This window comes from Bifidobacterium thermophilum (assembly GCF_037482445.1).
GTDB classification, from domain to species: Bacteria; Actinomycetota; Actinomycetes; order Actinomycetales; family Bifidobacteriaceae; genus Bifidobacterium; species Bifidobacterium thermophilum_B.
This window is the reverse complement of sequence record NZ_JBBHLY010000003.1, coordinates 346,028-461,370: the sequence shown is the minus strand read 5'-3', so window position 1 is coordinate 461,370 and position 115,343 is coordinate 346,028. Positions and strand designations below refer to the sequence as shown.

97 protein-coding genes, 4 tRNA genes and 1 other RNA gene (2 of these 102 running past the window's edge) are annotated in these 115,343 nt (G+C 64.1%); 38 read left to right on the top strand and 64 right to left on the bottom strand.

Features of this window, described 5'->3' with window-relative positions; all coding sequences use genetic code 11:
- The 4 genes from pgi to WD012_RS04555 all read right to left on the bottom strand — a co-directional run.
- Nucleotides 1-636 carry the 5' portion of a glucose-6-phosphate isomerase gene (pgi, locus tag WD012_RS04570; protein ID WP_339562572.1) on the bottom strand. The gene continues 1,062 nt to the left of window position 1, outside the view, so the window shows 636 of its 1,698 coding nt (coding positions 1-636); it begins with the start codon at nt 634-636; its stop codon lies beyond the left edge, outside the window.
- 172 nt (nt 637-808) lie between these two features.
- A complete protein-coding gene (locus WD012_RS04565; protein WP_339562571.1) occupies nt 809-2,050 on the bottom strand; it encodes a mannose-1-phosphate guanylyltransferase in 1,242 nt (413 codons plus the stop codon).
- A 1,091-nt stretch (nt 2,051-3,141) separates the two neighbouring features.
- Nucleotides 3,142-3,214 (bottom strand) — tRNA-Thr (locus WD012_RS04560).
- Nucleotides 3,215-3,376: 162 nt separating this feature from the next.
- A tRNA-Leu gene (locus WD012_RS04555) sits at nt 3,377-3,457 on the bottom strand.
- A 1,573-nt stretch (nt 3,458-5,030) separates the two neighbouring features.
- Here WD012_RS04555 and WD012_RS04550 point away from each other — a divergent pair.
- Nucleotides 5,031-6,032: an AEC family transporter gene (locus WD012_RS04550; RefSeq protein ID WP_339562570.1), complete on the top strand. Its 1,002-nt coding sequence runs from the start codon at nt 5,031-5,033 to the stop codon at nt 6,030-6,032.
- Nucleotides 6,033-6,061: 29 nt separating this feature from the next.
- On the opposite strand, the gene rdgB is transcribed toward WD012_RS04550, so the two are convergent.
- From rdgB to WD012_RS04535, 3 genes are all read right to left on the bottom strand, one after another.
- The gene (gene rdgB / locus WD012_RS04545) at nt 6,062-6,733 is read right to left on the bottom strand and encodes an RdgB/HAM1 family non-canonical purine NTP pyrophosphatase (RefSeq protein ID WP_339562569.1); all 672 of its coding nucleotides are present in this window, start codon (nt 6,731-6,733) and stop codon (nt 6,062-6,064) included.
- 120 nt (nt 6,734-6,853) lie between these two features.
- Nucleotides 6,854-7,618, bottom strand: a complete 765-nt coding sequence (gene rph, locus WD012_RS04540) for a ribonuclease PH (protein WP_339562626.1) — start codon at nt 7,616-7,618, stop codon at nt 6,854-6,856.
- 160 nt (nt 7,619-7,778) lie between these two features.
- Nucleotides 7,779-8,411 carry a Pr6Pr family membrane protein gene (locus WD012_RS04535; RefSeq protein ID WP_339562568.1) on the bottom strand — a complete coding sequence of 211 codons (633 nt, stop codon included), beginning with the start codon at nt 8,409-8,411 and terminating at the stop codon, nt 7,779-7,781.
- Between the two features lie 146 nt (nt 8,412-8,557).
- Between WD012_RS04535 and WD012_RS04530 the strand changes: the two genes are divergently transcribed.
- On the top strand, nt 8,558-9,883 hold the full coding sequence (locus tag WD012_RS04530; protein WP_339562625.1) for a nicotinate phosphoribosyltransferase: 1,326 nt from the start codon (nt 8,558-8,560) through the stop codon (nt 9,881-9,883).
- 139 nt (nt 9,884-10,022) lie between these two features.
- Here the strand turns inward: WD012_RS04530 and WD012_RS04525 are convergent, their stop codons facing one another.
- Nucleotides 10,023-10,334, bottom strand: coding sequence for a DUF3039 domain-containing protein (locus WD012_RS04525; protein ID WP_339562624.1), 312 nt, complete (start codon nt 10,332-10,334; stop codon nt 10,023-10,025).
- Nucleotides 10,335-10,553: 219 nt separating this feature from the next.
- On the opposite strand from WD012_RS04525, the gene coaD reads away from it, so the two are divergent.
- The 7 genes from coaD (at nt 10,554) to ilvN (ending at nt 17,098) form a co-directional block, all read left to right on the top strand.
- Nucleotides 10,554-11,060 (top strand): pantetheine-phosphate adenylyltransferase, encoded by a 507-nt coding sequence (gene coaD, locus WD012_RS04520; protein WP_339562567.1) that lies wholly within the window; start codon nt 10,554-10,556, stop codon nt 11,058-11,060.
- Nucleotides 11,061-11,211: 151 nt separating this feature from the next.
- A complete protein-coding gene (locus WD012_RS04515) occupies nt 11,212-12,144 on the top strand; it encodes an ATP synthase subunit B family protein (protein WP_339562566.1) in 933 nt (310 codons plus the stop codon).
- 1 nt (nt 12,145) lies between these two features.
- On the top strand, nt 12,146-12,739 hold the full coding sequence (locus WD012_RS04510; protein WP_339562565.1) for a YceD family protein: 594 nt from the start codon (nt 12,146-12,148) through the stop codon (nt 12,737-12,739).
- A gap of 97 nt (nt 12,740-12,836) precedes the next feature.
- Complete coding sequence (gene rpmF / locus WD012_RS04505; RefSeq protein WP_339562564.1) at nt 12,837-13,031, top strand: 50S ribosomal protein L32; 195 nt, start codon at nt 12,837-12,839, stop codon at nt 13,029-13,031.
- A gap of 305 nt (nt 13,032-13,336) precedes the next feature.
- Nucleotides 13,337-14,368: a ribonuclease III gene (rnc, locus tag WD012_RS04500; protein ID WP_339562563.1), complete on the top strand. Its 1,032-nt coding sequence runs from the start codon at nt 13,337-13,339 to the stop codon at nt 14,366-14,368.
- A gap of 213 nt (nt 14,369-14,581) precedes the next feature.
- Entirely contained in the window at nt 14,582-16,504 is a 1,923-nt protein-coding gene (locus WD012_RS04495; protein ID WP_339562562.1) for an acetolactate synthase large subunit, read from the top strand.
- A 39-nt stretch (nt 16,505-16,543) separates the two neighbouring features.
- A complete protein-coding gene (gene ilvN, locus WD012_RS04490) occupies nt 16,544-17,098 on the top strand; it encodes an acetolactate synthase small subunit (RefSeq protein WP_015449836.1) in 555 nt (184 codons plus the stop codon).
- Nucleotides 17,099-17,185: 87 nt separating this feature from the next.
- Here the strand turns inward: ilvN and WD012_RS04485 are convergent, their stop codons facing one another.
- The gene (locus WD012_RS04485; protein ID WP_339562561.1) at nt 17,186-19,291 is read right to left on the bottom strand and encodes an ABC-F family ATP-binding cassette domain-containing protein; all 2,106 of its coding nucleotides are present in this window, start codon (nt 19,289-19,291) and stop codon (nt 17,186-17,188) included.
- 98 nt (nt 19,292-19,389) lie between these two features.
- Nucleotides 19,390-20,115 carry a type 1 glutamine amidotransferase gene (locus WD012_RS04480; protein WP_339562560.1) on the bottom strand — a complete coding sequence of 242 codons (726 nt, stop codon included), beginning with the start codon at nt 20,113-20,115 and terminating at the stop codon, nt 19,390-19,392.
- Nucleotides 20,116-20,195: 80 nt separating this feature from the next.
- On the opposite strand from WD012_RS04480, the gene cysS reads away from it, so the two are divergent.
- The 6 genes from cysS to rimM all read left to right on the top strand — a co-directional run bounded on the left by cysS (nt 20,196) and on the right by rimM (nt 26,253).
- Nucleotides 20,196-21,806, top strand: coding sequence for a cysteine--tRNA ligase (gene cysS / locus WD012_RS04475; RefSeq protein WP_339562623.1), 1,611 nt, complete (start codon nt 20,196-20,198; stop codon nt 21,804-21,806).
- A 117-nt stretch (nt 21,807-21,923) separates the two neighbouring features.
- Entirely contained in the window at nt 21,924-23,567 is a 1,644-nt protein-coding gene (gene ffh, locus WD012_RS04470; protein ID WP_339562559.1) for a signal recognition particle protein, read from the top strand.
- A 186-nt stretch (nt 23,568-23,753) separates the two neighbouring features.
- Nucleotides 23,754-24,785, top strand: a complete 1,032-nt coding sequence (locus WD012_RS04465; protein WP_339562558.1) for an endonuclease/exonuclease/phosphatase family protein — start codon at nt 23,754-23,756, stop codon at nt 24,783-24,785.
- A 181-nt stretch (nt 24,786-24,966) separates the two neighbouring features.
- A complete protein-coding gene (rpsP, locus tag WD012_RS04460) occupies nt 24,967-25,428 on the top strand; it encodes a 30S ribosomal protein S16 (protein ID WP_033493826.1) in 462 nt (153 codons plus the stop codon).
- Nucleotide 25,429: 1 nt separating this feature from the next.
- Nucleotides 25,430-25,663 (top strand): RNA-binding protein, encoded by a 234-nt coding sequence (locus WD012_RS04455; protein ID WP_015449829.1) that lies wholly within the window; start codon nt 25,430-25,432, stop codon nt 25,661-25,663.
- Between the two features lie 8 nt (nt 25,664-25,671).
- A complete protein-coding gene (gene rimM / locus WD012_RS04450; protein WP_339562622.1) occupies nt 25,672-26,253 on the top strand; it encodes a ribosome maturation factor RimM in 582 nt (193 codons plus the stop codon).
- Nucleotides 26,254-26,354: 101 nt separating this feature from the next.
- On the opposite strand, the gene WD012_RS04445 is transcribed toward rimM, so the two are convergent.
- Entirely contained in the window at nt 26,355-26,954 is a 600-nt protein-coding gene (locus tag WD012_RS04445; RefSeq protein ID WP_339562557.1) for a DUF4190 domain-containing protein, read from the bottom strand.
- Between the two features lie 257 nt (nt 26,955-27,211).
- Between WD012_RS04445 and trmD the strand changes: the two genes are divergently transcribed.
- Nucleotides 27,212-28,162, top strand: coding sequence for a tRNA (guanosine(37)-N1)-methyltransferase TrmD (trmD, locus tag WD012_RS04440; RefSeq protein WP_339562556.1), 951 nt, complete (start codon nt 27,212-27,214; stop codon nt 28,160-28,162).
- Nucleotides 28,163-28,722: 560 nt separating this feature from the next.
- Here trmD and WD012_RS04435 read toward each other — a convergent pair.
- The gene (locus WD012_RS04435) at nt 28,723-29,325 is read right to left on the bottom strand and encodes a nitroreductase family protein (RefSeq protein ID WP_339562555.1); all 603 of its coding nucleotides are present in this window, start codon (nt 29,323-29,325) and stop codon (nt 28,723-28,725) included.
- Between the two features lie 229 nt (nt 29,326-29,554).
- On the opposite strand from WD012_RS04435, the gene rsmD reads away from it, so the two are divergent.
- Nucleotides 29,555-30,199, top strand: coding sequence for a 16S rRNA (guanine(966)-N(2))-methyltransferase RsmD (gene rsmD / locus WD012_RS04430; protein WP_339562554.1), 645 nt, complete (start codon nt 29,555-29,557; stop codon nt 30,197-30,199).
- Nucleotides 30,200-30,279: 80 nt separating this feature from the next.
- Here rsmD and WD012_RS04425 read toward each other — a convergent pair whose 3' ends face one another.
- Together WD012_RS04425 and rpmB are read right to left on the bottom strand one after the other, a co-directional pair.
- Nucleotides 30,280-32,694: an ATP-dependent DNA helicase RecG gene (locus tag WD012_RS04425; protein ID WP_339562553.1), complete on the bottom strand. Its 2,415-nt coding sequence runs from the start codon at nt 32,692-32,694 to the stop codon at nt 30,280-30,282.
- A gap of 520 nt (nt 32,695-33,214) precedes the next feature.
- Nucleotides 33,215-33,409 carry a 50S ribosomal protein L28 gene (gene rpmB, locus WD012_RS04420; protein WP_026503384.1) on the bottom strand — a complete coding sequence of 65 codons (195 nt, stop codon included), beginning with the start codon at nt 33,407-33,409 and terminating at the stop codon, nt 33,215-33,217.
- Between the two features lie 310 nt (nt 33,410-33,719).
- Between rpmB and WD012_RS04415 the strand changes: the two genes are divergently transcribed.
- The 5 genes from WD012_RS04415 (at nt 33,720) to WD012_RS04395 (ending at nt 40,493) form a co-directional block, all read left to right on the top strand.
- Nucleotides 33,720-34,778 carry a PfkB family carbohydrate kinase gene (locus WD012_RS04415; protein ID WP_339562552.1) on the top strand — a complete coding sequence of 353 codons (1,059 nt, stop codon included), beginning with the start codon at nt 33,720-33,722 and terminating at the stop codon, nt 34,776-34,778.
- A gap of 754 nt (nt 34,779-35,532) precedes the next feature.
- Nucleotides 35,533-36,756, top strand: a complete 1,224-nt coding sequence (locus WD012_RS04410; RefSeq protein ID WP_339562621.1) for an MFS transporter — start codon at nt 35,533-35,535, stop codon at nt 36,754-36,756.
- Between the two features lie 522 nt (nt 36,757-37,278).
- A complete protein-coding gene (locus WD012_RS04405; RefSeq protein ID WP_339562620.1) occupies nt 37,279-38,724 on the top strand; it encodes an aspartate ammonia-lyase in 1,446 nt (481 codons plus the stop codon).
- Nucleotides 38,725-38,912: 188 nt separating this feature from the next.
- Nucleotides 38,913-39,710, top strand: a complete 798-nt coding sequence (locus WD012_RS04400) for a putative ABC transporter permease (RefSeq protein WP_339562551.1) — start codon at nt 38,913-38,915, stop codon at nt 39,708-39,710.
- Between the two features lie 141 nt (nt 39,711-39,851).
- Nucleotides 39,852-40,493, top strand: a complete 642-nt coding sequence (locus tag WD012_RS04395) for a TetR/AcrR family transcriptional regulator (RefSeq protein WP_339562550.1) — start codon at nt 39,852-39,854, stop codon at nt 40,491-40,493.
- 102 nt (nt 40,494-40,595) lie between these two features.
- Here WD012_RS04395 and WD012_RS04390 read toward each other — a convergent pair whose 3' ends face one another.
- Nucleotides 40,596-41,888 carry an Mbeg1-like protein gene (locus WD012_RS04390; RefSeq protein WP_339562549.1) on the bottom strand — a complete coding sequence of 431 codons (1,293 nt, stop codon included), beginning with the start codon at nt 41,886-41,888 and terminating at the stop codon, nt 40,596-40,598.
- Nucleotides 41,889-42,162: 274 nt separating this feature from the next.
- Here WD012_RS04390 and WD012_RS04385 point away from each other — a divergent pair, with 274 nt between their 5' ends.
- Entirely contained in the window at nt 42,163-42,948 is a 786-nt protein-coding gene (locus WD012_RS04385) for a mechanosensitive ion channel family protein (protein ID WP_422614361.1), read from the top strand.
- Nucleotides 42,949-43,077: 129 nt separating this feature from the next.
- Here the strand turns inward: WD012_RS04385 and WD012_RS04380 are convergent, their stop codons facing one another.
- The 7 genes from WD012_RS04380 to WD012_RS04350 form a co-directional block, all read right to left on the bottom strand.
- Nucleotides 43,078-44,895 (bottom strand): CPBP family glutamic-type intramembrane protease, encoded by a 1,818-nt coding sequence (locus tag WD012_RS04380; RefSeq protein WP_339562547.1) that lies wholly within the window; start codon nt 44,893-44,895, stop codon nt 43,078-43,080.
- 267 nt (nt 44,896-45,162) lie between these two features.
- Nucleotides 45,163-46,305 (bottom strand): D-alanine--D-alanine ligase family protein, encoded by a 1,143-nt coding sequence (locus tag WD012_RS04375; RefSeq protein WP_339562546.1) that lies wholly within the window; start codon nt 46,303-46,305, stop codon nt 45,163-45,165.
- A gap of 178 nt (nt 46,306-46,483) precedes the next feature.
- Nucleotides 46,484-47,482 carry an NAD(P)H-dependent glycerol-3-phosphate dehydrogenase gene (locus WD012_RS04370; RefSeq protein ID WP_339562545.1) on the bottom strand — a complete coding sequence of 333 codons (999 nt, stop codon included), beginning with the start codon at nt 47,480-47,482 and terminating at the stop codon, nt 46,484-46,486.
- A gap of 134 nt (nt 47,483-47,616) precedes the next feature.
- Nucleotides 47,617-48,582 (bottom strand): lysophospholipid acyltransferase family protein, encoded by a 966-nt coding sequence (locus tag WD012_RS04365; protein WP_339562544.1) that lies wholly within the window; start codon nt 48,580-48,582, stop codon nt 47,617-47,619.
- Nucleotides 48,583-49,080: 498 nt separating this feature from the next.
- Entirely contained in the window at nt 49,081-49,446 is a 366-nt protein-coding gene (locus tag WD012_RS04360) for a hypothetical protein (protein WP_339562543.1), read from the bottom strand.
- Nucleotides 49,359-50,345, bottom strand: coding sequence for a CocE/NonD family hydrolase C-terminal non-catalytic domain-containing protein (locus WD012_RS04355; RefSeq protein ID WP_339562542.1), 987 nt, complete (start codon nt 50,343-50,345; stop codon nt 49,359-49,361). The genes WD012_RS04360 and WD012_RS04355 overlap by 88 nt, the downstream gene beginning before the upstream one ends.
- Before the next feature lie 109 nt (nt 50,346-50,454).
- Entirely contained in the window at nt 50,455-50,646 is a 192-nt protein-coding gene (locus WD012_RS04350) for a hypothetical protein (protein WP_339562541.1), read from the bottom strand.
- 403 nt (nt 50,647-51,049) lie between these two features.
- On the opposite strand from WD012_RS04350, the gene WD012_RS04345 reads away from it, so the two are divergent.
- Nucleotides 51,050-52,000: an HAD family hydrolase gene (locus WD012_RS04345; RefSeq protein ID WP_339562540.1), complete on the top strand. Its 951-nt coding sequence runs from the start codon at nt 51,050-51,052 to the stop codon at nt 51,998-52,000.
- A gap of 553 nt (nt 52,001-52,553) precedes the next feature.
- Here WD012_RS04345 and WD012_RS04340 read toward each other — a convergent pair.
- From WD012_RS04340 to murA, 3 genes are all read right to left on the bottom strand, one after another.
- The gene (locus tag WD012_RS04340) at nt 52,554-52,781 is read right to left on the bottom strand and encodes a hypothetical protein (protein ID WP_339562539.1); all 228 of its coding nucleotides are present in this window, start codon (nt 52,779-52,781) and stop codon (nt 52,554-52,556) included.
- Nucleotides 52,778-54,994, bottom strand: a complete 2,217-nt coding sequence (locus tag WD012_RS04335; protein ID WP_339562538.1) for a PASTA domain-containing protein — start codon at nt 54,992-54,994, stop codon at nt 52,778-52,780. The genes WD012_RS04340 and WD012_RS04335 overlap by 4 nt, the downstream gene beginning before the upstream one ends.
- Nucleotides 54,995-55,451: 457 nt before the next feature.
- Nucleotides 55,452-56,777: a UDP-N-acetylglucosamine 1-carboxyvinyltransferase gene (murA, locus tag WD012_RS04330; protein WP_339562537.1), complete on the bottom strand. Its 1,326-nt coding sequence runs from the start codon at nt 56,775-56,777 to the stop codon at nt 55,452-55,454.
- Nucleotides 56,778-57,080: 303 nt separating this feature from the next.
- On the opposite strand from murA, the gene WD012_RS04325 reads away from it, so the two are divergent.
- Nucleotides 57,081-58,229 carry a GmrSD restriction endonuclease domain-containing protein gene (locus WD012_RS04325; protein ID WP_339562536.1) on the top strand — a complete coding sequence of 383 codons (1,149 nt, stop codon included), beginning with the start codon at nt 57,081-57,083 and terminating at the stop codon, nt 58,227-58,229.
- 190 nt (nt 58,230-58,419) lie between these two features.
- Entirely contained in the window at nt 58,420-59,532 is a 1,113-nt protein-coding gene (locus tag WD012_RS04320) for a beta/alpha barrel domain-containing protein (RefSeq protein ID WP_339562535.1), read from the top strand.
- A gap of 107 nt (nt 59,533-59,639) precedes the next feature.
- Here WD012_RS04320 and WD012_RS04315 read toward each other — a convergent pair whose 3' ends face one another.
- From WD012_RS04315 to leuC, 3 genes are all read right to left on the bottom strand, one after another.
- Nucleotides 59,640-60,035: an iron chaperone gene (locus WD012_RS04315; protein WP_339562534.1), complete on the bottom strand. Its 396-nt coding sequence runs from the start codon at nt 60,033-60,035 to the stop codon at nt 59,640-59,642.
- A gap of 310 nt (nt 60,036-60,345) precedes the next feature.
- Nucleotides 60,346-61,032, bottom strand: a complete 687-nt coding sequence (leuD, locus tag WD012_RS04310) for a 3-isopropylmalate dehydratase small subunit (protein ID WP_339562533.1) — start codon at nt 61,030-61,032, stop codon at nt 60,346-60,348.
- Between the two features lie 126 nt (nt 61,033-61,158).
- Nucleotides 61,159-62,562 (bottom strand): 3-isopropylmalate dehydratase large subunit, encoded by a 1,404-nt coding sequence (gene leuC / locus WD012_RS04305; protein ID WP_339562532.1) that lies wholly within the window; start codon nt 62,560-62,562, stop codon nt 61,159-61,161.
- 207 nt (nt 62,563-62,769) lie between these two features.
- Here leuC and WD012_RS04300 point away from each other — a divergent pair, with 207 nt between their 5' ends.
- Together WD012_RS04300 and WD012_RS04295 are read left to right on the top strand one after the other, a co-directional pair.
- A complete protein-coding gene (locus tag WD012_RS04300; RefSeq protein WP_339562531.1) occupies nt 62,770-63,537 on the top strand; it encodes an IclR family transcriptional regulator in 768 nt (255 codons plus the stop codon).
- 866 nt (nt 63,538-64,403) lie between these two features.
- Nucleotides 64,404-65,699 (top strand): metallophosphoesterase, encoded by a 1,296-nt coding sequence (locus WD012_RS04295; protein ID WP_339562530.1) that lies wholly within the window; start codon nt 64,404-64,406, stop codon nt 65,697-65,699.
- A gap of 271 nt (nt 65,700-65,970) precedes the next feature.
- Here the strand turns inward: WD012_RS04295 and WD012_RS04290 are convergent.
- The 5 genes from WD012_RS04290 to WD012_RS04270 form a co-directional block, all read right to left on the bottom strand.
- Nucleotides 65,971-66,045, bottom strand: a tRNA-Gln gene (locus WD012_RS04290).
- A 41-nt stretch (nt 66,046-66,086) separates the two neighbouring features.
- A tRNA-Glu gene (locus tag WD012_RS04285) sits at nt 66,087-66,159 on the bottom strand.
- Nucleotides 66,160-66,376: 217 nt separating this feature from the next.
- Nucleotides 66,377-67,912: a glutamate--tRNA ligase gene (gltX, locus tag WD012_RS04280; protein ID WP_339562529.1), complete on the bottom strand. Its 1,536-nt coding sequence runs from the start codon at nt 67,910-67,912 to the stop codon at nt 66,377-66,379.
- Nucleotides 67,913-68,003: 91 nt separating this feature from the next.
- Nucleotides 68,004-68,873, bottom strand: coding sequence for a hypothetical protein (locus tag WD012_RS04275; protein ID WP_339562528.1), 870 nt, complete (start codon nt 68,871-68,873; stop codon nt 68,004-68,006).
- Between the two features lie 33 nt (nt 68,874-68,906).
- Nucleotides 68,907-69,566, bottom strand: a complete 660-nt coding sequence (locus tag WD012_RS04270) for a histidine phosphatase family protein (protein WP_339562527.1) — start codon at nt 69,564-69,566, stop codon at nt 68,907-68,909.
- A 301-nt stretch (nt 69,567-69,867) separates the two neighbouring features.
- Between WD012_RS04270 and WD012_RS04265 the strand changes: the two genes are divergently transcribed.
- Nucleotides 69,868-71,223, top strand: coding sequence for an MFS transporter (locus WD012_RS04265; RefSeq protein ID WP_339562526.1), 1,356 nt, complete (start codon nt 69,868-69,870; stop codon nt 71,221-71,223).
- Nucleotides 71,224-71,322: 99 nt separating this feature from the next.
- Here the strand turns inward: WD012_RS04265 and WD012_RS04260 are convergent, their stop codons facing one another.
- Nucleotides 71,323-71,859 (bottom strand): GtrA family protein, encoded by a 537-nt coding sequence (locus tag WD012_RS04260; RefSeq protein WP_339562619.1) that lies wholly within the window; start codon nt 71,857-71,859, stop codon nt 71,323-71,325.
- Between the two features lie 156 nt (nt 71,860-72,015).
- Here WD012_RS04260 and WD012_RS04255 point away from each other — a divergent pair, with 156 nt between their 5' ends.
- Nucleotides 72,016-72,363, top strand: coding sequence for a phenylpyruvate tautomerase MIF-related protein (locus tag WD012_RS04255; protein WP_339562525.1), 348 nt, complete (start codon nt 72,016-72,018; stop codon nt 72,361-72,363).
- Nucleotides 72,364-72,464: 101 nt separating this feature from the next.
- On the opposite strand, the gene WD012_RS04250 is transcribed toward WD012_RS04255, so the two are convergent.
- From WD012_RS04250 to ptsP, 4 genes are all read right to left on the bottom strand, one after another.
- Nucleotides 72,465-73,988, bottom strand: a complete 1,524-nt coding sequence (locus tag WD012_RS04250) for a formate--tetrahydrofolate ligase (RefSeq protein WP_339562524.1) — start codon at nt 73,986-73,988, stop codon at nt 72,465-72,467.
- 331 nt (nt 73,989-74,319) lie between these two features.
- A complete protein-coding gene (locus WD012_RS04245; protein WP_339562523.1) occupies nt 74,320-75,933 on the bottom strand; it encodes a C69 family dipeptidase in 1,614 nt (537 codons plus the stop codon).
- Between the two features lie 212 nt (nt 75,934-76,145).
- A complete protein-coding gene (locus tag WD012_RS04240; RefSeq protein WP_339562522.1) occupies nt 76,146-76,697 on the bottom strand; it encodes a YbhB/YbcL family Raf kinase inhibitor-like protein in 552 nt (183 codons plus the stop codon).
- Between the two features lie 612 nt (nt 76,698-77,309).
- Nucleotides 77,310-78,959, bottom strand: a complete 1,650-nt coding sequence (gene ptsP, locus WD012_RS04235) for a phosphoenolpyruvate--protein phosphotransferase (RefSeq protein ID WP_339562521.1) — start codon at nt 78,957-78,959, stop codon at nt 77,310-77,312.
- Nucleotides 78,960-79,219: 260 nt separating this feature from the next.
- Between ptsP and WD012_RS04230 the strand changes: the two genes are divergently transcribed.
- A complete protein-coding gene (locus WD012_RS04230) occupies nt 79,220-79,483 on the top strand; it encodes an HPr family phosphocarrier protein (protein WP_339562520.1) in 264 nt (87 codons plus the stop codon).
- A 181-nt stretch (nt 79,484-79,664) separates the two neighbouring features.
- The gene (locus WD012_RS04225; protein WP_339562519.1) at nt 79,665-80,726 is read left to right on the top strand and encodes a LacI family DNA-binding transcriptional regulator; all 1,062 of its coding nucleotides are present in this window, start codon (nt 79,665-79,667) and stop codon (nt 80,724-80,726) included.
- Between the two features lie 706 nt (nt 80,727-81,432).
- Here the strand turns inward: WD012_RS04225 and WD012_RS04220 are convergent.
- The 10 genes from WD012_RS04220 to rpsF all read right to left on the bottom strand — a co-directional run bounded on the left by WD012_RS04220 (nt 81,433) and on the right by rpsF (nt 91,586).
- Nucleotides 81,433-82,584 (bottom strand): DNA polymerase III subunit delta', encoded by a 1,152-nt coding sequence (locus WD012_RS04220; protein ID WP_339562518.1) that lies wholly within the window; start codon nt 82,582-82,584, stop codon nt 81,433-81,435.
- Complete coding sequence (gene tmk / locus WD012_RS04215) at nt 82,581-83,276, bottom strand: dTMP kinase (protein ID WP_339562517.1); 696 nt, start codon at nt 83,274-83,276, stop codon at nt 82,581-82,583. The genes WD012_RS04220 and tmk overlap by 4 nt, the downstream gene beginning before the upstream one ends.
- A complete protein-coding gene (gene topA, locus WD012_RS04210) occupies nt 83,276-86,230 on the bottom strand; it encodes a type I DNA topoisomerase (RefSeq protein ID WP_339562516.1) in 2,955 nt (984 codons plus the stop codon). The genes tmk and topA overlap by 1 nt, the downstream gene beginning before the upstream one ends.
- Nucleotides 86,231-86,306: 76 nt before the next feature.
- Entirely contained in the window at nt 86,307-87,455 is a 1,149-nt protein-coding gene (locus WD012_RS04205; protein ID WP_339562515.1) for a phosphatase PAP2 family protein, read from the bottom strand.
- A 149-nt stretch (nt 87,456-87,604) separates the two neighbouring features.
- An RNA gene (gene ffs, locus WD012_RS04200) (signal recognition particle sRNA small type) lies at nt 87,605-87,701 on the bottom strand.
- 65 nt (nt 87,702-87,766) lie between these two features.
- Nucleotides 87,767-89,182: a polysaccharide deacetylase family protein gene (locus tag WD012_RS04195; protein ID WP_339562514.1), complete on the bottom strand. Its 1,416-nt coding sequence runs from the start codon at nt 89,180-89,182 to the stop codon at nt 87,767-87,769.
- A gap of 620 nt (nt 89,183-89,802) precedes the next feature.
- Nucleotides 89,803-90,249: a 50S ribosomal protein L9 gene (gene rplI / locus WD012_RS04190; RefSeq protein ID WP_339562513.1), complete on the bottom strand. Its 447-nt coding sequence runs from the start codon at nt 90,247-90,249 to the stop codon at nt 89,803-89,805.
- A gap of 16 nt (nt 90,250-90,265) precedes the next feature.
- The gene (gene rpsR, locus WD012_RS04185) at nt 90,266-90,514 is read right to left on the bottom strand and encodes a 30S ribosomal protein S18 (protein WP_015449763.1); all 249 of its coding nucleotides are present in this window, start codon (nt 90,512-90,514) and stop codon (nt 90,266-90,268) included.
- 53 nt (nt 90,515-90,567) lie between these two features.
- Nucleotides 90,568-91,209 (bottom strand): single-stranded DNA-binding protein, encoded by a 642-nt coding sequence (locus tag WD012_RS04180; protein ID WP_339562512.1) that lies wholly within the window; start codon nt 91,207-91,209, stop codon nt 90,568-90,570.
- A gap of 83 nt (nt 91,210-91,292) precedes the next feature.
- Nucleotides 91,293-91,586 (bottom strand): 30S ribosomal protein S6, encoded by a 294-nt coding sequence (rpsF, locus tag WD012_RS04175; protein ID WP_339562511.1) that lies wholly within the window; start codon nt 91,584-91,586, stop codon nt 91,293-91,295.
- A 244-nt stretch (nt 91,587-91,830) separates the two neighbouring features.
- On the opposite strand from rpsF, the gene WD012_RS04170 reads away from it, so the two are divergent.
- Complete coding sequence (locus WD012_RS04170; RefSeq protein WP_339562510.1) at nt 91,831-92,844, top strand: ribose-phosphate diphosphokinase; 1,014 nt, start codon at nt 91,831-91,833, stop codon at nt 92,842-92,844.
- A gap of 207 nt (nt 92,845-93,051) precedes the next feature.
- Nucleotides 93,052-94,146, top strand: coding sequence for an aspartate-semialdehyde dehydrogenase (asd, locus tag WD012_RS04165; protein ID WP_339562509.1), 1,095 nt, complete (start codon nt 93,052-93,054; stop codon nt 94,144-94,146).
- Nucleotides 94,147-94,543: 397 nt separating this feature from the next.
- Here the strand turns inward: asd and WD012_RS04160 are convergent, their stop codons facing one another.
- From WD012_RS04160 to WD012_RS04110, 11 genes are all read right to left on the bottom strand, one after another.
- Complete coding sequence (locus WD012_RS04160; protein WP_339562508.1) at nt 94,544-95,110, bottom strand: ACT domain-containing protein; 567 nt, start codon at nt 95,108-95,110, stop codon at nt 94,544-94,546.
- 101 nt (nt 95,111-95,211) lie between these two features.
- Nucleotides 95,212-95,982: an aspartate kinase gene (locus WD012_RS04155; protein ID WP_339562507.1), complete on the bottom strand. Its 771-nt coding sequence runs from the start codon at nt 95,980-95,982 to the stop codon at nt 95,212-95,214.
- 158 nt (nt 95,983-96,140) lie between these two features.
- Nucleotides 96,141-96,743, bottom strand: a complete 603-nt coding sequence (recR, locus tag WD012_RS04150; protein WP_339562506.1) for a recombination mediator RecR — start codon at nt 96,741-96,743, stop codon at nt 96,141-96,143.
- Between the two features lie 108 nt (nt 96,744-96,851).
- The gene (gene dnaX, locus WD012_RS04145) at nt 96,852-99,605 is read right to left on the bottom strand and encodes a DNA polymerase III subunit gamma/tau (protein ID WP_339562505.1); all 2,754 of its coding nucleotides are present in this window, start codon (nt 99,603-99,605) and stop codon (nt 96,852-96,854) included.
- 112 nt (nt 99,606-99,717) lie between these two features.
- Nucleotides 99,718-100,077, bottom strand: coding sequence for an Rv3654c family TadE-like protein (locus tag WD012_RS04140; RefSeq protein ID WP_339562504.1), 360 nt, complete (start codon nt 100,075-100,077; stop codon nt 99,718-99,720).
- Nucleotides 100,074-100,628 (bottom strand): TadE/TadG family type IV pilus assembly protein, encoded by a 555-nt coding sequence (locus WD012_RS04135; protein WP_339562503.1) that lies wholly within the window; start codon nt 100,626-100,628, stop codon nt 100,074-100,076. The genes WD012_RS04140 and WD012_RS04135 overlap by 4 nt, the downstream gene beginning before the upstream one ends.
- Nucleotide 100,629: 1 nt before the next feature.
- Nucleotides 100,630-100,920: a DUF4244 domain-containing protein gene (locus WD012_RS04130; RefSeq protein WP_339562502.1), complete on the bottom strand. Its 291-nt coding sequence runs from the start codon at nt 100,918-100,920 to the stop codon at nt 100,630-100,632.
- Nucleotides 100,921-101,085: 165 nt separating this feature from the next.
- The gene (locus WD012_RS04125; RefSeq protein WP_339562618.1) at nt 101,086-101,487 is read right to left on the bottom strand and encodes a type II secretion system F family protein; all 402 of its coding nucleotides are present in this window, start codon (nt 101,485-101,487) and stop codon (nt 101,086-101,088) included.
- A gap of 180 nt (nt 101,488-101,667) precedes the next feature.
- Nucleotides 101,668-102,312, bottom strand: coding sequence for a type II secretion system F family protein (locus WD012_RS04120; protein ID WP_339562501.1), 645 nt, complete (start codon nt 102,310-102,312; stop codon nt 101,668-101,670).
- On the bottom strand, nt 102,312-103,361 hold the full coding sequence (locus WD012_RS04115) for a TadA family conjugal transfer-associated ATPase (protein WP_339562617.1): 1,050 nt from the start codon (nt 103,359-103,361) through the stop codon (nt 102,312-102,314). Before WD012_RS04115 ends, WD012_RS04120 begins: the two co-directional genes overlap by 1 nt.
- Before the next feature lie 61 nt (nt 103,362-103,422).
- Nucleotides 103,423-104,235 (bottom strand): CpaE/TadZ family protein, encoded by an 813-nt coding sequence (locus tag WD012_RS04110; RefSeq protein ID WP_339562500.1) that lies wholly within the window; start codon nt 104,233-104,235, stop codon nt 103,423-103,425.
- Nucleotides 104,236-105,299: 1,064 nt separating this feature from the next.
- Here WD012_RS04110 and WD012_RS04105 point away from each other — a divergent pair.
- From WD012_RS04105 to upp, 4 genes are all read left to right on the top strand, one after another.
- Nucleotides 105,300-107,546 carry an RNA degradosome polyphosphate kinase gene (locus WD012_RS04105; RefSeq protein ID WP_339562499.1) on the top strand — a complete coding sequence of 749 codons (2,247 nt, stop codon included), beginning with the start codon at nt 105,300-105,302 and terminating at the stop codon, nt 107,544-107,546.
- Nucleotides 107,547-107,728: 182 nt separating this feature from the next.
- Nucleotides 107,729-108,817 (top strand): NUDIX hydrolase, encoded by a 1,089-nt coding sequence (locus tag WD012_RS04100; protein ID WP_339562498.1) that lies wholly within the window; start codon nt 107,729-107,731, stop codon nt 108,815-108,817.
- A 19-nt stretch (nt 108,818-108,836) separates the two neighbouring features.
- On the top strand, nt 108,837-109,571 hold the full coding sequence (locus WD012_RS04095) for a hypothetical protein (RefSeq protein ID WP_422614360.1): 735 nt from the start codon (nt 108,837-108,839) through the stop codon (nt 109,569-109,571).
- 282 nt (nt 109,572-109,853) lie between these two features.
- Complete coding sequence (upp, locus tag WD012_RS04090; protein ID WP_339562496.1) at nt 109,854-110,495, top strand: uracil phosphoribosyltransferase; 642 nt, start codon at nt 109,854-109,856, stop codon at nt 110,493-110,495.
- Nucleotides 110,496-110,599: 104 nt separating this feature from the next.
- Here the strand turns inward: upp and WD012_RS04085 are convergent, their stop codons facing one another.
- The 5 genes from WD012_RS04085 to WD012_RS04065 all read right to left on the bottom strand — a co-directional run.
- Nucleotides 110,600-111,655 carry a glycerophosphodiester phosphodiesterase family protein gene (locus WD012_RS04085; RefSeq protein ID WP_339562495.1) on the bottom strand — a complete coding sequence of 352 codons (1,056 nt, stop codon included), beginning with the start codon at nt 111,653-111,655 and terminating at the stop codon, nt 110,600-110,602.
- A 175-nt stretch (nt 111,656-111,830) separates the two neighbouring features.
- The gene (locus tag WD012_RS04080; protein WP_339562494.1) at nt 111,831-113,822 is read right to left on the bottom strand and encodes an AarF/UbiB family protein; all 1,992 of its coding nucleotides are present in this window, start codon (nt 113,820-113,822) and stop codon (nt 111,831-111,833) included.
- A gap of 110 nt (nt 113,823-113,932) precedes the next feature.
- Nucleotides 113,933-114,160, bottom strand: coding sequence for a phasin family protein (locus tag WD012_RS04075; protein WP_015449738.1), 228 nt, complete (start codon nt 114,158-114,160; stop codon nt 113,933-113,935).
- 116 nt (nt 114,161-114,276) lie between these two features.
- Nucleotides 114,277-115,005, bottom strand: coding sequence for a type 1 glutamine amidotransferase (locus WD012_RS04070; RefSeq protein ID WP_339562616.1), 729 nt, complete (start codon nt 115,003-115,005; stop codon nt 114,277-114,279).
- 160 nt (nt 115,006-115,165) lie between these two features.
- A protein-coding gene (locus tag WD012_RS04065; RefSeq protein WP_339562493.1) for a Mur ligase family protein crosses the window boundary here: on the bottom strand, nt 115,166-115,343 show its 3' portion. 1,322 nt of this gene lie beyond the right edge of the window; only the last 178 of its 1,500 coding nucleotides appear in the window; its start codon lies off the right edge, out of view; its stop codon occupies nt 115,166-115,168.

The following is a 115,343-nucleotide window of genomic DNA, read 5'->3' as shown; positions in this document are numbered from 1 at the left end:
GATGATGAACAGCGTAGTCTCCGGGTCGAGGCCCTTGGTCTTCTCGGCCAGGTCGTTCGGGTCGATGTTGGAGATATAGCGGGCGGAAATGCCGGCGTCAGCGTACGGCTTGAGCGCTTCGTACACCATGACGGGGCCCAGGTCGGAACCGCCGATGCCGATGTTGACCACGGTTTCAATCCTCTTGCCGGTGACGCCCTTCCACTCGCCGGAGCGGACCTTGTCGGCGAACGCGTAGATGCGGTCGAGCGTGTCACGCACATCCTTGACGACATCCTGGCCGTCGACGATGCACTTGCCCTCGTCCTCGACCGGGCGGCGCAGCGCGGTGTGCAGCACGGCGCGATCCTCGGTGTTGTTGATGTGCACGCCGGTGTACATGGCCTTGGTGCGCTCGTCAAGCTTGACGGCCTTGGCGAGGTCGGCGAACAGCTTCAGGGTTTCCGGCTTGATCAGGTTCTTGGACAGATCGAAGTGCAGGTCGCCGGCATCGAAGCTCAGCTGGTCCACACGGCTCGGATCCTCGGCGAACCACTTCTTGAGGCTGATGCCTTCGTTCTGCAGCTCGTCATAGTGCTTCTGCAGGGCAGCCCACTCAGGAGTCTTGGTGGCGTCAACTGGCGGATTGATGGCCATACTTGGTCCTTTCTTGATAATCGAAGCGATGCCGTCCATGCGGGCGCGGCCGGCGCACGGCGAGCGCACGACCGACCGCGGCACAGGAATGACATCGTTTGCTTCCAAGTGACAAGATACTCACAAAATAGGACAGAACCGGACGCTGCAAGCGGTGCCCGGCGGGTGCACGTCACAGCAGCTCGTCGTGGCCTTCCTGCCGCAGGTGGGCCACCATGTTCTTGACCTCCTGGCTGCGGGCGCGCGGCGCGACCAGCAGGGCGTCCGGCGTGTCCACCACGACCATGTCGTTCACGCCGAGCAATGCAATCGTTCGCCCTGCGGCGGGCACCACCACGTCGCCGGCGGAATCGATATAGGACACGTTCTCGCGATCGCCCAGGATCTTGATGTTCTGCTGATTCGCGCTCGGCAGCAACGCGGCGACGGAATTGAAATCGCCGATATCGTCCCAGCCGAAATCACCCGGGATCATCGCCACGCCGCCCTGCACGCTCAACGGCTCGGCGACCGCGTAATCGAACGCGATCTTCTCGATGCCCGACCAGTGCGTCGCCATCGCCTCGTCGACCGCGTCCCCGCCGACGAGGTACGCGTCCGCGATGGCCGAAATCGCATCGTACATCCGCGGCTTGTATTCACGCAGGTGGCCGAGCAGCACATCCGCGCGCATCACGAACATGCCGGCGTTCCAACGGTATTCGCCGGTGGACAGGTACGCCTGGGCGGTCGCGGCATCGGGTTTCTCGACGAACCGCTCGACCAGACGAGCGCTCGGGGCCTCGGGCACGTCCGCGGCCAGGGAACGGCCCTGATGGATGTAGCCGAACGCCGTGGAGGGGCGGGAGGCGGCGATGCCGATGGTCGTCACATAGCCGGCGCGCGCCGTGGCGACGGCCTCACGGACCGCGCGGGCAAAGGAGGCCGCGCCACGAATCACGTGGTCCGCTGCGAACGACCCCACCACGACACGCTCGCCGTGACGGCGAGCCAACACGGCGGCGGCGAGGCAGATCGCGGCGGTTGAATCACGCGGCACCGGTTCGGCGAAGATGTCGTTGCCATCAAGCTGCGGCAGTTGCTCGCGAATCGCCGCGACATGACGCCAACCCGTGCTCACCGTGACATGGCCTCGCCCGGCAACACGCTCCAGCCGGTCATAGGTGGACTGGATCAGCGTACGACCCTGCCCGAGCAGGTCGTACAGGAATTTCGGCTTGGCCTCGCGGCTCAGCGGCCACAGGCGGGTTCCCGTGCCGCCGGCTGGAATCACTGCGTAGAAATCCTGATTTTCGTTCGCTTCCGCGCATCCGCTCAGCGACTGCGGCTCCTGCCGTTCCGCCGCCGCGCCAGGAGTGTCTTGCGGTTCATCGTGCTGTGCATTCTGTGCATTCGCGTCGATCATGCTGCTCATGGCTCCATTGTGGCACAAGCGTATGGCACAGGGATATGGCACATGCTTATGGCACTGCGAGGCCAAGAACGGAATGCCCGCAGAACGGCGAAAATCTCAAATCTCATTCGCGCAGCCGCCTGCGCGAGTCGCTGAGGATTTTCCGAACAATCGCTCGGAATCGAGGCTCGGACGAGGGACATTGGGGCTTTTGCATTGCATCCGGGCAATCGGAGTTGGGTCTCCAGGACGGAAGAGGTACTGGAGCGTACGGCATGAGACGGGACATGCCGGGCTCAAAGGCGTGACCTTCGGCTTCGTTTCGGCCGTCCGACGCTGTCATCCGACGCGTCGTGCCTGCCGGGCGTGGGAGTTTATCCCGGTATCGGCATATGTGCGGTGATGTCCCGGCCTGGTGTGGGAGTTTGTCGAATAATCGGTGGGTTGGTGGTGATGTCCCGGGTTTTCGTGGGAGTTTATGGCGGATGCGTGGATTCGCCGGTGTTCTCCCGGTTTTGGCTTTTTGGTCGGTTTTTCTGAATCGCGGATTTCCAACGTTCCTGTTGGGAGATTATCCGCTGGGTGCCTGGTTCGTGCAGAACTCCCGTGGCTTGTGTGGGAGTTTATGCGCGTTTCGGGCGGATCCGGCACTTCTCCCGGAAGCATCCCGGCCTCCGGGCACTGCCCGACCGACAAACCGCAGACGATTCAGCGTTCTTTCGGCATATCGGAACCGGGTGTATAGGGAAAATCGTGGTGCTTTGGACTTCGTTCTTTGGGAGCGTATAAGCCGACAAGTGTTCCAACGCCGGCGCCCCATAGCTCGCAAACCGTGTCTCACACCTTCTGCCGACGCTGAGGGACGTCTCAGCGTCGGTAGAAGCGGAACAATGACCTTCTTGCCGACGCCGGGTGTGCCGTGAGCGTCGGCAGACGCAGACCGGCGGCACAACATCCCTATCTCTCGGACTCTTGAGATTATCTCGTTGTTCCCCGTCGTTGCATACCCGCCGCCGGACACGCCCGTTGGCCCACATCCCAGTTTGGCCGACACCCCTGCATGCCAAACGCGACAAAACAAGAACGGCACGCCCGCAGACGTGCCGTACCGGAGCCACTTGACAGAATCGAACTGTCGACCTGCTCATTACGAGTGAGCCGCTCTACCGACTGAGCTAAAGTGGCGTGTTGCCCGAGAAACATACGCTTCCCGCGCACAAGACCATCACTATAACGGAAACCATGGATTTTGCAAAATCGACGGTGTTGTCGCAACGATTCCACTTGGCATCAGCCCTGAGACAATCATCACGACCGTTCTGCCGATGCCGAAGACACGTACACCAGTGCGCGCGAAGGGACTTGAACCCTCACGACAAAGTCACAGGAACCTAAATCCTGCGCGTCTACCAATTCCGCCACGCGCGCGACCCGTCCAATGTACCACCCGCCCAAGCCAGCTGCATCAGGACGCCAGCATCCGCGGAATTCCAAGCGAAACACGCCGGCATACAACGGCACGACGATTAGCGGCGCCCCAAACCGCACGACATCCGGACGTACGGCCGGAATCATGCCGGCAATGGCTGACCATACGAATCCCTCTGCGCGCACAGCGAAACACGATGATAAATCACCACCTGCAAACGATAGCGTGAGTACTTGCGCAGGCACCCTCGCCGAATACCGGGATGCCCGCGATTGCAATGATAGAAACGTTGTCACTCCCCGATTGATTACGCAATCATTTCGTAAAGTTACCGTGAAATCAGCCTTCCGTTCATGCAACTGATCCGCCGGGCAGGTATATTCATGATTGCGCGATTCATGCGCACTGCCAGACAATCCCGACACATCCAACCATCATCAATCGAGAAAGGAAGGACAGACCATGACTGAGCAAATACTCAGAATGGATTCGACGCTCGCCGCGCTCGACCGACTCATGTCGGAAGACAGCGACAACGACGATGATCATGAGGAGGCCTAACAGCCTCCTCATTGTTTTTCCTGCCGTTTCAGCCATCTCAGACTTTCCGGTCTTTCCAGCACTTTCAGCTTTCCAACCGTTTCGGCCATTTCGGCCTTTCCAACCGTTTCAGCCATTGCTTCAGGCTTTCTGCCAGCTGCCCCTCCCTTGCACGGCACAACAGCCGATCCGACACCGGAACCGTCAACCGCATCCGATGCTGCGCTCGAACCGGCATTATCAACTCGTCTTTTCCCAAGCGCATTCGGCACGTCCAGTTTTCGGCATGCCCAAGCTGCTCTGCCTGCACGGATTCCTGGGCATTCATTTGTCGCCCTGCGCACGCACCCTCGTGAACTTCCACACGCTCTCAGATACTCCTCGCATCCCCGGGCAAGTTCTCATCCGCGAGCCGACATAGAAACCGCATATGGCAATCATCCCCGCAGGCGTTGTGGACGCAGACGTGGCGCGGCGCGGGCTTGACTCTTCCGCGCGGCCGCTGGATTCGCGTGCGGCTTGTCGGTCAGGCAGTGCCCGGAGGCCGGGACGCTTCCGGGAGAAGTGCCGGATCCGCCCGAAACGCGCATAAACTCCCACACAAGCCACGGGAGTTCTGCACGAACCAGGCACCCAGCGGATAATCCCCCAACAGGAACGTTGGAAATCCGCGATTCAGAAAAACCGACCAAAAAGCCAAAACCGGGAGAACACCGGCGAATCCACGCATCCGCCATAAACTCCCACGAAAACCCGGGACATCACCACCAACCCACCGATTATTCGACAAACTCCCATATCCGCAAGTAATGGGCACCAAGTCGAACGACCAAAAACGCAGCCTACAGCAACACCTCGGCCACTATCTCCACACGCCCGCACGCGCGCACCACAACCCACCGCACGTCGCATCCGCATGAACCCCGCCTCCCCGCCGCGCGACGGACGCATCCCGCGCGCAGACGCCGCCGAATCCTATGATGAACAACATCACCATCCGTCAGGCATCGCAACATCGCAGGGAGGAAAGACGTGCACACACTCATCCAACCGGTCACCCTGCTGCTCATCATCATGGTGGGCTACGCGTTCAAACGGTTCGGGCTGTTCGGCCCGCGCGATTACCGGGTGCTGCAGACCGCGGAATTCGATCTCATCCTGCCCGGCGCCATCATCTACTCGTTCGCCACACAGCCGCATGACATCCGCCTGCTGTGGATTTCGCTCTTCGGTTTCGCCGCCGCCGCGATACCGCCCACGCTGATCTTCCTGTTCACCCGCCATCGCCCGGTCTCCCAGCGCGCCTTCGTCATGCTCAACGGCGCCGGATTCAACGTCGGTTGCTTCTGTTTCCCCGTATTGCAGGCGTTCTACGGGTCCGCGGCGTTGGTACCCGCCGCGATGTTCGACGTCGGCAACTGCGTCATGGTGGCCGCCGGGACGAATGTGCTCACCCAGACGCTGCTGCATATCGCGCCGGGGATGACACTTGCCGAGCAGCACGCGGGCGACGCGCCGACACTGCCCTACCGACGCCCGTCAGACCGGGACGCCAAACGACTCGCCCGACGCACGTTAGGGCGCCGTATCGCGCGCGGATTCGTCTCATCGGTGTCGTTCGACGTGTATGTGGCGATGATCGCGCTGATGATCGCGGGCGTCCGCATACCGTCCAGTATCGCCGATATCGCACAGCCTTTCGCCAACGCGAACTCGCTGTGCGCGATGCTCATGGTCGGCATGCTCATGGATGTGCCGGCCGGCCGTGCGGATGTCCGAGCCGTAGCTGAGGTGTTGTTGTGGCGGCTGCCGTGTGGCATCGCGTTCGCCGCAGCCGCTTGGTTCCTGCTGCCGTTCGGCACCGAGGTCCGGCAGGCGGTCGCGCTGTGTTGTCTCGCCCCGATTGCGGTGTTCTCCACGATGTTCACTGACAAGGTGCTTGGCAATGCCCGGCTTGCCGGGTTCTCGCTCGCGTTGACCGCGGTGGTGTCGTTGATGTTGATGACCGTCGCGCGGATGACGCTGCTCGGCTGAGTTCCCATGAGCCGCGGGGCACGTGCCTCCTACCGCGTCACCAGTTGCGCGATGGCCGGCACCAGGGCCTTCAACGCCTTGCCGCGGTGCGATATCGCGTTCTTCTCGTCGGCGCTCATCTCGGCGGACGTCAGCTCGGCATCACTACCCGCCGTCCTCGCAGGCTGATCATCCGGCACGAACAGCGGATCGTAGCCAAAACCGTGCTCGCCACGCGGCTCGCGAATGATCCTGCCGGGCATCTCGCCGATTTCCACATGGTCGGAGACAACCGGATGCAACCCGTCGGCATCCGCATCCGGCCCCGGCACGGCGAGCGCCGCCACGCAACGGAACCGGGCGCTGCGCTTGCCATCGGGAATGTCGGCAATCTGCTTGAGCAGCAGCTCGTTATTCGCCGCATCGTTGCCGTGCTCGCCGGCCCAGCGGGCGGACAGGATGCCCGGCGCCGCCCCCATCACGTCCACGATCAGTCCGGAATCATCGGCGATCGCCGGCATGCCGGAGCGTTGCGCGACAAACCGCGCTTTGAGCAGCGCGTTCTCCTGGAAGGTGACGCCGGTCTCGACCGGGTCGGGCAATCCAAGCGAACCCGCAGAAACGAGTTCGATGGGCTCGCCGGCGAGGTCTTCGGCGAGAATCCGCCGGATTTCCGCGAGTTTGCCTTCATTGTGCGAGGCGACGACGATGGTGAGCGTCATGGGGTTTCCTTTCATCGGCTATCAATACAGGCTGCCGGCATGGTCCGGCACGATAATGGTCCGACGCAACTCCGAGGTCAGGCCGGCGCGGGACCGCACACCGGCGACGCCGAGCAGCGCTCAGTCCTGGGCGAGCGCCGCTGCCTGGGCGGCTTGCAGTTCGCGATTGCCCTTTTCGGCGAGGTCGAGCAGAATGCCGAGTTCGGCGCGCGTGAACGGGCGATGCTCCGCAGTGCCCTGGATCTCGATGAACGCGCCGGATCCGGTCATGGCGACGTTCATGTCGGTCATCGCCTTGCTGTCCTCCACGTACGGCAGGTCAAGCATCGGCTTGCCGTCGATCACGCCGACGGATACGGCAGACACCGCGTCCTTGATCACCTTGTCGGCGGATTTGATATGTCCGTTCTTCTCAGCCCACCGCAACGCGTCGACAAGCGCGACATACGCACCGGTGATCGACGCCGTGCGCGTGCCGCCGTCCGCTTGCAGAACGTCACAATCCAGCTGAATCTGGTTCTCTCCCAACGCTTTCATATCGATGACGCCGCGCAGACAGCGCCCGATCAGACGGCTGATTTCATGGGTGCGCCCGCCGATCTTGCCTTTGACGGATTCGCGGTCGGTGCGCTCGGATGTGGCGCGCGGCAGCATCGCGTATTCGGCGGTCACCCAGCCCAGCCCGCTGTCCTTGCGCCAACGCGGCACGGACGGCGTGAATGTCGCCGTGCACATGACGCGCGTATGCCCGCATTCGATGAGTACCGACCCCTCCGGCGGTTCGGTGAAATGCCGGGTGATGCGCACCGGGCGCAATTCGTTGACTTTCCGCCCGTCAGCGCGCGTGAGGTCCATATCGACCTCCAAAGCGAGCCTGGATTGCATGTCGCCGTTGATTTCCTTGGTCTCGTTCCCGCGCGCCGAATCCGCCTGTGTCATGTCTGCCTCGTGTTCCTTCGTATGTTGCCGGCCCTACCGGCGGTACGCTCTCAACCTAGCACAGCGCAACGCCGGCATGTCGGGGTCCATCGCCGCGCGGCACCACTCACTGCGAGAGCAGCAGCGGCTTGTCAGGAAGGATCCGGTCAATGAGGAACACGGCGAGCGCGACCAGCAGGAAGCCGACCGCGAGTCCCACGATATTGACGATGAACTGGCTCCACCCCAACTGCCCCAGATCGATGAACGTGTACGGGTACGGGTTGCCGCCGACCGACGGACCCGAATGCGGCCACAGTTGCGCGCGAATCACGACGAACGCGAGATAGATCGGGAAATACCCCATCCAGCTGAGTACATAGCTTGGCTTGAACCGCCGATGCGGGTCGAACAGCAGGAAATCGACCACAGCCATGACCGGCGCGATGCGGTGGAGCATCGTATTGGTCATGATGCCGAGCACTTGGGGCACATAATGCGGGTCGTCCGGCGGCATGAGCAGGAACGCGACCAGCGCGGTGATGATCGCGTACACCGTAAGACACCCTTTGAGCCATGCGGACGGCTGGATGCCTTTGAGCAGGCTCGCCGCCCCGGACCACAGCATGACGATGCCAAGCATGACCCCGGTCTGGAACGTGAAATACACCCACCGGTTGGGAATCGTCCACGCCTCGTATGTGCCGACGAAGCACAACGCGGCGATCGCCAGACGCCAGATACCCGCAATGAATCTCATACCGCCAGCTTACGCCGTGAACACGCCGGCGATACGCACCACAATGCGCAATACCCTGCGCACGACAATCCCGCCCGATGATGCTTGCACGGCGACTTTCGTCGGACTACGCTATCCGGCAATAGGCAGAATCACAAGAAGGACATATCATGGTTGATTATTCCCCGGCATTGATGACCGACATGTACGAGTACACCATGCTGGACGCCGCGCTCAAGGACGGGACCGCGGACCGCCCATGCGTCTTCGAGATCTTCACCCGGCACTTGCCGGAAGGCCGCCGCTACGGCGTACTCGCCGGCACCGGGCGTATTCTTGACGCACTCGAGCACTTCCACCTGGACGACGAGGACCTCGCATTCCTCGCGGACCGCAGAATCGTGAGCAAGGAAACACTTGACTGGCTCAAGGACTTCCGGTTCACCGGCTCGATCAAGGGCTACCGCGAAGGCGAAATGTTCTTCCCGAACTCCCCGGTCCTGCAGGTCGAAGGCACCTTCGGCGAATGCACACTGCTCGAAACCCTCCTGCTGTCCATTCTCAACTATGATTCCGCCGTCGCATCCGCCGCCTCCCGCATGGTCAGTGCTGCCAAGGACCGTCCCTGCATGGATATGGGCGGGCGGCGCACCAACGAATGGGCTGCGGTGGCGGCGGCGCGCGCGGCGGTCGTCGGCGGCTTCCAAGGCACCGCGAACCTGCTCGCCGCACAGCTGTACGGTCTCAAGGCCATCGGCACGGCCGCCCACTGCTTCACCCTCGTGCACGACAGCGAGCGCGAGGCCTTCGAATCCCAGATCAACGCGCTCGGCAAAGGCACCACGCTGCTGGTCGACACGTACAATATCGAGGAAGCCGTCAAAACCGCGGTCGAAGTCGCCGGCCCCGACCTCGGCGGCGTGCGCATCGACTCCGGCGATCTGGCCGCAATGGCGCAACGCGTGCGCAACGAGCTGGACGCCCTTGGCGCGACTTCCACAACCATCACCGTCACCAACGACCTCGACGAATATGCGCTCGCCGCGTTGCAGACCGCGCCGGTCGACTCCTATGGCGTGGGCACGATGCTGGTCACCGGTTCCGGAGCCCCGACCTGCGCGATGGTATACAAGCTGACCGAACGCGAGAACGCTGACGGCGTCATGGAGCCGGTCGCCAAGAAATCCAAGGATAAGGCGACCGTGCCGGGGCGCAAGCTCGCCTACCGCTCGTATGAATACAATCTCGCCGATTGCGAGCACGTCATCTCCGGGTCCGAAAGCAAGCTGGCCGGATTCCACGCGCCCGAGGATTGGAAGGACCTGCTCGTGCAGTATGTGGACCACGGCGAGATCAACCATGACTACCAGGGCCATGACGCGATCGTCAACGCGCACAACTACCGTGCGAAGGCCTTGGCGGAGCTGCCGATCACCGCGCAGAGCCTGATGAAGGGCGACCCGGCGATCCCGACCGAGACGACGGTGCTGTAAGCCGCTTTGGCCGCCGCCGCAAGACGGTCTCGGCGCATGGACGCCACACAGTGATGGGCCGGCAACTGGAACGTTGATTCGCGTTCCGACTGCCGGCCCATCACATTCGCAATCGAGCACATTCCCGGTCGGGCGCGGTTCACTCGCCCCCGTTGCCGGCGCCGCCCATCATCTGCTCGTAGATGCGCTTGCATTCCGGGCATACCGGATACTGGGACGGATCATGCTTCGGCACCCAGATCTTGCCGCACAGCGCGACCACCGGCCGACCGGTCAAACGGGACTGCTCCATGCGGCGCTTGGACACATAATGCGCGAACCGGTCCGCATCGCCGTCATCGGTCCCCTTGAGCTTCTCCTCTGCCTGCGGACGCTCCAGCACAGCCGTGCCGGTCGCGGAATCCGGGTTCGACAGCGGGGAGACCGCCTCATCCGCGTCCCGTGCGACCAGGCCGGCCGTCCACGACGCCTCCGGCGAACCCCACACGGCCGTGTTCCCGCTGTTCCCCGGTTGCACACCATACTCGTTCATCAGTTGCCACCTTCCGCCTGACTCTCAAACCATTGCATTGTCCCACCATCATAGCCGCGCCGCATATCCGGCGTCGGCAACGCGCCAGGCATGCCCGCCCGGGGCATTCCCGCGGAGACGACGCGGTACGCTTATGGTATGACTATCGCAGTATGCCCCGGCTCGTTCGACCCGGTAACAGCCGGACATCTTGACGTAATCCGCCGCTGTTCACGCTTCTTCACGCAAGTGCATGTCGTGGTGGCGGTCAACGCCGCGAAAACACCGATGTTTTCCGAGCACACCCGGGTCGACATCATCCGTCAGGCCCTCGGCGGCGCATGCGACAACGTGACCGTCGCCTCCACCGACGGTCTGATCACCGACTATTGCAAGAAGGTCGGCGCCACGGTCATCGTCAAGGGCCTGCGGCAGAACGGGGATTACGAGGCGGAACTCGGCATGGCGCTCGTCAACCGCAAACTCGCCGGCGTGGAAACCCTGTTCCTGCCCGCCGACCCCGTGCTGGAACATATCTCCAGCTCCGTGGTCAAGGATGTCGCGCGCCATGGCGGCGATGTGACGGGCATGGTTCCCGATTGCGTGATCCCCCTGCTCGAACGCGCCCTGGCCGACGAGCAAGGTCCCCGCAGACGCGACATATGAAAAAGGTGACACCGCCGGACGCCGTATCGTCACGGTGACGCGGCATCGCCTACGATAGGAACGACACAGCGAACGACACACCCGCCACGGCATAGGCTCCGACACGCGCATCATGTGGCAGGGCCATCGAGGTCTTAGGTAAGGAGAGAGCATGACAGGCAGCGAAGCCGGCAGCGCCAACGATCCGCGCAATCCGAACGATCCGAACGATGCCGTGGGAACCGGCACCAGCCAGGTTCCCACGCACACGGCAGCGGCCGCGGCCCCGGCCACAAGCGAGGCCACAGGTGAGGCTGATGCCATAAGCGAACGCCTCGATGACCCTACGGCATCCACCGCGTATGATCCCGGTGACACGCAGCCGCAGGAACCCGCAGCGACCGGCGACACCAGGCGCGACTTCGACATGTCGGCACTCCCCGATCTGCGCGACCCCGCCAGCCGCGGCGGCGCCGATGACAGCCCCGAACCGGCCGGCCGCCCCGGCGTGGCACGCGGCAGCGATGACGGGTATTCCGACGCCGAACACCAGAGCCGCGCCGAATTCACCACCGTCTACGACATCCTCGACTCGCTTGAACGCCAGCTCGACGAGGCGAAAAGCAGCATCTTCACCCCCTCGCAGGTGAGGATCGACCGCAACGAGTTCGCCGCCCAGCTCGACGAGCTCAAAGACATGCTTCCGGTCCAGCTTGAACGCGCCTCCGCACTCATGCGTGAAGCCGAACGGCGGCTCGAGAACGCGCAGACCCAGGCGAACGCCGTCATCGCCTCGGCGCAGAGCCAGGCGGCCGGCATCATCCACGACGCCCAGGAACAGGCGCAATTCCTTGCCGGGCAGGACAACATCACCACCATCGCCAGGCAGAAAGCGCGTGCTATCCTCGACCAGGCACAGACCAAAGCCGACAAACTCACCAGCGGCGCCAACCAGTACTGCACCGACGTCATGCAGGGCCTGCAAGACCAGCTTGACAAGCTCAGCCAGGACGTGCGCGGCGGACTGACCGTGCTCGACCAGCGCGAACGCGAGGCGAGCGGACGGCTCGACCATATCCAACCAGATGACTATCCGGAGGCTTGACATGACACGTCCAGAAGATTCGCCATGGGCGGTACCCGTGGCACAAGTCGCTTCACGGCCGGGGCAGAGCACCGACGTCAACGCGGACTTCCCCGCGCCGAGCGGGATCGGCGACAGCATCGTCGGCGTCACGCAGGGTAAGCCCATCCATGTCGACGGCGCTTTCGATTCCATAGTCGACGGGCTGGTGTTCCACGCGCATATCACCGCCCCGGTCCACGCGGAATGCACCCGCTGCCTCACCCCGTTGCAACGCGACTGGGGTACGGACGTCACGGCGTTCTTCCCCTATGACGGCACGGCGGACGACCAGGACGACGACACCGACATCATCGCCGGCGAGGAGGAGTCCGAGGATTCCTACCCGTTGAGCCCGGACGGGTGTTTCGCCGACCTGGAGGCCCTGCTGCGCGACACCTTCGCCGAGACGCTGCCCATGCAGCCGCTGTGCAAGCCCGACTGCAAGGGCCTGTGCCCGCAGTGCGGCATCAATCTCAACGAGCATCCCGACCACCGGCACGACACCACGGATATCCGATTCGCCTCCCTCGCCGGGCTCAAGGAGCAGCTGGAACGCGAGTCGAAGGCCAAGTGAGGGGCGCCATGCCGCTTCCGATGGACGTTGTACGAGCTATGCGGTACAATTCTGAACGCTTAAGCTCAATCGTTCGAACGAAATAGAGGAATACACCATGGCACTGCCTAAGTACAAGACCTCGCGCGCCAATACGCATTCGCGTCGCGCGAACTGGAAAGCGTCTGCCGCGCAGACCGTCACCTGCCCGAACTGCGGCGCCCCGACGCTGCCGCACGTGGCTTGCCCGAACTGCGGCTCCTTCCGCGGCCGCGTCTACCGCAACGCCATCCAGTCCGCTCACACCAACTGAGCGGTCGGACAGCTGATTACCCAGTAATCCAGAACCCTGCCATCGACGGGTGGCAGGGTTCTGTCATATCCGCGCCCGTGCATCATGCCCCGGCAACCCACAGCGATATCGCAGCAGCCGCTATGATGGGTATACGGTTTCGTCACGGGGGGATACACACCATACCCGAACCGTGCGGATCGCGGACTTCAGGCATCCTGCCGACTACCGCCTGTCAGCGGCCGTCAGCAGAACACCGGAAGCCGCTCACAGGCGTTACGCCCCCGGCGTAGCGCCAGGACAACAACCACAATCGCGAGGCATACATGACTTCCAACGCTGACGGCACGACATCACAGCACCATCATCACGGCAAACGCCACCATTCCGCGCCGGCGCACGCCGACGAGACCCGCACCGGCGCAATCCAGGCCGCCGGCGGGCAACGGCATCGCATCGGCGTGGTGCGGCAGGAACAACCCGACCAGCTGCCCACGCAGAAACTGCTCGACGCGCTCGGCACGACCATCAGCCCCGAGCTGCTGGTCCAGGCGCTGACACACCGTTCGTTCTCCCACGAGCACCCGGGCGCCCCCAATTATGAACGGCTCGAATTCCTCGGCGACGCCGTACTGGAACTCGTCTCCACAGAGACCCTGTTCCAGGCGCACCCGGATATGACCGAAGGGCAGCTTGCGAAGATGCGCGCGAAAGCGGTTTCCGAGGAGTCCCTGTCAGCCGTTGCACGCGAGAAGCTCCACGTAGGCCCGTTCATCCTCCTGGGCCATGGCGAGGCGGAATCCGGCGGGGCGGACAAGAGCTCGATTCTGTGCGATATCGTCGAATCGCTGATCGGTGCGACCTTCGTCGAGCACGGCATCGAGGGCGCGCGCCAAGTCGTGCACCGTCTGGTAGACGACACACTCAAGGAGGTCGCGACCGAAGGCCCGGCCCTCGACTGGAAGACCTCGCTGACCGTGCTCGCCCACCAGATGGGGCTGGCCGACCCGGAATACCGCATGTCGGTCAGCGGCCCGGAATACGCGCAACAGTTCACCGCGCGAGCGATCCTGCCCGGTGGGTATGGCAAGCGCTGGACGCTGCCGTTACACGATGAGACCGGCGCCATCGCCCAGGAAGGCGAGGACCCGCTGCTGGGCGTCGGGAGCGGCTCCAGCAAACGCAAGGCCCAGCTCGCCGCAGCCAAGCAGGCGTGGCATACGCTCAAGCAGCGCGAGCGTGACTACGGGCGCATGCGGGCCCACGCCGACAGCACCAACAGTGTCGGTACCGCCGGCTCCTCCGGCAGCGAAGACACAACCGACAGCGAAGACACAACCAGCGACGCGCAAGCCTAGCCTTGGACGGAATCGTCGCGGCACCACAACCATCATGTGGTCTGCTCGGCGATTATCTCGCCACAGGCGATTACGATAAGACCAATACGAGCTATCGGCCTGCCGAACCGTCACAAGCGGGACAGGCGGCACAGGAGCCTCACCCGGCTGCGCCCCACCAGGAGCGCCGCCATAGCGGAGCACCAACACACATACGCACACATGAGAGGGATCATGGCTACACCAACGCCACTTCAGGCATTCAGCGGCGTGCCTAAGGCACCCGCAACGGAGAAACAGTCCATCGTCGACGGTGAGAAGATGACCGGCGCACAGGCGCTGGTCCGTTCGCTGGAGGATCTGGGTGTCAAGGACGTGTTCGGCATCCCCGGCGGAGCCATCCTGCCTGTCTACAACGCCATCAACGAGCACACCAAGTTCCGTTTCGTGCTCACCCGCCACGAGCAGGCCGCGGGACACGCGGCCGAAGGCTACGCCGTGGCGACCGGCAAGGTCGGCGTGTGCATCGTCACTTCCGGCCCGGGCGCGACGAACGTGGTCACCGCCATCGCGGACGCGAACATGGATTCCATCCCCATGGTCGTCATCACCGGTCAGGTGGGTGTGGGCGCCATCGGCACCGATGCGTTCCAGGAGGCCGATATCGTCGGCATCACCTATCCGGTCGCCAAGCACTCCTACCTGGTGACGAACGCGCAGGATGTCCCCCGCGTGCTCGCAGAAGCGTACTATATCGCCAGTTCCGGTCGCCCCGGCCCGGTGGTCGTCGATCTGACGAAGACCGCGCAGACGCACGAGATGTACTACTCGTGGCCGCAGCGGCTGATTTTGCCGGGCTATAGCCCCACCACCAAGGCGCATGGCCACGTGCTGTCGGATGCGGCAAAACTGTTCTCGCAGTCCTACCGTCCGGTGCTGTATGTGGGCGGCGGCGCGGTCCGCTCCAATGCGGGCAAGCAGATCAAGGAGCTTGCCGATCTGACGGGCGCGCCGATTGTCACCACCCTGCCCGCTCGCGGCATCGTGCCGGATTCTGATCCGAAGGTGCTGGGCATGCTCGGCATGCACGGCACCATCGCCGCCACCGGCGCGGTACAGCGTTGCGACCTGCTGGTTGCCATCGGGTCGCGTTTCTCCGACCGTGTGACCGGTCGGCTTGATTCCTTCGCTCCTGCCGCCCGCGTCATCCATATCGATATCGACCCGGCGGAAATCGGCAAGAACCGTCAGCCTGACGTGCCGATCGTCGGCGACGTGGCCGAAGTGCTCAACGACCTGATCCCCGAGATCAAGCGTCAGCAAGCCATCCACAGCAAGCCGAACCTCAAGCCGTGGTGGGCGCAGATCAACGAGTGGCGGGAGAAATACCCGACCACGTATGACGAGCCGCAGGACGCGCCGGTGGACGGGTCGCTCTCCCCGCAGTGGGTTGTCGAGCAGCTGTCCAAGAACGCCGATCCCGAGACCATTTGGGTCGCCGGTGTCGGCCAGCACCAGATGTGGGCGTCGCAGCTTATCGACTTCGAGCATCCGCATTCGTGGATTTCCTCCGGTGGTCTGGGCACGATGGGCTTCGGTCTGCCCGCCGCGATTGGCGCGAAGGTCGGCTCACAGCGCGAATTCAACGGCCGTAAACCGGTGTGGCTCATTGACGGCGACGGCAGTTTCCAGATGACATCCGAGGAATTGGCGACCGCGCTGCTCGACCATACGCCGATCAAGATCGCGATCATCAACAATTCCGTGTACGGCATGGTCCGCCAGTGGCAGACGCTGTTCTTCGACCATCATTATTCGGCGACGAGCCTGAACGATGGCGAGAACCGCGACGATATCGTGGATGTGCCTGATTTCGTGAAGCTCGCCGAAGCCTACGATTGCGTCGGCATGCGCGCGTTTACCAAGGACGAGGCCCTTGAGGCGATCAAGAAGGCCAACGAGATCAACGACCGTCCGGTCCTGATCGACTTCCGTGTCTGGAAGGACGCGATGGTGTGGCCGATGGTCCCGGCCGGCGCCTCGAACGACGAGGTCGCGTACCGTCCCGGCGTCCGCCCGCTGCTCAGCCCGGCAGCCCAGGCGAAGGCCGCGGCCGGCAACACCGGCAAGTCGGTCGCCGCAGCGGATGCAGCGTGAGGCACGGCAAGGAAGGCATCGAGGTTTAGAGGAGTCATCATGGCAAACTATCCCGCATCACAGCCCGGTTCCGAGCGTCATACCCTGTCCGTGCTGGTCGAAAACCGTCCTGGCGTGCTCGCGCGCGTGGCCGGTCTGTTCGCCCGTCGCGCGTTCAACATCAACTCGCTGTCCGTTTCGCCTACGGAACGGCCGGACATCTCCCGTATCACCGTGACCGCCGATGTCGAGGCGGTACCGCTGGAGCAGATCATCAAGCAGCTCAATAAGCTGCTGCATGTGTTGAAGATCGTCGAGCTGGATCCGAACAACACGGTCGAGCGCGAACTTGTGCTCATCAAGGTCAGCGCCGACGAATCCAACCGTTCCGACGTGCTCGAGATCGTGCGCCTGTTCCGCGTGCGCGTGGTCGACGTGAACCCGGAGTCGCTGACCATCGAGGCGACCGGCGCGGAAGGCAAGATCGACGCGCTGCTCGGCCTGCTCGAGCATTACGGTGTGATCGAGCTGGTCCGTTCCGGCGCGGTCGCGGTGACCCGCGGTCCGAAGGCGCTGAGCGAGAAGGTCATCGGTTCGGAGATCACCGGCCGCTGACAGTCCGCGCGTTTACGATACTGCCCCGTGAAATCACGGGGCAGTATCGTAAGAAAGACGGCCGTAAAGGTGGCCGTTTGGGGTCGGTCAGCCTTCGAGCTCTTCAGACAGTTCCAGCCATTCGGCCTCGAGCCCGTCCTTCTCGTCCGTCACTGCGTTGAGCTGCGTGTTGAGCTCGTTGAGTCCGGCGAAATCACTGGGGTCGTGCGCGACCATCTTCGCCTCGATGTCGGCGCGTTGTTCCTCGAGTTTCGCGAGTTTGCGCTCGATGGCGGAGACGCGCTTGGACACCTGGTGGAATTCCTTGCCGCCCAGTTTATGCGCTTGCGGTTTCGTCTGGCCGTCGTCTGCGGCTTGTGCGTCGGGCCGCTCAGCGTCGGTCTTGCCGTTGCGCCCGTTGTTCTCGGTTCCGACAATAGCCGACCAATCGCCGTCCTTGCGGGCCTGCTCGACCATCTCGAGGTAGTCGCCGACGCCGCCGGGCAGATGCCTGACTTTGCCGCCGATCAACGCGAACTGTTCGTCGGTGACGCGTTCCAGCAAGTACCGGTCGTGCGAGACGACGATCAGCGTGCCGGGCCAGGTATCGAGCAGATCCTCCATGACCGCGAGCATATCGGTGTCCAGGTCGTTGCCCGGCTCGTCGAGGATGAGCACGTTGGGCTCGTCGAGCAGGATCAGCAGCAGCTGCATGCGGCGCTTCTGGCCGCCGGACAGGTCCCTGATCGGGGTCATGAGCTGTGCGGAGGAGAAGCCGAGCCGTTCCATGAGCTGGCCCGGGGTGACTTCCTTGCCGTCGACGATGTAGCTGGGCTTGTACCGGCTGAGCACTTCCTTGATCTTGTACTTGCCGAGCTTCTCGAGTTCGTCGAGCCGTTGCGAAAGCACTGCGAATTTTACGGTTTTGCCGATGTTGACCCGCCCGCATGTCGGGGTGAGGGTGCCGTCGATGATCTTCAGCAGCGTGGATTTGCCGGCGCCGTTCGCGCCGACGATGCCGAAGCGGTCGCCCGGGCCGATCAGCCAGGTCACGTCGTCAAGGATCTTGCGCCCGGATACGGTCACGGTACGTGCGGCTGCGGTATCAATCGCCGGCGTCTGGTCCTCGTCTCGCATATCGGACACCTGCGTGGACGCTTCGCGCGCCCCGGTGCCGGGAATCGGCGCGTCCGGGTCGACGGACAGCTGGACCGAACCGGTGATGACCGGCTCGGCGTACAGCGGCGGGACCACATCCACACGCCCGGAGGCCGCGGTGACCGCCGCTGCATCGGCATCGAGCCGCCGCTCGTCATCCTGCGAGTAGATCTGCGTCACGTCGATCAGATCGACGACCTGCTTGCCCAGCCGGGATGTCGCCATCTGCTTCAATTCCAGCGTGTTGCGCATCGGCGGCACATCGGCGATGAGCTCACGTGCCTGTTTCACGTGGAACTTCTGTTTGGTCGAACGCGCCCTCGCGCCGCGGGACAACCATGCGAGCTCCTTGCGTGCGAGGTTGCGACGACGTTCCTCGCGCACATCGGCCTGGCGGTCGCGTTCCACGCGCTGCAGCATGTACGCGCTGTACCCGCCTTCGAAGGGGTCGATCAGCCCGTCATGCACTTCCCACATCGATTCGCATACCTCGTCGAGGAACCACCGGTCGTGGGTGACCAGCAGCAGCGCGCCCTGCCCGGAAGCCCAGCGGTTCTTCAGATGTTCCGCCAGCCAGTGAATCGTCACGACGTCAAGATGATTGGTCGGCTCGTCCAGCGCGAGGATATCCCAGTCCTTGAGCAGCAGACGGGCAAGATCGGCGCGACGGCGCTGACCGCCGGACAACGAACCGACTTTCGCGTCAAGGCTCATCCCCCCGAGCAACGCCTCGACGATTTCGCGCGATGACGTGTCTGACGCCCATTCGTAATCCTCGCGCCCCTCGAGAGCCGCCTCGCGCAGCGTCGCGTTGTCGTCAAGCGGATCGCGCTGCCTGAGCATGCCGAACGTGAGCCCGTTGCGGGTGATTACACGCCCGGAATCAGGCTGCTGTTCCCCGGAAAACAGACGCAGCAGCGTAGATTTGCCGTCGCCGTTGCGCCCGACGATACCGATGCGATCGCCTTCGAATACCCCTTGCGTCACATCGGTGAAGATGGTTTTCGTAGCGAACGAGAGCGAAACGTGTTCCAGTCCAAGATCATAAGTCGGCATAATGCCACCATCGTATCGCCCGGCATAGGCAGCGCAGACGGCGCATAAACGGCCGGTTCAAGCCTGGACCGCGGCAACGTGCCGCAAGGTCCCTGCACTCACCGCCCGCGCAGAGACTGGATATACGTGTTGCACCGTGCCGCGAAGCCGGAGAACACCTGGTCGGCCAAGGGCTGCAGCTGCGGGTCGTATTCGGCGAAATCGTCGCGAATCTTGGCGATCTGCGACTTCTTCATCCCCTCGGTCATGGTCGGCTCGGACAGCCATTCATCGAGCAGCGTGGCCGTGACCTCCAGATGGAACTGCAATCCCAAGGCCGAGCCGGCCCGGAAAGCCTGGTTCTTCGTCATCGCCGACCGTGCGAGCAGTTGGGCGCCTTCCGGCAGGCCAACCACGTCGTTATGCCAGTGCAACACGTTGAGTTCCTTGCCCCACATGGAGAAGTAATCATGCTTGTCAACGCGCTTGATCGGCGCGAAGCCGATTTCCGGTTCCTTGCCGTGGCAGAGTTTCGCGCCCAGCGCCCCGGCGATGATCTGATGGCCCAGGCAGATGCCCAGCACCGGCTTGCCGACGCTGATCGCGGCTCGCGCGAGCTTCTCCTCCGCCTTGAGCCCCGGGTATTTGTCGTAGTCCTGAGCGCCCATGGGCCCGCCCATGATCACCACACCCGCAAGCTCCTTGAAATCCGGCAGGTCGGGCTTCTTTTCCTTGACGATGTTGACGGTCTGCGTGGGGATCAGCAAGTCCTCAAGGCTATCCAAAATGCGTCCCGGCTTTTCCCACGGGACGTGCTGCACGATAAGCACTTCTGGTTGCGTCATACACACCATTGTGGCATTGCCTATGTAAACATGTGGACATGCGACCGGTTTTGTCTGGCAAATCGAATACGCTCATGGGTATGGGAAACGTCGAAGAACCGCAGAATTCCAACATTTCCAGCGTGCCGCAACTCGCTGAAGCCGCCGCCGGGCTGAATCTGTATGACACCGCCTCGCATGCCGTGTCACCGTTCAGGCCGATCCGTCCGGGACATGTGGGGATCTACGTGTGTGGCGCCACGGTGCAAAGCTCCCCGCATATCGGGCATATCCGCGCGGCCGTCGCCTTCGACATCGTCCGCCGTTGGATGCTGCGTCTGGGCTATGACGTGACCTTCGTGCGCAACGTGACCGACATTGACGACAAGATCCTTGACAAGGCCGCCGCCGCAGGCCAGCAGTGGTGGGCACGCGCGTACTACTATGAGCGCGAGTTCACCCGCGCCTACGATACGCTCGGCGTGCTGCCGCCTACGGTCGAGCCGCGTGCGACCGGGCATATCCCCGACATGGTCGAGCTCATCGAGCGGATCATCCGCAACGGGCACGCCTACATGGTGAGGGATGCCGACGGCAACCCGACCGGCAACGTGTATTTCGACGTGGCGAGCTGGCCGTATTACGGCGAACTGACGCACCAGAAACAGGGTGCCGTCGAGGCCGATGAGGCCGCGGCGGTCGCCGATCGCATGGGGCCGAGCGTGGATGCGGCGGGCAACGACAAATACAATCCCGTTGACCCGGCCGACGCCTCCCCTGACAAGCACGATCCCCGTGATTTCGCGCTGTGGAAGGCGCCGAAAGCCACCGATCCGCAGGATGCGCGCTGGGCGACCCCGTTCGGTGTGGGGCGTCCCGGTTGGCATATCGAGTGCTCCGCGATGAGCCACCGGTATCTGGGCGAAGCGTTTGACATCCATGGCGGCGGGCTTGATCTGCGCTTCCCGCACCATGAGAACGAGATGGCGCAGACCCGGGCGGCCGGCTGGAATTCCGCCGCACGCTGGATGCATTCGGCGTGGGTGACCGCCAAGGGCGAGAAAATGTCCAAATCCTTGGGCAACGGGCTGTCTGTGCCGGCGGTGCTCGCCGAGCACAGCGCGTGGGTGGTGCGCTACGCGCTCGGATCCGTGCAATACCGGTCGATGCTCGAATGGTCCGACCAGACACTCACCGAGGCGCAGGCCGCATTTGAGCGCGTGAGCAACTTCATCGAACGCGCCGGCGCCGCCATCGGCGGTCAGCCGTCCCGTGAGGAGATCACCGCGGTGGGCGCCGATCAGCTGCCTGCCGATTTCGTCAGCGCAATGAACGACGACATCAACGTATCCGGCGCCATCGCAGCGGTGTTCAGCATGATTCGTTCCGGCAATACGCTGCTGTCGCAGGTCGAGGATCATGCCGACGCTACGGTACAGGCGCGTGTGCGCGAGGCCTTGGTGTCGGTGCGCGCGATGCTCGACACGCTCGGGCTCGACCCGCTGGCCGAACCATGGGCCGGTGCCGGCGACGGCGGGGATTCCAAGGCCTCTGACGCGCTCGACGCTCTGGTTTCCGAGCAGCTTCAGGCCCGTCAGGCCGCCCGCGCCGCGAAGGATTTCGCGAAGGCCGACGCGATTCGCGACGGACTCGCGGCGGTCGGCATCGCCATCGAGGACACGCCTTCCGGCTCGACCTGGTCGCTCAAGTAACGCAAATAGCGCTCTGAGCTCGCCCATTTTTGCCGACGGTGACCCACTCACCGTCGGTAGAAGCGGGTGGGCGCGGGTGGCGGTTTTTCCCGCATCACGGCTAGACTGGTACGCATTATGGCAGCATTTAGTTCTTTGACAGACCGGCTCTCGAATGCCTTCAAGCATTTGAGAAGCAAAGGCAAGCTTTCCGAGGCGGATATCGACGGCACCATCCGCGAAATCCGCCGTGCGCTCCTCGACGCCGACGTGTCGCTGGAAGTCGTCCGCTCCTTCACCGCGCATGTGCGCGAACGCGCGCTGAGCGAGGAAGTCTCGCAGGCGCTGAACCCGGCCCAGCAGGTCGTGAGGATCGTCAACGACGAATTGACGGCGATCCTCGGCCAGGGTGTCGACCGTCCGCTGAATTTCGCGAAAAACCCGCCGACGATCATCATGCTCGCCGGCCTCCAGGGTGCCGGTAAGACCACACTCGCCGGCAAGCTCGGCTACTGGCTCAAGGACGCGGGCCACACCCCGCTGCTGGTCGCCGCCGATTTGCAGCGCCCGAACGCGGTCACCCAGTTGCAGGTGGTCGGCGAACGCGCCGGTGTGCCGGTATACGCCCCCGAGAAGGGTGTGCAGTCGGACGGCGGCGAAGCGGTCGCGGCCCCCGGGCAGACCACCGGCGACCCGGTGAAGGTTGCGCGAGATTCCATCGAATTCGCCAAGCGCAAGCTGTACGACGTCGTCATCATCGATACCGCCGGCCGTCTGGGCGTCGACGAGGAGCTCATGAAGCAGGCGCGCGATATCCGCGACGCCGTGCATCCCGACGAGATCCTGTTCGTCATCGACGCGATGATCGGCCAGGACGCGGTCAAGACCGCAAAGGCATTCGACGAGGGCGTGGACTTCACCGGCGTGGTCCTGTCCAAGCTCGATGGCGATGCCCGCGGCGGTGCCGCCCTGTCGGTCGCCAGCGTGACCGGCAAGCCGATCCTGTTCGCCTCCACCGGCGAGGGGCTCAAGGATTTCGAGGTCTTCCACCCCGATCGCATGGCGTCCCGCATCCTCGACATGGGCGATATCCTCACGCTTATCGAACAGGCGCAGAAGCAGTTCGACGAGCAGCAGGCGCGCGAGGCGACCGCCAAGATGTCCGAAGGCACCTTCGGGCTTGACGACTTCTTGGAGCAGTTGCAGCAGGTGCGCAAGCTCGGCCCGATGAAGAACCTGCTGGGCATGATCCCGGGCATGGCGGCCCACCGTCAGGCGTTGGAGCAGCTTGACGAGCATGAGATCGACCGTACCGAGGCGATCATCCGCTCGATGACCCCCGAGGAGCGTCGCAATCCGAAGATCATCGACGGCTCCCGCCGCGCCCGCATTGCCTACGGTTCGGGCAACACCGTGTCCGCCGTCAACGGCTTGCTAGAACGCTTTGAACAGGCGTCCAAGATGATGCGCCGCATGACCAACCGTGCCGGCATGGGCGGCATCCCCGGATTCGGCGGCCCCGGCGGCGGCAAGAAGAACAAGAAGGGCAACGGCAAGAAGAAGAAAGGTTCGAAGTCCGGCAACCCGATGAAGCGCGAGGCCGAGGAGAAGGCATTGCGGCAGCGGCTCGCCGGCGGCGGCAAGAGCTCCGGCGGTTCCGCATTCGCGAAGAAACCGCAGAATCCCGCGCTTCCGGCCGGATTACAGGAGATGATGGGTGAGAACGGCATGCCCGACCTGCCGCCGAATCTCGGCAAGGGATTGGGCGACCTGCTCGGCTGAGCCCCTGCCGGCGCACCGGCATCGGCCCGGCCGGCAGCCTTGCGGCATGCAACCTTGCGACCGGTAATCGTGTGAGGCCCGCAAGCATCGCGAATGCTTGCGGGCCTTATCATGTCCGCTCCCCTATAATGCCCTTCACGGATACCGGTGGATATCAGTGGATTGCACAGAATGGAGCGAACGCGAATGACCGTTGCCTTGACCATCATCGCCATACTGCTGCTGGTGTGGTGGCTGCTTCGTTTCCTGCCGGCGGATGCGGAGGCGCATATGCCGATGCCGTACAGCACCGCGCTTGACCGGCATCTGTGGGTGCCGGCGGTGATTGGCGCGGGCTGGTCGGCGGCGCTCGGCTGTTGGTGGGGTGCGGCGCTGTATGCGGTGCTGCTTGTTCTGGTGATTGCGGGCGAATCCCCGTATTATCGGCATCTGTTCGACAGGACTGCCGAAACCCCGCAGGCCACGGCGAACACCACGACCGGTGGAACCGGCCGTCCGGGAACCTCTGCCGACGGTGCCATCCGTGCGATGACGCTCAACTGCCGCTATGGGCGTGCCGATGCCGAGGACATCGTGCGGCTGGTCCGGGAACGGCATATTGACGTGCTCGCGCTTGAGGAGCTTACGGACACGCTTGTCGAGCGTCTCGCCGGTGAAGGCCTGGACACGCTGCTGCCCTACTGCCAGCAGGGCGCGCAGCATGCCGACGACAACGGCGGATTCAACGCGATCTGGTCGCGCACCGAGCCTGTCGGGCGTATCACCACGTTCCTGGATATCCATGCGGCGGATGTTCCCGCCATCACCATCGATGTAGACGGGCGCAACGCCAAGGGACGCGCGGGACGGACAGCGCATCGTATCACCTTCGCCGCCGCGCACACGAAATCACCGATGCGCGGATGCCGGGAATGGTCGTACGGCGTGCGCACGCTGAATGCCATCGCGACCAGTCCGGAGCCTGTGGTCGTGCTCGGGGACCTGAACGCCTGCCTCGACCACCGGTGCCTGCGTGATGTGCTGGCCGCCGGCGTGCATGACGCAAGCCTCGACGTCGCACATGGCCCGACCCTGACGTTCCCCTCCTGGACGCCGTGGCCGCGTATCGAGCTCGACCACGCGTTGGCGAACAGCGGCGTGGTCTTCCATTCGGCGCAAGCCGTCACCGTGCGCGACACCGATCATCGGGCGCTGCTCGTCACGCTCAGCGTGCGGTAATCGCCAGCCTTGCACAAACCGCCGGCGACACGCCGGAACATCGTGGGGTTTGCGCTATACTTGTTCAGTTATTCATGGGCGCGGAGCCCTCTCTTTCCGCGGTCGTGAGGAACACGTGGGTTCGGTTTCCGTGCCCCACACAGAAGCTGCAACCCGCATTATCAATACAAGGAGAGCCATTTTGGCAACCAAGATTCGTCTGAAGCGCATGGGCAAGAAGTTCTACGCGTTCTACCGCGTAGTGATCATGGATTCGCGCAACAAGCGCGACGGCCGCTCCATCGAGGAGATCGGCATCTATGATCCGAACAAGCAGCCTTCGCTCATCCAGATTGACTCCGAGCGCGCTCAGTACTGGCTGGGTGTCGGCGCACAGCCGTCCGAGCCTGTGCTCAAGCTGCTGAAGATCACCGGTGACTGGCAGAAGTTCAAGGGCATTGAGGGCGCCGAAGGCACCCTGAAGACCCCGGAAGCCGGTCCGGACGCCGCCGCTCGTGTCGAGGCCGCTGAAGCCCAGGCACAGAAGCTGAAGGCCGCCAAGTCTGAAGCTGAAGCCAAGGCCAAGGCTGAGGCCGAGGCCGCCGCCGAAGCCGAGAAGGCCGAGGAGACCGCTGAAGCTCCGGCTGAGGAAAAGGCTGAGTGACATGCTCGCCCAAGCTGTTGAACACCTCATCAAGAACATCGTGGATTTCCCGGACGACGTTTCGGTCAAATCGCACGAGAACGCGCGGGGCGAACTGCTGCGCGTGCGCGTGAATCCTGAGGACATCGGCCGTGTCATCGGTCGCAAGGGCCGTACGGCCAATGCGATCCGCACGGTCGTGCAGGCCATCGCCGACCACAAGGTGCGTGTCGACATCATGGATGTGCGCAGGTGAGCGAGAGCGTGGTGCATCAACAACACTCCGACGACCCTCAGCAGCTCGAACTGCTGAGGGTCTGTCGTATCGGCCGCGCCCAAGGGCTCAAAGGCGAAGTCACCGTGCAGGTGTTCACCGACGAGCCTGACTACCGGTTCGAACCGGGTTCCGTACTGTACACGCGCGACGGTGAGCAGGAGTTCGAGGTCGCGCACTCGCGGACCTTCAAGAACCGTTGGATTATCCATTTCGAAGGTGTCGACAACCGTGACGACGCCGAAGCGCTGAACGGCACCGTCCTGTACGGAGAGGCCGACGATCCGGAGGACATGCTCGAAGAGGACGCATGGTATCCGAAAGACCTCTTGGGGCTCGAAGCCCGGTTCGCCGACGGTAACGCGCTCGGCGCGCCCGCCGGACAGACGGTCGGCAAGGTCGTGGATGTCATCGAAGGCGCCCAATACCTGCTCAAGATCCGCCTCGCCAAGCCGGTGGACGGCGAAACCAGCACGCTGGTGCCGTTCATCGACCAGCTGGTACCGGATATCGACCTTGAGGACGGGTATTTGACGCTCGACCCGCCTGGAGGATTGATTCCCGGCTGGTGACACGCCCGGCATCTGCCGCGCGAAAACACGTGAGGGGTGTGCGTTCTGTTACGGAACGCACACCCCTCACGCTGTATTGCCGCGCGTATGGCGACCGGATGTCAGCCGAGGAAGCCGAACAGCATCGGCAACAGCACCGTCGAACTGTAGGTGTCGGACGATGAGCCCATGGACATGCGGATAATCACCGCAAGCACCATGCTGGCAATACTGATGATGATGCCGGCGGTCGCCAGACCGTCGCCGCGCTCTCCACTGGTCTTGATCTGGTTCTTCGCGATAATGCACAGGATCAGGCCGACAATCGAGATCAGGAACGACAAGATGAAGCCGACGACAGCCATCGTGTTCATCTTCGGTTTGACCGGGTACGGCGCATAATTGGTGGGAGCCGCGTTGTACGGCGCACCGTAGTTCGGTGTCGCGGCAGCGGGGCCGGGCTGGGCGTAGTACGGCTGCTGATTGTATTCGGCGCCGGGCTGATAGGCCGGCTGTGCGGCCGGCTGCTGAACCGGCTGTGCGGGGTAAGACTGCTGGGGCTGCGGCTGCGCATACCCTTGCGGCTGCGGTGCCGCCTGGGTAGGCAGCGGCGGCACCGGCTGGACTGTCGCAGACTGGGGCTGGGACTGGGCCGGCTGAGGCTGGTTCGCAGTGGGCTGTCCTTCACCTGATGCATCCCATGGGATCTGGCCGTTGGTCATCGTAATTGGGCTCCTTTGCGGACTGGGGATTTTCCGGCATCGCCGTCACGGCATCGATGCATGGCCACAAGGCGCAGGCGCCGACGGCACCATGCGCGACATGAACATCATGCACGATATGAACATCATGCGGGCTATTGCCATATTTCTCACTGTACCAGCGGTCGGCGTGGTATCGCCGGGTGTCGCCGTGCTCTGGGCGGGTAGAACGTTTGCCTTTTCGTTCCTTGGGACGGCGGGCCGGTACAGTGGTGGGCATGCAGATCGATATCGTTTCCGTGTTCCCCGAATACTTCGACGTGCTGAACCTGAGCCTGTTCGGCAAAGCGCAAAGCAAGGGGCTCGTCAGTGTCCACGCCCATAATCTGCGCGACTGGACGCATGACGTGCATCATTCCGTGGACGATACCCCGGTCGGCGGCGGCGCCGGCATGGTCATGAAACCGGAGGTCTGGGCGGAATGCCTTGACGATCTGCTCGGGCTCGAACCGCACGAGATGGGTTCCGGCACGGATTCCAGCCTCGAAGCGGCAGCCCCGTCCGAAGCCGATGAGGTGGCACCGGAGAACAAACTCGACGGCAACGATCCCGACGATACGGTAATGAATGCACAGCCCGAAAGCAATCCGCAGGTTCCTGTCCCGGACCCCGATACCGTGCTCATCTTCCCCAATCCCTCCGCTCCCCTGTTCACCCAACGTGATGCGACCGAATTGAGCCATGCCAAGCGACTGGTGTTCGGATGCGGGCGCTATGAGGGCTATGACGCGCGTATCCCCGCGTACTACCGGGCGCAAGGCGTGGATGTGCGCGAGTATTCGATCGGCGACTATGTGCTCAACGGCGGCGAAGTCGCGGTATCGGTGATGTTGGAGGCGATTACGCGCCTGCTGCCCGGATTCATGGGCAATCCGGAGTCCATCGTGGAAGAATCATATACGGGCTCCGAGGCGCTGCTCGAGCATCGGCAGTACACGCGGCCAGCGGTGTGGCGCGGCATGGGTGTGCCGGATGTGCTGCTTTCGGGCGATCACGGGAAGGTCGACCGCTTCCGCCGCGACGAGGCGCTCGCCCGGACCGACGCGATTCGGCCTGATCTCATCGAACAGCTGGATTGCGCGCAGCTGAGCAAGGCCGACCGCAAGACGCTGATGGCGCTCGGCTGGGAGGTTTCGGCCGAGCATCCGCGGCGGTTGAAGCGGGAGTAGGCGGCCTGGCGGCAGGCGCGGCTGGACGGTCGGGCAACTGGACTGCGACGGATGGGCGACAGGACGGCGGGGCTGCCGGACGACGGGGCGGCGGCTGCATCGTCCCCCGCATGCTGAGGTCCGGGAGTTCTGCATATTCCCCGCGCACTCGTGTACCCGGATAGGGGATTTGTTGTGTGCGCCCCTCACACCCCTCGCACAGGTACCGGCGGATAGTCCGACATCTACGACATACCGAGCCGCCCACCGTACAATCACCGCGAGATACACGGCCTTCTTGCACAACATTGCGCAGATATCAAGGCGTACCAGCCATCCTGCGAACACCACCCAACAGCAACCGCGAGATAGACGTTCATCGGCGGGTACCCAGAACACCAAACCAACAACAAACCTGCACCCCCCCACCCAACCGCACAACCGCCGCAAAATACCGCTACAATCCACGCTTCCTGCTGACGCGCTATCACAGGAACCCAAAATTATCACCGCAACAACAAGAGCCTGCCGGAATCGCTCCCGACAGGCTCCAGACTACAGGGGTCAGTCATGCACGCACGTCACAGGCCGCGCACCTGGACCTGCTCATCCAACGGCATGTGCTCGCGCGGGCCGGCAGGCGCGGTGACCTCGCCGAACGGCATCTGCGCGACCAGCTTCCAGCTCTCGGGAATACCGAAGGCTTCACGGACCGCGTCATCGATCAGTGGGTTGTAATGCTGCAGGTTCGCGCCAATGCCCGCCTCGGCGAGCGCCGACCAGACGGCGAACTGGAGCATGCCGTTCGCCTGCTGCGCCCACACCGGGAAGTTCGCCGTATACGAGGGGAACTGTTCCTGCAGGCCCGTGGTGACGGTCGTCTCATCGAAATACAGCACGGTACCGTGCGCGGCGTCGAAACCGGCGATCTTCTGCTCGGTGGCGGCGAACGCGGCATCGTCCTTGACCACGGCGCGCAGAGCGTCGTGCACGATCGCCCACAGACGGTGGTGCTCCGCGCCGAACAGCACGACAGCGCGCTGCGGCTGGGAGTTGAAAGCGCTGGGGACTTCGCCGGCGACCGAGCGGATGAGATCGACGATCTCGGAATCGGGCAGCGCGGCCGTGTCAGACAGCGCGTACTGCGAGCGGCGGGCGGAAATCGCGGAAACAAGTGCGGACATGGTGCCTCCCAAATGCTGGATAATTACTTTACGGATGTTCCGATTATTCGGTTCAGTGGGTCTGCTGTCGAGGATGGATGGCGTGCCCGGTTGTGACGGAAGCTTCCATCTGTCCTGCTGATTTCACGCTACAGGCAGGAACGGTTCGACACCCGTGTTTTCTCTGACGGAATACTGTGGGCGAAGTCACATGTGTGCCAGCGGCCGGGGCGCGGGTAGAGTGGTCGGTATGCGCGTGATTGCAGGACGATTCAAAGGCATGGCCTTGGCCACGCCGAAGCCGGGGACCCGGCCGACCACCGACCGTACCAAAGAGGCGGTGTTCTCCCATCTTGACTCGTGGGATTTGGTGCATGGAGCCAATGTGCTGGACTTGTTCGCCGGTACGGGAGCGCTCGGCATTGAAGCGCTGTCGCGCGGGGCGCAATCGCTGGTGGCTGTGGAGTCCGCCGGACCCGCCGCAGCGCTGATCAACGGTACGCTCGCCCGGCTCAAGCGTTCCAAGGCGTGGCGGCCGGAATTGTCTGCGCGGGTGATGCGACGGCGTGCCGAGGCGTTCGTCGATACGTATCATGGCGCACCGTTTGATTTGGTGTTCATCGACCCGCCGTACGCGTATGCGACCGAGGAATGCAACGCGCTGTTGGATGCGCTCGCGCGGGGTGCGGCGACCGGGTCGGACACCATGATCGTGGTCGAGCGGTCTGTGCGGTCTGATGCGCTCACTCCCCCGGCGGGATGGCATGAGGCTGACGCGCGTACGTACGGCGAAACCGCGGTCGTCTATCTTGAGCCTCTTGGACCCGAAACGCAGGATTCCGACACGCAGAATCTCGGCGCACAGAACCCTGACGCCACGCACGCCGACGCCTAGTGCGTCGCATCACCGAGCCGGTCTTCTGCTTCTGCCGACGCTCACTGCCCGCACAGCGTCGGCAGAAGCAGAGGGATGCCTCAGCTGCTGATGAGGTGGGATTCGTTGCCTCGGGTGAAATCAAGCACCGCGCCGGCAAGCTGAACCTCATGTTCCAAGCCCGGATCGCCTGCAAGCACCTGTTCGGCGCGGGAGCGGGCATCCGCGATCATCTTCGCATCCTTGACCACACGCAACAACCTGAGGCCTGATTTTCCGCCGGATTGTGCGTCACCCAGCACATCACCGGCACCGCGCAGCTCGAGATCCGCCTGCGCGATTTCGGCGCCGTCAAGCGATCCCTGAATCACAGCCAGCCGCTGTTCGGCGATACTGCCCGGTTCGGCCCGGGACACAAGGAAGGCCCACGAATCCGTGCCACCGCGCCCGACACGCCCGCGCAGCTGATGCAGCTGCGACAAACCGAACCGGTCCGCATCAAAAATCACAATGCAACTGGCCTGCGGAACGTCCACGCCCACTTCGATCACCGTGGTCGCCACGAGGACCGGCGTAACGCCGGCCGCGAAATCAGCCATCACCTGCTGCTTGGTCGCATCATCGTCACGCCCGGTCAATGTCGCGAACCGTACGCCCTGGAACTGCGGAAGCGCTTCAAGCCGCGCGGCGATCTCGCTGACCGCATGCAGCGGGGGCTTGGGCTGGGCGGATGACGACCCGCCGGAGCCTTCCCCCGAGCCGGAGCCATCGTCTGGCTCATCAAACAGTTCGACATCCTGACCGGCCTGCTCGGCGCTTTCGTCCTCGTCGATGCGCGCGCAGACGATGTACGCGCGCTCCCCCGCGTCAATCCTGTGGCGGATATGCCGGAACATATTCGCCATCGTCGGGCCATCGGCCTCGGGAATCACAAAAGTGCGGATCGGCTTGCGGCCGCCCGGCAGCTCCGTCAGCCATGACATGTCGAGGCTGCCGAACCATGTCATCGCGGCCGTGCGGGGAATCGGCGTGGCCGTCATGACCAGCAGATGAGGGATTCTCTCACCGCGCTGGAGCAAGGTCTCGCGCTGCTCGACACCGAACCGGTGCTGCTCGTCGATGACCGCGAGCGCCAGGTTCGGCGCCTGGAAGGTCCGCGAAAACGCCGCATGCGTGGCGATGATGATGCCGGGCTCGCCGCTCGCCGCCGCAGCGAGCGCCTTGCGACGGGCCGCGAGCTTCATGCCGCCGGTGACCAATGTGACCGGAATGTCAAGTCCGGCTTTGGATACCATGCCGCCGACGGTTTCGGCGTGCTGCTCGGCGAGCACCTGCGTGGGGGCGACAAGCACCGCCTGATAGCCCGACCCGACGGCCTGCAACATCGCGGCGAGCGCGACCACGGTCTTGCCGGAGCCGACTTCGCCTTGCAACAGGCGCTGCATCGGGTAGTCGCGGCCCATATCTTTGACAATATCGCCGATGACGCTGGCCTGCCCATCGGTCAGGGTGAACGGGAGCGAATCGATGAAGGTCTCGCGCATGCCGCCGTCCGGGCAGGGGAAAGTCTCGGCCTTGCGCGCCTGCTCTCGTTCCTGCAATACGGCGGTCTGCGAGACGAACGCCTCCTCGTAGCGCAAGGTGTGCAGGGCTTTTCGGAACCCGTCCACCGAATCAGGCTCGTGGATGGCGAGGAAGGCTTCGGCGCGATGCATCAGGCCGCATGACTCGCGCACGTGTTCAGGCAGGATGTCGGGGATGGCACGACGTAAAGCGGGAGTAAGGGTTTGCGGGGATGGCATAATGCCTTCGGAGGTCGTTGGGATTGCGGCAGTGGACGTGGATACCGCAGACTGTGAGACCGGCGGTTCGGCATCGTTCTCGCTGGCTCCGGCGGCGAGCGCGTGGAGTACGGTCACAATCGAATCATGGATATGCTCGCTGGAGATGCGGGAATTGGCGTGGTAGACCGGACGCGGGCGGCAGACGCGCCGCAATGCGTCATCAAGACTGTCGGCATCGAACCGCAGGCCATGGCCGGATTCCTGCGCGGCGGCCGGGGATGGCGGGACAGTAAGCACTTCGGGGTGGGTGAATTGCGGCATGCCATCGTATTCACTGGGGGTTCCGCACACCACAAGCGTGACGCCGGCGTGCAGACGGGCGCTCAGCCAGTTGACGTACTGCTGCTTGTAGGAGAAAAACACGAGCGCGGTGACGGAACCGGCAACACGGCGTTCGGCGGCGAACGCGGAATCATCGACCATGGCCTGGACCCTGTAGCCGCGGCGGGCGTTCATCGGCATCACACGCACATCGCGTACGACACCGGCGAAGGCCATCGGCTCGCCGAGTCGCCCCTCGCGTACCGCACGCAGCGGCACCGGATCGGTGACACGGAAGGGGTAATACGTGAGGGCGTCTGCGCACGTGACCATGCCGAGGCCTTTCAGCGCACTGACCCGACGGCGGTTGGTCAGCAGCGTGGCGAGCGGGGTGGTCAGTGAAACTGTCATACCTCTTATTGTCCCACATCCGGTTCAGCGGTGGATGGTGCAGTGAAACCACCAGTCGTGTCACGCTGCGGTCGCACCACGGGCGGATACCGCCGACTTCTCCGGGCAATCCCGCGACAATCCCGGCGTTGTGCGACTGTCCAGTCTCACGACGCCGAGATACCGCCGGCGACCGACCGGAAACCGGCGGAACCTCACCGCCGTGTCACTCCTCGGTCGCACCGCAATCAAATATCTTCACGTTGCCAGACGAAATCATCCAAACCTCTCCGCCGTGAGACAACGTAGTCACACGACGGCCAGATATCTCCCGCCGCTCGCCAGAAACCGCCAGAACCACACCGCCGTGCGACAGCACAGTCACACCGCAGGCGGATACCGTCATGCCGCCGGTCAAAACCGGCGATAACTCACCACCATGGCACGCACCAGTCACACCACGGGCGGATACCCCAACGCCGCCGGAAAAGCAAAGACCCCGGAGACGTAAGCTCCGGGGTCTTGGTTCTTCATTCGCGATTCACGCGGCCACACGCTGAACCTTGCCAGCCTTGAGGCATTTCACGCACACGCGCAGACGGACATTCTGACCGTCAATCGTAGTGCGGACCGGCTGCAGGTTCGGGCGGAAGGTGCGCTTATTGCGGATATGCGAATGCGACACGGTGAAACCGGTTTGCGGTCCCTTGCCGCACACTGCGCAACGAGCTGCCATGATGGACTCCCTATACATTTCTTTGACTTGCAAGTCGTGTCTGCCCGACCTCCGCATATGCGTCCGCCGAACACACAACTACACTAGAATACAACCAAATCCAGCCGAGCGCAAACCTGCGTGCCGCAATCGCCGATAACGGCGATATCCCGGCATTTTCAGGCAACATGTCTAACTTCAGCCTCCGCAAAATCCACGGGAATCCCGATACAATGTGTACACACAGTCTGTGTGTGTACAGCCGAGACAACGTCTGCGACGACGACGTTGTCTCGCACACGGACCACATACGGATAGGTCAGGAGGTTGTATGCTTCACGATATCCTCAATGCGCACGAGCCCGAGCACGGCACGAAATCGGTGATTTCGCTCGGCCAGGTCTGGGTCGACATCATGATGGGGATGGGCGAGCTGCCGGAACCGGGCGGATTCGCCGTCGCCGATACGGTGCATCCGTCGGTCGGGGGAAGCTTCCGCGTGCTGCAGGCAGCCGCGCGTTCGGGATCGCCGGCAAAACATGCAGGCATCGTCGGTACCGGCCTATGGTCCTCGGTCATCCGTGATGAATTCGATGCGAACGGCATCCAGCATATCGGCGGAGACCGGCTTGACGCGGATTCCGGGTTCCGGCTGGTCCTCAACGACGGATCACACAAGACCTTCATCGCGACATACGGGGCCGAGGCACAGGGCGACGAGCACACCTTCGAGGCGATCGATCCCGAACCGGGCGACATCGTCCATATCAGCGGCAACACGCTGATGGACCATTCGGCCGCCGGGATCGAGGGATTCCTGCACCGTGCCGGCGGCGACCCGAAGCAACGCCCGTATACGATTGTGCTGAACCCCACGAATTCCCTGCATCTGGTCAGCGACCACCTCATCGAAGACACGGTACTGTGCCGGCCGACATGGTCATGCAATCGACAGGAAGCCAACACGCTCGCCGAACGGCTCGGCATCCCGCCCACCGACGATTCCAAGCTGACCATCGGCGGCGGTTTCGATGATGCCATGACTGAACTGTGCAACGCGCTCGGCGCCACACTGCGCGCCCCGCTGGTGTTGCGTGCCGGCGCACGGGGAGCGTGGGTCCGCATGCCAGGCAGCGATGTGGTCCATGTGGAGGGTTTCCCGGTCAAGTCGACGCACACGCGTTCCGCCGGCTCATGCCATACGGGCGTGATGTGCGCGATGCTCGCCCAGGGCTGGTCCTTGTTCGATGCGGTGCGGATCGCCAACGCGGCCGCCTCGATTGCCATCAGCAACAACCAGGCCGGGGTGCCCGACTGTCCGCCGATCGAGGACGCGTTCGCGCTCATCAAACGGCATGAGGAGGGTGACGGCGAGGCCGCCGAGGTGTAACCCGGCTCGTCACAAGCGTCACGGGAGGGTGGGGGCGTCCGGCCGCCGAATCGCCCTACCCTCCCGTATCTGCATCCATATGCGTGGCACCCCATAGATTGTCGTTCCGCACCGTCGATGTTGCGTGCCGATTCCGCAGGTATGGAAGCCCCGGAGGCCCCAACGCGATGCCGCCGTCGATACGCGAATCGCAAAATCGGCGGAATCATGCGGATTTCGCGCACATGCCCGATTGCCCGGCAGTCACGAATCGATGGTTTCCGCTCCGCACCGCAAGAATCAGCAGGCGAAACCGCGACTATGGAGGCCGCGAACGGTCCCGGGGAGGCATGAAGCGCATCTGCCATAACGAGGACCCGCGGAATATCAAGGATGTTCGGCGTCATCCGTCCCCACCGGACCCACCCGGCCTCGGTTACCGTTCCATACGATCAGCATTGCCGGGCGAAATCGCAGTCATGGACTCCCGTCACGCCGCAATACCGGCATCCTGACACCCCGGCACCGCCCACGCCGCCCGCACCACCACCCGTCGAAAAATCACCCAGTGTTCATGGACCGTTCACCGGTTCCATCCCGCCCGTTGTCCGCACGACCATACCCTTACGGTAGATAGACGGGAGCATCCATGACCGATATTCTTGGCACCGCCGGGCAGCACACCGATCCGGCGGCAGCACGCATACCAGCGGTGACAACAGGGCGGGCCACCGGAACCGACCGCCATCTCAACCGCCGCGAAAAGCAGTGGATTATGTACGATGTCGGCAATTCCGCATTCGTCCTGCTATCCACAGCAGTCATCCCCATTTATGCCAACTCCCTGCTCAAGGCCGCCGGCGAATCGAACATCGTGTCGACCTGGGGGTACATGCAGACCATCGCATCCCTCATCATCGCGCTGCTCATGCCGATTCTGGGCTCCATCGCTGACGTGCAGGGCATGAAGATCAGGTTCTTCATCGGCTTCTTCGGCACCGGCGTCCTCGCCTGCTGCGCGATGGCGCTGCCCCTGGGCTGGGTCGCGTTCCTCGCGGTATGCATGCTCGCCACTATCGGCCTCAACGGTTCACTCACCTTCTACGATTCCATGCTCATCGACACCACCACCAATGAGCGCATGGACCAGGTCTCCTCGCACGGCTACGGATGGGGGTATGTCGGCTCCACCATCCCGTTCATCGCCTGCATCGCGCTGATTTTCGCCGGCCCGTCGGCGTTCGGCTGGAGCACGGGCGCCTGTACGCGCGCCAGCTTCATCGTCACCGCCCTGTGGTGGGTCGCGTTCACGATCCCGCTGATCAGCAGTTACCGGCAGACCCATTACCGCGAAACCGCCGACCATATGCGTGATGCCGTGCGCGGCACCTTCACCGAGCTGGGACACACGTTCCACGAGATCTCACACAACAAGCCGCTGTGGATGTTCATGATCGCGTTCTTCTTTTATATTGACGCCGTCAACACGGTCATTTCGATGAGCACCTCGTACGGCACCCAGCTCGGCATCGATTCCACGCAGCTGGTGCTCGCCCTGCTGGTCACGCAATTCGTCGCCTTCCCGTGCGCCATCGCCTACGGGCGGCTCGCCAAGCGGTTCGGCTGCAAGCCGATGATCATTGCCGCGGTCATCGCCTACCTCGGCATCGTCTGTTTCGCCGCGTTCTTCCTGCGTTCGGCCACGGAATTCTGGATTCTCGCGATTCTGGTCGGCATGTTCCAAGGCGGCATCCAGGCACTCAGCCGTTCGTATTACGGCAAGATCATCCCCAAGTCGCATGCCAACGAATACTACGGGTTCTACGATATCTTCGGCAAGACCGCAAGCATTCTCGGCACGTTCATCGTCGCGGCGACCACGTCAATCACCGGCAATCCGTCGCTCGGCGTCCTGTCGATCGGCCTGCTGCTCGCCGTGGCGCTCGTATTCCTCATTTTGCAGCGCGACCCGGCTGCCGCAAGCGAAACCGCGGCATAACGCGCGTCCATACCACCGTTTGACAGATTCACGGATTTGGCTGTCTAACCGGCTGCCTCTTCGGAGCCCGAATGCTTCGATGAGACAGCCGGTTTCCCATAATTACAGCACCTTTTCCAACATTCGTTCGCATCTGGAATCGGCTATGTTCCAACGTTCCCGCGCCATCACTACCGAATCTGCATGACTTTGACTACCGGATTTGCATAACTCCCGTCAAATACGCGACATCGAACCCCACCGGCCACCTGCACCCAGACACGTTTCCGCCTAGTTTCAGCTTCAAGCGTGTCGTGTTACGATGCGGCATCATAGGTAACGAAGAAAGCCTAGGGTGAAACCATGGATACAGCAGCTACCAGCAACGACACCACTGACATCGACATTACCGACGCCGCCATAAGCGGCATCACGACCGCGGAAGGCACCACCTACGACGCCGACGCGAAAGCCGCCGCAGCGGCGGTCAGCGAGGACGCGACAGAACAGCTGCGCGACCCCCGCGACGCGACAATATCCCACATGCCGCTGCCGTTCAGCGGCCCCGCGCGTATCGAGCATGATTCCCTCGGCGAAATGCCGGTCCCGGCGAACGTATACTGGGGCATCAACGTGCAGCGCGCCATCCAGAACTTCCCCGTGTCCGACACGCCCATCAGCCGCCATCCCGAGCTCATCGCCGGGTACGCACAAGTCAAGCGCGCGTGCGTGGACGCCAACGAGGAGCTGGGCCTGATCGACCCGATGCGCGCCGAACTCATCCGCCAGGCATGCCGCGACGTCGAAGCCGGCGAGCTCGCCGACCAGTTCCCCGTGGATGTGCGCCAGGGCGGTGCAGGTACCTCGACGAATATGAACATGAACGAGGTCATCGCCAACCGTGCGCTCGAACTCGCCGGCCACCAGCGCGGTGACTACGGGTATATCCACCCGAACGACCACGTGAACAAGTCGCAGTCCACCAACGACACCTACCCGGCTGCCTGCCGTCTTGCCCTGATCACCGCGCTCAAGCCGATGATCGAGGAATGCCGTCTACTCGCCCGCGCCTTCCACAAGCTCGCCGACAAGCACATCAACGACGTGACCATCGGACGTACGCAGCTGCAGGACGCGGTCCCGATGACCTACGGCCAGGAGTTCCACGCGTTCGCCTCGTATTTCAAGGCCGACAAGGCGTCCCTCGACAAGCTGGAGCCCGAGCTCGCGGTCATGAATCTGGGTGGTACCGCCATCGGCACCGGCATCTGCGCGGATATCCGCTTCCGTAAGTCCGCTATCGAGCATCTCGGTGAGATCACCGGTTATCCGGTGACCGCCGCGCCGGATCCGATCGCCGCGACCAGCGATATGAGCGCGTTCGTCAACACGTCATCCGCGCTGAAGAACCTCGCCGTGCACCTGAAGAAGGCGGCGGACGACCTGCGTCTGCTCAACTCCGGCCCGCGCTGCGGATTCAACGACATCAACGTACCCCCGCGCCAGGCCGGCTCCAGCATCATGCCGGGCAAGGTGAACCCGGTGATTCCCGAGTGCGTCGACCAGTGCTGCTTCACCGTGTTCGGCATGGACACGACCGTCAACTGGGCGTGCGCCGAAGGCCAGCTGCAACTCAACGCCTTCGAGCCGGTCGCCGTGCACACGCTGCTCGAAGGCATCCGCCTGCTGGGCAACGCGATGCGCACCTTCCGCCTCAACTGCGTGGACGGCATCACCGTCAACCTCGAGCAGGGCCGCCAATTCGCGGCGGAATCGCCGTCCATCTCCGCCTCGCTCAACAGCGAGATCGGCTATGAGCGAGCCGCGGCCATCGCCAAGGAGGCGCTGCGCACCAAGCGTACGGTCCGCAAAGTCGCCGGCGAGCGCACCGACATGCCAGCGGGCCGTCTCGACCAGCTGCTCGACCCGATCACGCTGTCGCGTCGCTTGGGTCAGACCTGCCGTGAGCAGGGAGGCAAGCAGGCCTGACCTGACTCGTGTTTTCCACCGGATTCCTAGTATTCCCGGCTCGCCGATGAAGCCCCTGCCGCAAGCGTATTGCTGCGGCAGGGGCTTCATTGCCGCTGTTGGCGTCCAACGGCGGTTAGACTGGAATACGTTTGCCGCACGCCGGCGTGCGCGCGGATTGATGACGGTGTGATACAGGGAGGCATGGCGTGCAGGTGCTGGGGTTCGTGGAACGGTTGTTCCTCACATGGGCGTTGTACAGCTGCATCGGCTGGATTTGGGAGACCGGGCTGGCGGTTGTCGTCCGGCATCGGTTCGTGGACCGTGGCGTGCTGATCGGCCCGCTGTGCCCGATCTACGGGTTCGGTGCACTGCTGGTGCTGTTCCTGCTGCATGATGTGAACAATCCGGTCGCCCTGTTCCTCAGCAGCGGCGTGGTGGCGTGCACGCTGGAATACATCTCCTCGTATGTCATCGAGAAGCTCCACCATGTCAGGCTGTGGGATTATACGGACAAGCCGTTCAACATCAATGGCCGCGTGTACCTCAACGGGTTCATCGCCTTCGGTGCGGGGGCGACGCTGGTCAAACTGTTCGTCCAGCCGTGGTTCATGGGGATCATCGGCCGGTGGTCGCCGACCGTACTCGGCGTGGTGTCGGCGGTCATCGCGGTGCCGCTTGCCGTCGACGCGTCACTGACCGCCGCATCCTCGTGGAGCTTCGACACCCGGCTCAAGCGCATCAGCGAGGATATCAACAGGCTCCATGCCGGGCAGGTCGCGAATCTTGACGACCGGGTGGTCGCGGCGAGCGAACGGTTCGAGGAACGCAGGCAGGCCCTGCTTGACTCCCATGTCTCCCATACGCTCAACTGGCAGCAGCGCAGGCTGATGCAGGCGTTCCCCAGCATGCGTTCCGTCCGTGACAGTGCCATCGTCGACCAGCTGCGCGAACGCATGGAGTCCCTGCGGTCACGGCACGGCAAGTCCAGCGGGCAGGACGACTAGCGCCGCGTCCGTTGCGCCCCATGGCGAGCAACGGTGCCGCGTGGCGGTCCCGCCAACGTCAATCAATGATGCAAGAATGATGTCTGCCGCCTGCGGCCGGATGCCGCGCGTATCAGACATGATGAGGAAAGGAAGCCACACATGCCACGACCGCGTCGAGACTCGGAGATCCTTCCCGCCAAGGAACGCATGGAGAACGCGTTCTGGGAACTGTTGACGTCCCGCGACTACCGCAAGATCACCGTCACCGATATCGTGCATGAGGCCGACGTCAACCGCAACTCGTTCTACTATCATTTCAGCGGCCTGCCCGAACTCGCCGACGCGGCGATTCTTCACATGGTGGAGAACACCCCGGTGTCATTGCCCCGGCCGAACGCCAATCCGGAAACGGCCTGGCGTACCAATATCGCCAAGCTTCTGCAATCGCCGGAACAGCGGGAGCGTCTTGACCGCCTCGCGCTGGTCACCGGACCGCACGGGTCGCCTGACCTGATGGCCTCGCTGCGTGATTTCTCACGGATGAACCTGATGAGTATCCTGCAGATTGATGCGGAGCATCTTGACTTACAGACCGATCTCATGCTGGAATTCGCCATCGGCGGCATGCTGGCCATTTTGCGGCGGTGGCCCGACCTAGCCAACCATATCGAGACGGAAGACCTGCTGAACGATGACGCGGCGGCGTTGGCGATGAGCATGTATCTGAGCCTGTCGAAGACCGACATGCTCGGGTATTGGAAGCGGGTGTTCAACCCGACGGTGGCGCCGCGCATCCAGTGACCGCAAGCCGGGAGCGGTGCCCGGCGCACGCGGCGCCATCCGGCTTAGGCTCGGCCATACGGCGAGGATTTGAGCATGCCGACCCGGCCGATGCCGCCAGGATCAGCGCAGGGAGTCAATGACCAGCTGGGGCACTTGCGGCAGGTTGCGCCATGCCGCCGCCGGAAGCGCGGCAAGCACGCCGGCGACCAAGCGGCGTGTCTCCCGGTCCGTTTGCCGTGCCGCCGCGACGATACCGGGCACCGCGGTCGTCCAGTTCTCCGCGAGCTCGCCGAAACTGCGGTATCCCGGTGCCGAGAAAATCGTGTACAGCTGGTCGATGACCCGCTGCCGGTCGGCAGGCTCGATGCCAAGCATCCACGCGTTCACCGTGCTGCCGACGAATCGTGCCGTCGCGGACAGCCCGGACGCCGTGACGAATTCACCATGGTCCACCTGCCATGACATGCCCAGATGCTGCATGATGCCCACGGCGTCGGCTTCGACCACCTGATAGGGCAGACGGTCGTCCATGAGCATGCCCACCACGGATGACGCCGGAACGGTTTTCGAGATGCGGGAGGCCATCGCATCGAACGCCGCGGCCTGCAGACGCCGAGGGAACCCCGGGCCGTCGTGGGAGAAGACGCGGACAATCCGCGTCGCATACGTGTCCGCGGCTTGTGCGCCCCTTCCGCCGTCCGCGGGACTGCCTGCCGTGGCGGTGATCGCGGGAAGCTGCGTATCCCCGGACTCATCGGCACGCCGCTGCATACGACGCAGCTCGCGGTCGGCTGCGCGGACCGCGGCATACACCGCCATATTGCCGCCTTTGGAATGTCCTCCGACCATAAGGCTCGGGGCCTCGCCACCGGGCACGCCCGCGGACCGGTCCAGTACCGAGGCCACGTACTCCGCCGCGGCATCCTGGGATGGCACCGGGCAGCGGAACGCCATATTGAAATCCTCTTTCCATCCGAGCAGCGTGCCGTCAGTGCCCCGGAATGCGACGTACAGGAGCCCGCCGGGACCGTAGGACGTCCGGATGCCCGCGCAGTCGCTCAGATCAAAGGTCATCGCCGCGAATTGCTGTTCACGGCCGGCATCGTCACGCCGGGCGTACTCCCCGACGCGCATGCCGCGGAATCGTGGGCTCTCGGCGACGGCGACCAGCAGATCGAGCCGGGTGCTGTTGACCTGCTGGGAGTCGGAGGCGAACATCGAGGGGAAATCCTCCGCACGCAGCAACGCGCCGACCGGCACGGTGTCCACCGATCGGGCCACCGCGAACACCGGCACGACAATCGGCAGCCTGATGTATGACAGTTCGCTGAGCACCAACGAGTCGACCGCGGTGAATGGATGCTCGGTAAACGACCGGAAATCGGTGCGCACATAATCAACGATGTTGCCCATACCTCTATCGTAGGCGCGGGCAGGGCGGCGCCAGTGCAGCGACTCCGATCCGGCGATGCACTGCTGGCATTCACCCGGCAATACGGCAATACGGCGATTCTGTGCGAATCGTCGGCAAACGCCCGGCTGCCCGCGGCATCATGGCGCATGATACTGGAACGGGCCTGGGCATGCCGGCGAAGGCGGCGTACGGTAAGCCGGCACGGCCTGTCCGCACACCGGGCATGATGGGACACCGGAGAATCGGCCCGGAAAAATCGAAGGAATCGGAGGAATCGTGAGCGTTGTCGAGTATGTCATCGCGTGGCTCGGAGCCAACGCAGGCAAACTGATCTGGCTGGCCGCCGTGTTTGTCGCGGCATTCGTCATCTCGAAACTGGTCAGTCGGGCGTTGCGCACGCTGCTTGACCGTTCGCAGGTGCCGAGCGCCTCGATCTTCATCAATCTGGCGCGCGTGCTGATCTGGACCATCGCCGTGGCGATGGTGCTGCAGCCGGTGTTCGGCATCAATCCGACCACGCTGGTCACCGCGCTTGGTGTAGGAGGCGTCGCGATTTCGCTCGGCATGAAGGACACTATCGCGAATGTCATCGGCGGGTTCGGGCTGATGCTCGGCAAGGTGGTCCAGCCCGGCGACCTGGTCACAGTCGCCGGTACGACGGGCGTGGTCAAGGACATCACGTGGCGGCACACGGTGGTCAAGGCGCGCAGCGGTGACGAAATCGTCATCCCGAATTCCGTGCTCAACACGTCGTCGCTTGAACGGGTGACCGAGGCGAGCGAGGGGTGCACCACCGTGCCGTTCACCCTGAAATCCGGGACCGATCTGGATGCCGCTTCGATGCGCATCATCGCGGCGGTAGGCAAGGCGACCGCACAGTATGCGGCCGACGGGAATCCGCCGCTCGTGAAGTTCACCGGCTTCTCGCCGTACGGTGTCGAGGGCGAGATCATGGTGTTCGCCAAACCGGGCGTGTTCTCGTCCACGGTCCGCGATGCGGCCGTCCGGTCCCTGGCCGGGGCGGACTTCCTCGAGCAGCGTGCCGCGACCGGCGAGTGACCGATTGCAGCCTGCAGGCCATCATCCCGGTGCGTGACGCCACGGACCCTGATACGTGATATATGCATTGTTCGGCCGGTCAGGGGCGGGTATCGCCTCTGACCGGCCGAACGCATACCAGAGTACTGTTCAGGCGACCAACATACCGAGCAGGTGGAATGTCTGCCACACCATCATGCCCGTGCCGTCGCCACCGACATCGAACGAGCCTTCGGAGGGGATGCTGGACGACAGCAGCGACCCGAGTGTCATCAGCACGCCGAGGATGATGAACACGATCATGCCCGGGTTGCCGAACGCGGTTTTCGCCCCCGTGCCCGATGGCAGTTCCTCAGGGGCGTCGAAGAACACGAAGTTGCGACGCTCCCGCACCAGGATCACGATGCCGGCGATGAACAGCCCCAGCATGACCACAATGTAGCCGGCCATGATGATCACGCCGCCCAGCTGGTCCTCGACCGCCCGGAGCACCGCGTCCGGCCCGCCTTGGTCCACGGTGCGCTGGAAGGCATCGGTATCGACCCGCGTAGTGGCCCACATGGAGATAATGCCGCCGTTGAGATTCACCAGCGCGTGCATGAGCATCGTGTACCACAGCTTCGACGTGCGCACATAGATGTAGCCGAGGATCAGGCCAAGGCCGAACGCGTAGACGAACTGGCGGATATTGCCGTGGAACAGGCCGAAGCACAGGGCGGACACCACGATCGCGGTCTTCTCGCCGTATTTGCGGGTCCTGCTGATGATTTCCTTGCGGAAGATCCACTCCTCGAAAATCGGTGCGCACACGCACGTGAGCAGGAACAGGGAGAGGTAATCGGTGTGCTCCAGCGCCGATTCGAGTGTGTCCGTGCCGCCTTTGGAGAACGGGGCGGCGATAAGGTTGCCGATGATCGAGCCGATTGCCATCACCGGGACCGTGGCGATCAACAGCTTGATGAAGGTGACGGCGGGCATGTCAAGCCGTCTGGTCGCCAGCCTCGGCACATTGCGGAACACAAGCAGGGACACCGGCATGCCGACCGCATACAGCGGCACGTTGCTCAGCAGCAGAAGCAGGCCCGTGGGGATGCTCTCGCTCTTGGAGAAAGCCAGCAGGACACCGATGGTCACCGCCAACGCGCCGACCAGCCAGATGCCGATCATGAGCAGCAACGCCCAGCCGACCAACGAATAGTCATGCTTCGCGGCCTGGACGCGACGCTTCTGCTCCCACCAGGCCTGCCATTGCCCGGGAAGCGTCTGGATGAACTGTGCCGGCGGGAAGATCTGCGGCAGATACGGCGGATACGGCGGATGCTGCTGGAATTGCGGACCAGCGTAGCCGGGGATTTGAGGCTGGGCGATGGGCCGCGGATACGGCGGATATTGTTGCGTCGGTTGCGCCGGCTGCGGCGGAATCACCGGCTGTTGGAATTGCTGCTGCGGCGGCACGGCACCGGGCATCGGCGGAGCCACCTGCTGCGGCTGGCCTTGGAATGCCTGTGGATAGGGCGAGGCCGGCATGTGCGGCAACGGCGGGACCGCACCCGCCGGCATGGTGTTCGCGGGCATGGTGTTCGCTGGCTCCGGGAATACGGGCTGCGGTTGGGTGGCATATGGCGCCTGTTGCGACGTACCGTACCACGCAGGCTGCGGTGGCATGTACGGGTTCACCGGGGCGGCAGGCTGCGGCTGCGCTGCCTGCGGCCATGCCGTCTGCTGCGGCTGCGTTGCCTGCTGCGAGTGCGGGGGCTGGTTCGCGCCCGTCTGCTGCGGCATGCCTTCAGCCTGCGATGCCGGGGCATCCGCCTCAGGCGGGACATACGGAACGTCCGTTTGCCCGGAAAGCCGGGTATCGTCGTTGTCCTGTCGTCTCTCCCGGTCGGGCGGCAAGGAGCTCTGGGGTGCCTCGCCGTCATGGCGGCTCTGGTCGTCCTGCATATGCTCATCATCAAACCACGTCATCGGCACCCCTTGTCGTTGTTGTCGTTCTCGTCGTTGCATTGTATTCGTTGGCATTCATCGGCTCATGCGCAATACTCGCCGTCTTCGGAAGCACTACTGCACGTCCATCGTACCAAGATGGCCCCAACAGGCAAACGATGCACCATGATTGTGGATAACTTTCCAGACCGTGTGGAATCACTGCCGAAATACGGCGGGCCGACGGGTTTCCGGCATGTCCGGAAGCCCATCGGCCCGCATATGGATTCGTCGCGACCCGCTGATGCGTCAGTGCTTGAGCACCCCGTCGATCAGCTGGGAGATCAGCTCGCCGTAAGGCAATCCGGTCGCGGCCCAGGCCTTGGGGTACATGGAGATCGGTGTGAATCCGGGCATGGTGTTGATTTCGTTGACCATCACCGAACCGTCCTTGGTCACGAAGGTGTCCACGCGGCTCAGGCCTGCGCCATCAACCGCCTTGAACGCCTTGATCGCGGTGCTGCGCACCAGTTCCAGCGTCTCCTGCGGGAGCTTGGCCGGCACCTCGACGTGGGAGGCCTGCGCATCCATGTATTTGCTGTCGAAATCGTAGAACTGGTCCTCGCCGTCATCGCGACGGTCAAGCACGATTTCGCCCGGCCAGCTGGCACGCGGCTGCCCGCCGGCCTTGGGGGCGAACACCGCGCATTCGATCTCGCGGGCGTCGATGCCCTGCTCGACCAGCACTTTCCAGTCGTGGTGCGAAGCTTCGAACACTGCGGCGGCCAGTTCGGCGGCATCGCCCTCATGCTCGACCTTCGTCACGCCGAAGCTCGATCCGGCGCGGGACGGCTTGACGAACAGCGGGTATGCGAGCCCCGCCCCCCGCACCTGGGCGAGCAGCGATTCACCTTGCGCCGCGAACCCGTCCGCGGCATCGAAATCACGCGTGTCGAGCGTAATACCCGGAGCCGTGGCGATGCCGGCGGCGTTGAGCAGCACCTTCGTGAAATGCTTGTCCATGCAGGCGGCGGACGCGAACACGCCGCAGCCCACGTACGGCACGCCCATCATCTCAAGCAGGCCCTGGACCGTGCCGTCCTCGCCGTACGGGCCGTGCAGCACCGGGAACACCGCATCGATGGTGCCCAGGGAGGTCAGCGTCCCGTCCTGTTCGCGGGCGAAGAAGCCGTTCGCGCCGAGGGCGGGGTCAAGCACCACATCGCGCGTGCCGGCACCGGCCTCGACGACCGGCAGCACGCCGCCATCCAGTGAGAAAGTACGCGGGTCTCTCCCGCCGACCAGCCACTTGCCGTCCTTGGTGATACCCACCGGAACCGGCTCGAAACGCCCGGTATCCAGCGCATTGAGCATGCCGGCGGTCGAGATGCAGGAAATCGAATGCTCGTCGGCCTTGCCGCCGTACAGCACCATGATGCGTTGCTTCGTCATAATCATCCTTTGCTTTGTGGGCTGTTCCCCGCCATCGCGCGGGCAGCCCGGTTCTCACCTTGACTTCGAATCGGTCTTATGGACGGCGGATCGCTCCGCGTTCTCCCGCCGCAACCATAACGCGAGCCATGGCTCTGCAGCCGCAAGCGGGCACGAATCGCCGGAAATCTTTACGGGGTCACTCCTCGGTGATGTCGCCGCCGAACAGCTCGGCAAGCATGTCGGCGCAGGAGATGCCCTTGTCCAGCACGTCACTCATGGCGCTGGCGAGCGGGGTCGGCACGCCGAGCTGACGGCCGAGCGCCACCACCGCATCCGTGGTCGGGACGCCTTCGGCGACGCCGTTGCTCGCCTTCGTGGCTTCCTCCACGCTCAGGCCCTTGCCCAGGTTCGCGCCGAAGGTGTAGTTGCGGCTCAGCGGGGATCCACAAGTGGCGACCAGATCACCCACACCGGCCAGTCCGGCGAAGGTCTTCGGGTCCGCGCCCGCAGCCTTGCCGAGCGCCGTCAATTCCGCCAGACCGCGCGTCTCGATCATCGCGGCCGTGTTCTCCCCGTAGCCGGCGCCGCGAGCCATGCCGACGGCGAGCGCGACCACGTTCTTGAGCGACCCGCACATTTCCAGGCCGATGACATCTGTGGTGACGAAGGGCTTGAAATACTTGGTTTCGCAGGCTTTCGCGACCGTACGCGCGTTGGCGATATCCGTGCAGCCGACAACGGTGGCCGCCGGTTGGCGGTCGGCGACCTGCTTGCTCAGGTTCGGTCCGGAAATCGCGACGAAACGCTCCTCGGGCAGGTCCAGGGATTCGCGCACCACCTGGTCCATGCGCTTGCCGGTGTTGCGTTCGATGCCCTTCATCAGGGAGACGACGAGCGCGGTGGAGGGGATCAGGTCCTTGAATTCGGCGAGCGCGACGCGGGCGAACTGTGCGGCGATCGCGACGACGATGATATCCGCGTGCGCCACGGCCTGTGCGCGGTCGCCGGTGGCGTCCACGGCCGCCGGCAGCCGGTCGACGCTGGGCAGGCGGTACGAGTTGCGGTGGTGCTCATGGATGTCCGTGACGATTTCCGGTTCGATCGCCCACATGGTCACGGTGTTGCCCGCGTCGGCGAGAACCTGGCCGAATGCGGTCCCCCAGGCCCCTGCTCCCAGGACGGTGATGTTTGTCATATCAATCTCCTTGCAGGCGTTGTGTGACGCCTGAATCTGTGGTTGCGACGGTTGGTTGCCGTGTTGCCCGCCGAAATCCCTGCCGGTGTCGCGGCAGGTTCCGTATTGCCGGGCTTTATGGTACTCGCCCCGGCCTATGCGCGTGTGCTGGCTGTGGCGGGTGTGACGGTCGCGATGAACGGCTGATCGCCGTCCTCGCGGCGGAACGATATGTCCGGGCGCGGCTTGCGGCTCATGGTGCGGTAATCCCAGTAGCCTTCGGCGGGTGGCTGTTCGCCGCGGATTTCGGCCATGAGTTCCTCCATGCGGGCGCGCACGCGGTCGGCGAGCTCCTGGGCGAGGTCCACCGGCGGCTCGTCGCCCCACGTATCCTGGGTGGCGAGCAGGTCGGAATAGTCCAGCCGCTCGTCGTAAGCCATGACCACGTTCTTGCGCGGCCACGGCCAGAACTGGTTGATGCTCGCCGCACCCCACGTGACCGAGCAGTACAGCGGAATCTGGCAGCCGAGCCTGCGCGAGGCCTCGAGCGCGATGTATCCGACGCCGGATTTCATGCTCATCGGCCATTTCTGCGGGTCGCGGGTGAGCGTACCTTCCGGCCAGATGGTCAGCGGGCGGCCGGAGGTGAGAATGCTGATGGATTCCGCCTCGATGGCCTTCGCCTTGCCCGACCGCCGCGGGACCGGCTGCATGCCGACAGTCTGGAACCATTTGCCGATGACCGGCCAGTGCGCCATCTCCGCCTTGGCCATGAAGCGCGGGCGGCGGCCCAAGTGAAACAGGCTCATCATCGGGACGAATACGTCGTACATGGTCACGTGCGAGGCGGCGGTGATGAACGGGCCGGTTTCCGGGACATGCTCCAGACCCCACGCATACACTTTGCTGCGCTGGCTGAGCACGACGGATACGCCTTTGAGCAGGCGGGCGGTGGCTTTCGGGTTCTGCGCGTTGATTTCCGCCTCGTTCGGGGTGCGCGGGCCGGTCGGGTATTCCTTGGTCGGATCGACCAGATAGTGGCGCTGCGCGAGTGTTGCGACCTGTTCGTCACTCAGCGGCTTGACCGCGCTGCGCGGCGATGGTTTGCCTTTCGAAGTCATACCACCATTGTGCCGCAACCGCCGGCCAAGGCGGGGCTGTCTTTGCCTGCTTCCGCACCAGTGGAATCGATGGCCGATCGGCACAGTGCGGAAAGGATACCGGAGAGACCGGCGGCGCCACGGGGGAAGCCGGACCAAGAGAACCGCGGAATTCCGCGGATGATGGAACCGACTGCATCGCGTGAGTCCCTCCTGGCAGCGTATGGCGCCCCTGTCCGCCTCCATACCCGGGCAGTCAACCACCGAAAGCGATTGCGTGGAAAGGATACCGAAGGAATGGTGATGCCATCCGGGCGAGCGCCCCAAGAGAACCGCGGAATTCCGCGGATTGTGAAATCGGCGGTTCTGGTGTATCGACGCCCGGCCGGCCAGACCGCTCCACACCTGCAACATCGGCAGCCGAAACCATTCGTGCGGAAAGGATACCGAAGGAATGGTGACGGAAACCGGCGAACGCCACCCTCCGCGAACCGGTGACATACCTGGCCGCCGCCATGCCTACCGCACCGGCACCGCCTCATCCTGCGCCGCCTCATCCTGCACCGCCGGGATGACAGGCGAGAGCAGATATGACCGGCTGCCGGCTTCGGAGTGCATCGTCGTGATGCCCGAGCATTCCTTGCGGCCCATATCCATGTGATGCGTATACATGGCATTGCCATCCCACACTTTTTCATGAGACAGGACCTTCAGCATCTGGGAAAACGTCAGTGTGCGGAACATGTCGAGAATCAATCTCGGATTTTTCAGATAATAACCGATATCCACCCTGCTTTTCAGGTTCGGCGCGGTAAAGCGGTAATCCCTTCCCCGATATTGACGCCAAGACGGTACCCCTTGGGGATGATGACGGATGTCGGCCATATTTCGACATCCATCTGCGCTTGTTCGCCGGGGCGCAACGGCTGGAGCTCGTCGTGCGTGTGATACGGGCGGTACGGCATGCTTTTCGAGGTATCCAGCTTCCGGTGGGATGCCCGCAGCCAGCCCGTCGCGATCACCCCATGCGGGTCATTGGCGGCGACGAACGACACGTCATTGCCGTCCGGGTCAAGAACCCTCAGCGTGACGACGATATCCGCATCGCTGGTCGAAGAGGAGACAAGCAGCGACGCGGCGGCGGGACCGGTGATTTCCAGCTCTTCCTTCAACGGTCCTGTGAAGAAATTCACGCCCCGACCGTCTGCCTTGAACGACATCCGAAAATCGTCGCTTTCCTGTGTGGAAAGCCCTCCGTCTTGCTGGAGGTGATATTTCGTCCATTGCGTGCGCGCAAGCAGCCATTCCTGCTCGTCCCTGTCCGTAAACGTGCCGTCGACATTCCTCAGCCTCAGATGTACCGGGGCACGGTGCCAGGTGTCCTTTCCTTTGAGATAATGATCGAGGAAATCCTGCTGCACCGTTCTGCCGTAATCGGTGTAGAACCCGGTGAAATGCTCCAGACCGTGGATTTCCAGGTACTTCTCCTTCGACGGGATCGCCAGGTATCCTTCGGTATTGCCGCGAAGATGCAGCGCATTGCCACCCCAGTTGCCGCAGGACAGCACCGGTATCCCTATCTTCGACAAGTCGATCTGCCTGCGCCGGTAGACATCGGCATCGATCAGCTCATTGTCCTCGATCTCTTCGATATAGTCTTTTCGATTCCTGATGAGCTCTTTCTTCTTCAAGGTTTCCGGACCCGACAGATAGTCGCCGCCGATCGCCCCGATCTGCCCGTATTCCCCCAGACCATGTTGTACTGCGGCAACCGCCCATTGCATGATGGCATAGTAGGAGATGCCGAGTCCCGCGATATTCCCGTCGCACCACGGCAGGGCGGCGATCTGCTCGATGCATTCGGCGTAGTCTTTCGCCTCCTGGATCGTCCAGTTATCGATGACCCCCCTCTGAACGCCCGCACCCGCGGGAGTCGATTTTGACGATCGCGTACCCCTCCGGGACCCATTTTTCAGGGTCGACGGTTTCCCAGTTCATGTATTTGCCGCTGGTGCCGCGCAGGATCTCCGGATACTTTGTCTTGATATCATGCCAGGACAGGCTGTACCCTTGCGAGAAATGCATGCCTTCCTTTGCCGTACGGCCCGTACGTCGTGATGCACGGGTATCTGCCTTCTTGCTCAGGGCGGTATGTGTCGTAGCGGATAATGGTGCCGTCGCACATGACGGCTTCGCGATCGAATTCGATGATCATGCCATCGCGGCGTACCGTTCTCATATCTGTCCCCTCTCTTGACTGCTGCATGTTGACCATAGCAATCGATTGCATCGCCGTCGCTACTTCTGTGTTTCGACGATACTGTTCAACGTATCCCATACCGCTATGGCGGGCGCCTGGCAACACGGGAGTGCGACGGCTGGCTCATGGCACGCGGGGCATGACGGCCCGAGACAACACGACGTGCTTCCCGCCGCTTGGCCGGTGATTGCGAAGCGCCCTGACCGCGGCGGGCGGTACGGTGGCGGTATGAACGATACGAGCGATATCAGCGAACCATTGGGCTCCCTGGCGGCGGCCACCGGGGATTGCGAGCCCGAACACTACACACCTCAAGGCCACGCGTCTCGCGGCCACGCGCCGGCAGGCAGCAAGCTCGTGTTCATCGACATCGACGGCACGCTGGCCGATGAGCACCATCACGTGCCGCAATCAGCCGTCGACGCCTGCCGGCAAGCCCAGCGCAATGGGCATCTGCTGTTCATCTGCACCGGCAGGTCGCTCATGAAAATCGAGCAGGGCATCCTCGACCTCGGCTTCGACGGGGTGGTGTCGGTCGCCGGCGCCCGCGCGGATATCAACGGCCGCACGCTGTTCGAGCATCTGATCGGCCCCGAGGCCATCGATGCGGCCACCGCGTACTTCCGGGAGCACGACATCCGCAACTACCAGTGGCAGGGGCCGGACGGCATGTACGTGTCGCGCGGGTACATGCAGTATCTGCAGGCGAAGGGCTCCGCGTGGAAGGACCCGCAGTTCGCGTCCCGATGGCATGTCATCGAGGATCTCGACACGCACGGGCGGGGTCTCGGCGCTTCCATCAGGGCGAGCAAGGGCTCGTATTTCGCCGACCGCGGCAATCCGACGTCGTTCGAAGACACGTGCAGGGCGCTCAGCCCGTGGTTTACCGCCGTACCGGGCACGTACGGCAAGATCTCGGACAATCACGGGGAGCTGCTGATCCCCGGCGCCGACAAGGGCACCGCCGTGGCACAGGTCGCCCGCACGCTCGGGTATCGTATCGAGGACACCATCGCGCTCGGCGACGGCGGCAACGATATGGCGATGATCCTCGCGGCCGGCACCAGCGTCGCGATGGGCAACGGGATCGAGGAGATCAAACAGGCTGCGGACATGGCCACCGACAGCGTGGAGGATAACGGGTTCGCGCACGCGTTCAGCCGGCTTGGTTTGATCTGATTGTCCTGTCGCCACTGAAAGGGACGTTCCTGCGGGAGAACTCGGCGAATCATGCGATTTGCGGCTAAACTCCCGCGCGGGACGTGGGAGTTTTGCGCAATCCGGTGCCCTGACAGATAATCTCCCAACAGGAACGTTGGAATTCCGCGGTTCTGAAAAATCGTCTCTCAAGCTGTTCATGGGAGAACAGTGCCGGATTCGCATATCCGCGGTAAACTCCCGCGAGAATCCGGGAGTTTACCCGTTCGCGGCCGGACCGCGCGAGATCTCCCGGGAGCGAATCGCAATGCGCACAGAACGGCCTACTCGGAATATCACCTGCCCGTCAGCGTCTTTTCGTGGCAATCCATCCGTGAGAACGGCTGCCGTTCAAGATCAGACGGGAAAGTCCGACAAGCGTCGAGGCCACGCAACAGGCGGATGCTCGTATCGACAAACGCTTCACCAGTTCCGATGAGCTGATGAGAGATTTGGCAGATGCTTGAATCAACATTGCGAACCAATCAGTTCAAGAACAATGCCAAAGCACTGCCAGAAGATAGCCGATCAGCCATCAGTTCTGGTCGTAAAGGAATGTGGCTTTATCACTGTCGTTTACAATGAGTGGACCATTCAACGTCGATGGCGGCGTTTCACCTGTAACACTCAATATCCAGGTTCTCACATCTTCATTCAATGAGCCGGTCGCATATCCTGCCGGATATACGGTGAATGTGCCGCACGGGGTCAGCCCATAGATGCCGTCGGCAGTTTCTACACGGACACCATCTTTGATCGTCACATCGCCGACAGTGCCGTTCTGGTGGAACGCCTTTTGTCGCAAGTGATGCTGAATGTGCCATCGTCGTTGCGCTTGGAATAGTTGAACTTACCTGTGCCGGATGCGACGAACTCGGATCCATTCGGATATCCATCCCCGGCACCTCCGAAGTCGAAATCATGGTGGTCAGCCGTGAACGAACCATCCGCATTGACCGTCATTATGGTTGCCCATGCCCCGGCGCCGGACGAGAAAGTATACTTCCCCTGCACCTGCCGCCAGAATCCTTGCTCTTGTGCGGCGGCTTCGGACACTTTGCCGTTGGTGTCACAGTCGGGCAGGCTTTGCCAGTCGGGCTGTCCGGATTCGACGAGATAGTAGGCGTTCGCGTCCGTGGGCGCCGGCTTGAACTTCACTGATGCGGAGAATTCGCCGACTCCGGGGACGAAGGGGTCCTGCACCAGCGTCTGCCCGGACGGCACCGGCGCCTTGCTGTACGGGACGCTTGTGGTGTCGTATTGCGAGGCGTCACGGGCGAGGATGAACGGACGGGACGTGTCCGGCTTCGAACCTTTCTTCGCCGCCGCAAGCGCGCTGTCGTCGAAATACCCGCTCTTCTCGATGGCGTCCAGATTCGCCCCGGAAGCGAAGAACACGTAGAAGTCACGCATGTCGAAAGTCGCGCCGGACAAGTCCTGGGAGCCTTGCACGACCTGCTTGCTGGCGTTGCAGCCTTCGTCGTACGGGGAGAACGTGGCCGTACCGCAGCTGGGTGAGCCGCCCTGCTCGCCGAAATCGAAGGCACCCCACTGCTTAGCGATCAGGCGCTTCGCCATGCCGCCCTCCCCTGCCGGCAGTTGTGAGCCGCCGTACGAGCAGGTGCCGATGTCGCCGGCGTTGCCGTCCGCGAAGGGGAAGCACATGGTAAGTATGTCGTTGCTGTGCTCATCACTGCTTGTGCCGGTGTCCTTCACCGTGACGCGATATACCGAGCCGTTGTCGTCCTGCGCGAGCGTGATGCAATCTTTTGCAACGTCGGTCACAGTGCTCTTGCAATACGTGCCAGTCACCGCGTCGTTGAGTTCCGAAGCGTAGAAATACGGCGCGTTGCTTTGCCCCACGGTCGCGTCCTGCACCTTGTCGGCGCCGACACCGTAGTAGAGCGTCACGCTTTCGCCCGAGGACAGCACGGTGCCGGGCGCCGGGCTCGAGGAGACCAGTTTGCCGATGTTCTTCTTCGACGAGAAATGCGGTTTGGTGGTGACGTTTACGCCCGCTTTGGCGAGCGTGTCTTTCACACTGGCGATATCCGTGCCGATGGCGTCATAGGGGATGGCCGGGGTCTTGCCGTCGGTTTTCGCGGCGACACCGACGTAAATGCCGGTTGTTGTGTCGGTGACCGCCTGACCGGCCAGCGGGTAGGTCGCGATCACCGTGCCGCTGGCGAGTTTCGAGGAGGAGCTCACCGCGACCTGCTTGGCGTGGACCGGTACGCCCATGGTCTTGAGCGTGGTGATTGCCGTGCCGGCTTTCGCATGTTCGACGTTGCTTGGAACGCCGGGCCCTGCGGATTCGCGCACGACCACGCCAAGGCCGGACCGCACGCGCTGTCCGGCCTTGGCGTTGCCATACCCGAGGAAGGCGCCCTTGACGGCTCCGGAGAATTCCGGACGTTTGACCGCGGTGATGCCGCTGGCCTTGAGTTTCACGACCACCGAATCCGCGGTGACCGTGGCCTTTGCTTTCCCTGGTTTCTTGGTGGCGGCCGGGTTTTCCGCGGCGATATCGGGCAGGGTCTTGCCGCCCCAGAGTTCGGCATGGTAGGTCAGTCCGGCCGCGGCACCGGCCACGATGATGAGGGCCACCGCCACAATCGCCGCGATGACGGTCTTGGACCGGTGCGTTACGGCGGTCTCCGTCGTATCCGACACCAGCATGGCCGGGGCTGGGGTGGCCGGCATTGCAACGGTAGGCGGCAGTACAGAGGTGGGTGTCGGGATCGTGGTCGTCGGTGTGGAATCGGCGGATGCCGATGATGCCGATGTGGTCGGGCGTGGCGGCAATGCGGGGGACGGTACCGGATTCGCGCCGGAATCCACCACGGGATTCGCCGTTGGATTCGCCGATGACGCGGGCTGTCCCTGCGCTTCGGCGGCACGATGCAGGGGGCTGCCACATGACCCGCAGAATTGCGCATCGTCGGCGTTCTTCTGTCCGCATTGTCCACAGAACATGACGAATCCCTTCGTTCCGCCGTCCGGAATCCCAGCGGGCGTCGGCGCTCACTGTGCCGGACAGTATGCTTCTCTATCCAATGCCATAGTAGCATCGCGGCGATGGCTGGTCGCGTTGCCGGGCGACACGTCGGACGTCATCCGCACTGCAAGTCCCGCCGCCGTGCGAGCCAATAATCGCACCAAGCCCGGATGGACGGGATAGCGCCCTGCAACCGCCTCAACCAGACCACCGTGCGACCACCCAGTCACACCACAGCCAGATAGACAGGGAGACACCCGGCAACCGCCCGTATCCCACCGCCATGCGACCCACCAGTCGCACCGCGCCCGGATACCGGATACCGGTTACCACCCGAGAAAAACACGTGGTGCCGTCCTCCATACCAGAGAACGGCACCATCAATACCCATCGGAACCAGCCCGGACCGGCGATACCCGGCCCGCCCAGCCGACGTCAGTCGATATCAGCCCCAAGCGCGAGCAGCTTGCCGCGGAAGTCCGCGTACCCGCGGTCGATCAGCGAAATCCCGTGCACGTCGGACGGACCGGAAGCCGCAAGCGCCGCAATCAGATGGCTGAAACCGCCACGCAAATCCGGCACGTCGATATCGCGCCCGGTCAGCGGGGTCGGCCCGAAAATCACCGCGGAATGCTTGTAGTTGCGCTGCTGGAAACGGCAGGGCAGCGAGCCGAGGCACTCACGGTACAGCTGGATGGTCGCGCCCATCTGTACCAGCGGCTTGGTGAAGCCGAAACGGTTCTCGTACACGGTCTCGTGCACGATTGACAGGCCTTTCGCCTGGGTCAGCGCGACCACGAGCGGCTGCTGCCAATCGGTCATGAAGCCAGGGTGCACGTCGGTCTCGATGGCCACCGGGTGCAGGTCGCCGCCCGGGTGCCAGAAGCGGATACCCTCGTCGGTGATGTCGAACTTGCCGCCGACCTTGCGGAAGACGTTGAGGAAGGTCATCATGTCAGCCTGCGTGGCACCTTTGACGAACACGTCGCCGCGGGTGGCGAGCGCCGCGGAAGCCCAGGAGGCGGCTTCGATGCGGTCGGTCAGTGCGGTGTGGGTGAAGCCCTGAAGCTTTTCCACGCCTTCGATGCGGAAGGTGCGATCCACGTCCACGGAGATGATCGCGCCCATCTTCTGCAGTACGGCGACCAAGTCCATGATTTCCGGCTCGATGGCCGCGCCGGACAGTTCCGTCTTGCCTTCGGCGAGTACGGCGGCGAGCAGGGTCTGCTCGGTGGCGCCCACCGACGGGTACGGCAGGTGGATTTTCGCGCCGTGCAGGCCGTTCGGGGCGGTGATGTGGATGCCGTCCTTGTGTTCCTTGTCGACGTCGGCTCCGAGCTTGCGCAGGGTGTCAAGGTGGAAGTTGATGGGGCGCCCGCCGATATTGCAGCCGCCGAGCGCCGGGATGAACGCCTCGCCCAGGCGATGCACGAGCGGCCCGGAGAACAGGATCGGAATGCGCGAGGAGCCGGACAGGGTATCCACGTCGGCGACATCCGCGAGTTTGACGTGGGTGGCGTCGATGGTGACGATGCCGTTCTTGCCGTCCACGTTCACGTCCACGCCGTGCAGGCGCAGCAGATCGGACACGACATGCACGTCACGGATCTCCGGCACGTTCTTCAAGACGGATGTACCGGGCGCGAGCAACGCTGCGACCATGGCCTTGCTTACGAAATTCTTGGCTCCACGAACCTTGATCGTGCCATGGAGCGGTTTGCCGCCCTCAACATGGAGCACATCGTCTTTCTCTTCGACCATGTCGACCTCTTTCGATTCCCTTGCCCGGACGCCTGCCGCCACAATGGTCGGCCGACATTGACACGCTACTGGTTGGTATCACCATGGTGACACACCGCATGTGCATAAGCGGTGAACATGCTACCAGCCGAATCGTACGTATGCGACGGTATCGAGCCAATCGCCACAGAACGCAGACAACACCGTCCATGACACGCTTGCGGGATGCCTCATGAACGCCGCCGCACAGACATAGAATATTCGGATGATGTGCCGCCTTCGGGCGATATCACAGGGAAAACAGGGAATGTGAAGGAGCGTCACATGAACAATTCCGTCAATGCACACGCGCGCCATGACAACGATTGCAATACCCCACGCGGCGTGTTCTCCAGGGGACGTTCACTGACCAAGCTGATTGCCGTGATTCTCGCCGGCACGATGCTGCTGCCGGTGTCCGCGTGCGGCGGATCCGACAGCGAAAGTTCGGCGCCGCCAAGCGATTCCGCGTCGGCGAGCGCGACCCCGTCCGAATCCGCGTCCCCGAGCGAAACGCCCGAATCCAGCGCAGGCCCGTCAGACGATGCATCCGCGCAATCCGATACGAACTCGGAATCGTCCAACGCGTCCGGCGCCGCCGTCGACATGCTGGCGACCCTGGCGGTCAAGGGCCGCGCACCCAAGACCGGGTATGCGCGCACCCAGTTCGGCGCCGTCTGGTCGGATGTCGACCATAACGGCTGCGATACGCGCAACGACATCCTCAAGCGCGATATGACGAACGTGACCTTCAAACCCGGCACGCATGACTGCGTGGTCAGAACCGGCACGCTCAACGACCCGTATACCGGCAAAACCATCAATTTCGTGCGCGGGCAGCACACGTCGACCGCCGTGCAGATCGACCATGTCGTCGCCTTGTCCGACGCGTGGCAGAAGGGCGCGCAGCAGCTGAGCGCCGACCAGCGACTGCAACTGGCGAACGACCCGTACAATCTGCTTGCGGTGGACGGGCCGGCGAACCAGCAGAAATCCGATTCCGATGCTGCGTCCTGGCTGCCGCCGAACAAGTCGTTCCGCTGCCAGTATGTCGCGCGGCAGATCGGCGTGAAGCACAAGTACGCGCTGTGGGTGACGCAGGCGGAGAAGGACGCGATGACCAACGTGCTGTCCAGCTGCCCCGGACAGACCGTGCCCGACGGCGGCGGCGTAGTCGCCTCTGCGCAAGCGGACAGCCAGCCTGTGCAGACGCCTGAGCCGGCCCAGACCACGCAGGCGGCCCCGGCACCAGCACCAGCACCGGCGCAGACACAGGCCGCGCCGGCCCCCGCGCCCGCGCAGCAGTCCGGCGGGGATGTCTATTACCGGAACTGCTCGGCCGTCCGCGCGGCGGGCAAAGCGCCGCTGTATCAGGGGCAGCCGGGGTATTCGAGGAAACTCGACCGTGACGGCGACGGCATCGCCTGCGAGTGATCACCAGGCATTACCAGGCAATCGCACGGTGTATCTCGGCGGATCCATGCGCCCGACCGGCAGCCCAGCCAGGATGCCGGTCGGGCGCATTATCTCACCATCGCCGCAGATCGCCGCGACCGATCGCACCAATCCATATACTGGGAGCAAACACGGGTGCCGAAAGGCAATATCACGGGAGTTCGCAAGCATGACCAACCAGCAATTCGAGCCGTTCTATGACGTCAATCTCACCTATGACGACAATTACCGGCGCGGGCCGTTCGGCCTGTTCGCGCAGGCGCTGACGGACGGCGGCGCGGCAGCTTCCAACGCAACCCCTGCAAGCGTGCTCGGCTTCCCGGTGAACCTGCCGTTCGGCATTCCCGCCGGCCCGCTGCTCAACTCACGGTTCACGATCGCCGCCTTCCGCATGGGATTCGACCTGGCCGTGTACAAGACCGTGCGGTCGCGCGCCTGGGGTTGCAACCCCTTCCCCAACGTGCTGGCCGTGCACCCCAAGGCGGCGGACGGGTCGCTCACCCCCGGCAGCCCGGAACTCGACGACGGCGTACTCGCGGACACCCGGTACGATCTGCCGATTTCCATCTCGAATTCCTTCGGCGTACCGTCGCGCGACCCTGACGTATGGCAGCCGGATATGCGTGACGCCATCGCCGCCGCCGGCCCCGGACAACTGCTGGTGCCGAGTTTCCAAGGCTCACGCGTCGCCGGCATGAGCACCGACGAGTACATCGCCGACCATGTGACCTGCGCGCGGCTCGTATGCGAAACCGGCGCACAGCTGATGGAAATGAATACGAGCTGCCCGAACGAAGGCCATAACCGCCTGCTGTGTCACGACCCGCATCTGGTCGGCCGCATCACCGAAGCGGTCAAGAACGAAATCGGCGACCGTCCGCTGATCGTCAAACTCGCCTATTTCCCCTCGGATATCGAGCTCGAGACCATGGTGCGCGAAACCGTCGGACGCGGCACGGCGCAAGGCTTCTCCACCATCAACACGATTTCCGCGAAACTCGTGGACGCTTCTGGCAACCAGGCGCTTCCCGGCGAGGGGCGCGATCGCAGCGGCGTGTGCGGGAACGCGATCCGCGGGGCGGGACTGGACATGGTCCGCCGCCTGTCGGCGATCCGCGAGCGTCTCGGGCTTGATTTCTCGATTATCGGCGTCGGCGGGGTCATCGAGCCGGAGCATTACCTCGCGTACCGTGAGACCGGGGCGGATGCGGTCATGAGTGCGACCGGCGCCATGTGGGATGCGACGCTCGCCCGGCGGATCAAGGCCGCCGTCAACGAGTGAAGCGGCTCATCAGGGTGCGGCAGATCCGCATGGGCATGCCCGCCACACCTGCTTTCTGCTTCTGCCGACGCTGACGGGCATTCAGCGTCGGCAGAAGCAGGGCATCATCAGCATGCGGGACGGCGCTGGTCCCAGAAGGTCTGCACATCGCGTTTGTCGGCGATGGTGAATTCAATGATCTGCTCGAGCACCTCCCACGCGTCGCTGCGCCCATACGGGATCTGGAAGGTCTTCTTGCCTCGCTTGAGATGCTGCTGCTCGATCAGCGGCATGGCGTGCTCGAATGCGCGCGGTTCGGAGCCGACCGTCACATGATTGGTCAGCGCGGTGAACCCGATGATGAATGTGCCATGGTCCATGAACATCGGCTGGTTCCATTTGACTTCGCAGACCAGCTGCGGCCATGTGGCATGCACCCAGTCGAGCAGTTCCCGGAATTCGGCGCGATGCCGCCCGTCGGCAATCGAGTCAAGATATTCCTCGACGTTCGCATATTTCGCCATGTGTTACTCCATTCCGGTCGGGACACGCTCCGGTTTTGTCCGGATGCGGCTGCGCTGTTCCCGTAAGCGTACCGTATCCGGCGCGGTGAATCGCCAAATCGTCAACAGCGAACGGACGTTGGTTTCCGCCCCGGTGATTCCTGAAGCCCGGCGGGAGCGGCACCCCAGAGATGACCGTATCCGCTGGATTCCCATAACCGGCCGTCTGCAATGCGCCAGTAATCACGCATTCTGTCATCCGCGCATACAACGCAAAAGGCCGCGGAACCCGTGTGGATTCCGCGGCCAACAGCGAATACCGTATGCCCGACTACTCCCGGCTACCAATCGGCCCTGCCCACGGCTTGGCCTCCTCAGGCTCGCGCGCGGACTGGATCGGCACGTCCGCCCAGTGCTTGGCCGGCAGGGTCTTCGGCTTGAACGGGAACTTCTCGGCGCGCATCTTCTCGTAGGCGACGATGTCATCCTCATGCTGAAGCGTCAGATCGATGTCGTCGTAGCCGTTCATCAGGCGCCAGCGCACGTAGTCGCCCACCTCGAACGGCAGGGTCACGTCACCGCAGGTCACAGTGCGCGCACCCAGATCGACGGTCATGTCGCGGCCGGGTTCCTCTTCGAGCAGCTTCCACAGCAGCTCGATGCTTTCCTGTGGCATGATCGCGGCCAGCACGCCGTTCTTCGCGGTGTTGCCGTAGAAAATGTCGGCGAAGCGGGAGGAGATGACCACGCGGAAACCGTAGTCGCGCAGCGCCCACACCGCGTGTTCACGCGACGAGCCGATGCCGAAATCCGGGCCGGCGACCAGGATCTTGCCCTGCTTGTATTCGGGGCGGTTGAGCACGAAATCGGGGTCGCGGCGCCACGCGTAGAACAGCGCGTCCTCGAAGCCGGTCTTCTTGACCCGCTTGAGGAACACGGCGGGGATAATCTGGTCGGTGTCCACATTCGAGCGGCGGAGCGGAACGCCGGTTCCGGTCACCACGGTCAGCTTTTCCATAACGATTCCTTTCATCGGCCGGAGCCTGTCTGCCGGCCTTCACCGGCCGCGGGCGTGTTGTCGGCGGCCGGATTGCGCGTTTTTGCGTCTTAGGTTATTCAGCCTGTTCGGCGTGGAATTGGCGGATTACAGGTCCTCGGGGCTGGAGATCGTGCCGCGGATCGCCGTGGCGGCGGCAACGGCGGGCGACGCCAGATGCGTGCGCGAGCCCTTGCCTTGGCGGCCCTCGAAATTACGGTTTGACGTGGAAATCGAACGTTCGCCCGGCACCAGCTTGTCCGGGTTCATGCCCAGGCACATCGAGCAGCCGGCGTTGCGCCATTCCGCACCGAAATCCTTGAAGATCTTGTCGAGCCCTTCACGCTCGGCCTCGAGCCTCACGCGGGAGGATGCGGGCACCACGAGCACACGGTGGATGGAATCGGCCTTATGATGGCCTTTCATGATCTTCGCCGCGGTACGCAGGTCGTCGATGCGGCCGTTGGTGCACGAGCCGATGAACACCGTGTCCACCGGGATGCTTTTCATCGGCTGGCCGGGCTTCAGACCCATGTATTCAATGGCGGACTGGGCGGCGGCACGCTGCTCGGCGTCGGCGATGTCCTCCGGCACCGGAACATTGCCGGTGATCGGCACGCCCTGGCCGGGGTTGGTGCCCCACGTGACGAACGGCGTCAGATCGGCGGCGTTGAGCGTCACTTCCTTGTCGAATACGGCGTCGTCATCGGTCTTGAGCGTCTTCCAGTAGGCGACCGCCTTGTCCCACATTTCGCCTTCAGGCGCGTGCGGACGGCCCTTCAGGTATTCGAAGGTCGTCTCGTCGGGGGCGATCATGCCGGCGCGGGCACCCGCCTCGATGGACATGTTGCAGATGGTCATGCGCTCGTCCATGCTCAGCTTGCGGATTGCCTCGCCGCGGTATTCGATGACGTGGCCCTGACCGCCGCCGGTACCGATCTTCGCGATGATCGCGAGGATGATGTCCTTGGCACTCACGCCCTTGGGCAGCTCGCCCTCGATGTTCACGGCCATGGTCTTGAACGGCTTGAGCGACAGCGTCTGCGTGGCCATCACGTGCTCGACTTCGGAGGTGCCGATGCCGAATGCGAGGGCGCCGAACGCGCCGTGCGTGGAGGTGTGGGAGTCGCCGCACACGATGGTCATGCCCGGCTGGGTGAGGCCCAGGATAGGCGCGAAGGCGTGCACAATGCCCTGGTCGGCATCGCCGAGCGGGTGCAACCGCACGCCGAATTCCTTGCAGTTCTTCTCCAATGTGCTCAGCTGAAGCGCGGAGGTCTTGTCCGGGTTCGGACGGTCGATGTCAACGGTCGGCGTGTTGTGGTCTTCGGTCGCGATCAGCAGATCGGTGTGACGCGGCTTGCGGCCCGCGAGACGAAGCCCCTCGAACGCTTGCGGGCTGGTGACCTCATGCATCAGCATGAGGTCGATGTAAATCAGATCCGGCGCGCCGTTTTCGCCTTGCCGTACGAGATGGTCAGCCCATACCTTTTCGGCCAGTGTGGTTCCCATACTGTCTCCTTTGGCGGAATTTCAACGTTTTCGCCCTAAAATTACTTCAGCCATGCGTCTCCACATGGCCCTCTGTACTCCACTATGTCGGTTTTCGGCGTGCGCCTGCTTTTGCGTTTCGATATGTGAGATGGCATAATCCGGAATATGACTTCTTCCGCAATACGCGTCCCCGTAGGACCAGAACGCTTTGATACCAAGGATTTCATGGGTCCTAACCTCGACCAGAATCAGTCGCAGCAATCCGACGGCGACATCCATTCCGGGGTCGGGGTACTTGACAAAACAGTCAAAATATTGGATGCACTCGAATCCGGGCCTGCCACTCTCGGCCAGCTGGTCAACGAGACCGGGCTCGCGCGCCCGACCGCGCATCGTCTGGCCATCGCCCTGGAGCGTCACCGCTTCGTGATCCGTGACCAGCATGGTCGTTTCGTCCTCGGGTCACGATTCGCCGAACTTGCCGCTGCTGCCGGCGAAGACCGCCTGCTTACCGCATCCGGCCCGATTTTGCAGACTCTGCTTGACCGCACCGGCGAATCCGCGCAAATCTACCGCCGCCAGGGCGACCAGCGCGTGTGCATCGCCGCCGTGGAACGTGCCAGCGGCCTGCGCGACTCCATCCCCGTCGGGGCGCTGCTGAGCATGGAAGCCGGGTCCGCCGCGCAGATCCTGCTCGCGTGGGAGGATTCGGAGCGCCTGCACCAGGGCCTGCGACACGCGAAATTCACTGCCGCCAAGCTTGCCGCCGTACGCAAACGCGGATGGGCGGAATCGGTCAACGAACGCGAAGACGGCGTATGCTCCATCTCCGCGCCGATCCGCAATCCTTCCGGCCAGGTCATCGCCGCGATCTCCATCTCCGGGCCGACCGGCCGCATGGGCACCACCCCGGGCCGCCGGTATGCTCCGCTCGTAATGGCCGCCGGCAAATACCTCACCGACGCCCTGCTGCGCGCCAGCGGCGAGCGCTGAGCTGTCACGCTTTCGCGTCTCTGTAGTCTCTGCGTTCCTTCTGGGACTGCGGGGCGGATGTTCACCCGTCATGGGCCGGTTGCACCGACGCAGGGCGGGTGTTGCTATTCCCGTATCGCGTAGATTGGCTGCCAATCCGCTCGGTGAGGAAAGGATACCGGGGGCATCGGGTTGGGCCGCAATCCGGCGATAAGACGAATCGGCTCTATTATGCGGATGTGAACGGCATGCCCGATCATGGTTGCAGTCGCATCGCGTTCCAGACCCTCCACACCTGCGAGTTCACGTGCCGATTCCTTGAGTACGGAGCCGATACGTGGGCATCTTGGCCGAACCACGGGGTTCCGGAGAACACGCACCATTGATATTCAGCGGTTCCGTGTCATCGTCCGCCGTTGCGCGACCGCCGCGCCGCTCCACACCGGCAAAGTGCCCGGCCGAACTGCATCGTATGGAACAGATACCGGAAAATCCGCCGGCATCAGCAAGGCCGCGCGGGAAAAGAGGGGGGGCTGCCGGGCCTTACCGTCGCCGACAGCCCCGGCAAAAAGAAACCCCGGCGTTTCCGCCGGGGCCAAAGGAGAGAAGAGAGAAGAAGAAGGGTTCAATTATAGTTATGGGGCTTCGGGCGAAACCTCGCCGGTTCGCGTCGCTCCGGAGGGGTTCCGCTTGCCGGTGACTCCTATATAACCAGCCGATGCTTGGCGCAACGATGGGTGTCGCTGGGGGTCTTCTTGCAATCGCATGGCAGATTGTCCAGTTGCATGCAAGAGAGTTCCCAGCTTCATGTCTGCGGCCCGCTACCTGTCCACCCGCACCTCCGCCCGGCTGTGCATTCCACGCAATCGTGCACTACTGTTGGCAGTATGATCGACAAGCAACGCCCCGACGGCCGGCACCGGCCGGTATCCGTATCCGCGCGTCTGGGACGCCTGCAATTCCATGAATCCGGCAAATTCCGCGTCCTGCAGCTTTCCGATATCCAGGACGGCCCGAAAGTCTCCGGCGATACGATACGCCTGATCGCCGCGGCCGCGGATGCCGCGCGTCCGGATATCGTGATCTTCACCGGCAACCAGATCGCCGGGTACGACAGTGCATACGCCGACACGTTCCGCAAACGCCGGTGGCGTACCCCGCTCGAGCGCATACGGCAGAACGAGGCGAGCCGCGAGCAGCTTGACCACACGCGCGATCTGGTGCGCCAAAGCATCGGAGAATTCCTCCAACCTCTGATCGACCGTGGCATCCCATGGGTGGCCACGTACGGCAACCATGACAGCCAGTGCGGGCTGAGTCGCGAGGAGATGGACGCCATCTACCGGGAGTTTCCCGGGTGCCTCAACGTGGAGTCCACCGCGTCTCGGCCCGATTTGCCTCGCACCCGCCCCAGCTCCGGGCTTCCCGATCAACGCATCTACCCCTGCGAGGCAGGTACGCTCGCCATGCCGGTCATGGATGTGGAACGCAAACGCACGGTGCTGGCACTCGCCGTGGTGGATTCCGGTGATTACGCCCGTTCCGGCGGTTATGGTTCGCCTTCACAAGCGGCGTTGGATTTTCTTGACCTCATGCCCGGCGTTTTGCACACGCGCATGATGGTGTTCCAGCATTTCCCCATACCGCAGTATTACCGGCTGCTCAAGTCGGTGCCCCCGAACGCGGCGCACGCCGTAGAGGGATACCGCGTGTTCTCCGGGCACAGCTATGTTCTGGACGAGGACAAGACCCTGCCAGGCAGTTACCTTGGCGAGGGCGTAAGCTGCCCGGACACCGACAGCGGCGAATACGGGATTCTCGCGAAGGAGAACCGGTATTTCGCGATTTCCGCTGGGCACGACCATCGCAATGGTTTCGCGGGCGGCATTGATGACATGCTGATGGTCGCCTCCCCGACCTGCGGGTTCGGGTCGTATGGCCCGGCCCCCACACGCGTGGCCGCGAGACTGTTCGAATTCGATATCCGCCACCCGTACCATCCGCGCACGCAGCTGCTCGAATTCGGTGACCTGGTCGGCAAACCCAACTCGCATAAGACGTACACGTTCGCTATTTCAAGCGAGGCGGACCAGATCGGCGAATCCATGGACCTGCTGCGACGACCCGGATGGTTCGAACGCTTACGACGCGCGCTGCGCAAGCGTTCTGGCAGCAGGCATTGATCCTTGCCCGGGCTCAAGGGGGGCGACGAACAGCCTCCACCGACACTCACAACACGCCCAGCGTCGGCAGAAGATCGTCACACCGCTTCTACCGACGCTGAGACACCGGTAAGCGTCGGCAGAAGGTCACCGCGTCTGTATGCCGTGGGCGCCCTGTCGGACACACATGTAGTCCGTCGAACATGTAGTCCGTCGGACACGCACGTCGGCCTACAGCCCCGGAATCCGGTCGGATACGAGAAAAGCCACCGCTCTCGCGGTGGCTTCCCGTTGGCTGGGGTACCTGGACTCGAACCAAGAATGGATGAACCAGAATCACCTGTGTTGCCAATTACACCATACCCCAATTGGCAGGCGCCGCAGCTCTTGGAACTGCTTCGTCGGTCGTACCCCCGACCGGATTTGAACCGGTGTTGGCGCCGTGAGAGGGCGTAGTCCTAGACCGCTAGACGACGGGGGCGTTTAGTTATCTGTTTACGTCTCTCGACGCAACAGTTGAATAATATACAGCGGATACTTGCGCCACGCAAATCGCCCGACCTCATCGGCGTGTCGAAATACGAAAGCGGTCTGGAACATCACGCTCCAGACCGCTCAATCGCTGCTGTTACAAGGACTCAGCGCCAGTCTCGGTATCTACCGCATCCACCGCCCGCACCAAGCCTCGCGTACAGACATCACAGATGCTCGCGCAGCCCCTTGAGCCGAGCCACCGTCACCGGCTTGCCGATGATCTCCATCGACTCGAACAGCGGCGGGGACACACGACGGCCGGACACGGCGACACGCACCGGACCGAATGCCAGACGCGGCTTGTAACCGGCATCCTCGATCAGCGCCTTGTTCAGGGTCTCATGCAGCGGCTCGGCCTTCCAATCGGCCTCGTCCACGGCCTCGAGCGTGGCGATCGCCTGGTCAAGCACGTCGCCGGCGGAATCCTTGAGCGTCTTGCGCGCATCCGCAGCGGGCTCGATGTACGGCTCCTCGCTCAGCAGGCTGCCGACCATGCCGGACACCTCACCAAGCAGGCGCACGCGCGGCTGCACCAGCGGGGCGGCGGCGGCGAGAATCGCGCGCTCACGGTCGGTCAGGGCGTCCCAGCTGTCGGCGGACACCACGCCGTCGCGGTGCAGGTACGGCACGGAACGGTTGAGGAAGTCCTGCGGCTCGAGCATGCGGATATGCTCCGCGTTGATCGAAATCGCCTTGTCCAGGTCGAAATGGGCGGGGTTCGCCTTGACGTCACGCACGTCGAACTTCTCGATCATCTCGTCCATCGAGAACACGTCACGGTCGGGCGCGATCGACCAGCCGAGCAGGGCGAGATAGTTGAGCAGGCCTTCGGGGATGAAGCCGTTCTCGCGATGCAGGAACAGGTTGGATTCCGGGTCGCGCTTCGACAGCTTCTTCTTGCCTTCGCCCATGACGTACGGCATGTGGCCGAACAGCGGGACTTCCTTCGCGATGCCGAGCTTGATGAGATACCGGTATAGCACGATCTGGCGCGGGGTGGAGCTCAACAGATCCTCGCCACGCAGCACGACGTTGATGCGCATCATCGCATCGTCCACCGGGTTGGTGAGCGTGTACAGCGGGTCGCCGTTCGGACGGACGATCACGTAATCCGGCACGGACCCGGCCTTGAACTCGATGCGCCCGCGGATCAGGTCGTCGAAGGCGATGTCCTCGTCGGGCATGCGGATGCGCAGCGCCGGCTTGCGGCCCTCGGCGCGGAAAGCGGCCTTCTGCTCTTCGGTCAGGTTGCGGTCGTAGCCGTCATAGCCAAAGGCCTTCGGGCGTCCGGCGGCGACATTGCGGGCCTCGATCTCTTCAGGCGTCGAATACGATTCGTAGGCGTACCCAGCCTCGAGCAGCTTGGCGGCAACGTCCTTGTAGATCTGCGTGCGCTCGGACTGGCGGTATGGGCCGTCCGGGCCGCCGACCTCGATGCCCTCGTCCCAGTCGATATGCAGCCACTTGAGCGCGTCGAGGATCTGGTTGTAGCTTTCCTCACTATCGCGCTGCGCGTCGGTGTCCTCGATGCGGAACACGAAGGTGCCGTGCGTGTGGCGAGCCTCCGCCCAGTTGAACAGGGCGGTACGGACCATGCCCACGTGCGGCGTGCCGGTCGGCGACGGGCAGAAGCGCACGCGCACGTCCTTCGGCAGCTCGGGCTTGGTATCCTTGCTTTCTTTGTTGTCAGCTTCGGTCATACGCTCTATTGTGCCGCGCGTGAGGGACGTGGCGCCCGCGGCCATGCCGGGTTGTGGCACCACATGCCGTCACTGCGCCGTCACTGCGCCGTCACTGTGCGGGCTTGGAGAATTTCGCGGCGAGCGCCTCGCGGTTGCGGCGTTCGTCATCCGCCTTGGCCTGGCGTTTGGCTTCCTCTGGATCCCACAGGACATCCTCGGTATGTTTCGTCCATTCCTTGCGGGCCGCCGGGGCGAGGATGCCGGCGAGCGCAGGCAGCGTCGCAGCCGTGTCGCCTGCGATTGCGTCGCCGGCGTATATCGTACGCACTGATTGCAGGGCGTCTTCGGCGAGGAACAACCGGGGGATGGAGAGGGTTTCGCAGAGTTCGTCAGCGGCGAGGACGACGGCGATGATGTCGGCGATGGCAGGTGTCGCCACGGCACGCAGGATACCGTCGGCAGCCACGATCACCGCCGCCAGGCTCCGGGCGATGCGCCGGTCGAGGCTGGATTCGCCGCCATGCCCGGCCTCGATGGCGGCGAGCGCCTGACGGCACGGTGCGAGCGTCGTGTCATCCCATGTCAGGCCGAGTTCGGTGCCGGCTTGGGCGAGCAGCCGGGGGTCCTGGGTCTGCGAGTAGTCGGCCATCGCGTCGCATGCGGCGTTCGCGGCGAGCAGGGCGTCCACGATGCCCTGGGGGCGGCCGGGGATGCTTTCGGCGCCTTCGTACACGTATTCGGCGTCGGCTATGGTGACGCGCTCGCCGGTCAGTGCGGCGGCGATGGCGCGGGTCTGCCTGACTTGCAGGTTTTCCGCGTATTTCGCGTCGTTGCCGAGTTCGCTGGCTTTGGTCAGCGGCCACAGGGCGACGAGTTTCGCGCCTTCCTGTGCCGCGGCGAGCACACCGGGCATGGCCGATACCCGCCCGATCCGGGTTGCCGTGGCCGCTGTGCGTTCCGGTTCATCCGCTGCGCTCATCATGCTCCTTTGCTTGTGCCTGCGCTTTACGCCCTAGCGTACATCTTTCGCCGGGTCGACATAGGTGATGGACAGCATGTCGCCGCTGTCGCTGTCAAAAGTGATGGAGGTGATGGAGGCAAGGGCGGTATGCCGCAGCAGCATGTTGTGTTCGGGGTGCCCGGTTTCCAGCAGGTGCCGGTAGGACCAGATCGGGGATTCGTGGCTGACTGCGATGATCTGGCGTCCCGCGTACTGGCGGACTTTTTCCTGGGCGAATTCGCCGACGCGCTGGGCGATGTGCCGGTAGCTTTCCCCCCAGCTGGGCGTCCACAGGTTGCGCACGAGCTTCCAGTTGCCGTTGCGCCACAGGGCCCCTTCGCCGTGGCCGATGCGCGTGCCGCGGAATTCGTTGCCGGCTTCGATGATGCGCTCGTCGGCGATCGGCTCGAGTGGTTCTTCGCCGCGTTCGTTTCGCGTGCGGTTCAGCGTGTCGAGGATAATGCCGGCGGTTTCCCGGGTGCGGTCGAGCGGCGAGCAGTAGACGGCCGCGACGGTGGTCATCTGCGGGCTGCGCGCGATGTAGTCGGCGGTGGCCTGGACCATGCGGGCGCCGGTGGTGGACAGGTGGAATCCGGGAAGACGCTCATACAGCAGATGGTCGGGGTTGTACACCTTGCCGTGGCGGATGAAATGGATGGTGGTTGCCGGCATGGTTGGCCTTCCTGTGACTGGGCCACGCCTGGTTCGCGTGGCAGGCGGTTCGCTGATTCCAATGTACCGCGTGTCATGCCCGCGCGCGGGCCCGCGAAAGGAAAAACAGCACAATACCGATGTGAGAAAGCCGACACGCCAGCAGATGTACCGGTTCAGTAGACGGTACTATGGCGTCGGACCACAATGGAGCAGGACACCACAGACCGGCAGGATGATCACCACGCAACGCCGGAAGCGCACGCCAACCGGCACGGCACGCCGCGCATGAGATGAACGCACGAGGAAAGACGAGACACGGATGGGCAACACCTTCACCGCAGGAATCAAGGATATCGGGCAACGGGTATTCGGCGGGTACGCCGAACTGCTCCGCATGCCGCACACCGCACGCTTCGCCATCGGCTCGGTCATCGCGTGTATGCCGTTCCCGATGGTCGGCATGACCATCACCATTTCGGTCCAGCATTATTACGGCAACTACGGGCTCGCCGGCGCGCTGACCGCGATCCAGGCGGTCGCGACCGCCATCGTCTCGCCGATCCTGGGCAAGCTCGTCGACCGGTTCGGCCAGCGCCAGGTATCGGTACCGACCATTGTCGTGTGGATGATCGCCTCGATGTCGCTGGTCACGGCCATCACCTCACACGCCCCCGAATGGGTGCTGTACGCCATCGTGCCGTTCATGTCCGCCATCCCGCCGTGGGGCGCGATGAGCCGCAAACGGTGGACGCGCCTGCTGCGGGGAGATGCGGAACGCACCAACCGGGCGCTGTCGCTGTCCGGCGTGCTTGACGAATGCATGTGGGTGGTGGGCAATCCGCTCGCCTCGACCCTTGCGGTGCTTTCGGGCGTGCTCGCGTTCTCGTTCACCGGCGTATGCGTGCTGGTCGGGGCGCTCATGTTCCTGACCGAACGGTCGACGGAACCGCCGTCGCAGACCGATCTGGCCCGGGCTGCCGGGCTGACGCGGGCGCAGTACCGTGAGCGTGAGGCGCGTGAGGCCGCCCGGCTGCGCGCGGCGGACGCCGGTACGGCAGGCTCCGGCAAGACGGCGGGTTCCCAGGCGTTCTGGAGTGCCGGCCTGGTGGCGGTGTGCGTCACCTGGTTCGGGCTCGGCGCATTCCAGTCGGCGGCAGGCATCTCGATCATCGCGTTCGCCACCGAGCAGCATATGAAGCAGTACACGGGCTTCGTGTTCGCCTGCTTCTCGCTCAGCTCGCTGATCGGCGCGCTGTTCTACGGCGCCAAGAACTGGCGGATCCCGCTGTGGAAACGCTTCTACTTCTGCCTGGCGGTCGTCAATCTGGGCATCGGCTCGTTCATGTTCGCCCACAACCTGTGGACGATCATGGTCATCTACCTGCTGATCGGCGTATGCCAGGCGCCGACATGGATCAACGGCAACCAGCTCATGCTGCATCTGGTGCCGCCGGCACGGTTCACGGAAGGTATGGCGTGGATGGGTGCGATGAACTCCATCGGCTCGTCCGCCGGGTCGGCGATCGCAGGACAATTCATCGACCGCATGGGCGCGCATGGCGGGTTCCTGGTGGTGACCGCGTTGGCGCTGGGTTCGCTGGCGGTCGCGTTCATCGGCCTGCGGCAGATCAGGCACAGCACCGAGACACCGACCCTGACCGAAATCACCGTCTGAACACATATCGGGCGCACCCCGCATTGGGATGCGCCCGATATGATTCGCGGCAGACCTTGATTGCAGCCTTGATCATTGCCTTGGCCGTTGCTTCGGCTATTACTTCGGCCAGCCCTCGGGGGTATGCTCCAGCGACCAGCGGCCGAGACGGCCGGCGAAACTGTTGTAGTGCTTCTGCTCAAGCTGTTCGGCGGTCAGCCGGTCATCCGGCTTGCGCAGACGGTTGAACGCGTCCGTATGCGTGCTGTCGAGCAGCCATTTGCGGATGACGAAATTCCATACGGCGACCACCACGGTGGCGACCAGCTTGCCGCCGTTGGTGCGCAGCAGGTATTGCGCATGCTGGGTGATCATCGCGTCCTTGTTCATACCGTAGGTGCTCAGCCAGATGATGGCGTCATTGATGAACAGGCCGATCGCGGACGATACGAAGAAGATCACGATCTCCATCCAGCGCGCCATATCGTCACGGTGCTTGAACACGTATTTCATGCTCGCCAGATAGTTGAACATCAGCGAGATCAGGAACGACAGCGTGCTCGCCAGCACATTGTGCATGTGGAAGACGCCGACAAACAGGTTCAGCAGGCCGAAATCGATGACGAACGCGATGATGCCGACGATTCCGAATCCCATAAGCTGTTCGATGAGTTTTTTCACAATGTTCCATTTAACACGCCATGTCTGACCGTCTGCTGTGCGGTACGCTTTCCATACGCTACGCACACGATACGACGCCGGCGCATACGTAGAATGGGAACGACGAATCCGCAATCCACCAAGGAGGTCCACATGCCCGTCATCCACACCCATGTTTCCGTCCCCACCACCCCCGGCCAGCGCGAAGCCCTGAAAACCGCGTACGGCAAGGCCATCACCGCCGTCCCCGGCAAGTCCGAGAGCTGGCTGATGTGCCCGTTCGAGGACAATATGCCGATCTATTTCGGCGGTTCCGACAGCAAGCCCGCCGCATACGTGGAGGTCAACGTGTTCGGCAATGACGTGCCACGCAGCGCGTGGGAGCAGCTGACCGAGCAGATCATGAAGGCGCTCGACAGCGAGCTCGGCATCCCGATGGACCGCACGTACATCCGCTACACCGCCACCACGGACTGGGGTTGGAACGGCGGGAACTTCTAGTATCCGCCCGTCAAGCGCCGACAGTAGGAGGCCCCGCGCACGTGATGTGCGCGGGGCCTCCTACGATTCAACGTCGAATGCGCTGCATGTGCTGCATGCTGTCAGACGATCTTCGGCATCGGCGTGGTCAGCGAGGTGGTCAGATTGACCTGTACCAGGCCGGCACCGGCGTGCACCTCGACCTTCTTCAGGGTCACGGTGCGCTCATCGGCAGGCGCCGAATCGTTGTCGGTCATGGTGGCCGGTGACTTCACGGCGACCAGCGCCAGATCATCCAGGCTGAACCCGGCATCGGCGCACAGCCGCCCGGCCTCGGCGAGCGACTCGTCAAACCCCTCGCGCTTGACGACGCGCTCGGCGGGCACACCGTACGCACTGCCTGCAACCCAGCGGATGTCATCGATCAGCGGCATGCCCTTGTGGCTGTCCGGGCTGGCCGGAGCCTTGCCGTCGCCAACACCCAGCACATCAACGAATGCATCGAGCTGCGGGACCAGCGCCTCACCGCCATCACGGAACAGGTTGCCGATGATCGGGTCGCGGAACTTCAGGTCCTTCGCGGTCGCGCGCAGCGAATCGACCTGGTCGTCCTCGCCGCTCCACAGGTTGATCAGCGGGAAGGTCGGGATGTTCAGCCCCTCGAGACGCTGCACATGGAACGGGTAGCGCCATTGCAGGGCCGGGTCGTCACGCCAGGTGGTGGCACGGGTGACCACGACCGCGGCGGACGGCCATTGCGCGCCGTACTCGCGGCAGGCGATATCCAGCCACTTCTGGGCACCCGCATCGGCGCCATAGCCGGCTTCGACGATGACAACGTCATGCAGCGCGCAGGCGAGTTCGACGGACACGAGCGTCGGGATGCCGATGGACACGTTCGCGAACGGGCCTCCGTGCACATACACCGGCGAGCCGTTGACGGTCTCGGTGAGCGCCGGCTTGACGGCATCGCCCAGAATGCCGGTGATGCGCCACAGATCGGTGAATTCGCCGAACTTGACCGGCTTGCCGTCCTTCGTGCCGGCGATCATCGCGGCGACACGCTCGGCGATCTCGTCCATGGAACGGGAGAGCACGACAATCTGCATCAGTTCGCACGTCGGGGTGAGCACCACGCGCTCGGCGACATTGTTCTTGCCGGCGTCGACGACGATCTTGCGCAGCGAGCGGGACGGGACCTCGGAGACGCGCGGCACGAGCACGGTGTCGAGCTTGCCTTCGTCCACGGCCTTCTCGGCGAAGGAGACGAGCAGGTTCTGCGCCGCCTCGATCGCGGCCATCTCACCGCACAGACCCCAGTCGATGAGCTCCGGGTGGGTCAGGGACGCCTTGCCGCCGCCGGACGCGCCACCCTTGGAACCGGCCGCGGTGATGCCCATGCTCGGCTGGCGCAGCACGGCGGTCGCGTCGATGCCACGGGCACGCAGCGCGTCGATCAGCGCGATGGTGGTGGTGGTCTTGCCTTCGCCGCGGGACGCCTTCAACGGCGTATCGGCGGTGACGAGCACGATCTTGCCGTGCTTGCGCGGCGCTTCGGGATGCGTCTTGAGATAGTCGAGGTAGCCGTACGCGTCGATCTTGCGGACCAAGCCGTACTGGCGTGTGTAATCCTCGATACCGGTCATGGGGACTCCTTACCTGTCGGTGATACTGCACCGCCGGCGGCCGCCGACGGCAAGTCTGGTCGGGCAAAGTCCACACTGTAGACGCGATGCTACAGCCACAAGCAAGAAACCATGCGCAAGCCCGCATTACGCACGTCTTCACTATAATCGATAGGCCTGTCAGCAACGCCGGGCTGTCCGGAAAACCGATACCGCTTACGGCGAACAGGGCAGATACGGGAAAACCCGCATGCCGGCGGCGTGGACATATCCACACCGCAGACACGCGGGTTGGCTGGCACAGCCGGGAAACCCAAGGCATTCCAGAGGCGTTCCCGCGGCAGGCCGTAGGTCAGTTGTCGGAACGGTTGAAGCCGTTCTTCATCTTCATGCTGGTGATGTACAGCACGGTGTCGAGCAGCTTGTCGGTCTCTTCCTTGATCTGGTCGGCCATGGTCTGGTTCGCGGCGGCGAGCACGTCCCGCACCTCCTGGTCACGCATGACCTCGATGATCCGGTCGGGTTCGAGCGGCTCCACATCGCCATCGAGATTGTCCGCCTCGAACTCGTCCTCCAGCTGCCTGGCCTTCGCCTCGTTCTCGCCGCCGAGACGGGACACCTGCTCGTCGGTCGCGGCGATCAGACGGTGGGCCATGCCGCCGGTCTTCTCCTGATAGCGTTCCACCGCGTTCGCAGTGTCGGAGAAGGCCGCATCGCACAGCGCCGCGATGATGCGATTCTCCCAGTAGAAGTTCTCGGAAGTCACGCGGGTGGTTGTGTCCTCGAAGTACTTCGGGGTTGTGTCCACGTTCGGGAAGAACGGGACCAGCGTGTTGAACGGGTTAGAACCGTAGGCAATCCACTGGATTGCACGGTTGGACTGCGGACGATACGGGCGGATTTGCATGACTGACAGCTGGCTCTGACGGTTGATGCCGATCGTGCGGTACATGTGCCGGGTGTGTTCGTCGCCCAGATGCCCGTACGGGTCGAACGGCGTGCCCTGATAATGCGAGCTGAGCACGTATTTCACGTCCTCGATGGTGATTTTGCGCTCCGGCTGGCGGGCCCACGGGATGTCGTTGCTTTCCGGCGTATGGTCCGCGTCCTTGCCATCCCACACCTCGTCATACGGGTTGAGGAAGCGCTGCATGTACCATGCGCGAGGCGTGTTGTACACGTGGTCGGAATCCGAGTGGGAGCCGAACGCGTCACGCGGGTTGAACGGCGAGGTCGATTCGACGGCGAGGTCGAGATGGTTGTGCTCGATGAACTCAGCAAGATCCGCCGAGCACATGTGCTCTTCTTGGTCGCCCAAGGCGTCGTCCAAATCGAATTCGTCGATGCCCAGCTGGTTCGGCATGGTCACATACGCCTCATCGGGCACGCGCTTGGCGATCCAGTGATGCCCGCCAACCGTTTCCAGCCACCAGATCTCATGCGAATCGGAGAAGGCGACGCCGTTCATCTCGTACGTGCCAAACTGCTCAAGCAGCGAGCCGAGACGCTTGACGCCTTCGCGGGCGGTTTTGATGTACGGCAGCACGAGGGTCAGGAAATCTTCCTCGCCGATGCCGCCAGGGGTTTCGGGCTCGTAGCCGTCCTCGCCGGGCTTGCCTTTGGCCGGGGTGAGTTCGACAAACGGATCGGCGCCGAGCACGCGTTCGTTCGTGGTCAGCGTTTCGGTGGCGCTCATCGCCACGTTCGCCTCATTGACGCCCGCTTCGCCCCAGATGCCTTCTTTGGTGTCGGCGTTCGGCACGGCAGTGTATTGCAACGGATTGTCCGGCAGATCGACTTCGACGTGGCTGAGCACGCTGCGGTAATGCCGCGGCTGTTCGCTCGGGCGAACGACGATGAAACGCTTCGGATTGAATTCGCCGTTGGCGGAATCCTCGTTGCGGGCGATGATGGTCGAGCCGTCATAGCTCGCGTCCTTACCTACCAAAATCGTGGTGCAGGCCATGGTGTTCCTTTCAGTTTTGCCGAATTTCCAAGCCTTCGCGCGTGTCCGACCGTCCGGCCGCACATGGATGACATGGCCGGGGATGCCGGGAATCGCGCAGTTGAACCGAATTGAACCGGTGATTCGGTGGTATCAATCGGCTCCGTCAAGCGCATTGTGTCACGCGGCCCATACGACAGGCCGCATGCGCATGCCAGTTTGAAGAGCCGGCCTCAGGCGCGGCCGGTGAAGAATGCGCCGCCTTGGTCGACCAGGCTGTCGGCCTTGCGCAGGCCGTGCAGCATCTCGTTGAGCCAGAATCCCTGATTCAAACCGGGCAGCTCCTCGCGGGTGGCCCACACCTGCAGCAGGTAGTCGTGGTCCTTGTCCGGCGGCTGCGGGCCGTTATAGCGCATGGTCACCGCAGGATTCGTCGAACCGACGAACTTGCCGGCGTTCGACGTGCGGCCCTGCACCGCCTCGGGGATCATCGCGGGCAGGGTGCGGGAGAAGTCGGCCGGAATCTGCAGGGCGTGCGAATCGTTGAAATCGAACATCAGCGCGTCGACCGGCACGTTGGCGACCGCCCAGTGGATCCATTCGAAACCGCACACCGGGATCGAGTCGGGGTCGACGAGCTCCCAGTGCAGGAACATCGCATCCGGCGCGAGGTCGTCGATGTAGAACGGGAAGGAGACGATGGGCGTGCCGTCCACGCGGTTCTCGGCGGGCGCCTGCTTGGCGAACTCGTCGGGGACGACGGTAAAATCAGCGGAGATTCTCATGGCTCCAGTATCGCGCATCGTGGTGACGTGGAGATGGGCGCCATGCCGGGGCTGGCTGCGTGCGCCCGCGTTCCGGGGACGCTTCAGGGCCGGTCTGTGGCCACTCGCGTTCCATGGTCGGGGTTTCTCGGGGCGATCCGCACCGTGTGGAAAGGATACCGAGGGAATGGCCATGGGACCCACGGTCGGCGATTGGGAGCACGGCGGAATCCCGCGGGTCCTGGGGCGGAGCGTCCCGCACCGCCACCATGAAAGAGGCCCCAGCCCCTCCACACCAGCGCAATCAGGCATCGATCCGCACCGTGTGGAAGGGATACCGACCGCACGGAGCGACACTCGGGGATTCTGGCGGAACGGGCATGGCGGAATCCCGCGGTTTTCGGGAGGATATCCGCCAACGGCACGCCCCGGGACGCCGGTCGCTTTCCCATACGATGGATTCCGGTGGCTGATTCTCATGGTATGGAGCCGATGGCATGGAGCCGGCGCCATAGTCAACGGGCCGACTCCCGACAAGGGAGCCGGCCCGTCCGAGTGCCACCCGGGCGCCGTCCGGGCGCCGTCCAAGTGTCGTCCGAGTGTCGTCCGAGTGTTCAGCGCGTCAGCCCGCGGTCACTCCGCCGGCTTGTAGAAATCGCCGTTGAGCGCCGCGGCGGCCTTCTGCTTGGCCTCCTCGAAGGTGACGGAAGCGAGCTGGGCGCGCACGTCATCCAGGGCGACCGGGGTCATGGACAGCGAGTTGACGCCGATGCCGGCAAGCACGACCGCCAGATCCGGGTCGGCCGCGGCCTCACCGCACACGCCCACCGGCATGCCGTTCGCGTTGCCCGCGTCGGCGATCAGCTTGATGGCGCGCAGCACCGCTGGATGCCATGCGGTCTGGTAGTGGGCCACGGAACCGAGCGTGCGGTCGGCGGCTAGCGTGTACTGGGTCAGGTCGTTCGTGCCGATCGACACGAAATCGGCGACCTGGGCGACCTTGTCGGCCATCAGGGCGATCGACGGGACTTCGGCCATGACACCGACCTTCTTCAGGCCCTTGGACTTGCCGAGCTTGACGAAGTAGTCGGCCTCCCACTGGTCGGCGACCATCGGGACCATCACCCACAGATCGGCGTTGGTCTGGGCGTCGGCGCGCGCGATCGCCTCAAGCTGGTCCTCGAGGACCTTCTTGTGCACGCGCAGCGTCCGCAGGCCGCGCAGGCCGAGCGCCGGGTTCGGCTCGTCCTCGGGGGTCAGGAACGGCAACGGCTTGTCCGCGCCGGCGTCCAGCATGCGGATCACGACTTTCTTGCCGGGGAAGCGGCTCAGCAGCTTGGCGTACGCCTCGGTCTGCTCCTCGACGCTCGGCGGTTCCTCGTTGCCGAGGAACAGGAATTCGGTGCGGAACAGGCCCACGCCTTCGGCACCGTATTCGAGCGCCGGATCGGCGTCCTCCGGCTTGCCGACATTGGCGAGCAACGGGATGAGATGGCCGTCCTTGGTCTGGCCGGGCTTGCCGCGCAGCTCCTTGGCCTTGGCGGCGTTCGCCTTCGCCTCGTGTGCCTCGGCGATCTCGGCCTCACTCGGGTCGACGATCACCGTGCTCTTCGCGGCGTTGACCACGACGGTCTGCCCGTCCTTGATGTCATCCGCGCCCTGGGCGGACACCACGGCCACGATGCCGCGGGCGCGCGCCAGAATGGCGGTATGACTGGTCGGGCCGCCCTGGCTGGTGACGATGGCGAGGGTCTTGCCCAAGTCGAGCGCCGCGGTGTCCGCCGGGGACAGGTCCTCGGCGACGAGCACGAACGGCGTGTCGCTTTGCGGGACGCCCGGGGCGGGCAGGCCCATGAGATCCGCGATGACGCGCTGGCCGACATCATGTAGGTCGGCCGCCCGCTCAGCCTGGTAACCGCCGATGGCCTTGAACATCTCCTCTACCTGGCCGAAGCCTTCCAGCACGGCGCGTTCGGCGGTCTTGCCACCGGAGATGAGGCTCTTGATGGATTCGGCGAGTGAGGGGTCGGAGGCGAACATGGCGATGGCCTGCAGGATCGGTGCGGCCTTCTTGGTGGCTTCGTCGCCGTTCGCTGCTTCTTCGGCCCGACGGTTGAGGTCGGCGTTGACCGTATCGAGCGCCTTGAGCGCGCGGTCGGTCTCCGCTTCAGCGCTCACGCCTGGGTTCCTGGGGGTATCGGAGGGTTCGGGGAGCGGCGCCGCCATACGGATGACGGGACCGACTGCAACGCCACGTCCAATACCAACACCGGTGATGATCATAAGGGCTCCTTTTCGTAGTGCCGGCAGTTCCCGTCAGCGGAAACCGTCCTTGACATACTCACTTCATCGCAAGCATGCGTTTTCTGTCACATCTAACTTTATACTACAAATCCGCGACGCAACGCCGGTAAACGTTTTCTCATCCTCGGAAAAATATGCTATGCTGAACAGTAGCGTCATGACACCCGTGATGACGCGCGGCGGGAGCCACCGCGACCGCCCAATCGAATGACGTAGACTGACGCAAAGGAGTGTCCATCATGGCAACCGCAACCCGTACCGCAATCATCAACGACCCAGTCGGCATCCACGCCCGTCCGGCGGCCGAATTCGCCCAGGCGGCAACCGCTTCCGGCTGCGCGGTCACCATCGCCAAGCAGGGCGGCGCACCGGTCAACGCCGGCAGCATCCTGTCGGTGATGGGCCTGGGCATCAAGCAGGGCGACACCATCGAGATCACCGTGGACGGCGAGAACGCGGACAGCATCGCGGACAGCCTCGTAGCCACGATCACCAAGGCCTGAACCCGGCATCGCCGCCATGGGGCCGGCACCAACGGCACGCCCCACAACCGGTTATCCACCGGCACCTTTGACCTATTCCACATCTCGTCTGGCAGCGAGTCGCGAACCGTCCCGGCAGCACACCGGGACGGTTCGTCGTATATGCCCGCCGCACGGAACCGCATACCGACTGGAGCACCATATGACACCCACACGGGGCACACGGCCGAACGCGTCCATCACCAATGTCGCCGCCCTCGCCGGCGTCTCCATCGCCACCGTTTCACGCGTCCTGTCAGGCAAAAGAACCAAGGACGACGATATCGCCAGGCGGGTGCGCCAAGCCGCCCTCGACCTCGATTACGCCGCCAACAGCGCGGCGAGCGCGCTACGCAGCGACACCAGCAACACGATCGCCCTATCCATGCCGGCCATGCGCGATCCGTTGGCCGCCGGCATCATCAGCGCGCTCAGCGACGCGGCGGGCGACGCCGGGATGCGACTGCTGGTCGCCACCGACAATACCGCAGCCGCTCAGCACCGGCGGCTCAAAGACTTCGCCAGGTACGGCGCGGACGGCATGATCGTCCTGCCATACCAGAACTCCGGGGCGTCCCTCGCGCGTGGTCTGGCGGCAACGGATACGCCCATCATCCAGCTGCTCGGCTCCACCAACCTGCTGCGGCATGACTGGATCAGCATCGACAACGGCGCCTCGACCGAACTGGCGGTCACCCACGTCGTCGAGCGCGGGGCACACACCATCGCATATCTGAGCGACGCGGTCGATTCCAGCGAGGGGGCGGAGACCCTGCTCGCCTTCCAATCCTCGCTCAATCTGCTCCATGCACGCGCTGACAGTGCGTGGATCACCATCGCCGACGGCACGGTGCAGCGCGGCTTTTCCGACACCATGCGGATCTTCGACGGGTTGCGGCCCGGTGACGGTCCGGAGGCGATCATCTGCGCGTCCGCCGATACCGCAATCGGCGCGGTTATCGCGCTGGAGCAGATGGCCATCGACGTGCCGGAGCAGGTCCAGATCGTCAGCCTGCAGGACGGTCCCACGGCGGCGACTTGCACGCCTCCCCTGACCGCGATGCGTGCGCCCTTGCCGCAGATGGCCGCGGAGAGCCTGCGGCTGATCGGCAACGCCCATGCCGCGGTATCCGACACCGCGGCACCCGCCCGACTCCACCGCCACGTGGCGTTCCCGCGGCGGCTGATGGCGAGGGCCTCCACTCGCGCAGCGGCGGACGTGTGACGCCCGTCCCCGGTGCGTCCTCCGTATCGATGATATCGAAGCCTGATTGCCACCGTGTGGAAAAGATACCGAGGGCCGAGCCGGGGACCTTGCCTGTCTAGAGACCACAGATCGGCGGTATTCCGCGGTTCCCGGCTGACCCTGGCCTTCCCGCCCCGCCACGGATGCCCCGGGATGCCCCGGAGTGCCCCACAGCCGCAAAACGACCACCCGAAACCCACCGTATGGAACAGATACCGTGGCACAATGCGAGGCTGTCTCCGACACGGCGAAACCAATCGCCGGTATTCCGCGGTTCCCGCACCTGACGTCTTCCCTCCAGAGCGTCGCGGGCACATCGTCGCCTCCACGGCCGTGCATCCGGTCACCAATCCGCACCGTGTGGAAAAGACACCAAGGCCAAATCGGGCCCATGACCCGCACGCCCACATCAAATCGCCGGTATTCCGGGATTCTCAGCAGGTACGCAAGCATGCCGCCCTATGATGCGCCCCCGAAACCCTCCACAGCCGCAAGACAGCCGCCCGAAACCCACCGCATGAACAGGTACCGTGACGCGGTGCGAGGCACAAGGAGCAGGAAGCGCGGCAACAGCGGTTGCACGGGCAGGGCAGGATCAGGGCGGATCAAGGACCGGCAACGGGAACCGAACCCGGCGGTCCGGGAAAAGGCGCACCGGCAGACGGCATGCCGGCGACGCGGCCGATTAGGCGAGCAGCGCGCAGAACAGCGCCTCGAACACCAGCAGCGGATTGCCGTTGCCAGCGAGCCGGCGACGCGCGGCCGCGATGTCCTCCATCCGGCGTACCGCGTCACGCCGCGTGAGCCTGACCGACAGCTCGGTGATCGCCGTCCGGTTCTCGAGGTTCACCAGTCCGACGGCGTCATCGGCATTGTTCTGCAGCACGGCGACATCCCGGTAGATGCTGGCGACGGTGGTCAGCGCGCGGTCGAGCACATCACGCGAGCGTCTGGTGGCCCGGCGCTTGAGATCGTCCTTCTTGCCGATTGCATGGTAGGCGGAACGCAGCTTGGGCGGAATGCGGTCCTTCTCACCCAAGCCGTTGACACGTCTGAATTCCCGCTCGTCACGCTCGGCTTGACGGTCGACATCGGCTTGGGCCTGCGTTTTGGCGTTGTCGGCGAGCCGGCCGGCGAGCAGCACCGCGTCCGAGGCCCGGCGCATGCCCAGCACGCCGACGACGAGTTCGTCGCGGTCGGCCAGCACCTGGTCGTCCTTGGCATACAGCCGGGCGATGCCGATATGCCCTTCGGCGAGCCGTGCCGCGCGTGCCGCCAGTGCCGGTTCCACGCCGTCATGTTCTTCCAGGAACCGGGCCACCGCATGGTTTGAGGGCACGGCAAGGTTCACAATACGGGTGCGTGAGCGGATGGTCGGCAGCACGTCCTGGGCGCTCGGGGCGCACAACAGCCAGATGGTGTGTTCCGAAGGCTCCTCGATCTCTTTGAGCAGCACGTTGGTGGTGCGTTCGAGCATGCGGTCGACGTCCTCGATGATGATGATGCGCCATGGCGAGATGCTTGGCATCTGTTCGGATACGCCGATCAGCTCGCGGACCTCGTCGATGCCGATGGTCACTTTGTCGGTCGACAGGACGGTGACGTCCGGGTGTGTTCCGGCAAGTACCAGATGTGCGGCGCGCGTCTGTTCCTCGCCGAGCCCGTGGTCCGGGCTTTCCAGCGCCGCGGCGAAGGCCTTGGCGACGTTCGAGCGGCCCGATCCGGGGGGCCCGCAGATCAGCCATGATTGGGCGATGGCCTTGGGGTCGCCGGCGGCGATGGCGCTCAGCTGGCTGACCACGGGCTGCTGCCCGACAATCGAATCCCATACGCTCATGACCGGCGCTCCCCTGTCTGCCGTATGCCGGCGTCTGCCGCCTGGATTGCAGCCGCAGGGCCAGATGCCGCCCCTAGAAGCGTCCGGATATCGGCCTGGATGGTGTGCCAGACATCCCCGATGCCCACGGACGCGTCGACGACCAGAAAACGCTTGGGGTCAGCCGCGGCGAGCCTGAGGAACTCCTCGCGCGTACGGCGCTGGAAATCCGCTCCCGCCGCCTCCATGCGGTCTTCCCCGCGGGCGAGCCTGCGATGGGAGACCGTCGGGTCGACATCAAGCAGATACGTGCGTTGGGGCAGCAATCCTCCGGTCGCCCACATGCTCAGGTCGCGCACATCGTCGGCGGTCAGCTCGCGGCCGCCGGCCTGGTAGGCCAGTGACGAGTCAAGGTATCGGTCCGTGATGACCACTGCCCCCTGTTCGAGCGCCGGGGCGATGACCTGCGCGACATGCTGCGCCCGGTCGGCCGCGAACAGCAGGGCTTCGGTCCGCGGGGCGATATCGCCGCCGTGCAGCAGCATCCGTCGCAGCTGCACGCCCAGCTCGGTGCCGCCCGGCTCGCGGGTCACCACGACCCGTCTGCCGCAGCCGGTGAGGTACGCGCGCAGGCGTTCGACCTGCGTAGTCTTGCCCGCCCCGTCAACGCCTTCGAAGGAGATGAACAGGCCTGCTGGGGCGTGTGCGGTCATTACTGCTCCTTTGTGGCTGTGGTTTTCGTGGTGCGTTTCGCGCGGGTCCTGGACGTCGACGAGGTACCGGCGGCGGTCTTCTTCGCCGTGCTCTTGCCCTTGGCGGCGCGCTTCTCGGCCGTGGTGCGCTTCGCCGTGGTCTTGGCGGCGCTGCGACGGGTGCGGCGCTTGGCCGGCCCGGCGGCGCGCTTCTCGGCGAGCAGGCGGAAGGCCTCCTGCGGCTCGATCGATTCCGGCGTGTACTGCTTGGGCAGGGTGCGGTTGGTCTCGCCGTCGGTGATATACGCCCCGTAGAAGCCGTCCTTGATGGTCACCGGTTTGCCGGTGTCCGGATCGTTGCCGAGTTCGCGCAGCGGCGGCTTGGCGGTCCCGCGGCCGCGTCCACGGCCGTACTTCGGCTGGGCGAACAGCTCCTTGGCCTTGGCCACGTCGACGGTGAAGATCTCGTCTTCGCTGCCGAGCGACCGGGTCTCGGTGCTGCCATCGGCGGCGGTCTTGGTCAGGTACGGGCCGTACCGGCCGTTGTTCGCGGTGATGGCCGCCTGGCTGATCTCGCCGGTTTTCGCATCCGTCTCCTCGACCGTGCCGACGGTACGGGGCAGACTCAGCAGCTGCAGGGCCTGATCAAGCGTGATGCTCTCGGGCTTCATGGACTTGAACAGCGAGGCCATCTTCGGCTTGGGCGCGGTGGTCTTCTTGCCGCCCTTGCGCGTGCCCGGCTTCTCGTCCTGGGCCGCATCGGCGTGCTCGGGCTGCGGAATGGTCAGGGACACGTACGGGCCGAACCGGCCGTTGCGCACCTCGACGATCCCGCCGGTCGCCGGGTCGGTTCCCAGTTCGCGCGGGCCGCCCGCGTTGCTTTCGATCAGCTCATGGCCCTTCTCGACCGTCAGTTCGTCAGGGGCGAGTGTCGGCGGCAGTGAGGCGCGCTTGGGGTTGCCTTCGGCATCCAGATGGTTCATATCCTCCAGATACGGACCGTACCGGCCGACGCGCACATGCAGCCCGTCACCGATCTCAATGGTGTTGATGGCGCGGGCGTCGATGTCGCCCAGCTGGGCGACCTGCTGCTGCAGGCCCTCATGTGCCTCGTCCGCGTTCGTTGCCGCGCCTGCGCCGGAACCGAAATAGAACCGGGTGAGCCAGTCCTTGCCGGTCTCCTTGCCTCGCGCGATGCGGTCAAGGCCGTTCTCCATATCTGCGGTGAACTGGTAATCCACGTATTGAGGGAAGTTCGTCTCCAGCAGTTTGACCACGGCGAATGCCAGCCACGACGGGATCAACGCCCTGCCGCGCTCGTACACGTAGCCACGGTCGATGATCGTGGAGATGATGCTCGCGTAGGTCGACGGGCGGCCGATCTCCTTGGCTTCCAGGGTCTTGACCAGCGATGCCTCGGTATAGCGTGCCGGCGGCTGCGTCTCATGGCCGTCCGCCTTGACATCGTCGGCGGCAAGCACGTCCCCCGGCTGCATCGGCGGCAGGGAGACGTTCTCGTCATCCTTGGCGGTCTTGCCTGATGCCGTCTTCTTCGCGGAGGCACCGTCCGTGGCCGTGGAAGCCGGCTGTGCGGCCCGCTTGCCCTCGCCGGTCGCGCGCATGAAGCCCGGGAATTCGATGACCGTGCCGGATGCCTGGAACACCGCGTCGCCGTGGGAGCCAGTCGGCGCGTTCAGGCGCACGGTCGCGGTCGAACCGGTCGCGTCAGCCATCTGGGATGCCAGGGTGCGCTGCCAGATCAGCCGGTAGAGTTTCGCCTGGTCCGCAGGCACCTTGCGCGCCACATCGTCGGGATCTCGGAAACTGGAGCCCGCCGGGCGGATGCATTCGTGCGCCTCCTGCGCGCCTGCGGTCTTGGTCGCGTACTGTTTCGGCGCGTCGGACAGGTACCTGCTTCCGAAATGGAATTCCACGGCGTGGCGTGCCGCCGCGATGGCCTCCTGGGACAGCGTGACCGAATCGGTACGCATATACGTGATGAAACCGTTCTCGTACAATCCTTGCGCCGCACGCATGGTCTGCCGTGAGCTCATGCCGAGCCGGTTGCCGGCGGTCTGCTGCAGGGTCGACGTGGTGAACGGGGGCAGCGGGCGCCTGCGGTAGGGGCGCGATTCCATGGATTCCACCGTGAACGGCGCCTCACGCAGCGCCTGGGCGACCGTGGACGCACTGCCGGCATCCAACTGGCAGACATTGTCGGCGAACCCCGCCGGTGTGAGCTTGCCATCCGCACCGAAATCCTTGGATGCGGCAAGCCGCTTGCCGTCCAGCTGGATCATGCGTGCATCGAACCGTACTGGCTCGCCTTCGGCACCCGAGGCGGACAGAGTCGCCACGACATCCCAGTACGGGGCTTTGACGAAGGCCATGCGCTCGCGTTCACGCTCGACAATCAGGCGCGTGGCCACCGACTGCACGCGGCCTGCGGACAGTCCCGGCCCCACCTTGCGCCACAGCACCGGCGACAACTCGTAGCCGTACAGGCGGTCAAGCACGCGACGCGTCTCCTGCGCGTCCACCATATGGTCGTCGACATCCCGGGTCTTGGTCAGCGAGGCCTTGATCGCCTCGGGGGTGATCTCGTGGAACACCATGCGCCTGACCGGGACCTTCGGCTTGAGCGTCTGGACCAGATGCCATGCGATCGCCTCGCCCTCGCGATCCTCATCGGTTGCCAGATACAGCTCGTCGGCGTTCTTCAACGCCTCCTTGAGCTGGGAGACGGTTTTCTTCTTCTCGGGGCCGACGATGTAATACGGCTCGAACCCGTCATTGACGTCGACACCGAACTTGCCGAACTTCTCTTTCTTGGCGGCAGGCACCTGGCTGGGCTGGGCGAGGTCGCGGATATGGCCGACCGATGCGAGCACGGTATAGCCATCCCCTAGGTATCCCGCGATCTTCTTCGCTTTCGTCGGAGACTCCACGATAACAAGCTTGGTGCCGGCTGCCATTGCCCCTCCTTAATACTGCTTACGGAACGCCATCATACTCATGGAGCATGGTCAACGCCGTATCTGGTGTGCCGTGTTACTTTGCCGGCGGGGCCGGCGGAGCGCCGACCAGACCGAGTTTCGTCAACGGGGATGCGGTCAGTTGCCGCAGGGCGAGCACCAGCCCGAACACCAGCAGGGATATGCCGCAAACCAGCATGACCGTCGCCGCGCATGCCCCCGCCTGCGTCCATTGCGCCCGCAGCGACAGGCCGGGCTCAATCTGCCACAGCAGGTATCCGCCGTACAGGGTGATCATGATACCGCCGGTGATCATGACGCTGCCCACAATCTGGATACTCGCCGACGCAGTGCGCGTACCGATCCCGTCCATGCCGGACGAGCGCGTGCACGCCAGCATGAGCAGCGCCCAGCCGCCGACAATCAGCAGGCCCATCACCACGTCTGTGGGACGATGCCATTTGGCCGCCACCAGCGACAAGGCCGTAAGCAGGGCATACACCGACCCCGCCGCCGCGCACACCGCACGCCAGGCACGCGGCACCGCGCACACCAGGACGACGGCGGACGCCGCGGCGAGGATGGTATGGCCGGAAGGCGCGGTATTGCTTGCCGAGGAACCGATGTTCTGCAAGTACGGCCGCGGCAGTACGCCCTTGAGCAGCTCGGAACCGTAACACAGCGCCGCGAAGACCGCCAGCTGCCCGAGCAGCCACCAGCGCCGGCGCACCGCGGCGACCACCACGCCGATGACGGCGAGCGCCACGCTGATGATGATGATCGTGCTTGACGCGGTCAGGATGTGGACCATGGCGCGCAGCCAGGATGGCAGCGAACCGTCCAGCAGCGCCCACACCTCATCATCGAAATTCTGCCCGTTGGCGGTCCGCACGCCGAGCCACCATACGCCAGCGGAGGCGGCGAGCAGCAGCAGGCCGAGCACGATGCACAGAACGGTGCTTGACAGGCGCGGACGGACCGCCAGCGGGTCGACCTGGGCGAGCCCGCGGTCCATGTCGTCTACCGCCGGATCATCGGCGGCAGGCCCGGGCAGTTCCGTCTGCGGGGCGTCCGCCGCCGGGCCCGGCTGCGTGGGGAAGGCCAGTGGGCCGTCGAAGCCCGGGGCGTCCGCCGTCTGCGGTTCGAATGGCGTGAACGTCAAGGATGGCCGGGATTGCCCCTGACCGTCCTGCGGTGTCAACGGCTCTTGTTCATTCTCATCCATAGTCACCGACTATACCTGCCATCATTCTGCGTGCCATCGGGAATCCCGGTGATTGTTCACAAGCGCGGCACATGGGTCGGAACCGGATCCGCGCCCGGGTTGTCCTGTATGCTCCGTCGGCCATACGATGCACGGGGACGCACAACGGCAAAAGAAAACCCCCGCACACCCGTCAGAGGCCACTTACCCTTGCTGCATTCCTGCCCTGGGGGAGTTGGGTGACGTAACGCCATGCGGAGGCGTATGCGAGTATACACCATTGTCGGGGACAAGACGAATCGGCATGGTGCGCGTCGCGCCGCGGCCACCGGCTACCAGGGGATGATATTGTCGCGCGAATAGTACACGTATCCCGGTCGCGGGTATTGGCCTGTCAGCTCCTCGATGGTGACCGTCCTGTAGCCTTTCGCGTGCAGCGCGTCGAGGATATGCGGCAGGGCCGCAGCCGTATGGTCGTGGATGTCGTGCATGAGGATGATCGAGCCGGGGCGAGCCTGGGCGGTGACCTTCCATTGGATCGACCGTGCGGTCGCGCCTTCCGCCCAGTCGTAGGAATCGACGTCGTACAGGGCCAGTCCCATGCCGAGACGGTCGGCGAGGTATTGCCGGCTCGCCTCGTCCGCCGCGCCATGGGGCGGGCGGAGCAGGGTGACAGGGCGTCCGCTGGCTTGCGTGATGCGGGCCGAGGCCTCGTCGAATTCCTGGTGTTCGGTCCCTGACTGCATGATCGCCGGAAGGTCGGTGTGGGACATGGTGTGGCTGCCCACCGGCATGCCGTAGCGCGTGTCGTCCTGGATGACAGGCCGGGTGGCGTCGTTGACCGCCCCGCCCACGGCGAAAAAGGTCGCCCGGTCCCCTGCCTGTCGCAGCGATGCCACTATGCGCCGGCTCGAGCCGTCGCGTGGGCCGTCATCGAAGGTGAGCGCCACGCACGCCATGTGCGCGCAGTCGATCCCGTGTTCGGCGTTGCGGGCGCGGACCGCCGCATCGGCCCGTGCAAACAGCTGTTGTTCGGTATCAGCCAGCGTCCCGTATGGCGTATTCGGGTCATCCACGGCCCGCTGGGCGTCATCGATGGCGACGCGTAATGCGCGGCTGGCGCGGGTATCATGCGATGCCGCGGTGTCCCGGGCCAGCTCGCGCACGCCCGGCAGCACGGCCCGGATCCTGCCGGCCGTTTCCTCCAGCGTCTGACCGTCATGCGCCAGTACGCGCACCGCCACCGGATGTTTCGCCCTGTGCAGTCGCCTCACCCATGGTTTGAGTGTCCGGGCCGCATCACGATAGGCATCGACATGCGACCGAAGCGCAAGCGGCGACTGCTTCGCCCGGCATGCGGACGGGACATCGCCGACCGTCTGCACCGATGCCGCGGCCTGCCGGCGCTGCGCTGATGCCTGCGTTGCGACGGCATCGAGCTTGTCCAGCGATTCACGGTCCACGCCCTCCGTGCGGGAGGCGCGGTCCGAGAGCGCGGTGGCCTGACCGGACAGTGCGGCGACATGTTCGTCCATCAGCCGATACGTATTGCCCCATTCCACACAGTCCGCCAGCGCGCGGCGATACCATGCGTACGCGGCCAGGCCGGCGAGCAGGAACACGCTCGACAACAACGCCACGACAAACACCGCGGCGACCGCCAGTCTGACGCCCCGTGCCGGTGCCACGGACACGGCGCGGGGGCGTGTGGAATCCGAAGTCTGTGTGGTATCGCCTCCGGCCGTCATGGCTCCCCCTTCCACGCGGATTCGCGCTGCTGTGCGGCGACACCAGCCGGCCGCACCACTGTCGCATCGCATACGCCGCGATGTCCGGCCATTGTCCCATGGGGCCGTGACGGATCGGCGCCGTGACAGGTTCGCGATCGGCTGTGCCACCATAGGCGGTGCTGCGGGTTCCGTGAGGGAGACCGGCTCACATCGGCAATCCAGTCGATGAACTCCTGCATATGCTGCGGGAGTTTGGCGGGGACACGACATTCCGCGGGTAAACTCCCGGCAAGGGGTTTCAGGGCCGATTTTAAGAACCGCGGGATTCCAACGTTCCTGTTGGGAGATTATTCGCAAGGGCACGGGATTGCGGCAAACTCCCGGCCCCGGCGCGGGAGAATTCCCTCGAATCGCACTATCCGCCAAGTCCTCCCACGATTGCGGGAGACCGGTGCCAAACGCGACCCTCCGCCACCGACTCGTAAATTGCGTTTGGATTGCGTTTGGGCATCGGTGCCGGCACGTGGCCCGGAAAACACGAAAGCCCCCGGATCCGGGGGCTTTCGCATGCTTAAGCTCAGACTAACTTGACCATGCCATTGGCCTCAATAGGCGGCATGGCCGGAGTCTGGAACCGGTTACTCCGCGACGACCTTGACGGTGAAGGAAGCGGAGATCTCCGGGTGCAGGGCCACGGTGGCGGGGAATTCGCCGGTGGTCTTGATGGTCTCGACCTTGATGGACTTCGGGCTGATCGGAGCCTTGTCGGCAAGGGCGGAGGCGATCGCGTCAGCGGACACGGCACCGAAGAGCTTGCCGGACTCGGACACCTTGGCGGCGATCTCGACGACCGTGCCCTCGATGGCGGCCTTGGCGGCGACGGCGTCCTCGCGGGTGGCGAGGGCCTTGGCCTGGCGGGCGCGCTTCATCGCTTCGATCTGGGCGGCGGCACCCTTGGTCCACTTGAACGCGAGACCCTGCGGGAAGAGGTAGTTGCGGGCGTAGCCCGGACGCACCTCGACGACGTCACCGGCGTGGCCCAGGTTGGCCACGGTCTTGGTGAGAATGATCTTGGTTTCAGCCATGTCGATATCCTCCTGTTCAGCGGCCGGTGGTGGCGTACGGCAGCAGGGCCATCTCGCGGGCGTTCTTCACGGCCTTCGCGATCTCGCGCTGTTCCTGGACGGTCACGCCGGTGATACGACGGGAACGGATCTTGCCGCGGTCGGACACGAACTTGCGCAGCAGCGCGACGTCCTTGTAATCGATCTCGGTGATCTTGGCGGCCTTGAGTGGATTCGGCTTCTTCTTGAACGGCTTGACCGGCGGTTGCGGCCTCTTGCGTGACATCTGATGTTCTCCTTATGACAAACTTGATTGATTGCTGGAAGCAAAGCCCGGCGTCAGAATTCCGGCTCTTCGGAGTCGCCGCCGAAATCGTCGCCGGCCCCGAAGGACCCGAAGCTCGATTCCGACTGGCTGGAGCCCGACGTGCCCCACGGGTCGGCGGCGGGGGCTGCAGGCGTCTGCTGGACGGCAGGAGCGGCGGAAGCGCCACCGGCATAGCCACCCTGGTAGCCTGCGCCACCCTGGTAGCCGCCATTGCCGGCGAACCCACCGTTGCCGGCGTTCCCCGCATTGCCCGCGAAACCGCCGCGGTTGCCGGCGAATCCGGAGCCTGCGCCCTGACGGGTCACCTGTGCGGTGGCGTACCTCAAGGACGGGCCGATCTCATCGACCTGCAATTCGACGACAGTGCGGTTCGACCCGTCCTGCGCCTGGTAGGAACGCTGCTGGAGCCGGCCCTGCGCGATGACGCGCATGCCCTTGGTCAGGGACTGGGCGACATGGTTCGCCAGGTCGCGCCAGGCGGAGCAGCGCATGAACAGCGCCTGCCCGTCTTCCCACTGGCCGCTGTTGCGGTTGTAGGTGCGCGGGGTGGAAGCGATGGTGAAACTCGCGACCGTCGCCCCGCTGCCGATGGTGCGCAGCTCCGGGTCGGCGGTGAGATTACCGATGATGGTGATGGTTGTTTCGCCTGCCATGACGCTACCTTCTTACCTGTTGCTACCTGTTGCACACGTGCCTGGGCGGCTCACGGAGCCTTGCTCAAGCAATGCTGAACGACTTACTTATCCTTGCGGAGGATCTTCGTGCGGATAACGGACTCGCTGAGGTTGAGCAGACGGTCGAGCTCATCGCTCGTGGCCGGCTCAGCGGTGTAGTTGACGACAACGTAGTTGCCTTCGGTCTTGCCCTGGATCTCATAGGCGAGCTTGCGGCGGCCCCAGTAATCGGTGCCGTCGATGGAACCGCCCTCCTTGGTGACGATCTCCAGATACTGCTCGGTCAGCTTCTTCAGACCGCGCTCATCCAGCTCAGGATCGGCAATGAACATCAGTTCGTACTTATGCGCAGACATCACCCACCTCCTTCGGACTAAAGGCCGCGGACCTTCCACGGCAGGAGTGTGTATGCGACTGCCCGCAGGTGCTGCGGACAACCCTGCCAGCATACTCCCGATGCCTGACTTTCGGTGTCGGCGACGCGGCGCGCCCGATTTGCCGCCCACCGCGAAACCACGCGCGTCGGCTTATGCCCGAGCCTTGTTATATTAGGTGATGTTCCAATCCCATCAATCGACCGCAGGGTCGGGAAGGCGCAATATGTCGGCAATTCTCGAAGGCAAACCGGACAAGCGATTGGCAGTGGTCACCGGACGCGCCTACCCGCAGCTCGCCCAGGAGACCGCCGAATACCTGGGCACCCACCTGCTGGAGACCACCGCATACGATTTCGCGAACGGCGAGATGTACGTGCGGTTCACCGAACCGGTTCGAGGCGCCGATGTGTTCGTCATCCAGTCGCACACCGAACCGATCAACAAGTGGCTGATGGAGCAGTTCATCATGGTCGACGCGCTCAAGCGCGCCTCCGCGAAGTCCATCACCGTGGTGGCGCCGTTCATGGGGTATTCGCGCCAGGACAAGAAGCACCAGGGGCGCGAGCCCATCACCGCGCGGCTGATGTTCGACCTGTTCCGCACGGCGGGCGCCGACCGCATCATGACCGTCGACCTGCACGCCTCGCAGGAGCAGGGCTTCTTCAACGGCCCGGTCGACCATCTCACCGCCATGCCGGTATTGCTCGACTACGTGCGCAATTCCATGCCCATGGAGAACGCGACCGTCGTCTCCCCCGACGCCGGGCGTATCAAGGTCTCCGAGCAGTGGGCGGCGAAGCTCGGCGGCCTGCCGCTCGCCTTCATCCACAAGACCCGCGACACCACGCGACCGAACCATGCGGTCGCGCACGGCATCATCGGCGAGGTCGAGGGGCGTGACTGCATCGTCGTCGACGACATGATCGACACCGCCGGCACCATCTGCGAGGCCGTACGCACCTTGCGCGAGGCGGGCGCGAAAAGCGTCACGCTCGTCGCCACGCACGGCCTGCTGTCCGGACCGGCCATCGACCGGCTCAAGGATTGCGGCGCCCGCGAAATCGTACTCATGGACACCGTCCCCGTGCCCCAAGGCAAGCGCCTGCCCAACATGACCGTACTGTCGGTCGCGCCGCTGCTGGCGGCGGGAATCCGCTCCGTGTTCCAGTCCGGTTCGGTCACCACGCTGCTCAACGGGCTGCCGGACGACATGCGTCCGCGCAATATCTACGCGTGAAGAAGCAGACGCGAAAACGCGATGGGGTGATAGCCCGGCCACAGGGGCGCAGCGCCGCATCCCTACGGCCGGGCCGAAACCGGCCGACCACGATATGAAAGCCGGCCGAATGCTGAGCACGCGTTCTGCTAGCATGGCCCGCACACGTACACGACCGAAAGTTCGGGCATTGTACTGCGCAGTTACCCTTGCAATCGAAAGGCCATAATGTCACAGAAAATCAAGGTCGGCATTCTCGGCGCAACCGGCATGGTCGGGCAACGCTTCGTCACCCTGCTCGAAAACCACCCGTGGTTCGAGCTGGTCACCCTCGCGGCATCGGCGCACAGCGCCGGCAAGACCTACGAAGAGGCCGTCGGCGGACGTTGGAAGATGGAAACCCCGATGCCCGAATTCGTCAAGTCCATGGTCGTCAAGGACGTGGCGGACGTCGAGGGTGTCTCCGCAGGCGTCGATTTCCTGTTCTCCGCGGTCAACATGCCGAAGGACGAGATCCGCGCAATCGAGGAACGTTACGCGAAGACCGAAACCCCGGTGGTGTCCAACAACAGCGCCCACCGCTGGACGCCGGACGTGCCGATGGTCGTGCCGGAGATCAACCCGCAGCATTTCGAAGTCATCAAGTACCAGCGCAAGCGGCTGGGCACCACGCGCGGATTCATCGCCGTCAAGCCGAACTGCTCGATCCAGGCATATACGCCGGCCCTGGCCGCATGGAAGGAATTCGAGCCGCACGAGGTCATCGTCAGCACCTACCAGGCGATTTCCGGCGCCGGCAAGACCTTCAAGGACTGGCCTGAGATGGTCGGCAACATCATCCCGTACATCGCCGGCGAAGAGGCGAAATCCGAGAAGGAGCCGCTCAAGGTCTTCGGCCACGTGGACGACGCGACCGGCCAAATCGTGCCGTTCGAGGGCCCGCTGCGCATCACCTCGCAGTGCATCCGCGTGCCTGTGCTCAACGGCCACACCTCCACCGTGTTCGTCAACTTCGGCAAGGACCCATCCAAGGAGGAGCTGGTCGACCGCCTGGTGAACTACACGAGCGAAGCCGCCAGGCTCGGCCTGCCGCACGCGCCGAAGCAGTTCATCCAATACCTCGCCGAGGACGACCGTCCGCAGGTGAAGCTGGACGTGGACTATGAGGGCGGCATGGGCATCTCCATCGGACGCTTGCGCCCGGATTCGATCTTCGACTGGAAGTTCGTGGGGCTCGCGCACAACACGCTGCGCGGTGCGGCCGGCGGTGCGCTCGAATGTGCAGAAATGCTGCACGCGCTCGGCTATATCGAAGCGAAGTAAGGTCGCGTCGGCGGCAGCCGACACTGATCACGGCGGTATCTGCCCGTCTGTGTATGCCATGGCATGCGCGGATGGGCGGATACCGCCGTTTATTGTTCCTGCAGCCTGCCTGTTTGACGGGTTCTGTATGTCACGGCATACACAGCCATCCCGATATGGGAAAGATGGTCTGTTATACCACTCCATATGTCGGTGCATGTATGCCGGGGCATACGCACACCGACGCAGCGATACCCCGGAACACGGTAAGACACCAGGTAGCGCGGCAAATCGCCAGCCAGCAGGTCACCCGTGCCGCAAAAACAAAAGGAGCGTCTGTCACCGGTACATCCCGGCACAGACACTCCCCTTCATCGGCTCCGCCGTTGTCCGGCAGAGCCATCACCTCGCCTGCGGCTCAGCGGCCGGTGCCGCCGTAGACCACGGCCTCCACCTGGTCGGCGTCAAGGCCGTAGGCGGTGTGCAGCGCACGCACCGCGTCATCGAGCTGGTCGAGCGGGACCAGGGCCGCGATGCGAATCTCCGACGTGGAGATCATGAGCACGTTGATGCCCGCGTCGCTCAGCGCGTTGAAGAACTTCGCCGCCAGACCGGCATGCGTCTTCATGCCCACGCCGACCACGGCGACCTTGCCGACGCTCGTATTCACATCGAAGGACTGGTAGCCCAGATCGTCATGCTTGTTCTGCAGCAGCTCCTGCACATGTTTGACGGCGGTCTCCGGGACGGTGAAGGAGATGTCCGCGGTGCCGGTGGAGGCGCTCGCCTGCACGATCATGTCCACGTTCACGCCGACCTCGGCGAGCTTGGTGAACACCTTCGCGGCCATGCCGGGCTCGTTCGGCACGCGGCGTACGGTGACCAGCGCCTCGCTGCGGTCGTGCGCGACACCGGAGATGACCGGGGTCTCGGGGCCCAGGTCGGGGAACAGGTCGCCCATGGATTTATTATCGTTCTCGTTCATTGTTTCCTCGAATCAGTGCAACTTGCGGTAATCGTTGCGGTCAGTGGGACAAAGGGGTATATGCGGCCGGCAGCGGACGGGACCGGGACCGGCCGGCCAGACTATTCGCGTGTGAGGTTCGGCACCGACGCCGGGCTGACGCCCTCAGGCAGGATCAACGTGCCGTTGCGGTGGGAGAAGGAGCTGCGCACGTGCAGCGGCATGCCGAAACGCTGCGCGTATTCGACGCATCGCAGGGCGAGCACCTTCGAACCGCAGGACGACATCTCGAGCATGGACTCATAGTCGATGACCGGGATGCGACGGGCGGTCGGGACGATACGCGGGTCGGCGGTGAACACGCCGTCGACGTCCGTGTAGATCTCGCACACGTCGGCGCCAAGCGCGACAGCCAGCGCGACGGCGGACGTGTCGGAACCGCCGCGGCCGAGCGTGGTGGCGTCGCCGTCCTCGTTGATGCCCTGGAAGCCCGCGACGATGGCGACGCTGCCCTTTTCGAGCGCGTGACGGACACGGTCGGGCTTGACCGCGCGGATATGCGCCGCACCGAACCGCGCGTCCGTCATGAACCCGGCCTGGGAGCCGGTGAACGAGTACGCGTGCGAACCGGCGGAATGGATGGCCATGGACAGCAGGCTCATGGAGATGCGCTCGCCTGCGGTCATGAGCATGTCCATTTCACGGGCTGGCGGGGTCGAATCGATGCTCATCGCCTGGTCGATGAGGTCATCGGTGGTGTCTCCCATAGCCGAAACCACTACAGCAACGTCGTTGCCCGCGTTCTTCGTCTCGATGATACGCTTGGCAACGCGCTTGATCGAGTCAGTATCGGCGACCGAGGAGCCGCCGTACTTCTGCACGATAAGAGCCACGATTGTCCAATCTTCTCTAAAGGAATGTCCTGCGCCTGTATTGTACGCAAGTGTGATGATTATACGAGCCGCGGAATACGGCCGGATACACGGTGACCAGCATGCGGAACGGCGTGGTCACGGGACGCCTTGGGTCGGCACGGGGGCAGGCGGCCGGCTCAGGCTTCACGGCGGCCGGTCAGCGCCCTGCCGAGGGTGATCTCGTCCGCGTATTCGAGGTCGCTGCCGACAGGCAGGCCGCTGGCGAGCCTGGTGACCTTGATGCCGAGCGGCGACAGCAGGCGGCTGAGATAGCTGGTGGTCGCCTCCCCTTCGATGTTCGGGTCGAGCGCGAGGATGATCTCCTTGATGTCGGGGTTTTGCAGGCGTTCGAGCAGCTTGGGGATGTTGAGGTCGGCGGGCCCGACGTTGGCCATCGGGTTGATGGCGCCGCCGAGCACGTGGTACAGGCCGTGGTATTCGCGGGTGCGTTCGATGCTCATCACGTCCTTGGGCTCTTCGACCACGCAGACCATGGACTGCTCGCGCCTGGGGTCGGAGCAGATCGGGCAGGGGCTGGTCTCGCACACGTTGCCGCACACTTCGCAGAACCGGACTTTTTCCTTGACGTCGATGATCGCGTCGGCGAGGTTGCGCGCCTCGTCCTCGTTCGCCGACAGCAGGTAGAAGGCGATGCGTTGCGCGCCTTTCGGCCCGATGCCGGGGAGTTTGGCGAACGCGTCGATCAGGCGCTGGATCGCGCCATCGTATGCCAAGGCCATATTGTCATGTTCCTTCCTGCCGTAAAGATCGCTGTATCATCGGCGCGCCGGTGCGCCGCGGGGGTGCCGGTAGCCCGGTTTTCGGCGGGCCGGCGCGGCGGGCGCCGGCTATTGCTGGGCCGGGCCGTTCATGTCGTTGCGGCGGTTCGGCGGCTGGAGGTTCTTCGGGTTCTTCGGGTCGTCCGGGGCGAACTGTTCGACCGTTTTCACCTCGAACAGCTCCTTGAGCTCGTCGACGCTGAGTGCTGTGGCGGTGCCGAGCGACTCGTCGTTCAGCGAGTACTCGTCCTCCTCCGGGGGGACCGGCGCGGCGGCGGGGGAACCGGTCTGCCGGGCGGGGTCGGCGGCGCCGAAATCATCCGGTTGCCGGGCCCACGGGTCATCCGGGGGCTCGACGGGGTCCGGCATATCCTGCGGGTTGTCGAACGGCTGGGATGGCGTGTGCGCCTGTGCCGGAACGGCCTGCCACACGTCACCGGCATCTTGGGGGGCGCCGGCGCTGCGGGCCTGTATGTCCGCCGGCGGCATACCGGTGCCGGCCCTGCCTTGGGTGTTGCCGGGCGATGCCGCGGCCGCCGCGGGGGCGGACGGTACCGCCCATGGGTCGATGCCGTCGCTGATGTCGGGGACGGCAACGTGCTTGCCGTGGTGTCGGGGCGGTACGGAGGAGCCGGATGACTGGGCCGCAGACCGTGTTGGGGTATCTGGTTGCGCGGAAGAGCCCGACTGCGACGCACCGGGCTGTGCGGTACCTTGCTGCGCGGAGCCGGGTACGGGCAGCGGCTGCATCCATGGGTCATCCTCGTCGAGCATCTGGTCGGGCTTCAGCATCTGGCCCGATGATGCCGCCGGTGCGGGCGCCTCGGGCACAATCCCGACGGCAACCGGGGCGCTGGCCGCGGCCGCGGAGACGCCTGTATGGCCTCGGTGGCCCGGGTCATCCGGGTCCTGCGCACCGCCGTCCGCCTGCGCCGGGGTCTTGGTTTCCTTGCCGGACGCGCCATGCATCCCGACCGTCACCGCCGCAAGCGTGGCGGCGCTCTGCTTGGCCCGCGCGAGCGCGATCTCGCGTTTGACCTGGCTGACCTGTTCCGGTGACATTCGCCTGATGGATTCGACGGTCTCGCCGTTCGCCGCGGTCGGGGTCGGCGAGATGTGTGCTCCTTCGCCGAAGACCTGCCTGACCACGTCCTGCACCACGATTGACGCTTTCCTGCCGTCGTAGGCTTCGTCGGAGGATACCGCCAGCGCGAACGCATGCTGGTCGATCGGCCGGGCGAAGGTCATCAGCAGCTTGGATTTGCCGGCCGGCCCGGCAAGGAGGCGTACGGATGGCACCTGCTCGTGGCCCACGTATTCGCGCACATCCGACGGCAACGCGTTGAGGACCTCCTGCCAGCGTTCTTCGACACTGCGGGCGATGGAAGCCGAGCTTGCCGCGGCGGCGGGTGCGGCGGGTGACGCAGGTGACGCCGCAGGGGCGCCCGCAGCGGTTGGTGCCGGAGCCGGCGACTGCGCGGCGACCGTGGCCGGCTGCTGCCGCGGGTCCTGGCCGGAGGCTCCGGATGACCCGGACACTGGGGACACCTCGGACGCATGGTCGACGTCCCGGCGTCGCGCCGGAGCCTGTTCCCTGTGCTTGTTCCGGGACGAGTCGATGAAACCGGTGCGTACGGCCGGCCCGTCCGCCTGCGGCGACGCGGCACCGGTCTGGCCTGCCGCGGCCGCCGGGGTACCGGACGTGCCGAAAACATGCTCCTCACGGCCGGCAAGCAGGCGCGCGGCAAGCAGTTCCAGCCGCATACGCGGCGACGTGGCACCGGCCATGGCGCCGAGCGCGTCGTTGATGGTGTCGGCGATGGCCGTCAGTGAATGCAGTCCGAGCGCTTCCGCCTGCCGGTGCAGGTCGGCGATGTCCTCGACCGCGGCATCGTCGCTGAGGACGCTTTCCGCACGCTCGCCACCCAGGGTAAGGACCAGCAGGTCGCGGACGCGTGCCAGCAGGTCTTCGACGAAGCGTCGGGGTTCGAAGCCGCCGACGACGACTTTCTGCACGACCCCGTACAGTTGTTCGCCGTCGCGGTCGATGATGGCGTCGATGGCTTCGCCGACCAGGGAGTCGGGGGTGAAGCCGAGCAGGGCGATGGCGGAATCATGTGAGATAACGCCGTTCTGTGAGCCGACCATGAGCTGGTCGAGCACGGAGAGCGTATCGCGTACCGAGCCGCCGCCGGCGCGCATGGCGAGTTTGAGGACGCCGGGCTCGGGCCTGATCTGCTCCTTGTCGCAGATCCGCTCAAGGTAGGGTCCCATGATTTCAGGCGGGACCAGACGGAACGGGTAGTGGTGGGTGCGGGAGCGGATGGTGCCGATCACCTTGTCGGGTTCCGTGGTCGCGAAGATGAACATCACGTGTTCAGGTGGTTCCTCGACGATTTTCAGCAGCGCGTTGAACCCCTGTTGGGTGACCATGTGCGCTTCGTCGAGGATGAAGATCTTGTAGCGGTCGCGCGCGGGGGCGAATCCGGCGCGTTCACGCAGTTCGCGCGCATCGTCGACACCGTTGTGGCTGGCCGCGTCGATCTCCACGACGTCGATGGATCCGGGGCCGCCGGTAGCCAGGTCCTTGCAGCTGGGGCATTCGCCGCACGGGTGCGAGGTGGGGCCTTTCACGCAGTTCACGCATCGGGCGAGGATACGGGCGGAGCTGGTCTTGCCGCATCCGCGCGGCCCGGAGAACAGGTACGCGTGGGTGAGCCTGTTCTGGTCGAGCGCACGGCTGAGCGGTATGGTCACCTGGTCTTGCCCGATGACCCCGTCGAACGTATCGGGACGGTACCGTCGATACAATGCCAACGCCATGTCCAACTCCTTACATATGCAGCGACCGTGCTGTACCAGCATACGTGGCACGCGCTACCTGCCCGCCTGTACCGCTACCCCGGTGGTCAACGGGCCGAACGCGCCACACCGGTCAGCGGCATGCGACGGGCCCGGCGCGTGCTGTTGCGCCGACCGTCGCGTCCAGCCGCCCGCCAAGCCGATGGTCGACGCTCACGGTGACGTCCTCGCCGTCGACCAGGCATGATGCCATCATGCCGCCTTCCGCGCTGACGACTCGGGCGGCGGTCAGGCACGGATCGCCGGCCCCGTAGGCCATGGCGCTGGCGGCCGATACAGCCGCCGTGTCCGCCATGGTGCGCGCCTGCCTGGAGGCGATCCATACGCGGCCGACCATAGCCGCGGCCAGCAATGCAAGACAGGCGACACCCAGGACCATCAGCATGAGCACGGTCCCCGACCCACGCTGCCTGGCGTGTGCGGCGGCGCTCACGAGACCGCCCCGCTTGCCGACCCCTCGACCATGGCCGGCAGGAGGTCCGTCGCGCCCGGAACAACCGGGCACTGCGTGTGCGCAGTGACCAGTCCCCCATCCTCCGATACGGCGACAGTCGTGCCCTCCCCCGCGACCGCGATTGCGGCCGCCGACGCGATGCCCCGCGCTTCGGGGCCGGTGGCGGGCACGCGGGCGACCACCAGTTCCCGCACCGCGGCGGATGCGGCATCCTGGCAGGCCATCGACGTGGTCACTACGCGGGTCATGGACAGCAACAAGATCATGAGGACCATGGCGACGGGGAGCACCATCGCGAATTCCGCGGTGATGGCCCCCCGTTCGCCACGATGCGAGCACTGATATGAGCGGCGTCGCGCAACACCGGTATCCCCCGACCGTTGTTCCCCCGACAATCGTGTGAGTTCCGGAGCCGATACGTCAATCCCCCCGATGACGGCACGGCGATCCCCCGATACGCCGGTCATCCCCCGTCCGGCGTGATGGCCACCGGCAGGCGCCACGAACAACCGTTCATATACGTTGCGCATCTCAGCCCTTCTTCAGCTCCATCGCGCCTTTGATCAGGTTGATCACCAGGGTGCGTACGAGATCCGATTTGATGACGGCGAACAGGACCGCGGCGAAACCGCAGGCCGCCACCAGGACCATCGCGTACTCCGCGGTGGCGGCCCCCTTCTCCGGTTCCATCGCCATCAGGCGGACTCTCGCGTCGATCATGCATGCCTGTTCGCGCGCCTTGCGCGCGGCCGTGACGGGCGCCCGCCGCATCGCCCCTATGAACGACCGGCCGTGTCCTGTGGCTTGCTGGATGTGTGTCATGGCGTGTTTCCTTTCATCTCAACCCGGTACCCGGGTATCGCCCGCTGTGGCGATACCTCCCAGTGTGCCGGAGCCGGGGCGTGAACGGAACACGGTCCGGTGATTGTGGTCAGAAGTCGCCGGTTATCCACATCACCGGGATCAGGTTCGCACGCCGCGAACGAATCAGCCCATCATCAGCGACATGGCGGTTGGCACGACACCGACGGCGACGAACGCCGGCAGGAAGCACAGGCCCATCGGCAGCAGGATCCTCACCGACAACGCCGCCGCCCCCTCACGGATGGCATGGTCGGCCTCACGGTCAGCCCTCCGGATAGCCAGCTCCAACCCCTGCACGGGCGACGAGCCATGCTCCCAGGCATCGCGCAATCCACCGCCGATCAGATCACACACCGGCAGACGCCCCTCCCCGGCGGACCGCCAAGCATCCTGCCACGCGCACCCACGGCATAACGCCGCCGACACCGAACACAACACCTTCCCCTGAACGCCTCCCACCGCAGCACCCACGGATTCAAGGGCATACGGGATCGACGCGCCACCACGCAAGGCGACGGCAAGCATCTGCAACACCAGCGCCTCCCCAGGACGGACGCCCGCATCCGCCGGCCGGCCGCACGCACGGACACGATACGACGCAGACGGCCCCGCCCGCCACAACAACCACCACAACGCCACACACCACGCCGCGAGCGCAGCATACACGGGTACTATCTCCACACCCATTCCCAGCCTCCCCGCCAGTCACCCCTGATCAAGCATCGCACGCAGCATCGCACGCACCCATAGCGCACCGGACACATACCCGCCGGCCCCCAGCATCAGACACACCCATCCCGCAGGCGAAGCGCACAGCACCGCCAGCGGGTTCGCGCCGAGCAGCATCCCGAACGCCCACGTGCCGGCCGGCAAAGCCAGCAGCAGTTTCACCGTCGCCTTCGGCATCGCAGCAGCCTGGGCGACCAGCCGGTCACGGCCGACCGCACGGCGGAACGACACCCCCACCGCATCCAGGCATGGACCCAGTTCACAACCCAACCGTCCGCTCAGCCGCGCGGCGGCACACACTTCCACGGCAATCCGTTCAAGATACGCCGACTCGCCGTCACGGGCATGGCCGGCAAGCGCCCGCACCACCGCGAACCGGTCCACCGCCCGCACCGGCTCCCGCCCGGACAGCCTCGACAAGGCCTCTTCCAACATACCTCCCGCACGCACACCGGCAGCCAGCATCGCCAACGCGGCATCCAGGCCCATGGCGGTCCGCGACTCCGCCCGCCGCGGATCGACGGCGTCATCCAACCGCCACCGGCGGAAGGCACGGTCCCACCACGGCAGCAAAGACAGCGCCGCACAACATCCGGCGGCCAGCATCTGCCATGACACCATCACGCCTCCACCGCCTTCGGCGGGCAGCCACGCCACGACGTCGTCGCCGACGCCAGCCAGCGCGCCGCGAAATCCTGCCACCCCTCGATAGCCAATGGCCGTCCCGCGCCATCCCACGCCAGCAACGGCACCCCGACCAACGCGCCACGGACCAGCCCAAGGGTACCCACCTGCGCGATATGCCGCCCCACGGGCGTGCGCTCCACATGCAGCACTACGTCGAACGCGCCCTGCGCAAGCATACACAAGGCGCGCGCATCAAGCCCCGCCAGCAACCCCAACGAGGTCAGCCGCGCCGGCACACGCTCCAGACAGTCCGCATGCAGCGTCGTGGCACCCCCACGATGTCCGGAATTGAACGCACGCAACAGATCGGCGATCTCCTCGCCACGGCACTCGCCCAACACCACACGGTCAGGACGCATACGCAACGTCGCCTTCACCAGCTCAGGCAAACCGATCGCCCCAGCCCCCTCGATATTCGCCTCACGCGCGACCAGCGACACATGATTGCCACCTGAGACCGCCGCCAACTCGCCGAGCTCCCGGACCTCCTCGACACTGACGATGCGCTCGCCGATATCGCAGCGTCCGAGCAGCGCCTTGAGCAAGGTGGTCTTGCCGGCTCCTGTGCTGCCGGTGATAAGCATGGAGGCGCGGCCGTGCACCAGACCGTCCAGCAGGGCCAGCCATGCCGGCGGGAACATGCCGGCGGCGCACAGGGTTTCCAAGGTCGGCGGCAGGCTGCCGGGCAGGCGGATCGAGATCGAGGCGCCTTGCGGCACAATCGGCGCGACGACGGCGTGGATGCGGATGCCGTCCGCCGTCGACGCGTCGGCGATCGGGCAGGCGTCATCAAGGCGGCGGCCCATCTGCGCGCACAATCGCACGGCGTAGTCGCGCACGACTTGCGGCGATCGGAATGGCACGGCGATACGGCAGGGCAGCATGCCGGTACCGCGGTCCGCCCAGACGCCGCCGTCACAGGTGACGGCGATATCGGTGACCTGCGTATCCTGTGCCAGCCATTGCAGCGGACCGAAGGCGATGGACAGCGTCCTACGCGGTCCGGGCACCGGGCGTCCCGCCTCGGCGGTGTTCCCGCCCGCATCACCGCTGCTGCGGCTCATACGCCACCTCCCGCTCTCGGGAGTCAAGCCATGATGCCACCGCTCGCAATGCCTTCGCGTTCGCCCGGTTCGGCTTGAGCAGGCCTGTTCCTTCGAGTACCGCCGCGCACAGTCGCGCATCCGGGCGGATGGTGCCCAGCATGTCGATACCGAGATATTCCGCGGCCGCGTCTGCGTCCAGCACACCGCGGGCGGAGGTGCGGGCGGCAGCAGGCCGGACCCCGACCAGTGCGATGTCGTCGCCGCTGACGGTACCTGCCTCGCCTTGTCGTCTGCGCGGCAGCCGGTGTCTGCCGTCCGGTGTCATCCGACTGCCGCTGCCGGTCAACGCCTCGATGCACGCCTGGGCGCGAGCGGTACCGAGCACGGACAGCTCGACCAGCAGGATGACCGCGGCGCCTTCGAGCGGCAGTGTAACGGCATGCCCGGGAGCATGCCCGGCACGTCCCGCATCGACGACCACGATGTCATAGGCCTCGGCCAGCGCGCACACCGCCACGGCGATCTCCCAATCCTGCGGCATCGGGTCAATCCACGGCCGGCTGGACAGCACGCCGACGCCATCCCATGTGGCCAGCCGTCGGCGCAGCGCCCCGCCATCCACCTCGCCCAAGGGGGCTGCGACGGCGTTGAGCAGCACCCCGAGGTCGCTTTCCATACCGAGCAGGATGTCCAGTCCGCCGCCGGCCGTATCGGCGTCCACCAGCGCGCAGTCACGGCCATCGCGCAGTGTCCGCGCCAGGAGCGCCGAGAATGTGCTGACGCCGAGCCCGCCGGAGGCTGACAGTACCATCACCGCATTGGGCGCGCGGTATGTCGGAGGCGGGCATGACATACCGGGCGAATCCGCTCCGGTCCGGTACGCCCGGGGGCCGCCGGGGCCCGTATGCCGGCGGATGGCCTGCCCTGATTGATGAATGTTGATATCTGATGTCATACCGTTCAATCGAACACGGTACGGTCGGGCGAGCGCCACCCGGAACGGCCAATGTGGTCAAAAGATGGCGGCCGCGGGCGGCAGCATGCCGGGCCGTGTATGCCCGGGCATACGCAATCCGACGGATGCCGCCTGACACCACCACCTTCCAAGGTGTTTTCCGGGTTGCGTATGCCGCGGCATGCGCGACACGCCGGATTCGACCCGGCATCACGGCTGACGACGGGGTTCTGCCGGCTAACGCATGCCCGGGCATGCGCGAGTCGGCAGATGCCAGGCAATCTTGCCGTTCCTCTGCGCCTTCCATCAGGCTGAGTATGTCACCGTATACGCACCGAAATGGAACGTCTCAAGCAATGACTTTGGTTCCTGTACGCCCCGGACAAACGAGAAGGCCCGCCGAAGCGGGCCTCCCGTACAAGGATCAACCGAGCAGAATCTCTTCACAACACCATCGTTGTAACGGTAAGTCTTTCCAATGCCCGTCCAACGTAACAACCTTTCGTGGCTATACACTACTGTGGGCTTCTGCTCTGTTAAGTTTTCCTTGTAGTTGCTATTATGCTCCGATTCACGTGCCGCGCAACCCGGGTACACCGCACCAAGCGGATTTGTTTGATTCTTTGCACAAGTGTTCGACGGCACACCCCAACGCCGTCAACCTGCTGCGTTCTGTGCGTATCGAACCGGTCCACGTGTGCGATTGTGTGCACACCGCAAGACACGCCGGTCACGCCGCCCCGGCGTCGTCGCCCCAAATACACCATATGCGCACAAACCCGCACCCGAGCGCACACCATCCACGGCCGGGCAACGGCAATCCGGCGCAACACGCCCGAGACACGCGCGGAATGTAAACAGCGGCTAAATTTTCCACGTTTCCCCAAGACAACCTGAAGACAAGTGCCTAAAGTAGGAGTATGGCACAAATTTTTGACGCACCCTCGAAGGCGATTCTGCGCAGCCAGATAGCTGAGCACATCGCCGAGACAGACAAGAACGACAAGCGGGAGACCCAGGAAGGCGAGCAGCCGCTGCCGCCAGACCGGTTCTTCGACCGCGAACTCAGCTGGCTGAAGTTCAACAAGCGCGTCCTCGAGCTCGCCGAGAACGAAGACGTTCCGCTGCTCGAACGCGCCAATTTCGGCGCGATCTTCGCCTCCAACCTCGACGAGTTCTTCATGGTCCGCGTGGCCGGCCTCAAACGCCGCATCGACACCGGCATCGCCGTCACCTCGCCGAGCGGCCTGAGCCCACGCCAGCAGTTCCGCGCCATCAGCGAACAGGCCCACCGCCTGCAAGACGAGCATGCCCATTACATCATCGACCATATTCTGCCGGCGCTCGCCGAACAGCATATCGTCCTGCTGAGCTGGGACAAGCTCACCACCGCCGAGCAGGAGCGCCTGTCGCGCTACTACCGCCAGCAGGTGTTCCCCGTGCTCACCCCGCTCGCCGTGGATCCCGCGCATCCGTTCCCCTACATTTCCGGCAACTCGCTGAACCTCGCGGTGCTCGTCGAGAACCCGACCAGCGGCAAGACGCATTTCGCCCGCGTGAAGATCCCAGGCAACCTCAACCGTCTGGTCCCCGTCGACGATCTGACCGATGAGGAGAGCCGCGAAGAACGCTACGGCTTCATCACGATGGAGAACCTGATCATCGCGCACCTGGAATCCCTGTTCCCGGGCATGATCATCAAAGAGGCGCGGTCCTTCCGCGTCACCCGAAACGAGGATATCGACGTCGAGGAAGACGACGCCGAGAACCTGCTCAACGCGATGGAGAAGGAGCTGCTGCGCCGTCGTTTCGGGCCGCCGATCCGTCTCGAGATCTCCGACGCGACCAGCCCGTTCCTCTCCCAGCTGCTCGCCGATCAGCTGCGTGTCAGCGCCGACGAGGTCTACCGTCTGCCCGCTCCGCTGGACATGACGGTCCTGTTCGAGCTGCAGGCCATCGACCGCCCGGACCTCAAGTACCGCCCGTTCATCCCGATCACCAACCGGCAGATCGCGGAAGTCGAATCCAGCCATGCACAGGACATTTTCGCCGCCATCCGCGAGCGCGACATCCTGCTGCACCACCCCTATGATTCCTTCTCGACTTCGGTGCAGGCGTTCCTCGCCCAGGCGGCCGCCGACCCGAAGGTGCTCGCCATCAAGCAGACGCTGTACCGCACATCAAGCAATTCGCCGATTATCGACGCGCTGATTGACGCGGCACACGCCGGCAAGCAGGTCCTCGCGCTCGTCGAAATCAAAGCGCGTTTCGATGAGGACGCGAATATCATGTGGGCCCGCAAGCTTGAACGCGCGGGCGTGCACGTGGTGTATGGCATCGTCGGGCTCAAGACGCACTGCAAGCTCTCGCTTGTGGTCCGCCAGGAGGCCGATGGCCTGCGCCGCTACTGCCACGTGGGCACCGGCAACTACAACCCGAAGACCGCCCGTCTGTACACCGATCTCGGTCTGCTGACCTGCGATCCGGTGGTCGGCCAGGATCTGACCCGCCTGTTCAACCAGCTGTCCGGTTACGCGCCGAAGTCCAGCTTCCACCGGCTTCTGGTCGCCCCGCGTACCGTGCGCACCGGCCTGATCCAGCGCATCCGCCGCGAGGAGGATGCCGCGCGAGCCGGCAAGGAGGCGTGGATCAAGATCAAGGTCAACTCGATCGTCGATGAGAAGACCATTGACGCGCTGTACCGTGCGAGCCAGGCGGGCGTGAAGATCGATATCGTCGAGCGCGGCATCTGCGCGCTCAAGCCCGGCGTGCCCGGCCTGAGCGAGAACATCCGCGTGCGTTCGATCCTCGGCCGGTTCCTCGAGCACAGCCGCATCTACGCGTTCGCGAACTCCGACGGCCCGCAGATTGGCGAAGGCCCGATTTCCGGCCCCGAAGTGTGGATCGGTTCCGCCGACCTCATGCACCGCAACCTCGACCGCCGTGTGGAGGCGCTCGTGCGTATCACCGCGCCGGAGCAGGTGGATGAGCTCATCCGTTACGTCGATTTGCAGATGGCCGATTCCACGGTCTCGTGGCATATGCAGGCGGACGGCGCGTATGTGCTGCATTCGCGCGACGAGGAGGGACGCCCGCTGGTGGACAGCCAGGAATACCTGATCCGCAAGCACCAGCGCAAGCCGGGCAACAACACCTTGGCTCACTGACACCCTTGGGGCCGTGTGTGTGCCATCGCACGACCCCACCCATGGATGATGGCGGCAGGTCCGTAAGGCCGGCCGCCATCATCCATGTCCGGTGATCGGCGGGCGGGCATAGGGCGTTGCGCTATCCCGCGCATATGGCGGGACCGGGGCATGACGGAGGAATATGACGGAGAGGAGCAAGCATGCCAAGAATTGTTGAGGCTGCGGGCGGTATCATCTACCGCACGCGCAAGGACCTGCCCGGGGTGATGAAGTTCTCCGACGACGGCGGGCTTCCCGAAGGCGCCGACCCGGTTTCGACGCTCGATGCGATCGAGGTCTGCATCGTCCACCGCCCGAAATACGACGATTGGAGCTGGCCGAAAGGCAAGCTGGAGAACAACGAGACCCATCGCCATGCCGCCGTGCGTGAGATGGGCGAGGAATCCGGCGTGCAGGTGCAGCTCGGGCCGATTATCGGCGATATCGAATACCCGCTCGCCGACGAGGGGCGACGCAAACAGCGTACGAAAGAGAAGACACTGGACCAGAAGCATGTGGTGTTCTGGATGGCGACGCCGATCGACGACCAGGAGGCGCAACGCCGCCGCTCGGCGTTCGGGCCGGTGCTGCCCGCCGACAAGGATGAGATTGACACGGTGGTATGGGTGTCGGTCCAGCGTGCGCGCAAACTGCTGACCCATATTCTTGACCGCACCGTGCTCGACCGGTTCGTGGCGTTGGTGAAGGCCGGAGCGGCGCAGGCCCATACCCTGCTCATTGTCAGGCACGGCAAGGCCGAGGCGCGCAAGCAGTGGAAGGGCGAGGACGGCAACCGGCCGATCACGCCGCGTGGCGCCGCGGCCGCGTTCGCGCTCGGGCGCGAGCTGGCTTGCTACAGCCCTGACCGACTGGTCAGCTCGCCATGGCTGCGGTGCATGCAGACCATCGAGATCTTCTCATGGCAGACCGGATTGCCGATTGTCACGGCCGACGAACTGACCGAGGACGCGTTCGCCGCCGCTCCGGAGGCGGCATGGCGTCGGTTCAGCCAGGAAATCGACCACATGTTGGACACCAACATGGACACGGCGGTGTGCATGCACCGCCCGGTCATCGGCGGCATGTTCACTCACCTGCGGGCATTATGCGCTTCCGAAACACTGGCGAAACGGCTTATTGCGAAATCCCCGTACATGCCCACCGGGTGTGCAACGGCGTTGGCTATTATCAGGACGGACGACGGTCCGAAAATCATCGACATACAGAAAGTGGGCCCACTTGTCTACTGACTCCTCCCGTTCCGGATCAATCCGGTCCAGCAGGTCGGGATTCCTGGCATCACCGTCGGGCTCATCCCGGCCGGCACGCCCTGCACAGCTTGATCCGGCAATCCTGGACCATCTCGGTGGAGGACTCGACCCGGAGAAAATCAGCGAGATGAGCCACGCCTCCGCCGCGGCCCTGCTCGACCGCGTACATCACACCGAAGACCCCCAAGTCGTACAGCGTGTCATCACACTCGTGGACACGGAAGGCGTGGACATTATCGCACAACTGTGGAGTGACGCGGAACCGGATTCACTGCCCGGCATCATGTGGCGCCTGTACATGCTGCGCACGTGGATGCAGCGCAACCGTGAGCAGATTGCCCGCCTGTGGCGGCTCGGCGAGCCGGTCGCGACCTCGGCGTCCGCCATCGCGGGCGTCGATGAGACCCCGGATGCCGCGGATATCGCGCGGACCGCGGACTCGATCCTCTCCGGCGCGTTCACCGGGGATTTCGCCGTGGCACTGGACCGGGCGGGCGCGTTCACCGATGTCATCGCCGCCGGATTGCGTCTCCAGGCGAAGCGCATCACCGCCGCGGGCAAGGAACCCGCCCCACAGCCAAGCGGGGAGAACGGGGACAGCGGCGTCCGAAAAGCCCGGCATGACGCGCAGACCCGCACCGCGCGGCTCATGCACACCGCCGCGAACCTGCTGACCACGTCACGCGACTTCCGCGAGGGCGCCCACCTGTGGCGGCGGGGACGGCTGGAATAGCCGCCCGCCCGTACCTGCCGCCCGCCCGCCAGTCACGCCACGCCGGAGCGGAGGCCCTGCCGGATACCGCTATACTGGGGTGTTGCGTCGGGCCGTGCTTAAGCCCCGGGCTCCATTTGTTGCCGCTGCGAGCGGCGTTTGCGCCGACAGGCGCTTTCGCGGTCCGGCGCATTCCCCTTGTGCTCGAATGCGTCCGCATATCATGCCGCTGCGTCCGCGTATCATGCCGCCACGCCGCGGCGACGGTTCGCCCAATCACGCCGATGGCGCTAATCTGGAAGCATGGAATTGCATGTACTCAACCACCCGCTGGTGGAACACAAGCTCACTGTGCTGCGTGACAAGAACACGCCGTCCAGCACCTTCCGCGAACTCATCTCCGAACTCGTCATGCTTGAAGCCTACGAGGCGACACGCAACCTTGACGTGGTCGACAAGCCCATCGAGACCCCGGTAGCCCCGATGATCGGCAAGCATATCGCCGAACCCCGCCCGATCATCGTGCCGGTGCTGCGTGCAGGCCTGGGCATGCTCGACGGCATGACCAGGATGATCCCGTCCGCCGAAGTAGGCTTCCTCGGCATGAAGCGCGACGAGGACAACCCGACCAAGCAGATCACGTATGCGAACCGTCTGCCGGAGGATCTCACCGGACGCCAGTGCTTCCTGATCGACCCGATGCTCGCCACCGGCGGCACCTTGGTCGCCGCCACCCATTATCTGGCCGAGCGCGGTGCGAAGGACGTCACCGCCATCAACATCATCGCCGCCCCGGAGGGCCTGAAATTCGTGCAGGAGCAGATCGATCCGAGCATCGATTTCAAGGTCGTCGTGTGTGCCGTTGATGAGAAGCTCAACGACAAGGCGTATATCGTGCCTGGTCTCGGCGATGCCGGCGACCGCCTGTACGGCGTCATCGACTGAACGACGGTGGTAGCCGGCCGGTAGCCGGCGTAATACCACGGAAGCCGGGGAGTCCAGCACTTCGCTGGGCTTCCCGGCTTCCGTATTCCTGCGGTATGGCAGGCTCAGGCCTGATGCTCCCCAGGGTCGGGAACGAAAGCCTCGAAGATGTGGCGGTCGAACCACCGGTCGCTGATTTCCAGCTCCGCGCGGCTGCGAACCGTCCACGACACGGCTGTCGCGCCCATCACGCGGGTGGCGCGCATCTGCGGAAGATTGCCGCCTTGCCAGTCATAGGCCACGAAATCAGGGCGGCTCATCCAATCGAAACCGAGCAGGCCAGCGAACCAGCCCTTCCAGTCGGACTGACCCGGCTGCGGCGGCTCGGCAAGCTGGCCGCGGCACACCTCCGGACGATGCTTCCGATACCATTGCACCGCCGCCGGGTTGAAGGACTCGATCACATACTGGCCGTCATAGCGGCGCAGCAGCTCGTCGCCGCGCTGCATCAGGGCTTCGTCGCGCTCGCCCCACAGGGAGTTGTCGTCGAACTTGTACTCCACAATCAGCGGTACGCGGCCGTTGACCACGCGCAGAACATCCGCGAACAGCGGGACATGCTGGTAGTAGCCGTCCGGCGCGGTTTGCGGGGTGGACGGCTGCCCGCCGGCGAAATCAATCCGCTTTGCGGCGGCGTCACCGGGGGCCGCGGGGGCGGGGAACAGCGGGATCCTCGTCAATTCGTCATAGGTGAGGTCTTCGATTCTGCGCGGGTCGCCAGCCACACGCAGCAGGTCGCCGTCATGCACGACTACGACCTGGCCGTCACGCGTCAGCTGCAGATCCAGCTCGATACCATACCCGGCCTCGCACGCGGCGGCGAAAGACGCCAGCGAATTCTCCGGGGCAATCGGGCCGGACACGAGTGGCGAACCATACCCCGCCTGCATGGCCATGCGGCGCGCCAACGCCACGTATTCGCCGCTTTCCGCCGCATACTGCTCGGTCAAGCCGGAACCGGCATCGTGCAGACCGCGATGCGCGTACCATACGTGCGGCACGACGGGTACGAAATTGTTGCGTTTGTCGTTGAATGAACGAGGCGCGATGGCCCATGCCGCAGCTCCGGCCGCGGCGGCGGCGCCGACCAGCAGATGCGTCAATTGCTTATTACCGGACATGTTTCCTCCTCGTGGACATGCTTATTCGAGCCTACCGTACCGGTCGAACCAATATCGGGGAGTCCGGTGAACGCAGCGTGACCATCCGACAAACCGCAGGAAACCCCGCCACCGGGCGCCCGCCCAGCGTAACCAGTTTGTGAACGTGCTGAATGGTTAGGGCGGGCGGCTCGATTCAGTGCTTCTTTTTGCGGCCTTTGAAATAGATGTCGAACACGATCCACACCGACAAGATGAACGCGATGACATACCCCATGAACCCGACCACGGGGATACCGAAGATAATCGGCTTCATGCCGGCGTAATACACAATCGACGAACCGATGAACAAGCCGACCACAATCAGCGCCATCGTCAAGCGATTGACCATATCGCTCAGCAGCTTGAACGGCTCATCGAATCCGACGAGCTGCATATTGGCACGCAGTTGGCCGCGAGTGAGCATCCGCGAGGCGGTTTTCATCTCAGCGAGCGCTTGCAACGCGCCGTGCAAGGCCTTATGCCCCTCGATACCGAGCGTCTGGACCTCATTCTCGATTTCGGCGAAGTTCGTCTTGCTGTTGGCGATGTGCTGGGAGATGATCTCGATCATATTGACGTCCGGAATGAACTCGTCCAGCAGCCCTTCCAACGTCACCAACGCCCGGCCGACCGTGGTCACCGAACTGGGCACCTCGATGCCATGGCGTTGGGCGAGCTGGGTGAGCGACGCGATGAAACTTGCGATATCCAGCTCGTCGAGGTCAACCGTGCCGTATTCTTCGACGATCAGATCAAGATCCGCAAGCAATTCCGGGTAGTTATCCACCACGGCGCCCGTCGTCGCGAACCGCAGCAACCCGTCGGCCAGCGCCGGCGAATCCTGCTTGGCGACGGCGAAAATCATATCCTTCATCACCGTGCGGGTCTTTTTATTGAGTCTGCCGGTCATACCCAAGTCGATCAGGATGATTTTGCCGCCGGAGATGATGATATTGCCCGGATGCGGGTCGGCGTGGAAGAACCCCTCGTCCAGCACCTGAGTCGCGTAATTATCGACAAGTTTGGTGCCGATTTCCTTCAGATCGTAGCCTTTGGCGACAAGCGCACCCGGATGCGACAGCGAAATGCCGTCGATATAATCCATGACGACCACGTGTTCAGTGCACAGGTCCATATATGGTTTCGGGCAGTCCATATAGGCGAATCGCGAGCAGTATCGCTTGAATTCCTGCAAATTGCGGGCTTCGACCAGAAAGTCCGTCTCCGATTCGAAGGTGTCCCACAGTTCTTCGACGACACCTTGGAAGTCGACGACCTGCGCGTTGTGCATGATCTTCGCAGCTCCCCTGGCGATAGTGCGCATGATGGACACGTCTTGCGCCATGGTTTCGCGCACGCCCGGACGCTGGACTTTGACGGCCACATCCTGCCCGGTCACGAGGGTCGCACGATGCACTTGAGCAAGCGAAGCCGAGCCGAGCGGAGTCGGGTCAATCGATTTGAAGATATCTTTGACCGGTTTGCCGTACTCGTGGGACAGGGTGTCCAGCACGGTCTGGTAGGGCATCGGGTCGGCGTTGGCCCGCAGTTTGGCGAGTTCGTCGCAGAAAGATTGCGGCAGGATCTCCGAGCGCATGGACAGGATCTGCCCGACTTTGACGAAGGTGGGGCCGAGCGCTTCGAACATGAGACGCATGTTGACCGGCGTGAGTCCGTGAATCGCGTCGAACTGGTTGGCGATCCGGATGATCTGGTCGAGACGCTTGAGTTTGCCACGCCGGGTGAGATGGTATTTTTCAGAGAAATCGTTCTTCCGGCCGCTGAACAGGCCGATTTTTTCGTCGGCATATGAAGGCGCGGCGCCCGGGGCTTCCGGTTGGGGATCATCGTGCGCGAGCGGCGCATTGTCAGGCGAGGCGTCACCAGTCGCGGCGGCGTCTGAGGCGGTGTTGCCGGCGTCGGAGGCGGCGGCGGTTTCACCGGGAACGGTGCTCTCGGAAGCCGCGTTCCCGGAAGCTGCATTGTCAGAGACGGCACCGGAAGCAGCAGCGCCGGAAGCGGCCGCATCGTCGCTCCTATCAGACGCGTTCTGCGTTTCCGCTCGCTCTTCCGGCTCAGGCGCTATCGGCCTGCCGGATTCCTGCTTCGCGACATCGCGCGATACCTCGTGTTGATCGTCTGCCATATCAGCCATATGCTACTGCCTGACGCCGGGCATGCCACATGCCGCCGTCGGCCCTGCCGCATGTCATGGCACGCGACGAAGGCGGACGGCGGCATGGCAGCCGGCCGGAGTCAGTCCTTCTTCTCGTCGGAAGCGGGCTTGGTTTCCTCAGCCTTCGCTTCCTCGGCCTTGTGCTTGAGCTCGGCGTTCAACGCCTTGCCCTGTTCGACGGTGATCTCGCCTTTCTTCACCAGGTCGTCCACGATTTCCTGGCTCTTTTCGACCGTGGTCGCCAAAGCGCCGACACCTGCGAGGAACACCTTGTGCAGCAGGCCGTCGTTGAAGTTGAAGTCAGCCATCATTACCTCCTTGTATCAGGTCCTTGTACGCTCCACCTTACTCCACGAATGTCACGGGCGTGGGGTGACACTCCCGGATGCGCGTCGCGGGCGGGATGCCTGGCCGTGCCCGGCGTTTATCTGGGCCGTGAGGCGGCGACCTCGCGCGCATGCTGCGCGATATCGTCGATGCTGCGCAATTCGGATGCCTGCCGCTCGTCCGGCTGCGGGGAGAACGCGCCATACCGCCGTTCGACGGCGACCCGAATCAAGCCGTCCGCCAAACGAGGGTTCTTCGGCAGCACCGAACCGTGCATGTACGTGCCGATCACATTGCCGAACCGCGCGCCTTCGGTGTGGTCGGTGCCGTTGTTGCCGGTGCCTTCGGCGTCCACGCGACCCAGCGGCTTGGTGTCGCCGGCCAGGAAGGTCTGCCCGGAATGGTTCTCGTAGCCGATGATGTCGCCGAACTCGCTACTGTGCTCGACCAGATTGCCGATCATGCGGTGTTCGCGGCCCACGGTGTATGCGCCGAGGATGCCGATGCCGTCAAGTCTGGTGCCGTCCACGGTCTCGAAATACTCGCCGAACAGCTGGTACAGGCCGCAGATCATGAGCATCGGCACGCCGTCCGCGGCAAGCTTGCGCAGGGTGTCCGCGCGGGCGAACAGGTCGTCGGTGATTTTCTTCTGCCCGTTGTCCTGCCCGCCGCCGCCGAGGATCAGGTCCACATGCTCCGGCCACGGGTCGCCCTGGTTGTATTCGTGGAGGACCGGGTCGTAGCCGTACAGCGACAGGCGGCGCATGACGGTGAGCACGTTGCCCCAGTCGCCGTAGATGTTCATGTCTTTCGGGTACAGGGACATGACGTCGATGCGGCGGTCCGGGCGCGTGCCGGCCTTGGTATCCGCAAGATTCCGGGTCGCTTCGTTCACTGCTGGCATGACAAGCTCCTTCGTGTGTTCGCTGGTTCCGTCCATGCTTGATGGCAACGGTAATGGCGTCGGCGATACGTCGTATCCGCGGTCATCTGCCGACACCGGCATCCGCGACATCGGTGATGTGCGAGAGTTTCGCGCGCGTGCGCAGCATCGCCGTGTACGTGCAGTAGATGCGTTTCGGCGTGGTCGGGTCGGCGGCGACGAAATCGGCGACCGCCTGTTCAAGATCGGTGTCGACATGCTTGACCGGCACCTGGTCGTAT

What these genes read in the sequence shown, in the direction of transcription:
- WD012_RS04565 (WP_339562571.1), bottom strand. Translation starts at nt 2,050, where the DNA reads ATGAGCAGCATGATCGACGCGAATGCACAGAATGCACAGCACGATGAA.
- rdgB (WP_339562569.1), bottom strand. Translation starts at nt 6,733, where the DNA reads ATGACGCTCACCATCGTCGTCGCCTCGCACAATGAAGGCAAACTCGCG.
- rph (WP_339562626.1), bottom strand. Translation starts at nt 7,618, where the DNA reads ATGCAATCCAGGCTCGCTTTGGAGGTCGATATGGACCTCACGCGCGCT.
- WD012_RS04535 (WP_339562568.1), bottom strand. Translation starts at nt 8,411, where the DNA reads ATGAGATTCATTGCGGGTATCTGGCGTCTGGCGATCGCCGCGTTGTGC.
- coaD (WP_339562567.1), top strand. Translation starts at nt 10,554, where the DNA reads ATGACTATCGCAGTATGCCCCGGCTCGTTCGACCCGGTAACAGCCGGA.
- WD012_RS04515 (WP_339562566.1), top strand. Translation starts at nt 11,212, where the DNA reads ATGACAGGCAGCGAAGCCGGCAGCGCCAACGATCCGCGCAATCCGAAC.
- WD012_RS04510 (WP_339562565.1), top strand. Translation starts at nt 12,146, where the DNA reads ATGACACGTCCAGAAGATTCGCCATGGGCGGTACCCGTGGCACAAGTC.
- rpmF (WP_339562564.1), top strand. Translation starts at nt 12,837, where the DNA reads ATGGCACTGCCTAAGTACAAGACCTCGCGCGCCAATACGCATTCGCGT.
- rnc (WP_339562563.1), top strand. Translation starts at nt 13,337, where the DNA reads ATGACTTCCAACGCTGACGGCACGACATCACAGCACCATCATCACGGC.
- WD012_RS04495 (WP_339562562.1), top strand. Translation starts at nt 14,582, where the DNA reads ATGGCTACACCAACGCCACTTCAGGCATTCAGCGGCGTGCCTAAGGCA.
- ilvN (WP_015449836.1), top strand. Translation starts at nt 16,544, where the DNA reads ATGGCAAACTATCCCGCATCACAGCCCGGTTCCGAGCGTCATACCCTG.
- WD012_RS04485 (WP_339562561.1), bottom strand. Translation starts at nt 19,291, where the DNA reads ATGCCGACTTATGATCTTGGACTGGAACACGTTTCGCTCTCGTTCGCT.
- WD012_RS04480 (WP_339562560.1), bottom strand. Translation starts at nt 20,115, where the DNA reads ATGACGCAACCAGAAGTGCTTATCGTGCAGCACGTCCCGTGGGAAAAG.
- cysS (WP_339562623.1), top strand. Translation starts at nt 20,196, where the DNA reads ATGGGAAACGTCGAAGAACCGCAGAATTCCAACATTTCCAGCGTGCCG.
- ffh (WP_339562559.1), top strand. Translation starts at nt 21,924, where the DNA reads ATGGCAGCATTTAGTTCTTTGACAGACCGGCTCTCGAATGCCTTCAAG.
- WD012_RS04465 (WP_339562558.1), top strand. Translation starts at nt 23,754, where the DNA reads ATGACCGTTGCCTTGACCATCATCGCCATACTGCTGCTGGTGTGGTGG.
- WD012_RS04455 (WP_015449829.1), top strand. Translation starts at nt 25,430, where the DNA reads ATGCTCGCCCAAGCTGTTGAACACCTCATCAAGAACATCGTGGATTTC.
- WD012_RS04445 (WP_339562557.1), bottom strand. Translation starts at nt 26,954, where the DNA reads ATGACCAACGGCCAGATCCCATGGGATGCATCAGGTGAAGGACAGCCC.
- trmD (WP_339562556.1), top strand. Translation starts at nt 27,212, where the DNA reads ATGCAGATCGATATCGTTTCCGTGTTCCCCGAATACTTCGACGTGCTG.
- WD012_RS04435 (WP_339562555.1), bottom strand. Translation starts at nt 29,325, where the DNA reads ATGTCCGCACTTGTTTCCGCGATTTCCGCCCGCCGCTCGCAGTACGCG.
- rsmD (WP_339562554.1), top strand. Translation starts at nt 29,555, where the DNA reads ATGCGCGTGATTGCAGGACGATTCAAAGGCATGGCCTTGGCCACGCCG.
- WD012_RS04425 (WP_339562553.1), bottom strand. Translation starts at nt 32,694, where the DNA reads ATGACAGTTTCACTGACCACCCCGCTCGCCACGCTGCTGACCAACCGC.
- rpmB (WP_026503384.1), bottom strand. Translation starts at nt 33,409, where the DNA reads ATGGCAGCTCGTTGCGCAGTGTGCGGCAAGGGACCGCAAACCGGTTTC.
- WD012_RS04415 (WP_339562552.1), top strand. Translation starts at nt 33,720, where the DNA reads ATGCTTCACGATATCCTCAATGCGCACGAGCCCGAGCACGGCACGAAA.
- WD012_RS04410 (WP_339562621.1), top strand. Translation starts at nt 35,533, where the DNA reads ATGTACGATGTCGGCAATTCCGCATTCGTCCTGCTATCCACAGCAGTC.
- WD012_RS04405 (WP_339562620.1), top strand. Translation starts at nt 37,279, where the DNA reads ATGCCGCTGCCGTTCAGCGGCCCCGCGCGTATCGAGCATGATTCCCTC.
- WD012_RS04395 (WP_339562550.1), top strand. Translation starts at nt 39,852, where the DNA reads ATGCCACGACCGCGTCGAGACTCGGAGATCCTTCCCGCCAAGGAACGC.
- WD012_RS04390 (WP_339562549.1), bottom strand. Translation starts at nt 41,888, where the DNA reads ATGGGCAACATCGTTGATTATGTGCGCACCGATTTCCGGTCGTTTACC.
- WD012_RS04380 (WP_339562547.1), bottom strand. Translation starts at nt 44,895, where the DNA reads ATGACGTGGTTTGATGATGAGCATATGCAGGACGACCAGAGCCGCCAT.
- WD012_RS04375 (WP_339562546.1), bottom strand. Translation starts at nt 46,305, where the DNA reads ATGACGAAGCAACGCATCATGGTGCTGTACGGCGGCAAGGCCGACGAG.
- WD012_RS04370 (WP_339562545.1), bottom strand. Translation starts at nt 47,482, where the DNA reads ATGACAAACATCACCGTCCTGGGAGCAGGGGCCTGGGGGACCGCATTC.
- WD012_RS04365 (WP_339562544.1), bottom strand. Translation starts at nt 48,582, where the DNA reads ATGACTTCGAAAGGCAAACCATCGCCGCGCAGCGCGGTCAAGCCGCTG.
- WD012_RS04360 (WP_339562543.1), bottom strand. Translation starts at nt 49,446, where the DNA reads ATGGCCGACATCCGTCATCATCCCCAAGGGGTACCGTCTTGGCGTCAA.
- WD012_RS04355 (WP_339562542.1), bottom strand. Translation starts at nt 50,345, where the DNA reads ATGCAATGGGCGGTTGCCGCAGTACAACATGGTCTGGGGGAATACGGG.
- WD012_RS04350 (WP_339562541.1), bottom strand. Translation starts at nt 50,646, where the DNA reads ATGCATTTCTCGCAAGGGTACAGCCTGTCCTGGCATGATATCAAGACA.
- WD012_RS04345 (WP_339562540.1), top strand. Translation starts at nt 51,050, where the DNA reads ATGAACGATACGAGCGATATCAGCGAACCATTGGGCTCCCTGGCGGCG.
- WD012_RS04335 (WP_339562538.1), bottom strand. Translation starts at nt 54,994, where the DNA reads ATGTTCTGTGGACAATGCGGACAGAAGAACGCCGACGATGCGCAATTC.
- murA (WP_339562537.1), bottom strand. Translation starts at nt 56,777, where the DNA reads ATGGTCGAAGAGAAAGACGATGTGCTCCATGTTGAGGGCGGCAAACCG.
- WD012_RS04325 (WP_339562536.1), top strand. Translation starts at nt 57,081, where the DNA reads ATGAACAATTCCGTCAATGCACACGCGCGCCATGACAACGATTGCAAT.
- WD012_RS04320 (WP_339562535.1), top strand. Translation starts at nt 58,420, where the DNA reads ATGACCAACCAGCAATTCGAGCCGTTCTATGACGTCAATCTCACCTAT.
- WD012_RS04315 (WP_339562534.1), bottom strand. Translation starts at nt 60,035, where the DNA reads ATGGCGAAATATGCGAACGTCGAGGAATATCTTGACTCGATTGCCGAC.
- leuD (WP_339562533.1), bottom strand. Translation starts at nt 61,032, where the DNA reads ATGGAAAAGCTGACCGTGGTGACCGGAACCGGCGTTCCGCTCCGCCGC.
- leuC (WP_339562532.1), bottom strand. Translation starts at nt 62,562, where the DNA reads ATGGGAACCACACTGGCCGAAAAGGTATGGGCTGACCATCTCGTACGG.
- WD012_RS04300 (WP_339562531.1), top strand. Translation starts at nt 62,770, where the DNA reads ATGGGTCCTAACCTCGACCAGAATCAGTCGCAGCAATCCGACGGCGAC.
- WD012_RS04295 (WP_339562530.1), top strand. Translation starts at nt 64,404, where the DNA reads ATGATCGACAAGCAACGCCCCGACGGCCGGCACCGGCCGGTATCCGTA.
- gltX (WP_339562529.1), bottom strand. Translation starts at nt 67,912, where the DNA reads ATGACCGAAGCTGACAACAAAGAAAGCAAGGATACCAAGCCCGAGCTG.
- WD012_RS04275 (WP_339562528.1), bottom strand. Translation starts at nt 68,873, where the DNA reads ATGAGCGCAGCGGATGAACCGGAACGCACAGCGGCCACGGCAACCCGG.
- WD012_RS04270 (WP_339562527.1), bottom strand. Translation starts at nt 69,566, where the DNA reads ATGCCGGCAACCACCATCCATTTCATCCGCCACGGCAAGGTGTACAAC.
- WD012_RS04265 (WP_339562526.1), top strand. Translation starts at nt 69,868, where the DNA reads ATGGGCAACACCTTCACCGCAGGAATCAAGGATATCGGGCAACGGGTA.
- WD012_RS04260 (WP_339562619.1), bottom strand. Translation starts at nt 71,859, where the DNA reads ATGGGATTCGGAATCGTCGGCATCATCGCGTTCGTCATCGATTTCGGC.
- WD012_RS04255 (WP_339562525.1), top strand. Translation starts at nt 72,016, where the DNA reads ATGCCCGTCATCCACACCCATGTTTCCGTCCCCACCACCCCCGGCCAG.
- WD012_RS04250 (WP_339562524.1), bottom strand. Translation starts at nt 73,988, where the DNA reads ATGACCGGTATCGAGGATTACACACGCCAGTACGGCTTGGTCCGCAAG.
- WD012_RS04245 (WP_339562523.1), bottom strand. Translation starts at nt 75,933, where the DNA reads ATGGCCTGCACCACGATTTTGGTAGGTAAGGACGCGAGCTATGACGGC.
- WD012_RS04240 (WP_339562522.1), bottom strand. Translation starts at nt 76,697, where the DNA reads ATGAGAATCTCCGCTGATTTTACCGTCGTCCCCGACGAGTTCGCCAAG.
- ptsP (WP_339562521.1), bottom strand. Translation starts at nt 78,959, where the DNA reads ATGATCATCACCGGTGTTGGTATTGGACGTGGCGTTGCAGTCGGTCCC.
- WD012_RS04230 (WP_339562520.1), top strand. Translation starts at nt 79,220, where the DNA reads ATGGCAACCGCAACCCGTACCGCAATCATCAACGACCCAGTCGGCATC.
- WD012_RS04225 (WP_339562519.1), top strand. Translation starts at nt 79,665, where the DNA reads ATGACACCCACACGGGGCACACGGCCGAACGCGTCCATCACCAATGTC.
- WD012_RS04220 (WP_339562518.1), bottom strand. Translation starts at nt 82,584, where the DNA reads ATGAGCGTATGGGATTCGATTGTCGGGCAGCAGCCCGTGGTCAGCCAG.
- tmk (WP_339562517.1), bottom strand. Translation starts at nt 83,276, where the DNA reads ATGACCGCACACGCCCCAGCAGGCCTGTTCATCTCCTTCGAAGGCGTT.
- topA (WP_339562516.1), bottom strand. Translation starts at nt 86,230, where the DNA reads ATGGCAGCCGGCACCAAGCTTGTTATCGTGGAGTCTCCGACGAAAGCG.
- WD012_RS04205 (WP_339562515.1), bottom strand. Translation starts at nt 87,455, where the DNA reads ATGGATGAGAATGAACAAGAGCCGTTGACACCGCAGGACGGTCAGGGG.
- WD012_RS04195 (WP_339562514.1), bottom strand. Translation starts at nt 89,182, where the DNA reads ATGACGGCCGGAGGCGATACCACACAGACTTCGGATTCCACACGCCCC.
- rplI (WP_339562513.1), bottom strand. Translation starts at nt 90,249, where the DNA reads ATGGCTGAAACCAAGATCATTCTCACCAAGACCGTGGCCAACCTGGGC.
- rpsR (WP_015449763.1), bottom strand. Translation starts at nt 90,514, where the DNA reads ATGTCACGCAAGAGGCCGCAACCGCCGGTCAAGCCGTTCAAGAAGAAG.
- WD012_RS04180 (WP_339562512.1), bottom strand. Translation starts at nt 91,209, where the DNA reads ATGGCAGGCGAAACAACCATCACCATCATCGGTAATCTCACCGCCGAC.
- rpsF (WP_339562511.1), bottom strand. Translation starts at nt 91,586, where the DNA reads ATGTCTGCGCATAAGTACGAACTGATGTTCATTGCCGATCCTGAGCTG.
- WD012_RS04170 (WP_339562510.1), top strand. Translation starts at nt 91,831, where the DNA reads ATGTCGGCAATTCTCGAAGGCAAACCGGACAAGCGATTGGCAGTGGTC.
- asd (WP_339562509.1), top strand. Translation starts at nt 93,052, where the DNA reads ATGTCACAGAAAATCAAGGTCGGCATTCTCGGCGCAACCGGCATGGTC.
- WD012_RS04160 (WP_339562508.1), bottom strand. Translation starts at nt 95,110, where the DNA reads ATGAACGAGAACGATAATAAATCCATGGGCGACCTGTTCCCCGACCTG.
- recR (WP_339562506.1), bottom strand. Translation starts at nt 96,743, where the DNA reads ATGGCCTTGGCATACGATGGCGCGATCCAGCGCCTGATCGACGCGTTC.
- dnaX (WP_339562505.1), bottom strand. Translation starts at nt 99,605, where the DNA reads ATGGCGTTGGCATTGTATCGACGGTACCGTCCCGATACGTTCGACGGG.
- WD012_RS04135 (WP_339562503.1), bottom strand. Translation starts at nt 100,628, where the DNA reads ATGCGCAACGTATATGAACGGTTGTTCGTGGCGCCTGCCGGTGGCCAT.
- WD012_RS04130 (WP_339562502.1), bottom strand. Translation starts at nt 100,920, where the DNA reads ATGACACACATCCAGCAAGCCACAGGACACGGCCGGTCGTTCATAGGG.
- WD012_RS04125 (WP_339562618.1), bottom strand. Translation starts at nt 101,487, where the DNA reads ATGCTTGCCGTCGCCTTGCGTGGTGGCGCGTCGATCCCGTATGCCCTT.
- WD012_RS04120 (WP_339562501.1), bottom strand. Translation starts at nt 102,312, where the DNA reads ATGGTGTCATGGCAGATGCTGGCCGCCGGATGTTGTGCGGCGCTGTCT.
- WD012_RS04110 (WP_339562500.1), bottom strand. Translation starts at nt 104,235, where the DNA reads ATGGTACTGTCAGCCTCCGGCGGGCTCGGCGTCAGCACATTCTCGGCG.
- WD012_RS04105 (WP_339562499.1), top strand. Translation starts at nt 105,300, where the DNA reads ATGGCACAAATTTTTGACGCACCCTCGAAGGCGATTCTGCGCAGCCAG.
- WD012_RS04100 (WP_339562498.1), top strand. Translation starts at nt 107,729, where the DNA reads ATGCCAAGAATTGTTGAGGCTGCGGGCGGTATCATCTACCGCACGCGC.
- upp (WP_339562496.1), top strand. Translation starts at nt 109,854, where the DNA reads ATGGAATTGCATGTACTCAACCACCCGCTGGTGGAACACAAGCTCACT.
- WD012_RS04085 (WP_339562495.1), bottom strand. Translation starts at nt 111,655, where the DNA reads ATGTCCGGTAATAAGCAATTGACGCATCTGCTGGTCGGCGCCGCCGCC.
- WD012_RS04080 (WP_339562494.1), bottom strand. Translation starts at nt 113,822, where the DNA reads ATGGCAGACGATCAACACGAGGTATCGCGCGATGTCGCGAAGCAGGAA.
- WD012_RS04075 (WP_015449738.1), bottom strand. Translation starts at nt 114,160, where the DNA reads ATGGCTGACTTCAACTTCAACGACGGCCTGCTGCACAAGGTGTTCCTC.
- WD012_RS04070 (WP_339562616.1), bottom strand. Translation starts at nt 115,005, where the DNA reads ATGTCCCTGTACCCGAAAGACATGAACATCTACGGCGACTGGGGCAAC.